Source organism: Gabonia massiliensis (assembly GCF_001403595.1).
In the GTDB taxonomy this organism is placed as follows: Bacteria; Bacteroidota; Bacteroidia; order Bacteroidales; family Coprobacteraceae; genus Coprobacter; species Coprobacter secundus.
This window is the reverse complement of the sequence record NZ_LN877939.1, coordinates 138,586-253,928: the sequence shown is the minus strand read 5'-3', so window position 1 is coordinate 253,928 and position 115,343 is coordinate 138,586. Positions and strand designations below refer to the sequence as shown.

The following is a 115,343-nucleotide window of genomic DNA, read 5'->3' as shown; positions in this document are numbered from 1 at the left end:
ATGTCCGTTCTATCCCGTCGAGACATAAAAGTGTTTCTATACCTTGATAAGAACGGTTTTCTTCTGCTAATTTTAAATCGAATTTTTGTTTTTCTATAGCGTCTTTTTCATTTAAAAATATTTTTTCGTCATGGCCAATCATTTCATTTGAAGTATATCCATATATATCAGATTTCTTACTCCAAAAAATGAATTTTCCGGTGTTCATATCTTTTATTGAAGTCGGAATAGGTAGGTTTTCGAGTGTCCTACTTAAATAAAGTTGTAATTTTTCAGATTTTAGTTTGTAAATGGTATTTTGAGTAATATCCCTGAGAAAAGTTACAACTTTATTGTCAGGAATGTATGCAGAACATACTTCAAAATATATTATATTTCGATTTGTCTGAAAATGAAATTCGAATCGAAGAGGAATATGTGTGTTTAATGTTGATAGTAGCTTATTTTTATAGTCTTCTGCTATTTCATTGTTTTTTATGACATCTTCAATATTTTGACCGATTAGCTTTTCAGGGGGCTGGGGTAGAATGTTATCATTGGGATTAATGATATCTATGATAGTAAGAGATGAATCATGGATAAAAATTGTATCGGGACAAATAGAAACAATGTCTTTATATATTTTTTGTTTTCTATTTTTTGTTGATTTACTTTTCTCATTCGTTTTTGAGGTATTAAATGAGAATATATCGAAAAGTGTTTTCATATTTGATTTAATGTAATATAAGAACATTTTATCAAAGATAAATCTTTTTTATTATTTATACAAATATAAGTACTTTTTAATGCAATTGTAAATCCATTAAATTATATAAAATCACTTCAAGTAAAAATAGAATGAGAATCAATTTTTTAGTTACTTGGCTCTCATTCTATATGTTTAATTATTGTAGTTATAGATTATCCTATTTTTATTCCAGAAAATCCCATAAAGGCCATGGCTAATAAACCGGCAGCAATAAGTGCAATGGGAATTCCTTGCATAGATTTAGGAACATTTGTTAGACTGAGTTGTTCGCGTATTCCTGCAAATAATGTTAATGCCAGGGCAAAGCCTAAAGCTGTAGAAACGGCGAAAACTACAGATTCTATAAGATTGAAGTTTTTTTGGATTACAAGAATAGCCACTCCTAATATGGTACAGTTTGTGGTAATTAAAGGCAAGAATACTCCTAGAGCTTGGTATAAAGAAGGAGAAACTTTTTTAAGTATAATTTCTACCATCTGTACAAGCGCTGCAATAACCAGAATAAACACTATGGTTTGCATAAATTGTAATCCGGTAATGTCTAATAGATATTTTTGTAATAAGTAAGTTACAATGGTGGCAATTGTCATTACAAAAGTAACAGCAGCTCCCATTCCTAAAGCTGTATTTACTTTTTTAGAAACACCCAAGAATGGACATATTCCTAGAAATTGAGACAATACAATATTATTGACAAATATGGCTGTGATAAATATTGATATATAGGTAATCATTGTTTATTGCTTTTTAGTTTGTTGACGATTACAATCAGATAGCCGAGAGCAATAAAAGCTCCTGGTGCGAGAATGAATATTAAAATTCCATAATTTTCAGGGAATAAAGTCATATTAAATATTTTTCCTGTACCGAGGAATTCTCGAAGGGCGCCTAATAAGGTAAGAGCCAAAGTAAAGCCAATACCGATACCTAATCCGTCCAGTAAGGAGTCGAACCATCCGTGTTTTGCTGCGAAAGATTCAGCCCGTCCGAGTACGATGCAATTTACGACAATCAAAGGTATAAAGAGTCCCAAACTGCTGTATAAGGCTGGGACATAAGCTTTCATACACATTTCGAGAACGGTTACGAATGTTGCGATGATGACAATGAATGCTGGAATACGTACCTTATCCGGAATGATATTTTTTATCAATGATATTACTATATTAGAGCATATTAATACGAACATTGTAGCAAGACCCATCCCCATACCGTTTTCGGCAGAAGTTGTAGTCCCTAATGTGGGGCACATTCCTAATAAAAGAACAAAAGTCGGATTCTCTTTGGTGATACCGTTGAGTATTATTTTTAATTTATTCATTTTTTCTCCTCCTTATTTTGATTTGCTTTAGGCGAAGCGGCACTATGCACATCAGGTTCGCCCATAAAAGCTCTGTATGCGTTTTGTATTGCGTCAATAAAAGCTCTGGAACTGATAGTGGCAGCGGTAATAGCGTCGATGTTGCCTCCGTCTTTACTTACTTTCATTTCTCCTTTGCCGGGATTGAGGCCTAAAATACTTTGATGATTTTTATCGGTTCTGAACCATTCCTGCATTTTTGAGCCTAATCCGGGAGTTTCTGCGTGTTTTAATACTTGGTAATTTCGTATAGAACCGTCAGCATTAAACCCGACCATAATCGATATTTCTCCTCCAAAACCTTTGCGTGTTAAACTTTCAACGGCTGCACCCACAAGTATACCGTTTTTCTTGGCTGGAAATATTGTTAAAATCATGTTTTCATTTGTTCCGGCATAAAGTTCATGCGTATATTGTTCTGCAATTGGGTCATTATCAAAGTCTGGAGCAACGTCTTTTATTGCTTTTTCCTGTTTGGCTTTTTCTGCTTTAGCTATAGGAGCTTCCGTGAGCTTATAAACGCCTCCCAATATAGTACCCACAATTATACATATAATTGTTAACACAAGTACCATGTTTAAAAATGTAGATTCTGTTTTAGCCATGTTTTACTACCTCCCCGAATCTTTTAGGTTTTATATACATATTAATTAATGGGGTGAATGCATTCATAATCAGTATGGCAAAAGACATACCTTCAGGATATGCACCCCATTGACGGATAATTATGGTCAGTAGGCCTATGGCAATTCCATAGACAATCATTCCTCTTTTATTCATGGGAGAGGTGACATAATCTGTTGCCATGAAAATTGCACCTAACAAAAGGCCTCCACTCAATATTTGGGTAATGGGATCTATACCGATTAGTAAAGAGAAGATTGCAACAGTCCCTAATATTGAGACTGGGATATGCCATGTTATTATTTGTTTCCACAACATATATGCAAGTCCTAAGATAAGGGCGATTGCTCCGACTTCTCCAAGACTTCCTCCCATATTTCCTAATAACATGTCTGTATAATCGGCATCGATTGGCATATGAGCTTTTAACAGAGTTAGAGTGGTAGCACCGGTTTGAACATCAATATAATGTGTACTTAGAACTTCAGGTTTAGGCCAGGTGGTCATTTGTACAGGAAAAGATATCAGTAAGAATACCCTACCTACCAAAGCCGGATTGAAAATATTACATCCCAATCCTCCGAATGACATTTTTCCAATGCCAATTGCAACAAGTGCACCTATAATGATAATCCAAATAGGTAAATTTGAAGGTAGATTAAATGCTAGTAATACTCCGGTTATAATTGCCGAACCATCATGAATACTGCTTTTTGCTTTGAGTAAATACTTTTGAATAAGATATTCGAATATTACGCAGGCAAGAACTGAAGTGATGGTTACGATAAGAGCTCCAAGTCCAAAATAGAACAATGAGACGATAAATGCCGGTATCAGTGCGATAAGTACTCCGTGCATAGCTTTTGAGGTCGTGTTTCCCCCATGGATGTGCGGAGACAATGATATGATTAGTTTGTTGTTCATAAATATAAAGGATTTACATTTTCTATTTTTTAACAGCACGACTTCGTATGATATTTCCTACTTTTCCTTTTCCCAATCTTATATAATCTAATAATGGACGATATGCAGGACAGGTATAACTGCAAGAGCCACATTCAATACAGTCCATAATATGATTGCTTTCTGCCTTATCCCATAAGGCGTGACTGGCAAGATTCATTAATAAATTAGGTTCTAATCCCATAGGACATACGAAGACACATTTTGCACAGCGTATACAATTGGACATTTCTTTACGTATAGCCTCATTTTTTCTAATCAGAAGAACTCCGGAACATCCCTTAGTAACAGGAATATCTGTATTTGTAACTGCTTTCCCCATCATCGGGCCTCCCGATATAATTTTTCCTGTGTCTTCAGGCATTCCCCCAGCAGCTTGAATTAATTGTCCGATAGGTGTTCCTATTCGAACTTTAAAATTAGAAGGGCTATTCAATGATTTTCCAGTAACGGTTACAATTCTTTCAAATAGGGGCTTATTTTTTTGTACAGCCTCGTAAACTGCAAAAGCTGTGCCTATATTTTGCACTACAGTCCCTGTAGCTATGGGCAGATTTCCGCTGGGGACTTGACGTCGAATGATGGCGTCGATAAGTTGTTTTTCACCGCCTTGTGGATATTTCATTTTTAAGGGGCAGACTTCAATACCTGGATACTTTATAGTTAGGCGAGTGAGTAATTCAATAGCGTCTTGCTTATTATTTTCTATTCCGATGACGGCCTTGTTCACCTGTATGGCTTTCATTAGGATTTTTGTTCCTATCAGAATCTCTTCTCCTTTTTCAAGTATGAGCTGGTGATCTGATGTCAGATATGGTTCGCATTCGGCTGCGTTAATAATAAGAATTGTTGCAGCCATTCCAGGGGGAGGAGATAGTTTTACATGAGTAGGGAAAGTAGCTCCACCCATACCGACAATTCCACATTCGCTGATTTTTTGTATTATTTCTTTGGGAGATAAATTACACTCAGTTTTAAGGCAGTCATTACGTTCTATATTTTCCTCCCATTCATCACCTTCTACTTGTATGAAAATAGCAGGTTTACTATATCCTGATGTATCTATGATACTATCTATTTTAGTGACAGTCCCTGATACCGGAGAATGTATGTTAGCAGAGACAAATCCTCCTGCTTTAGCTATCAAGGTTCCGACTTTGACATGATCTCCTTTGGCAACTATAGCCTGGGCTGGAGCTCCGATATGCTGAGATAGCATTATGGCTACTTGTTCTGGGATAGCGGCAGTTTCAATACATTTTCCGGCAGATAATTTATTCTCGTCCGGATGGATGCCTCCTATACGAAATGTTTTTAACATGACAATATCTTTTATGATCTATATACTGAATTAGGCGTTCGAATCCTCTGCTACCAATGATGCTGTATCACTTTTTTTAGGAGGAAAATTTAGAGAGAGAATAGCTCCGGTGGGGCATACTTCAACGCATTTCCGACATAGACGACATTTGTTATCATCTATGTATGCCAGATTATTTTCAACAGTAATAGCTCCGAAAGGACAGGTCTTTTCACATTTTCCACATCCTATACAAGCTGCGGTACAAGCTTTTCGGGCTATGCTACCTTTATCCTTATTGACACATGAAACGAAAATTCGGCGTGATTTGGGGCCTTTCTTTCTTAGCTCAATTATCATTTTAGGACAGGCTTTTACACAAGCCCCACATGCCGTACATTTTTCCTCATCGACTTCTGGCAATGATGCTTCTGGATTGATATGTATAGCATCGAACTGACATGCGTTAACACAATCTCCACATCCAAGACACCCGAAAGAACATCCGGTTTCTCCGGCATAAAGAGTGGAAACGATTGCACAACTTGCCGCTCCGTTATAGATATTGGTATGTACACGATTTGTACAGTTACCATTACATCTTACTGTAGCAATCATAGGAGCGGTGCTTGCGACTTCTTTACCTAATATGCTTGCTACTTTAGACATGACAACTGTTCCACCTACCGGGCACATCATACCTTCGAGACTTTCTGATTTGACACATGCATCGGCAAATCCTTGACATCCCGGATATCCGCAACCCCCGCAATTTGCTCCTGGTAGTACTTCAGTCACCAAAGCATTACGAGGGTCTTCGTAAATTTTAAATTTTTGGGCAACAAGATATAAAATAATAGCACTAATGGCTCCAATTGCACCCAAAGAGAGAATAGCAATTAAAATTAGATTCATCTATATTAATGTTTTGAGTTTATGTTTTTCAATGTTTGTTTTCTTCACGTTTTTTTGATAGAAAACTCAAATTTTTTCTTTAGTTTGCTTTTTAAAAAATATAATATTATATAATAGGGTATTAATGTGGCCAATGACAATATTCCTGACAAGACTTCGTCAGAAGTTACCGAATAGATAATAAATAAAGTGCAAAATAAGAGGATAAATGGATAAAGAAATGCTATAAGAATGGCTTGTGGCCCGATTGAGCTATTGCCAATAATCAAAACTTTATCTCCAATTTTGAAATCCATATCGTTGTTACAAGGTATTTCTACCATTTTTTCTTTTTTATCAGACATAGTACATGCTGATTGGGCATGACAGTTCGAACATGCTGAATACTGAACAATTTGGACATCGACGGCACCGTTCCTAATATTGGTTATTATCCCTTCATGTTCTATATTTTCTCTCATTTTGCTATGTCGACATTGCATTTTTGAGGCAAATATAAATAAATTTTGTGGTTTACAATAGAATTTTTATGCAATTATTGTGTAAAAAATGGTTTATCCTCTTTTTTTGAAGAATGTTCATTGTTATTTTTTTCAACATTTTTTATTTCCGGTTGTTATCAAAAGGAGAATGAGATTATTAATCAACTAATGATATTTAATTATGGAAATGATTCTTCATTTTTTTCGAACGTATCCGGAAATGGCAATATTTCTTACAATTGGTATCGGCTTTTGGATAGGACAGTTAAAATATAAAAGTTTTACTTTGGGAACTGTTACATCTGTATTATTAGTCGGTGTCCTTGTCGGGCAAATGGATATTGCTATACCTGGGCCGATTAAATCTGTCTTTTTCTTATTATTTCTTTTTGTTATTGGATATAGTGTGGGACCACAATTTTTCCAATCATTGCGAAGTGATGGCATTCATCAGGTAATTTTTGCTTGTGTATTATGTGTATTGTGCCTTGTTGTTACAGTCGTTATTGCAAAAATATTGGGGTATAATCCTGGAGAGGCTATCGGATTATTTGCTGGTGCTCAGACAATATCGGCGGTTATAGGAGTTGGTACAGATACAATCAATACATTAGGAGCTTCGGCTGCCGATAAACAAGCCTGGATAAACATTATGCCTGTATGTTATGCTGTAACTTATATTTTTGGAACAATAGGTTCTGCCTATATATTAGGAACACTTGGACCTAAGTTATTAGGAGGAGTAGATAAAGTTCGAAAGGAAACAAAAGAGCTGGAAGAACAGTTACAGAAAAGTAGTATAGGAGAGGATCCCGCATTTGTTGATGCTAATCGTCCGGTTGTATTTCGTGCTTATAAAGTGGATACAAATTGGTTTGATACCCCTCGTTCTGTATCAGAGATAGAGGAAAAAATGCAGTCGATGGGAAGGCGTATTTTTGTAGATCGGGTTCGTATCGATGGTAAAATCGTAGAAGAAACTCCAGATTTAAAGATAAAAAAAGGAGATGAAATCGTTTTAAGTGGTAGAAGAGAGACGGTAATCCAAGATGAGAGTTGGGTTGGAGAAGAAATCAATGATCCGGAATTATTGACATTTCCTGTGGAGTCGATTATGGTATTATTGACAAAAAAAACAGCATGTGGTATGACGGTAGAAGAACTTCGTAGACAGAAATTTATGCATGGAATTCTTATCAAATCGATAAAACGTTCGGGAGTTGAAATACCTGTATTACCAGGGCTTAAGTTGCAAGCAGGAGATTTGTTACAGATAATGGGTATGACCAGAGAAGTATCTACTGCGGCACCGTTGTTGGGATATATTGATCGGCCTACGAATAAGACTGACCTTATTTTTGTAGGATTGGGTATTCTTATTGGGGGCATTGTCGGAGCCTTAACTTTGAGGCTTGGAGGGATACCGATAAGCCTTAGTACGAGTGGTGGAGCATTAATTGCCGGTTTGTTTTTTGGATGGTTGCGTACAAAACACCCAACGTTTGGTCGTATACCAGAACCAGCAGTCTGGATATTGAATAATTTAGGATTGAATATGTTTATTGCTGTGATAGGAATAACTGCAGGTCCTACATTTCTTGAAGGTATCAAGGAAGCTGGATTTATGTTGTTCGTAGCAGGAGTATTGGCTACTTCGATACCTTTGTTATTAGGAATATGGGTAGGAAATAAGATTTTTAAATTTCATCCGGCTATCAATTTGGGATGTAATGCGGGGAGTCGTACGACTACTGCAGCTTTGGGTGCAATACAAGAATCTCTTGATAGTACGATACCGGCATTGGGATATACGGTAACGTATGCTATAGGGAATACATTGCTTATATTATGGGGAGTCGTTATTGTTTTACTTATGTCATGATATTTATAGAGATTTGATTTTTTAGTATTCACAGTAAATTATATGTTATATGGATTGTAAAGAAAAGTTGGCGCCGGCCATGGTAAATAAAAGGCAGCGTAAAGAAGAAGAAGGATTAGAAAATTTGAGTCCATTTGAAATAAAAAATAAATTAATAGAATATGCTGAGGACCATACCCGTAAGTCTTCTTGTATGTTTCTTAATGCAGGTAGGGGAAATCCAAACTGGATATCTACAGTTCCGAGAGAAGCATTTTTTTTATTGGGAAAATTTGGGATGGAAGAGTGCCGGCGTACTTTTGATATGCCTGAAGGTATAGCCGGAATTCCTATGCCGAAAGGTATATCCGGGCGCTTTGAGGAATTCCTTAAAAGAAATAAGGCAGAATTAGGTGCCGATCTGCTTGAAAAAACTTATCGTTATTTTCTTGATAAGAAAAAATATGCTCCGGATGAGCTGGTACATGAGTGGGCAGAGGCTGTTATTGGAGACCAATATCCGGTACCAGATCGAATGTTGAGGTTTGCAGAAGATATAGTAGGAGACTATTTGTTGCAAGAAATGTGTGATCGGAAAACTTTGCCGGGAAAGTTTGATTTGTTTGCAACAGAGGGAGGGACGGCTGCAATGTGTTATATTTTCGATTCGTTACAAGTAAATCATTTAGTAAATAAAGGCGACCATATTGCACTGATGACACCGATATTTACACCGTATATCGAGATTCCGGAGTTGGATCGTTTTAGTTTTAAAGTAACTAATATACAAGCTTCTCAAATGACAGAAAATGGGCTGCATACTTGGCAATATCCAGATGAGGAACTTGATAAATTAAAAGATAAATCGGTAAAAATACTCTATATTGTGAATCCGAGTAATCCTCCTTCATATACACTTGATGAGCGTAGTATTGATCGTATCGTGAAGATTGTGAAAGAGAATAATCCGAATTTGATGATTATTACAGATGATGTATATGGTACTTTTGTTCCTCATTTCAAGTCGTTGATGTATGAGTTGCCACTTAATACTTTATGTGTATATTCTTTTTCTAAATATTTCGGTGCGACGGGCTGGCGTTTGGCTGTAATAGCATTGAGTCATGATAATATTTATGATGAAATGATAGCAACTCTTCCTAAAGATAAAAGAGATGATTTGTGTCGCAGATATAGTTCTTTATCGTTAGAACCAGATAAAATTTTGTTTATGGACCGGTTAGTTGCTGATAGTCGCATGGTAGCACTGAATCATACAGCAGGTTTGTCTACACCACAACAAATGCAGATGGCCTTATTTGCAGCTTATGCTTTATTTGATAATAAAGATTTGTATAAAAATAAGATGCAGAAAATCATACATGAGAGGTTAGAAGCTATGTGGGAAAATACAGGTTTTAAACTTGTTCCCGATGCCTTGAGGGCTGGTTATTATTCGGAAATAGACATTATGGTCTGGGCAAAAAAAATATATGGAGATGAATTTGCTCAATACCTCTCTGAGAATTATGATGCTCTTGATTTTGTTATCCGTTTGGCCAAAGATACTTGTGTCGTTTTGTTGAACGGAAGTGGTTTTGATGGGCCGAATTGGTCGGTACGTGCATCTTTGGCTAATCTGAATAAAGAGGATTATCAGAAGATAGGGAAGGGCATTCGTTTGATATTGGATGAATATGCATTGGCATGGGAAAAGACCAAAAAGAAATAGTGAGGAATGAAAGTAATAGATGTCATGAATTGAAATGAATGATTTATCAGCATTGAGAATTTATCATGATATCTGTAGATTAATTAATACTATAAACTAAAATGAAAGAAGTATGAAACGGAAAATCTTATCGATGTTAATGATGATGTTATTCCTTGGGGCTTCATTGGCTTCAGCACAGGAAAATAGAGTGTATTGGGGTCCAAAAGTCGGTGTGAATATTTCGGCGATTACGAAATCAGGATTCTCATCGTGGAAGGGGGGAGCTAATGTCGGTGTATTTGCAATGTATCGTTATAATGATTATTTAGGATTGCAGACAGAACTGTTGTTCTCTATGATGGGCGCTAATTTTGACGGGGGAAATATGCATGTTAATTATTTAACGTTGCCGGTTATGGCAAAGGTGTATTTAATAGATAATCTTAGTCTTGAATTAGGCCCGCAGTTGGGAGTAAAAGTTTATGACAAAATTAATGTATATGAAGGGGTTCATATTAAAAATTCGAAAGCATTCAACGGTTTTGAATTAATGTTTGCAGTAGGATTAGGATATGAATTTAAGTTTGGAATGATTGCAGATGTTCGTTATGGGATAGGTCTTACTAACTCTATAAAGAATAGCTATATTATTGGAGATAATAGCAAAAATGAAATGTTTCAAATCTCTTTAGGTTGGAAATTTTGATAAATTAAATTCAAGTTCTTAGATTTTTGATTTTTCGAACTGAAACTTGTATTTTAAGTTACATTTTGTAATAGTTCTTGTTTGTTCTTACTACGTTGTTGGAATAATTTGGAGCTGAACATTAAATCTGGCAAATAATCTTTCAAAAATGAAAGGATATTTGCCAGATTTATTTTGTTAAAAATAGAATGTCATGCTTATTCATCTTCTCTATCATTAGTAGCAGATTGTTTCAAAATCATTATTTTTGTAGCATGAAACGGAAATTAGAGGAGAACATGGGAGTACCAGCGTCTTTGTTGTGGATGCTGGCTATTATTTCAGGGATTTCAGTAGCCAATTTATATTATAATCAGCCGTTGCTTAATAAGATAAGCTCTGATTTGCAAGTTTCAGAGTTTGTTGCTAATCTCATGCCGATGACTACACAAATAGGTTATGCCATAGGACTTTTATTCATTATTCCTTTGGGGGATTTGTATAAGCGTAGGAGTATCATTGTGATTAATTTTTTGCTATTAGTCATATCTATGTTTTCGATTGCGATATCTCTGAATATGTATTTTGTGTTGATTGCGTCACTTGTTACGGGGATATGTTCGGTAATGCCACAAATCTTTATCCCTATAGTTTCACAGTTTTCTAAACCGGAGAATAAGGCTCGTAATGTCGGATTGTTGGTAAGTGGATTATTGACAGGTATCCTTGGTTCTCGAGTGATAAGTGGTATTGTAGGGGAGTATTGTGGTTGGAGGTCGATGTATTATATAGCTGCTGGCATGATGTTGCTTTGTATTTTTATAGTAATGCGAATATTACCTGATATGCCTTCAAATTATAAAGGAACGTATGGCGGTTTGATGAGATCACTATTTACTCTTTTTAGAGATAATCCGACCATTCGTATGGTGTCTGCGCGGGCAGGTCTGGCTTTCGGTAGCTTCTTGGCACTATGGGCATGTTTAGCTTTCAAAATGAGCGGAGAGCCATTCTATGCAGGAAATAATGTTATTGGGATGTTGGGGCTTTGTGGTATGGCAGGAGCATTGACAGCATCGTTGGTTGGAAGTTATGTTCCTAAATGGGGTGTACGTAACTTGAATTATATAGGTGGAATTATTATAATCGTATCATGGTGTATTATGTATCTTTTTCAAGATACTTATCTCGGTTTTATTATCGGTATTATTATGATTGATATAGGAATGCAATGTATTCAGATTAGTAACCAGACATGTGCCCTTTCATTGGCTCCCAAAGCATCTAATCGAGTGAATACAATTTTTATGACGACATATTTTATTGGAGGTTCCTTAGGTACATTTTTAGCTGGTACATTTTGGCATTTGTTTGGTTGGGAAGGAGTAACAGGAGTCGGTATATGTATGGCATTAGGTTCTCTTTTTATAACATTCTGTACGAGGCGTTAAAATAAATAACAAATAAGAAAAATTTTCCTGAAAAGAGAAGGTTAGGGGTATATTATTTTTTGTACCTTTGCAAAATTAAAAAATATCTTATGGCAGATACCGTTGCACAATTTGAACATGTGATAGCCGTATGTCGTGATTTGTATGCAAAAAAATTGCAGGATTACGGTCCTTCGTGGCGTATTATGCGTCCACAATCCATTACCGATCAGATATTTATCAAGGCCAAACGTATTCGTAGTATTGAGATAAAAGGGGAGACAATGGTCGATGAGGGAATTCGTTCGGAATTTATAGGTATTGTGAATTATGGAATTATTGGACTAATTCAACTTGCATTAGGGTATTCAGATGAGAAAGATATATCGGTAGATAAGGCTCTTGAACTATATGATAAATACATGAACGATACAAAAAATTTGATGTTTGCTAAAAATCATGATTATGATGAGGCTTGGCGTAGCATGCGTATCAGTTCGTATACCGATCTTATTTTGATGAAAATAAATCGGACGAAAGAAATAGAAAATAATCAAGGTGAAACATTAGTTTCAGAAGGAGTAGATGCCAATTATATGGATATGGTGAACTATTCTTTATTCGGATTGATAAAATTGGAATATGGAGAATAAAAATACGGTAGAGTCTATTGAGAATAAATGGTGGATAAGGCTTCTTATCATTTTGTCGAGATGGGCGGTTGGGGCTACTTTTATATTTTCTGGTTTTGTGAAAGCCATAGACCCAATGGGATCCGTATATAAATTTAATGATTATTTTGTTGCTTTCGGTTTAGAATTTCTTATCCCCTTGTCTCTGATATTTGCAGTGCTTTTAGCTGCATTCGAATTTATGATTGGGGTAAACATGTTTTTGGGTTCATATCGTCGTTTGACTTCTTGGTTGGTTTTATTTACGATGATATTTATGACTCCACTCACATTATATTTGGCGATAGCAAATCCTGTGAGTGATTGTGGTTGTTTTGGTGATGCCCTTATCTTGACCAATTGGCAGACATTCTTCAAAAATGTGTTGTTATTGGCTATTACCATATTTTTATTCATTTTTAATAATCGTATCCGAGGGATATATAATCGTCCTGTACAGTGGATAACGGTACTTTATTCTTTGATTTTTGTATTTGCTATATCTTGGATTGGGTATAATTATCAACCCATCCTTGATTTTCGGCCATACAAAAGCGGATTGAATCTGGCAAAAGCGATGGGTACGGAATCTTCTGGTACAGGGAGTTCCGGAGAATATTTATTTATATATGAAAAAGACGGGAAACAGCAGGAGTTTACCCTTGATAATTATCCCGTAGATGATACTACCTGGACTTTTGTAGATAGAGTGGAGAAGAAAACTCCTGTAATACAAGAAGACGAGTTTATAAAAGATTTTATGATTATCTCTCCTGATTTGGGAGATGTGACGGACGAAATATTGACTAATAAAAATTACCAGTTTCTACTTTTATCTTCTGATATTGCAAAGGCAGATGATAGTGAAATAGACCGAATTAATGAAATCTATGATTATGCACTGGTTCATGGATATAATTTTTATTGCGTGACAGCTTCTTCGCAGGAGGATATTGCACGGTGGCAGGACGATACTGGTGCAGAATATCCATTTTATTATATGGATGAGACTGCCATAAAAACTATCATGCGGGCAAATCCCAGCATGGTATTATTAAAAGATGGTGTCATCTATTGGAAGCGGAGTGCATCGTCTTTACCTGACGAGTCGGTCCTTACGGCACCGTTAGAAAAGCTTTCTTTAGGTCAGATTCGTATGTATAATGCCGACAGGCGCATTATGTTTTTGGTTTTGATATATCTTGTGCCTATGCTTATTCTTTTATTGACGGAAAAGACTGTTGCGGCTATTATCGTTAATATTAAAAATTTGAGGATGAAGCGTCGGCAGGAAAAGGCATTGCGGTCAAAAGGGAAAAGAATAAACATAGAAAAGGAAACGACAAAAAATGATAATAAAGAAGTGTAACTTCATTGTATAACACAATAATATTAATTATGAGAAAGAACATTGTTGCAGGTAACTGGAAAATGAACAAGAACCTTCAGGAAGGTCTTGAATTGGCAAAAGGCCTAAATGAGGCTTTGGCGGGCAAAACTCCCAATTGTGATGTTATAATCGGTACTCCGTTTATTCATTTGGCAAGTGTAGTTGATGCCATCGATACAAATAAGATTGGTGTTGCTGCTGAGAATTGTGCAGACAAAGCTTCAGGTGCATATACAGGAGAAGTTTCTGCCGAGATGGTTGCCTCTACGGGTGCTAAATATGTAATTTTAGGTCACTCAGAACGTCGTGCTTATTATCATGAGACTCCTGAGATTTTGAAAGAGAAAGTATTATTGGCATTAGCAAATGGATTGACTCCAATTTTCTGTATTGGAGAGGTTTTGGAAGAAAGAGAAGCTGGCAAACATTTTGATGTAGTAAAATCTCAAATTGAGAGCTCTTTGTTTAATCTGGCTGCACAAGATTTTGGGAAGATAATTTTAGCGTATGAGCCGGTTTGGGCTATCGGTACAGGTAAAACAGCTACAGCGGAGCAAGCTCAAGAAATGCATGCATTTATTCGTAAAACTCTTGCTGATAAGTATGGAAAAGAGGTTGCTGATAATTGTTCTATCCTTTATGGTGGTAGCTGTAAACCTTCTAATGCAAAAGAATTATTTGCCAATCCCGATGTCGATGGCGGTTTAATTGGAGGAGCAGCATTGGAAGTAGATAGCTTTATGGGAATTATCAATGCATTTTGATATTTAAAATAAGATAAAAAGCTGCGAAAATAAGATAGAATGCTTATTTTTGCAGCTTTCTTATTAAACAAAAATATAATGCGAAAATTACTATTTGTTATTTCCCTTTTAGAAATAGCTGTTGTTATGATGCAGGCACAAGTGGCCGATACATCTATAGTGCAGTATCTTGAAAGGAGTGTAGGCACAGGAAAGGTGAAAATTATTCAAGATGCTCGACTTTCTTCCAGATTGGCTCGCGCAAATACTAATGGAACAGCTTCAGCATTACCTAATAATAATAAAATAGTATCGTCATATATAATTGTCAATGGATACCGTATCCAAGTATTTTCTGATAATAATCAGCGTAAGTCGAAAGATGAGGCTAATTATAAGGCTCAGCTGATACGGAATTTAGACCCGACAATAGAGACGTATGTTTCTTTTACTTCTCCTTTTTGGCGTTTGCGGGTCGGAGATTTCAGAACTTATGAAGAAGCTAATACAAAGCTTCGTGAATTAAAGCAGGCTTTTCCATCTTTTGCAAAAGAGATGAGAATAGTGAGGGAATCTGTACGAGTACCTCAATATTGATAAAAATAAAAATGGGAAACAAGGAATGATAAATTCAGAAGATAATAATTCGCAGCCATTGTCTTCTTCCGAGATACAGGAGCAATTGGCATATCATTATAAAAGTATTATTTCTTTATTGGGGGAGGATACTGACCGAGAAGGCCTTGTAAAGACTCCTGAACGGGTAGCTAAGGCTATGCAGTTTCTTACTCAGGGATATGCACAGTCTCCTGAGGAAATTATCTCCTCTGCCATGTTTCGTGAAGATTATCGTCAGATGGTTATTGTAAAGGATATAGATTTTTATTCTTTGTGCGAGCATCATATGTTACCTTTTTACGGGAAGGCCCATGTAGCCTATATTCCTAATAAATATATTACTGGGTTGAGTAAAATAGCACGTATTGTAGATGTATTTGCTCGTCGATTACAAATACAGGAACGAATGACTATGCAGATAAAAGATTGTTTACAGAAAACTTTGAATCCTCTTGGTGTAATGGTCGTTATTGAGGCACAACATATGTGTATGCAGATGAGGGGGGTCGAAAAACGTCACTCTTTGACTACTACCTCCGATTTTACCGGAGCATTTAAGGATTTGAAAACTCGGGAGGAGTTTATATCGTTGATTAAGAATAACCGATAAAAATTGTTATCCAGTTTTTTGCAGAGAATGATTTTGTCTTAAAATATTCACTATCTAAAAGCGTAGGGGATGTATTGAAAAAAGGTAAAAAAAATAGACATTTCGATTTGCACAACTCAAAATATCACCTTATATTTGCACTCGCAAATGCGAAAATAGCTCAGTTGGTAGAGCATAACCTTGCCAAGGTTAGGGTCGCGGGTTCGAGTCCCGTTTTTCGCTCTGAAAACCTTTTGGAAGGTTGTTGGTTCTTTAAAATTGTAATGCGAAAATAGCTCAGTTGGTAGAGCATAACCTTGCCAAGGTTAGGGTCGCGGGTTCGAGTCCCGTTTTTCGCTCGCATCCAGTTTTGGATGGCTTGCCCAAATGGCGGAATTGGTAGACGCGCTAGTTTCAGGGACTAGTGTTCGTTTAGAACGTGCAGGTTCGAGTCCTGTTTTGGGCACGCTTCAAAAACAAAGATGTCCGGGTGGTGAAATTGGTAGACACGCTACTTTGAGGGGGTAGTGATCGTAGGATCGTGTGAGTTCGAATCTCATCTCGGACACGGAGTGATTAGGCATGACCGATAATAATCGGTTGTGCCTTTTTTATTTTTATGCATTTTATTTGATTCGGGTCTTAGAGTTTTAAATAAGTTTATAGAAATATATGGATGTAAGATGCGGCTTTTTCGTTATTCATTGGTTATGGCCTTATTGTCATGGTATAAAATTTATTACCTTTGTACTTGTTTTATAGTAACGGGGATAAAAGAATGATTTCGATAGAAGGATTAACGGTAGAATTTGGAGGAAATCCTCTTTTCAACGATATAACATATGTAATCAATAAAAAGGACCGTATTGCTTTGGTTGGGAAGAACGGTGCAGGAAAGTCGACAATGCTTAAAATTATTGCGGGGTTGCAACAACCGACTTCTGGGGTAGTTAATTTCCCAAAAGATTTGACAATCGGTTATTTACCACAGCAGATGCAGTTGAGCGATAGTCGTACGGTCATGGCGGAGGCCGAACAAGCTTTTTCTCATATATTTGAAATGGAAGCCCGTATAGACCGGATGAATGCAGAATTGTTGGAGCGTACGGATTATGAGTCGGAGGAATATCAAGAGTTGATAGAACGAGTATCAAATGCTACTGAGCAGTTGCATTTGATGGGAGCCGCTAATTATCAGGCTGAGATAGAAAAGACATTGATAGGGCTTGGTTTTTTGCGTAGTGATTTTGACCGTTCGACATCAGAATTTAGTGGTGGATGGCGTATGCGTATAGAGTTGGCAAAGCTATTATTACAACGCCCGGATGTTTTATTGCTCGATGAGCCTACCAATCATTTGGACATAGAGTCGATACAATGGCTTGAGACTTTTTTGGCGACAAGAGCCAATGCTGTTGTTCTAGTGTCACATGACAGGGCGTTTATAGACGCAGTCACGACACGGACAATTGAGATATCTTTAGGTCGTATTTATGATTATAAAGTCAATTATTCTCGTTATGTACAATTGAGGGCCGAGCGTCTTGAGCAACAAAGAAGAGCTTTTGAGAATCAGCAAAAGCAGATTCAGGATACAGAAGCATTTATAGAACGATTTCGGTATAAAGCAACAAAATCGGTGCAAGTGCAATCTCGTATAAAACAGTTGGATAAGCTTGAGAGAGTTGAGGTGGACGAAGTGGATAATAGCCGGTTGAATTTGAAATTTCCTCCTGCACCTCGTTCAGGTGATTACCCACTTATATTTGATAATGTGGGAAAAAGTTATGGAGACCATGTGGTCTTTGCTCATGTTGATTTTACAATAAAACGTGGTGATAAAGTTGCATTTGTAGGAAAGAATGGAGAGGGGAAATCGACTTTAGTAAAGTGTATCATGAATGAGATAGACTATACCGGCAACCTTAAAATTGGGCATAATGTAAAAATCGGATACTTTGCCCAAAATCAGGCTCAATTGCTGAATGGAGAGATAACTGTTTTCGATACAATTGACAGGGTGGCTGTCGGAGATATCAGAACAAAAATACGGGATATTCTTGGAGCTTTTATGTTTGGAGGGGAAGCTTCGGATAAGAAAGTAAAGGTATTGTCTGGTGGGGAAAAGACACGTCTGGCAATGATTCGGTTATTGTTGGAGCCGGTGAATCTTTTGATTCTTGATGAGCCTACCAATCATTTAGATATGCGGACAAAAGATGTGTTGAAGCAAGCGATAAAAGATTTTGATGGTACAGTTATTGTAGTTTCTCATGACCGAGAATTTCTTGATGGTTTAGTTACTAAAGTTTATGAGTTTGGTAATAAGCAAGTACGTGAGCATTTGGGCGGTATTTATGATTTTTTGCAACGGAAAAAGATGGATAGTCTACAGGAGTTGGAAAAAGAGAAGGTTACAGAGAAGTCGAATGTGGAAGGAATACCATCAGAAAATAAGCTTTCCTATGAAGAGCAAAAAGAGCAACAACGACAGTTGAAACGATTGGAACGTACCATTTCCGATTGTGAGAAAAAAGTGGAGGAACTTGAATTGAAAATAAAACAAATAGAAGTGCGGCTTTCTTCGGTAGAAGGTGCATCAGATTCTTCTTTGTATGAAAAACACGGGCGGTTAAAGAAAGAGCTTGATGAAATAATAGAAAAATGGACGGAATTGACGATGGAATTAGAAGAAAAAAATAAACAAATTTAATAGAGAGAATGAAACGATTATTAATCTTACCTCTGGTTGCCGGTATGGTGGTGGCTGGATGTTCAAACAAAAATGTTACAGTGAAATCGAGCGGTCTGGATATTTCGAATCTGGATACTACGGTATCCTGTGGTACTGATTTTTATCAGTATGCTTGTGGTGGGTGGATGAAGAAAAATCCGTTGAAACCCGAGTATGCACGTTATGGATCATTTGACCAATTACGTGAAAATAATCAAAATCAGATAAAAGAGCTGATTGAGGAATTAGGAAAAACTACCCATGAGTATGGAAGTGTAGCTCAGAAAGTGGGTGATATGTATCTTATGGGGCTTGATAGTGTACGGCTGAATGAAGAATCGGTGGCACCCGTAGTAGATGATCTGAAGGTTATAACAGGTCTGAATGATAAGACAGGATATACCCGTATGATTGCCCGTATGCAGAAAATGGGGACATCTCCTTTCTTTGCCTTTTTTGTAGGAGCTGATGATAAAAATAGTTCTCAGAATATTGTAAACCTGTATCAGGCAGGTATGTCTATGGGAGATAGGGACTATTATTTATTGAATGATAGTACGAATATAAAGATACGCGATGCTTATAAGAAATATATCAATAAGTTATTTATATTAGCGGGATATACCTCGGAGCAGGCAGCAAAAGCCGAAGATGCTGTAATGAAGACCGAAACGGCATTGGCAAAGGTTGCTTTCTCGCGTGAGCAATTGAGAGATCCACAAAATAATTATAATAAAATGCCTTTCAGCCAGTTGGAAAAAATGACTGCTGCTATTGATTGGAATGCTTTCTTGCAAGAAATGGGAATCGATTCTTTAGTAGAAATAAATCCTATGCAATTGCCTTTTATTAAAGGTATGAACGATGTCATTGCTAAGATGACTTCGGAAGAAATGCAATATTATCTGGCTTTTAAATTATTAAATGCGGCATCCTCTTATTTGAGTGATGATTTTGTTGCTGCCGAATTTGACTTTTATGGGAAGACTTTATCTGGAAAGCAAGAGCAACAACCTCGTTGGAAACGTGCATTGGAAACAACCAGTTCTGCTTTGTCTGAAGCGGTAGGGGAAATGTATGTAAGTAAATATTTCCCTCCTGAGGCAAAGGAACGGATGGTCAATTTAGTAAAAAATTTGCAGGTATCTTTAGGACAACATATCGATAGTTTGGAGTGGATGAGCGATGTGACTAAAGCTAAAGCCAAAGAGAAATTGAGTACTATATATATTAAAATCGGCTATCCTGACAAATGGCGTGATTATTCTAATCTGAAAATTGATAAGAAAGATTCATATTGGACAAATGTATGTAGAGCTGGTGAATTTGAGTATAATTATATGCTTGATAAAATAGGAAAACCTGTGGATAAGACTGAATGGCTGATGAGTCCTCAAACAGTCAATGCTTACTATAATCCTTCTACAAATGAGATATGTTTCCCTGCTGGAATTTTGCAGCCTCCATTTTTCTATTTAGATGCTGACGATGCGGTCAATTATGGAGCTATAGGTGTTGTTATTGGACATGAAATGACCCATGGATTTGATGACCAAGGGCGTCAGTTTGATAAAGACGGTAACTTGAAAGATTGGTGGACACCGGAGGATGCTGAACAATTTAACTTGCGTGCAGACAAGCTGGCCGAGCAATATAGCAGTATAATCGTATTGGATACAGTACATGCTAACGGGCGCTTTACTTTAGGAGAAAATATTGCAGATCATGGAGGTTTGCGGGTAGCATATACAGCTTTTAAGAATGCTACGGTAGGGCAGGAATTACCTCTGATTGATGGATTTACTCCTGACCAGAGATTTTACTTGGCATATGCAGCATTGTGGGCGACCAATATCCGTAATGAGGAGATTCTTCGATTAACTAAAATTGACCCTCATTCATTAAGTAAATGGAGAGTGAATGCAGCGTTAAAAAATATCGATACATTCTTTAGTGCATTTGATATTACAGAGAATGACCCTATGTATTTAGCTCCTGAAGACAGAGTTATCATTTGGTAAAATATAATTTAATACTTTTTTGGAGCCCGGGAAGAATCAAGCTACTCTTCTCGGGCTTTTTATATATAACGGAAAATTTTTCGAGATTATTAGAAAGCTGTGGAAAAAAATAATTTGGTAAAAATTGGAATTGTATTTTTTTATTACTTGGCAAATAAGTGCTTTTTCTAATTTAGGATGGTCTTCGTATATAGTTGAGTGACATCTTGTACAAGAGTGCTGGCATTGTACTTTCTGAGACTTTTACTCAGTCGCTACTACCCATCAATATCCGCGAGAACAATGCGGATATGTCATATCTGGAGAATACTGTCTAAAAGTGGAGATACCGGAGGAAAACATTAATGTATTACTCCTTTATATTGTGATAAAAGTTTGTTTTTTGGTCTGTTAAATCAGACCGATTAAAATCTATCATATAATATCATTTTGTAATAGTTTTGTATTCGGATTGTCATTTATATTTTATACTTGAGCTTTTGTTTTGCAAATAAAAAAGGAAATATGAAAAAGTACACATTATTATTTTTGTTATTATTTGCATTTTCTGTTCCATTTCGAGCAGCGGGGCCGAAATATATTTTTTTCTTTATAGGTGATGGCATGGGATTGAACCAAGTGGAGGCAGCCCGGCAATATAATGAAAATATGCCAGACAGTCTCCGAAAGAAAATGACATTTCTTTCTTTTCCTGTACAATCAGTGGTAACTACATTTTCGGCATCAAATCGTATAACAGATTCTGCTGCAGCTGGTACGGCCTTAGCAACTGGAGAGAAAACAACTAATGGAACATTAGGTTTGAATTCGAAAAATAGAGAATCTATTGCGAAACAATTTAAAAAATCTGGACGTAAGGTAGGAATCATAACGAGTGTATCGATTGACCATGCTACTCCAGGAGCTTTTTATGCAACTCAACCTAAGCGAGATATGTATTATGAAATAGGTTTACAAGGGGCAGATTCTGGATTCGATTTTCTGGGTGGTTCAGGTTTATTACAGCCACAAAAAGCACCAGATAAGATAAATTTATATGATTATTTCCGTGATAATGATTATACAATATGTTGGGGTAAAAATGATTATAAATATGATAAAAATTTTTCAGGCAAAATACTTTTTCTTTCGAATGATTCTTTATATTGTGATGCTTTGAAATATAGTATAGACAGGAAACCTGAGGAATTGTCATTATTGGACTTGACAGAGTGTGCCCTTCATCATTTATCACAAAATAGTCCGAAAGGCTTTTTTGTAATGATTGAAGGAGGAAAAATTGATTGGGCTTCTCATTCCAACGATGCGGCAACGATGATAAAAGAAACTCTTGATTTTTCCGAGAGTATACAATGTGCTTATGATTTCTATCTTGATCATCCACGAGAAACATTGATAATAATTACAGCCGACCATGAGACTGGAGGATGTATATTGGGAAATGGGACAATGGATGTAAATACAGAGTTATTGCAATATCAAAAAATGTCAGGTAGTGAGATGTCTTTTTATTTGGAACAGGTTAAGAAAAAACATCCTGGTATGACTTGGACGGAGATGAGAGAGCTCTTGTCTGAACTTACAGGTTTGGGAAAGGAAGTTCCCTTGACCCTTGAAGAGGAGGCTCGGTTGATGGTTAGTTTTCAACATTGGTATCAAGAGGACGTCAGTAAATCTGTAAGATCTTTGTATAGCGAGACGAATGCTTTTGTGTCATTGGCTATTTCCATTTTAAATGAAAAAGCTCATATCAGTTGGGCATCGGATAATCATTCGGCATCGCAAGTTCCTCTTTTTGCAATAGGGGAAGGTGCTTCTCGTTTTTCGGGGAGATTGGATAATACAGATATTCCTCAGCGATTGATAGAAATAACTCGTTTGAAATAATTTTGCATATTGGAGATGGAGTAAAGATAAAATTGCCTCTGTACCAATAAATAAGGGTGACAGAAGCAATTTTGGATTTATGTTACATTATTGTACTATTTTTCTTTTTATGACTAAAATATTTTGCTGATTTTATTTTATTCGATTATTCTTTGTCGTGTTCGTTTTGGTCTATATTAGTATTATATAGCTAATAGATAATAGTATCCAACTCAATGTTAATAATTGTGATTCATATGTTTAGAAAAATTATTATGGTTATCATATTAATAAAAAAGCACGTTCAAAAGAACGTGCTTTTTTATTAAGGGATATTACAAATTACTTTTTATTTGATTTTATTTTTTCTATTTCTTCTTGAACTTGAGCATCCAATACTGCTACAGTAGTTAGATTTACGATATCCCGAGCTGTACTTTCAATATCTGTGAAATGAATAGGTTTGTTCAACCCCATCTGAATCGGTCCTATACATTCGGATAGACCAAATTCGAGAAGCATTTTATAGGCAGTATTGGCGGAACTTAAATTGGGGAAAATAAGAGTATTGACTTCTTTTCCAGCCAATTTATTGAATGGGAATGTTTTGTCTCTTAACTTCGTATTTAATGCAAAATGTACTTGCATTTCTCCGTCAATGATCAAATCAGGGTATCTTTCTTGCATTTCAGCTACAGCTTCGTGTACTGAAGCAGGGCTACCTACAGAATCGGCACCGAAATTGGAATAAGAAACCATAGCCATTACCGGTTCATGAGCAAAGAATTTGACCGCATGGCGTGCCAATCGGGCTATGTCGATAAGTGTTTCACTATTAGGATGTCTATTGATTAATGTATCGGCAAGAAAATAAGTCCCTTTTTTGGTATTCATAATATGCATGGCTCCAAAATGTTTATGCCCTTCTTTGATGCCTATTACATTTTTGGCAATTTCAATGGTCTCAGTATATTTTGTATATGTACCGGTCATAAATGCATCTGCATCTCCGACTTCTACCATCATCATTCCAAAATAGTTTCTATCGAACATTTTTTCACGAGCTTCTGCAATTGTAAATCCTTCGCGAGCTTTTTTCTGAGCTAGAATTTCCGCATATCTGTTTCTACGTTCCGTTTCCTCCTCACTTCTAAGATTTACGATTTCCATACCTTCCAGGCTGATACCTATTTCGTTGGCAAGCTTGGTAATGATATCTTGGTTTCCTAATAGGATAGGATAACATATACCTTCTTGATATGCCATAGCTGCAGCACTAAGCATATTAGCATGATTGGCTTCAGCGAATACGACTTTTTTAGGATTTTGTTTAGCCATTTCTGTAAAGCGACGTATCATCTTATTGTCGTATCCCATGACACTTCTGAGATGTCCTTCGTATTCGACCCAGTCAGTGATCTTTTTGCGTGCTACACCCGACTCTATGGCCGCTTTAGCTACAGCAGGAGCTACTGATGTCAGCAATCTGGGATCCAAAGCTTTAGGAATGATATAGTCTGGCCCAAAGCTGATTCTTTTCAAATTGTATGCAGCATTGACGACATCGGGTACAGGCTTTTTAGCCAAATCAGCAATAGCATATACAGCAGCTAATTTCATCTCTTCATTAATACAAGTAGCCCTTACATCTAAAGCTCCACGAAATATGTAAGGAAACCCTAATACATTATTTATTTGATTGGGATAGTCTGAGCGTCCAGTTGCAAAAATTAAGTCTGGACGTGAGGATTTTGCCTTATCGTATGCAATCTCAGGATTGGGGTTGGCCAATGCAAAAACAATAGGTTTATCGTTCATCGAACGTACCATTTCTGTAGTTAGAATATCTGCTCGTGAAAGTCCTAAAAATACATCAGCACCTTTCATTGCCTCTTCGAGAGTATTTATTTTTCTGCTGGTGACAAATTGCTTTTTAGATTCGGTCAGATTGGTGCGTGATTCGTTGAGCACACCCTTACTGTCAACCATTACAATGTTTTCTTTCTTGGCTCCTAACATCATATATAGTCTGGTACATGATACAGCAGATGCCCCGGCTCCATTGACTACAATCTGTACTTCATCTATTTTTTTACCTTGAATTTCAAGCGCATTTAATAGTCCAGCTCCCGAAATGATTGCTGTGCCATGTTGGTCATCATGCATTACGGGGATATCCAGTTCTGCCTTTAATCTGTTTTCTATTTCAAAACATTCGGGGGCTTTGATATCTTCCAGATTTATTCCTCCGAAAGTAGGAGAGATAGCTTTCACAGCTTGGACAAATTTGTCAGGATCTTTTTCGTTTACTTCAATGTCAAAAACATCGATTCCTGCGAATATTTTGAAGAGAAGACCTTTCCCCTCCATGACTGGTTTGCCAGCTAATGCTCCTATATCTCCTAGTCCTAACACAGCTGTACCATTCGATATTACTGCTACCAGATTACCTTTTGATGTATATTCATACGCTTTTTCCGGATCCTTTTCAATTTCCAGACATGGTTCCGCTACACCTGGAGAATAAGCAAGTGATAAGTCTAGTTGTGTACTATAAGGCTTGGTGGGAACTACTTCTATTTTCCCTGGTTTTCCCTGACTGTGATAAAGCAGGGCTGCTTCTTTAGTTACTTTTCCCATATAATAGAAATATTATTGATTCTGATGATTTTATATATTTTCATCGCATAATTACATGCAAAGCTAATAATTTATATTTATTGCATAAGTAAAAAATACAAATTATAACATTGTTAAATTGTATGAAATACACTATTCCTAATAATTATATATAATTAACTTTTGATATCTTTAATAATATAGGAAACTTTTATAGTATCTAAAGTTTTCGTTTTATATTTGTGCCTGCAAAACTATGTTGGTATTATGAATGTGTCTTTGAAAGAACGGGTAGTAGCGAAAGCTTCTATGTTATTTATGAGGAATGGAATAAAATCTGTTACAATGGATAATATTGCTGGGCAGATGGGTATTTCCAAAAGAACTTTATATGAAAATTTTAGGGATAAAGATGAGCTTCTGATGGAGTGCTTTATATATCAGAGTAAGGAAGCTCAAAAAGAATTTGAAAAAATAGCAGTAACGTGTGCTAATTCGATGGAACTTTTGTTAAGGATATTTTTTTATACATGGCGAAAATTGAGAAATACGAACCGAAATTTTTATAGTGATATGAAAAAGTACCATCCGGCAATATCATCTTTGTTTGAGAAAGATAAAGAGGAACGAGTCCGGAATGCAGAGCAATTGATGGAGCAGGGAAAGCGTGAGGGGTTGATACGACCGGATTTGAAAATTGAAATTGTTTTGATGCTTTTAGGGGCTCAGTTTGAAATGTTGAAAAATTCGGAGGAGTTTGATACGTCCCGATATTCATTCATAGAGATATTTGAAACAATTTTTATAAATTTCATTAGAGGTATTGCTACAACAAAGGGGGTTGCTTTTATTGAAGAATTTATTTCCCAAAATCCCAAAGAGTAGAATAGAGATTATTTATATTAGGAAGAAAAAAGCGTGTTTAATGATTATGAACAGAGGATTGAAACAGGTAGGAACAAGTATGTTCCTTGTCTTTTTGTCCGGTAGTTTATGGGCCCAGGAAAAGGCTCCCAAATTAACGGTCGATTTGGACAAAGCTATTGAAATTGCTTTGAGTGAGAATCCGACCATTAAAGTGGCCGATATGGAAATTACTCGAAAAGATTATGCAAAAAGAGAAACGGTAGGTAATTTGTTCCCTAAGATAGGGGCATCGGCCGATTATAGTTATGCCTTGAAAAAACAAGTGATGTATATGGATTTTGATATGTCATCGTTTATGCCGGGAGGTACGGAAGGGACTACTACAGAAATGCAAGGCATGGATGACGGTATGGAGGTAGGGCGAGATAATACGCTGACGATGGGATTTAATTTGCAACTCCCTATTATCGCTCCGTCGTTATGGAAAAGCGTAAAGCTTTCTAAGGCTGATATTGAGCAGTCTCTTGAATCTGCTCGTTCTTCTCGATTGTCGTTGGTGAATCAGGTGGAGAAAGCCTATTATAGTGTGTTGATGGCAAATGATTCATATAATGTAATTAAGCAAAGTTATGATAATGCCAAGCTGAATGCTGCGAATTATGAAAATAAATATAAGCAAGGATCAGCATCGGAATATGATGTACTGCGGTCTCAAGTGCAAGTGCGTAATTTGGAACCCAGCCTATTGCAATCAGAAAATGCTGTCTCTTTGTCTAAAATGCAATTAAAGGTTCTTTTAGGGCTTGAAATGTCTGTTGATTTGGATGTAGCTAATACGTTATCTGACTATGAAAAGACAATGTATACTGAAACGTTAAGTATCGATACGACTTTGACGAATAATACGAGTTTACGACAATTAGATTTGCAGACAGATTATTTGAAACGGGCTCTCGAAGTTCAGAAAATGTCTTGGTATCCTACTTTGTCGGCAACGGCAATGTATAATTGGCTTGATATGTTTAATAATGGTAAATATGGAGATAGCCATTGGAATCCATATTCTACGATTGGACTTTCTTTATCGATTCCTATTTTTCAAGGAGGTACTCGTTATTATAAGGTAAAACAAGCGAAAGTTTCAGTTGCTTCAATGGCGTATCAGCGTCAGAATTTGCATCGTAATTTGTCAATGCAAGTGCAATCTTCTATAGATAATATACAAAAGTCTATCAAGCAAATTGCGTCGAATAGTGAAGGTGTCAAACAGGCTGAAAAGGCATATATGATTATGCAGAAAAGCTTTGAAATAGGATCTGCTACATTTGTTGAATTAAATGATGCAGATTTAGCTTTGACCAATTCAAGATTGGCGTATTATCAGGCGATTTATGACTATTTGGCTGCCAGGTCTGAGCTTGATTTAATATTGGGAAATAGAATATTTCCTGATTCTTCGGTAAAATAAATAAGATTATTATAAAAGTAAAATATATAAAATAAAAATATTGAGATGAAAAGCAATAAGAAATTTGGCGTTTGCATGATAGCTTTAGTTGCTGTTCTGTTTTCTTGTAATTCTAAACAAAAAGAAGAGAAAAAAACTGATGAGAAACCTCTTGTGCGACTCGAGACTGTGCATGCACAACCCGTTGAACAATCTCAAGACTTTACAGCTACTGTAGAAGCTAATATTGTCAATAATATTTCTCCTTCGATGCCTTTACGTATTAATAAAATTTTGGTAGAAGTAGGTGACCGGGTGCATAAAGGCCAGGTTTTGGCTTTAATGGATAGAACAAATCTTGTACAGTCGAAAACTCAGCTTGAAAATATAGAAATAGAGTATAAACGTGCCGAAGAATTGTACAAGGTAGGTGGAGCGTCGAAGCAGGCTTTGGATGCACAGAAGATGCAACTTGATGTTGCGCGTAGTGCATATCAAAATTTGGTGGACAATACACAGTTGTTGAGCCCGATAGATGGTATTGTAACGGCACGTAATTATGATAATGGTGATATGTTTGGAGCAGAGCCTGTGGTAACAGTTGAACAAATTTCTCCGGTTAAAATTCTTATAAATGTTTCGGAAAGTTTTTATATGAAAGTATCTAAAGGAATGCCGGTTAAAGTGAAAGTAGATGCTTTTGATAATGAGGAATTTACAGGAAAAGTAAATCTTATTTATCCGACAATTGATCCGCAAACCCGTACATTTCCTGTTGAAGTTATTATGGCAAATACCAATCAAAAAGTTCGCCCAGGAATGTTTGTTCGTGTGACAATGAATTTCGGTGTGAAGGATTATGTTGTAGTTCCTGATCAGGCTGTTGTAAAACAATCGGGAGCTGGTGACCGTTTTATCTATGTATATAAAGATGGAAAAGTTTCATATAATAAGGTGGAGATAGGCCGACAATTAGGTACTACATATGAAGTAATTTCGGGGGTAGAGAGTGGTGACCAGGTCGTTGTTGCCGGTCAAAGCCGTTTGGCAAATGGAATGGAAGTTGAAGTGGAAAATGCAAAATAAGATAGAGAACGGTTAATATCTGATTCTCAAATAACACTAAAAAGATAATATTATGAGTTTATATTCGTCAGCTGTAAAAAAACCGATTACTACGGCTTTATGTTTTGTGGCAGTTGTTATTCTCGGTCTTTTTTCATTAAGTAAGCTCTCTATCGACCTTTTGCCTGAGATAGAAACCAATACCATAATGGTAATGACTGCTTATCCGGGAGCCAGTGCGGCCGATATCGAGACCAATGTGACCAAAGTAATGGAAAATACATTGAATACGGTAAGTGATTTGAAACATATTACTTCACAATCAAAAGAAAATTTATCCATTGTTACTCTTGAATTTGAGTATGGTACAGATATTGATGTGGCAACAAATGATGTACGAGACAAGATGGATCTTGTGGAGTCTGAGTTACCGGATAATGTAGAAAATCCGATCCTTTTCAAATTTGGAACTGAAGATATTCCTATACTTATTCTGTCGGTAACGGCAAAAGAAAGTATGCCGGCTCTTTATAAAATTTTGGACGATAAAGTTGCCAATCCATTGAAACGTATTAGCGGTGTAGGAGCCGTGTCTATTTCCGGTGCTCCAGAACGAGAGATACAGGTGTATTGTGACCCTCATAAATTAGAAGCTTATGGTTTGACGATAGAGGGTATATCTAACGCAATAGCTCAGGAAAATCGGAATACACCGGGCGGAACGTTTGATATAGGTTCTAATACATATACGTTGCGTGTACAGGGTGAATACACGGATGCCAGACAGATGGAGGATTTGGTAATTGGCAGTTACGATGGTAAAAATATATTTTTGCATGATGTTGCCAGAGTTGTAGATACTGTAGCTGAACGAGCTCAAGAGGCTTATAATAATGGTGGACAGGGGGGGATGATCGTGATACAGAAGCAGTCAGGAGCTAATTCTGTAAATATATCGAAAGAGGTTTTGGCTAAATTACCGGAAATTCAAAAATCATTGCCATCAGATGTAAAATTGGGTATTATTATGAATACTTCTACCAACATTGAAAATACTATTGCCAGTTTGGTGGAGACTGTAGCAGTGACTTTCATAATCGTAATGTTGGTTGTGCTGGTATTTTTAGGTCGTTGGCGTGCGACGTTTATTATTATACTTACTATACCTATTTCTTTGATAGCGTCGTTTTGTTATTTATTGGTATCTGGGAATACTTTGAATATTATCTCTTTGAGTTCATTGAGTATTGCGATAGGTATGGTTGTGGATGATGCTATTGTAGTATTGGAAAATGTAACTAACCATATTGAGCGAGGAAGTGCACCGAAACAGGCGGCTATACATGGAACAAATGAAGTAGCGATTTCGGTTATCGCATCAACATTGACGATGTTAGCGGTATTCTTGCCTTTGACAATGATTACGGGTATGGCGGGAATTATGTTCCGGCAGTTAGGGTGGATTGTAAGTATCATTATGATAATATCGACGATAGGTGCCCTGACGTTGACACCGATGTTATGTTCTCAATTACTACGTCTCGACCCTAAAAAAGGAAAACTTTTCATGTTGTTTTTCCGTCCTATTGAAAAAGGTCTGAATGCTTTGGATAATGGTTATTATAAATTCCTGACTTGGGCGGTAAGCCATAGGAAAACGGTTGTTGCCGGAGCAGTATTATTATTTGCAGGAAGTATGATGTTGGTACGTTTTATTCCTACAGAGTTTTTTCCTACGCAAGATAATGCCCGTATTGGTATAACTTTGGAACTGCCTGTAGGCACTCGTACCGAAATAACTCGAGATTTAGCTTTGAGGATTGACCGAGAATTCCGAGAAAAATATCCTGAAATTCAAGTTTCGAATTTCACAGTTGGACAAGCTGATACAGATAATGTATTTGGTTCGATGCAGGAAAATGGAACACATATTGTTTCGTTTACTATTTCTTTGTCAAGTGTCGGTGACCGTGAACGAGGGTTAACAATGATTTGTGATATGATGCGTGAGGACTTGTCTAAATATCCTGAAATAAAAACGTTTGAAGTAAATGCCGGAGGCAGTAAGCATGGTATGGCAGCTCAAGCAGCTGTTGATGTCGAAGTGTACGGGTATGATTTTGCTACGACTGATAAAGTTGCAGCAGAATTGGCCAAACGGATGATGGATGTTAAAGATGTAGCTGCTACGACAATCAGCCGTAAAGATTATGTACCTGAATATCAAGTTGATTTTGATCGTGAAAAATTGGCGTTAAATGGGTTGAATATTACGACAGCATCATCATATTTAAGAAATCGTATCAATGGGGCGACGGCTTCTTATTATCGTGAAGATGGAGACGAATATGATATAAAAGTACGTTATGCTCCTGAATATCGGCAAACTATTGCTGATATAGAAAATATAATGATATATAATTCTCAGGGAAAGGGCGTTCGTGTACGTGATGTCGGGAAGGTCGTAGAACGGATGTCTCCACCTACAATTGAGCGGAAAGACCGGGAAAGAGTTGTTACTGTATCGGCTGTATTGAGTGCTGATGGTGTATTAGGTGAGGCAGTTTCTGGGGTGAAAGCTGAAATAGAAAAAATGGATATTCCTGCGGGAATTGAAATGAGTATAGGAGGAACTTATGAAGACCAACAGGATATATTTAGTGATTTGTCTATGTTGATGGCTTTAATTGTTATTCTGGTGTTTATTATATTGGCGTCTCAATTTGAATCATTGACCGATCCATTTATCATTATGTTCTCTCTGCCGTTTGCTTTGACAGGTGTATTTATCGGTTTGGCTTTAACTGGTACTCCATTGAGTGTTATGGCATTTGTGGGGGTAATTATGTTGGTGGGTATTGTTGTGAAAAATGGAATTGTACTTATCGACTATACCATATTGAATCGGGAGCGAGGCTTATCGGTTACACATGCTGTTATACATGCTGGTAAATCCCGTCTTCGTCCGGTATTGATGACAACGTTGACTACTGTATTTGGTATGATACCTTTAGCTGTAGGAACTGGAGAGGGATCTGAAATGTGGCGGTCTATGGGTACTACAGTAGCTTGGGGGCTTTCGGTTTCTACGTTGATTACGTTGATTATTGTACCAGTTGTATATTGTATATTTGCGGGAAATGGTATCAAACGGAAACGACGGAAGTTGGCTGCCCGTTTAGCTGATTTAAAGAAAATGTAATCGTGTGTAAAGATAGAAGAAAAGATATACCGGGGTTACCCGGCATATCTTTTTGAAAATGAAAAGTAGAGCACAATATAATTTGAATAATAAGATGAAAGCTATATTTATAACATTTGATCAGGCTCATTTTGAGATGGTGATGGGTATTCTAGAACACAATAATTGCCGAGGTTTTTCGTATTGGGAAAATATACAAGGAAGAGGTTCGGTAAAAGGTGAGCCTCATTATGGCAGTCATGCTTGGCCCAGTATGAATTCGGCCATTATTACAATGGTTGAAGACCGGCAAGTAGATACATTGTTAGATTTATTACATAAACTTGATAATCAGACTCCAGCATTAGGATTAAGGGCTTTTGTATGGAATATTGAGAAGTCTATTTAAAGATTTTATTTATGGCAGAATCATCCATTGTTACATTTCGATTGAAGAAAAGTAAAATTTTCGGTATATATGGTTTATCAGTAGTGACATTAGTGGTAGTTATCGCTCTGGGTTATCTGTCATGTTATCTTTTCAGAGCACATCAATTATGGTTCCATTTTACAGGGTTACTAATGATTGTCGCTTTTTTACTGTTTATTTTTACTTTGTGGGCTATTTATCGAATACATAAAGAGGGGCGAATAGGCGTAATAATTTCAGATGAAGGGATAACAGATTTATCGACCGGATATTATATTGGTACAGTGACGTGGAGAGATGTTGAACAAATAAAAGTGATGGATGATTTAGAAAATATAGACTATCAGTATGTCGTGTTGGTTGTAAAAAATCCTAATCAGTATATAATGCAAGAATCATCAGAAATAAAAAAGCGTTCTCTGATGCTGAAATTACATCATTATGGTTCACCCGTATGTATTTCTGTTAGGGCTTTAGATTGTACTTTTGCACAATTGTATGAATCTATACAAAAATATTATCGGAAAGCAATTAGATAAAAAAATATTATTATATTATTTTGTCAATCAAGATAATATAATAATATTTTTAATGAATCAGGAATAAAAAAAGACGATTATAATCCGTGCTTTTTTGCTTCATTCCAAATTTCATCCATTTCTGCAAGGGACATGGATTTCAAGTCACGACCTTGCTTTATAGTATGTTCTTCGAGATAGTTGAATCGGCGGATAAATTTTTGGTTAGTTCTTTCCAAAGCATTCTCTGGATTTATTTTATATAAGCGTGCGGCATTGATAATGCTGAACATTAAATCTCCGAATTCTGCTTCCATTTTGTCGGTATCCATATGGGAGATTTCTTCTTTTAATTCTCCGAATTCTTCGTATACCTTATCCCATACCTGTTCTTTTTCTTCCCAATCAAAACCTACATTTCGTACTTTGTCTTGGATGCGGTGAGCTTTTACCATTGCAGGCAGTGCAGAAGGGACACCTTCGAGTACAGTTTTGTTGCCACCTTTTTCTTTTAACTTCAATTGTTCCCAATTTTGTTCTACTTGGGTTGCACCGTTTACGCAGTCTTCCCCAAATACGTGTGGATGGCGATATATAAGTTTATCACAGAGAGTATTACATACATCCGCAATGTCAAAGATATTTTTTTCTTCACCTATTTTAGCATAAAAGCCTATGTGCAATAATACATCACCCAATTCTTTTTTGATAAGTTCGTTATCGTTTTTTATGATGGCATCACATAATTCGAAAGTTTCTTCTATTGTATTTGTACGTAGACTATCATTTGTTTGTTTTCGGTCCCAGGGACATTTTACCCTCAACTCGTCCAGAATGTCTAAAAAGCGACCGAAGGCTTCCATTTTTTCCTCTTTGCTATGATTCATTTTTTATTTTCCTTATAATTTTTTAATCCTGTTTCTAAGAATGATACAAATTTATTTACATTTTCGTTGTATGAGTAGGATGGAGCTAAAGGATAACCTTTATTGTCTAATAGGACATAATAAGGTTGAGCATTAGCACCGAATTTGTAACGTTGTAAGTAACTCCATTTATCTCCATAAGTTTTTAATGTTACTTTTTTCCCGTTTTCGGTAATTTCTATAGGTTCTGGCAGAGAACTTTTATCATCGACCATTAGTGTAATTAGGACATAATCGTTTTCGATTAGTTGCCTTACTTGTGGAGCCGTCCACACAGAAGCTTCCATTTTGCGGCAGTTTACACACCCATAACCGGAAAAGTCGATGAGTACTGGTTTTTTCTCTTTAGCAGCAAAATCCATTCCTTCATCGTAATCGGTGAATTGGGCTTTAACTTCTCCATCAAATAAAGAGAAATCTTGTGTGTGAAGGGGTGGTGTAAAAGCACTGATAGCTTTTAGTGGAGCCCCCCACAATCCGGGAACCATATATAGTGAAAAGCTGAACGAGATTAATGCCAAAAACAGACGTAATACCGAGATATGTCTTATTTCTGAATCATGAGAAAAGGTAATTTTACCCAACAGATATAACCCTAAGAATGTAAAAATAACAATCCAAAGAACAAGAAATACTTCTCGGTCGAGAATGTGCCACCCATAGGCTAAGTCTGCAACAGATAGGAATTTTAAAGCAAGGGCCAATTCTAAGAATCCAAGGACTACTTTTACAGAATTGAGCCATCCTCCGGATTTAGGCATTTGTTTCATCCAAGAGGGGAATATCGCAAATAGGCTAAATGGGATTGATAAAGCTAAAGCAAAACCAAACATTCCCATGGCTGGCCCTGTCGTATCTCCTAAAGATGCAGCTTGTACCAATAAGGTCCCTATTATAGGTCCGGTACAAGAAAAGGATACTAACACTAAAGTAAAAGCCATAAAAAAGATACTGATGAGTCCTGTTGTTGTTTCTGCTTTATTATCGAGTTTAGTTGTCCAGGAAGAAGGTAATGTAATGTCGAAAGCTCCGAAAAAAGACACAGCAAATAAAACTAAGAGGGCAAAAAATAATATATTGAAAACTGCATTTGTTGATAAATCATTTAATGCACTCGCCCCGAAAATGGCGGTTACAGCAAGTCCTAATATCAAATAAATAATTATTATGGATAATCCATAAATAAGGGCATCTATGATAGAGCGCTTACGATTTTGGGATTTTTTTAGAAAAAAGCTTACGGTCATGGGTATCATGGGCCACACGCATGGTGTTAGTAAGGCTAACAGCCCTCCTATAAATCCACTGATAAAGATAAACCACAAAGAAGTTTGAGTCCCGACAGAGTTTTCTCCTATATTGTTCATCTCGTTGATAACCGGAACCCAGAAATCGGTGTGCTTATTTTTTATTTTAGGAGTGAAGACATTCATCTGCATCTCATTATTGGTATTTGTCGTATTGCTGGATTCTTCAATTTCTGTTATATTTCCTAATTGAAACTCATATTTTGTAGGAGGTAGACATGTCAAGTCATTACAAGCTTGATATTCTATATATCCTGAAATTGAAAATTGTTTAGAATCTGTTATCTCAATTTTTTGAGAAAAGTCGGCCGATTTGCTGTACCAGCTTAATTTTAGTTCAAATAGTGGACTATATTCAGTTGTTGCTTCATTTAAAGCATGTATATTGCCGGACAGAATGGCTCCCTGAATTTTTTCAAAAACAAATCGGGTGGAACGCGGACCACCTTCAGGTATATCCAGACCGTATAAATGCCAACCATTTTCTATTTTTGCGTGGAAAATAATTTCTTTTTTGTTATTATCTTCATTTTTTAATTGTGTATTCCATTTTATTGGTTCAAGAATTTGAGCCTGTAAAGAAAATACAGATAATAACAATACGATTAAAAAAAATAATTTTGATTTCATCTGTTTAAAATAAAGTGTAATTCTTTTTATCCAATGCAAAGATAACCGATAATATCATAATTAAGTTTTCATAGACTTTAATTTAACCGATATGAATTTAAAAAATGTTCATTCCATTATTGAATGCTGGCTGTGATGTATTTCTCAATTCCGTTTTTTTGTCTATTTTTGCTATTTCAAAAAAGTAAAAATCTATGATGGAAAAAATCATATCTGAGAGTAAAATTGATCAGGTAGCTAAGTTGATAAATAAGTATGACAATGTAGTGACGATATGTCATGTTTCACCCGATGGAGATGCTGTCGGTTCGTCTTTAGGATTATATCATTTTTTGAATGCATTAGACAAGTCTGTTACAGTGGTTGTTCCGGATGCGTTGCCTGACAATCTTTGTTTTCTTGGAGGGGCCAAGGATATATTAAATTTTAGTAAGTATCCTGAATTTGTAGCTGAATTGATAGACAAAGCTGAATTGATATTCTGCCTTGATTTTAATGCTTTATCTCGAGTAGGCGATGACTTGTCTCCGCTTATTGCAAAAGCGAAAGCTAAGAAAGTTATGATAGACCATCATCTTGACCCTGAAAACTTTTGTGATGTGATTATATCTCATCCTGAAATTTCATCAACAAGTGAATTGGTTTTCCGATTGATTTGCCGGATGGGAATGTTTGATGTACTTGATTGTTTGAGTGCGGCAGCTATATATACTGGAATGATGACAGATACGGGAAATTTTACTTATAATTCGAATAAGCCTGATATGTATTTCATCATCGAGGAACTTGTGCGAAAAGGGATAGATAAAGATAAAATATATACTAAAGTTTTTAATACTAATTCTGTTGACAAAATAAGACTTAATGGGTATGCGACCAGCGAGAAACTTGAAATTTTTCCTGGATATAAAACCGCAATGATTACCCTTACACGAGAAGAACTCAATCGTTACCATTATAGAAAAGGAGACAGTGAAGGTTTGGTAAACGTTCCGTTAAGTATTGAAGGAGTCGTATTTTCTGCATTTTTCAGGGAAGAAAAAGAATATATAAAAGTTTCTTTACGGTCAAAAGGTAATTTTCCGGCAAATAAAGTCGCTTCGGAATATTTTAATGGAGGTGGGCATATGAATGCTGCTGGAGGAGAATTTTATGGTACGATGGAGGAGATAATAGAGCGATTTAAGAATTTATTGCCAATGTATGTTCAATATTTACAATAGTGTAGGCTATTATTATTCGGATAATTTATTTTGATTTGTTATAATGTTGCCTATTTTAAAAATAAAACATAAAATATAAATACAACGTTTATTTTTGTTGCTTTAAAATTTGACTTTATAAATAGCAAATGATTACTTTTGACCTCAAATTATATATACTTTGATTTATGAAAATAAAATCTGTTTCTTATATAACCTTTTTTATTTTGTCAATAGGTTTATTTTTGTCTTGTGATGATAATAAAACATATGCTGAATTATTAGAGCAAGAAGAGAATGCTATCAATAAATTTCTCGATGGTTATCAGATTGCTGATATCCCTGACGATGGAAAATCCTTTATCACTACAGGAGGAAAGTGGGATGATACGAGTGCCCCTTTTTATAAATTAGATGAAGGTGTTTATATGCAGGTTGTAGCTACTGGAGATATGGATGATAAAGCAAAAGAAGGAGAAGAAATTCAGATTATTGCCGATCGTACAGATTTGCTTACGATGTCAGCATTATCATCAATAAATGGGAGTTTCCGTTATGGATATAGTTCTCCGTATCTGTATTTTGGATACGGGGTAGAAAAACCTCTAAAATATTTAGGTGTAAATTCCAAGGTTCGGTTGATTGTTCCTTCAAAGCAAGGGACCCAGTCTGAAGCTACAGCGGTACAACCTATATTATGGGATATCACCTATAGAGAAAGTATACAATAAGAATAAATAACACACACAATTTATAATCTTAAATTAAAACTACTATGTCTTTGATTAAATCTATTTCTGGAATTAGAGGAACTATCGGAGGCCGGGCAGGAGAGGGATTAAATCCTCTCGATATAGTAAAGTTTACAGCTGCTTACGCCACTTTTATTCGTAAAACAACAAGTGTGAAAACTAATAAGATTGTTGTTGGTCGTGATGCTCGTATTTCAGGTGAAATGGTAAAACATACTGTTACGGGTACTTTAATGGGCATGGGATTTGATGTTGTAGATATAGGTTTGGCTACAACTCCGACAACGGAGTTGGCTGTGACAATGGAAAATGCTTGTGGAGGCATTATTTTGACAGCCAGCCATAATCCCAAACAGTGGAATGCTTTGAAATTGTTGAATGAAAAGGGAGAATTTTTAAATGCTGTTGAGGGAAATGAAGTTTTGCAGATTGCAGCAAATGAAGATTTTTCTTTTGCTGAAGTAGATCAGCTGGGTAAGGTGATTGAAAATCATTCTTATACACAAAAGCATATTGAAAGTGTTTTAGCCCTTGATTTAGTGGATGTTGCTGCCATAAAAGCTGCCAATTTTAGTGTGGCTATTGATTGTGTAAATTCTGTTGGAGGAATAGCTATTCCTGCACTTTTAGAAGCTCTTGGAGTAAAGGAAATAAAAAAATTAAATTGTGAGCCAAATGGTCATTTTGCTCATAATCCGGAACCTTTGCCCGAAAATTTGACAGAGATAGCCTCCGTAATGAAAGAAGGGAAAGCTGATGTCGGTTTTGTTGTTGATCCAGATGTTGACCGTTTAGCCTTGATTTGCGAAAATGGGAATATGTTTGGAGAAGAATATACATTGGTTGCGGTAGCCGATTATATACTCCAGCATACTCCAGGAAATACGGTATCCAATTTAAGTTCTTCGAGAGCTCTTCGAGACATTACCCGTTCCTATGGTCAGCAGTACAATGCAGCAGCTGTTGGCGAAGTGAATGTAGTGGCAAAAATGAAGGAAACTAATGCTGTTATCGGAGGAGAAGGAAATGGGGGAGTTATCTATCCGGCGAGTCATTATGGACGTGATGCTCTTGTAGGGATTGCTTTATTCCTTACTTATTTGGCAAAATCAGGGAAAAAAGTCAGTGAACTTCGCGCTTCATATCCTCCGTATAGCATAGCGAAACAAAAAGTTCAATTGACTTCAGATATTGATGTCGATGCTTTATTGACAGCTGTAAAAGAAAAATATATACAATATGATGTGACGGACATAGATGGTGTTAAAATCGATTTTCCTGATAGATGGGTACATTTGCGAAAATCGAATACCGAACCTATTATCCGTGTTTATGCTGAAGCTTCTACTCCTGAATTGGCGGAAAAAACAGCAGCAGGAGTAATGGATGTCATAGCCCAAATGGTTGCAAAATAATCTTTAATAGAGAATGAAAAATATGAAGGTATCACCTTGTAATGAATGTCTGGTCGATACCTTCATATTTTTTTGTTTTATAGAAAAGCATATTTAGGCTATATTACTTCAATAAATATATATAGTCTTCGTATCCTTCAGCCTTCATTTCCTCTTTTGGTATAAAGCGTAGTGAGGCACTATTTATACAATATCGTAGTCCACCTTTATCTGTTGGACCGTCATTAAATACATGTCCCAGATGAGCGTCTCCTGTAGAGCTTCTTACTTCGATTCGTTTCATTCCGTAGGATGTATCTATTTTTTCTTTTATCAATTCTTTTTTAATAGGTTTTGTGAAACTGGGCCATCCACAACCCGAATCAAATTTGTCTGTAGATACAAATAGAGGTTCTCCGGTTGTGATATCTACATAAATACCTTCTCTTTTTTCATCCCAGTATTCGTTTTTAAAAGCAGGTTCGGTGCCATTTTTCTGGGTGACAATATATTGTTCTTTTGATAAAATTGAGCGTAATGTGCTATCATCTGATTTCTTAAATTTTGTTTTTTCATTAGCTCTACGGGCCAATTCAAATAATTCAGGCCTGATATGACAATATCCACCCTTATTTTTATCTAAATAGTTCTGGTGGAATTCTTCTGCTTTATAGAAATTTTGTAATGGCTTTATTTCTACGACTATTGGTTTATTGTATTTACCAGCAATGTTTCTTATTGTATTGTTTATAGTATGAACATCGCTGGAATCGGTGTAATATATTCCTGTCCGGTATTGGCTGCCTTGATCATTACCTTGTCGGTTAATACTGGTGGGATCTATTGTATTTAGATATAAATTTATCAATAGTTCTAAGTCCACAATTTGAGGGTTGTAAATGACTTTTACTGTTTCTGCAAATCCTGTATTTCCATTGCAGACTTGTTTGTATGAAGGATTGCTTGTGTTTCCGTTTGCATACCCTACTTCTGTCGTTTTTACTCCTTTTATTTGTTTCATGAAGTGCTCGGTACCCCAGAAACAACCACCGGCAAAATATATTTCGCGAAGATTATTTGTTTTCATATTCTCTGATTTATTATCATTATTTAGTGAATGACATGCAATTGTAATGCATAGAAGTAAAATGATGGATGTAAAAGTTATTTTTGATTTATCTAATAACATATAGTTTATATATTATTTTTCAGAAACAAATACTCTATATTATAAACTGCTGAAAGATAATATTTGTTTCTGGATTAAATATTTTTTTGAATAAATTTGACCAATAAGAAAGAATATAAACACAGATTCTATATTCGATTGGTAGATTTATTGGTTTATATTAGAATGGGAATAGTAAAGGGAGTACGATAATCATAATTATACCCATGATTATTTGCAATGGCAGTCCGACTTTTACATAATCGACAAAGCTATATTTTCCTGCAGACATGACTAATGCATTGGGAGGAGTAGAAAATGGAGAGGCGAAGCACATACTTGCAGCTACAGTGACGGCAAATAAAAAAGGATAAGGACTTACCCCAATCCCTATGGCAGATTGCATGGCAATGGGTGCTAAAAGTACAGCCGTAGCCGTATTACTGATAACCATAGTCAGTAATGATGTAGTGAAATATATACCGGCCAGTAATGCTAATGGTCCCCAGTGACCAAGGCTACCTACAAGGTTTTGGGAAATCAGTGCAGAAGCTCCGGTTTTTTCCAGTGCCATAGACATCGGCAACATAGCAGCAATTAAAACGATACTTTCCCAGTTGATGGTGCGGTAGGCATCTTCAACGTTTCTTAGACATCCGGTAAAAATCATTAATACGGACGCTACCATAACAGCGATAACGGCTGGGACCCAATCAAATACCATGGCTAAAATCATTAGTAACATAATGGTAGCGGCAATAGGGGCTTTGTGGTCAAGAGTAACTTTTGCTGCTTCAGCCTCAGGCTGGCCTACAACCACCCAGTCTGATTGGTCTTCGCTCATGCGGGCGATATTATTCCATGTGCCTTGAACAAGGATAGCATCACCGCTGTGCATTTTTTCATCTTTTAGATTTTGTAAGATATATTTTCCACCACGTTGTATTCCAAGTACATTGATGTTGAACTTTTCTCTAAATCCACTTTCCTTGATAGGAACATTGATTAACTTGGAACTAGGCATTAGTAAAATTTCAGCTATGCCTATTTCATGAAGGTCAATATTATCTGGGATATCAGTTCCTTCAGGTATATGAATATCTATCAGTTCTAAATGATTTTCTTTTATGAATTGTTCAACTTGTCCGTAATCACCCATAACATAAAACATATCGCCATTTTTTACCACAGTTTCAGGGCCTGCGGTCATTTGATCTATTGTTTGGAAAAAGGAACGCTGATTTGAAGGTTTGCGACGTATTTCCAGAACATTGATATGATATTTTCTCGCAATATCAAGATTCTGTAATGTTTTATTATTGAAATGGGAATCATTTGTTATCTGAACTCTGAAAAGGTTACTCATCAACTGGTATTCTTGTATCAATTCTTTCTGGGATTTTCCATTGTTGTGTTTCGATTGATTATCAGTTTCATTTTTTGATAAAAATATTTTGCTTAGAGGTATAAGTGCAATGATACCAACAGCAATACATATAAGCCCTACAGGAGTAAAAGAGAAGAATGATAGAGGTTCATATCCTGCTTCTGTAAGAGTATTTTGTATGACGAGGTTGGGAGGAGTACCGATTAGAGTCATCATGCCACCCATACTACTGGCAAAGGCTAAAGGCATTAAGAAACGTCCTGGGTGGGAATGTGCGCTGGCTGCAAGGCTTACGACAATAGGCAACATTAAGGCGACTGTTCCGGTGTTGCTGACGAAAGCACCTATACCTGCAGTAACGAGCATAATGAGGATAAAAAGTTTTAATTGATTATGTCCGGCGAGTTCCAGTATTTTACGGCTTATCATTTTCGCAAGTCCGGTTTGGAAAATAGCTCCTCCTACGACAAATAGGCCTATCATCATAATGACGATATTGTTGGAGAATCCTGATAGTGCTTCTTCAGGAGTTAAAATATTAAATATAACTAACAATATCAGAGAGCAAAGAGCAACTAAATCTGAACGTATTTTACCATTGATAAAAAATACAGCCGAAAGAGCCAGGATAATAAATGATGTAAGCATATTATACTTTTTGTTCAAAAAAATTAATAACTGATTTTATGGTATAAATATAACAAGAAAAAGAAAAATATGATTTCTCTTTTTACCCTAAAAAGTGTTCTAAAAGGGAATAAAAGTATAAATATGGCATTTGTATTATCGTTTACATATAGATGCAAAGTCACAATACTCACAAGTTTTTAAATCGTTTGTTTGTGTGAAGGGAATATTCTCATCGAAGATTTCATTGAGACATTGGTTAAAATGATTTGTAAAATCAGAACATATGTCGTGAAAGTCTTCAATTATTTTATTAGTCTTATCAATCTTTAATTTTATCTCCCAGTCGAAATTATGTTCGAATAATGAACGGAGATAATAAATTCCTGGTTTTAAGGTTTTTCCATTCGCTATTTTTGAATACATCATTGCATACATAAAAACCTGCATAATTGCTTTAGGTCGGTTTGGAAGGTTTTTGTCGAATAAGTCTTCTATTTTACGGAATACAATCTCTCTGCTACCAGAATTGGAACGGGGTTTAGCTCCACTTTTATAAACAATGATACGAATTTTGCCTTTAACTTCATCTACTCGGTCAATAAAAGCTTTTAATCGCACTGTTTTATTCGGGGAAATACTATGTTCCGTTTCTATTAATCGTTCGGATTCTATGTAAAGGAATGGGGTCAGTTTTCTGTCGGATGAAAGAGTCCTTTTTACATATTTACGAATGATTTCACCTACCAAATAGTTCTGTCCTGTTAAGCGCTGGGGCTCATTCTTTTGGTAATAACATTCGTTGAATGCTGATTCTATTAGGCCTGTTAGAAATATATCATCTTTTTGTATTTTCTCAAGGGCATCACCCATGACTAAATTTCCCTTAAATCGATTATATATACATTCCATGACCCTGTGATAAATGCTTCCAAATGTACTGGCTTCAATGTTTTCCGATACATCGTCATCTGGAGTTACTCTTTCTACCGATTGCAAATAAAATTGTAGAGGACAATTGATATATGTGTTTATTGCACTGGCAGATAAGGCCCGATCACCACCTGATAAGAAACGGTCAAGTCGTTTTTTTACACTCTCTGTTTTTATTACGTAAATAGGCTGGATATCGTTTACTGAAATATCATAAGTTACTAGTTTTTCTTTTAAAGGGAGGCGATAGTGATATTTCATTTGATATATATATCTGCTCATTTCTCCTATATCAGTTCCTTCAGTGCGTGTGTCATAGATAAGGAATATTTTTTTTGCTCTGTAAATCATTCGATAGAAATAATAGGCATATATACTATCTTGATGTTCTGAAGTTGAAAGACCGAATCCTTTTCTCAAATTATATGGGATGAAGGTGTTTGCTACTTTTTTCACGGGGAATATACCTTCATTCATCGATAATACGATCAGATTTTCGAAGTCCAAAGCTCTAGTTTCAAGTACACCCATTATTTGTAATCCCGATAAAGGTTCTCCTCGGAAAGGAATAGCGATGTTGTTGACCATTTTGTTCAGTAATCTGAAAAAAGTGCTTACATTCATTCCCGTTTTATATTCAGTCATAACCTCCTTCAGTCGGTTTACAGTAATGTAATAATGATATAAAAATTCCTTTTCAAGGGGAGTCAGTTTATTATTTTCTTTTTCGTCATTAGCTTTGGAAGCAAAGAAATGCTCTTGTTGTAAATATTCGAGAATTGAAATAAGATAGTCAGCAGCTTCTTGTGCATTGGTCAATGGTATGAATATTCGTTTTAATAATTCGTTTTTTGCCAAATCATTTACAGGTATAAATACCCGGTTATATTTTCGTATATAGTTACTGAGTTCGAGTATTATTTTTTCTCCTGAAATCATTATATATCGATGAGAAAGAAGAGATAATACTTTACGATGGTAAAAGTATGGTTGACCGGAGATGAGACGCAGGTGTTTCTGTAAGTCGAAGATTTCTTCCATTAGTCCGGCTACAGGGGTATTAGATAAAGTATATCCCATTGTTACGTTTATAGGGTCTATCTCTTTGGGAACAGAGTATAACATAGGCAACAAAAGATGTTCATCAGGTAAAATAATTGCTGTATTTATTGCCTTTTCAGGATTGGAAATATCTTTATTTTTCAGTAATTCTGACAGTATTTTGCAGGCCTGTTTTGCTTGACCTACAGCAGAAGGAATACCGATAATTTCTATTTGGGAGAGATTGTTAGTGTTTTCATCCGTTTCAAATATATCATATTGTGATGGATATTTTAATCTATTTTCTGATAAGAAAAAAGAAGCTTTATTATATTTATCACGGACAAGAGGAGAATAATAATCCCAATAAAAATCTGCTATCCCCATGTCTCGTAGTCGGGACATAACGATTTCCTCCGATTTGCTTAATACATTCAACCCTATAAAAACGATACGTCGATATGGTATGTTATCCAATTTTTTTGATAAAGCCTTTTCTGCTACATCTCTGAATATCATTCCTTCGTAAGCTATATTCTTTTTCTGTAATTCTTCTCGGAGAGCACAATATAATGGATATAAAAGTTCCCATATTGCCAAGAACTCCATTTTTTTTCGACTTTCGTTTATCGGAATGAAGTTACCCCAAAATTGTCGTATAGCATCTATTTGGTTTGGAGTAAGATAATCGAATAATTCATCTATTTCTTTTAATTCTTTTATGTTTCTGAATAATTGTTCTGGATTGGCTACATATTTATCTACATCATCGAAATCGTTGAGTAACATATCCCCCCAAAATACGAAATCATCGAAAGACTCGTTAGAAAGACTGAGTGCCTGAAATTTTTGATACAGGATAAAAAGCATACTTGTCCTGTCTGCTTGTAAATACGGACTAAACTGGCAGAACAAATCGCTGATGGTTAGTATTGGAGGTGAAAATATAGGTTTTTGTGCAACTTGAGCAATATATTTCTGAAAAAATACACCAGCTCGTCGGTTGGGAAAAACAAAAGCAATATCTGATAAGTTTCCAGAATTTTCTTTATAATAGGTCTCGGCAATACGATATAAAAAGGGTGTCATCCTATTTTTATTTTTAGTATTACAAAAATAACTAAAATCGGCAATTAATATATCATTATTATTTAAGTATATGGATTTATAAGTAAAATAGAAAAATTTAAATAGCATCTGAATTCGAGATATAAAAATTAATTTTTATATTTGATTGCATAATGTTTCAGTTTTCGAATAGGAATATGGTTAGATGTATGAAAAGATATTGAATATGTTCTAACAAATTTCAGATTTATTTGTTATATAAAATAGTTTTAATTTATTATTGAATTATGAAGAAGTATATTTGTACTGTTTGTGACTGGGTATATGACCCGGAAATTGGAGATCCGGAAGGAGGAATCGAACCCGGAACTGCATTTGAAGATATTCCCGAAGATTGGGTTTGTCCGGTTTGTGGTGTTGGAAAGGATGATTTTGAGTTACTGGAAGAGTGATAATTAAGAAAAATGGAATGTATTGTCTGCTCTTATATATTTTTATATGTAAGAGCAGTTTTTTTATAAATAGAGGTTAAAGACGGCATTTCAAAATATTTACTGAAATCATGTACGGTATTTTAGAACCAGCTTAGTTTTTGTTTAGGTAAGCTTTGAGAATTTTTTCTGAGAATATTTTTCTGATTTTATGGGAATGGTAGTAGGCTATTTGACGAATGCAAGAGGGAAAACAGTCCGAAAAAAAAGGAAAAGAGACTCGACTGAATTACTCTCATTGGAAAATCTAAACAGTTTCTTGATATTTATACTAAGAGATATATGTGTAATTATGGTAACAGAAAGATATATGATGATGATATGTAATAGATTAAGACAATACAAAATGGAAGTTGCATTTTTATTATAAATGGAACTTCATTATTTTTTCTTGTCGTCCTGATAAAAATGTTATATAAAATTTGGAAATACCATTTTTTGAACTTAAATTTAATGCGAATAAAAAAATAAACCATAGCTATAAACCATTTAAAACATTTACAATTATGACAAAGACTATAACATTTAATGAACTTCGTCGTATCAAAGATTGTTTACCTGACGGTTCGATGCATAGAATTGCAGACGAATTGAATGTAACCGTTCAAACTGTTCGCAATTATTTTGGAGGTAATAATTACGAATTTGGTAAAAACTGTGGTTTACACATTGAGCCGGGTCCGGATGGAGGTATTGTCGTTCTTGATAATACAACTATTTATGATATGGCAATGAATATTCTTCAGGAGGAGAATTGTTCAGCCGAAAAATAAATTAAAAAACAACTTAAAAATTGATACCGTTATGGATGAGGACAGATTAATAACCATTGCCATTTATACATATGAGAAAGCTCAGATTATAAAAGGCATTCTTGAGAATGAGGATATACCGGTAGCTATTCAAAATGTAAACTTGATTCAGCCTGTCATTTCATCGGGAGTACGTGTAAGAATTAGAGAGAGAGATTTGCCTCATGCTTTGCAGATTTTGGAACAATATTCTATTTTCGAAGAAAAAGATACCGAATCCGAATTACAGACAGTACATCATCCTAAACGTATTCTTATTCCTATTGATTTTTCTGATTATTCTCTTAAAGCTTGCCAGATAGGTTTTGATTTTGCAAAAAGTATCGATGCAAAGATAATGTTGCTCCATGCATATTTTAGCCCTTATTTTCCAGGAGCTATTCCTGTTACAGATGCGTTTACGTATGAGGTAAGTGAGGATGAAGCTCTTAAACAAGTACAAGATAGAGTGGCTAAGGAGATGAAAACTTTTACAGAGACATTACGTAATCAGATAAAAGAAGGGCTGTTACCAGATATTGATTTTGATTATACTTTGCGTGAAGGTATACCTGAAGATGAAATTAATCATTTTAGTAAGGAGTATCATCCTACGTTGATTGTAATGGGAACGAGAGGAAAAAATCAAAAGGAGATAGATTTGATAGGAAGTGTAACGGCAGAAGTTCTTGATTCTACGAAATTTCCGGTTTTTGCAATTCCAGAAAATGTACCGTTTACAATGATTGACGAGGTAAATAATATGGCATTTTTTACCAGTTTTGATCAGCAGGATTTGATAGCTCTCGATACATTTATGAGATTGTTCGGAAGTTTTGACTTTAAGATAACATTTGTGCACATGACTACAAAACAGGATACTTGGAATGAAATAAAACTGGCAGGTATAAAGGATTATTTTAGAAAACAATATCCGGGTAGAGAGGCAAGTTATACATTGATTGATGGTGCTGGTTTTCTCGATGGAGTAGAAACATTGGTACGTAAAGAGAAAATTGATGTTTTAGCTATTGCTAATCGGAAACGTAATATTTTTGCTCGGTTATTCAATCCGAGTATTGCGCATAAAATGTTGTTCCATGCCGATACACCGTTATTAGTGTTACCATCTTAAATGTCATCTAATTAAAGATAGAAAGAAGGAGTTACTTTAGTCGGGTAGCTCCTTCTTTATTTTTTACTTTGTTCGATATTATAGAAGTTTCAAAAAATCATTTGCAGTTTGGGGGGATGTGCTGTAAAATGTGTGCGTATAATAAATAAAGTGGTAGACTTTATTCTATTTTTCCGAAAAGAGTATTATATTTGTTCCGAATGGTTCGTATATCACTGTTCAGTGAAATATGATTAAAAGGGAATCGGGTGCAAGTCCCGGACAGTCCCGCTGCTGTGATCTCCTTATAAAAGGTTGCGATAAATACTTGTGCCACTGTTTTTATTTAAAATGGGAAGGCTATCGAAACCGGAGTCAGTCAGAAGACCTGCCATACGTTTTTTAGAAGTTTACGAGGAATAAGCTTCGATATCTTTAAGATATAAATTTCATATATAATGAACAGTTGTACAGAAGTTATTCTGTATGGAATCTATGTTTCAGGTAGTAAGTAATATGTCCTATTCATATTGCTTTGTTTTTACAATCTGCAGTAGAAAGCCCGGTTATAATTAAAGTATTATGACCGGCTTTTTGTTTTTTTTCTTTTAGATGTAATTAGGGGGATGCTTTTAACGGAATGGTAACAGATAGATAAAATATTTCATATATTTTTTACCTGTCTGGGGAATCATTATTTTTGTTGCAAAAAGTAAGTCAAGTTTATCTTTTATGGTAGTACAAGAACTCTATATTTTTAATCCGGAAAACGATTTGGCAATTGCAAATGGGGGAATGCATTATATGGCTCCACCTAAAGCAAGGTCTATAGCTTATGATTTGTCCATGCTTCCGATGTGGTATGCGGGGGCAAATGATTATGTTTTATGTCCGGATGCAGATTATAAAAACAATGCTCAATGTTTAATAAGACAATTCGGGTTATTTCCGGGCTTGCTTTTGCCGGAGGAGATAAAGCTGTATGAAAATATATCAAGTATTGTACCTTGGGGATGGAGCCCCGAAATAGTTTGCAGATTGAATCGTTGGGGAATAGATTCTTGTCATTTGCCGACTCATGATAGCCTATCTCAGTTAAAAAGATTATCTCATCGGGCAATTACAATAACCATACTTTCTTCGTTAATAAATTATGGTTATTCAGATATTCCGTATCAGTTACCTTTAGAACTACGTACAGCAAACGAAGTTCGGGTTTTCATAGAAAATGCGCCAAAAACAGTATTAAAAGCTCCTTGGTCTGGTAGTGGGAAAGGGTTGAGTTGGGGACGTGGTGTATATGATACAACTCTTGAAAGGTGGAGTAATGGCATTCTTAAACGTCAGGGTATGGTTATAGGAGAGCCTTTTTATGAAAAAGTCAGAGATTTTGCTATGGAATTTTTTAGTGATGGGGCTGGTACTGTTTCTTTTGCTGGTTATTCATTATTTACGACAGACGCGAAAGGTGTGTATAAAAGTAATCTTTTGGCATCGGATGAGACGATTCTTGCAGAAATATTGCAATTCGGAATAAAGAAGTACCAGATAGAACGATTGCAAAAGGCTTATATTGATTTACTATCCTCACTTATCGGTATGTTTTATAGAGGGTATTTAGGGATTGATATGATGATATATAATCGAAATGGAATATATCATTTGCATCCATGTGTTGAGATGAATTTGAGGATGAATATGGGGATGGTAGCCCGTATTTTTTATGATAGATATGTAAATAATTGGACGATAGGGAATTATTATGTTGATTATTATCCTGATTCTGCACAATTATGGGAAGACCATCGAATGCGACAATCTAAGTCACCTTTGATTGTTTCCGAGGGGAAAATTGAAAAAGGTTATTTTTCATTGGCTCCTATAACATCTCATACTCATTATCGAGCTCGAATTGAGATAGGAGAAGAATAAATGGATTTTCTAAAATGCTTATTCAACATATAAGCATTTTAGAAAATCTGAATTATTATATTTTACCATTATAAATCTTGTGACTCGTTGAAAGGATATTCAAAATCGACCGAGCCAGTCCAATAATAAAGTTTTCATCAATTCGTGATAACGGAATTGATGGTTGAATCCCCAACCATGTTTCCCTTCAGGAAAAATATACATGGTAGCATTTACATTATTCTTTTTGAGTGCNTGGCACAACAGTTGTATCATCATCACTTAACATCAATAATGTTTCTGGTGTTTTGGAAGTAATGCGTTTATCATTTGAATAAGCTTTACGGTCAGATTCTGAAAAATTTGTACCTAATAGATTTGTGAAAGATCCTTTGTGCGCATATTCTTTTTGTGTACTGATAACCGGATAGAACAAAATCATAAAATCAGGCCTTACTGAAGTATCAGACCAGTGAGTCCCTACTGTTGATGCTAAGTGCCCACCTGCTGAAAAACCGGCTATACCGATTTTCTGAGGATGTATATTTAGTTCATCTGCTTTATTCCTTATTATTTTCAGAGCTTCTTGAGCATCAGCTAAAGGTATATTTTTGTTACCGTTAGGCAACCGGTATTTTAAAACTATACTTGTATATCCATTATTAACTAACCACTGGGCAAATTTGTGACCTTCGTGATCAATGGCCAATCCTCCATATCCTCCTCCGGGACAAAAAATCACAGCTTTACCGTTATTTTTATTCTTTTCTGGAGAGTAAATATACAATAAGGCTTCTTGGGGGGTATCAGTGGTTTTTCCGTTTATTGTTTCTGTCAGGCCATTTAATTCTTTTGGACCATTCGGCCATATTTTTTCTATTTGCATTTGTTGGCTTTTTGCAGTTATGATACAAAAAGAATAAAAGATAAAAATCAATATTTTTGTTTTCATGTTAATTGTATGATTATCTGTTGATAGATTTGGATATGAGTTATTGAAAATTTTTCTGTGTATAAATGTTTTACTACTTACTTATAAAATTGGAAAAATACCAGCTTCAATTTTATTGTTGAGGCTGGTATTTTTTATGATAATTTACTTTTAGGTACGTTACAAATTGAAAACTCTTTTCAATTCATCCATTTGTTCATCACTCATGCCTTTGGGTTTGAACCCCATGGAACAGGCTGATTCGTATATCTTAGCCGATTTTGTTAGTGTGTCTATCATATCAAACGCCTCGATAATATCTTCACCTATAGCCAAGGCCCCATGTTTTTCCCATAACACGACATCATAATCGTCGAGTTGTTCTACTGTTTTTTGTGCCAGTTCCATTGAGCCGGGGAGGGCATATGGTACAATGCCTACGCCCTTAGGACAAAAAGCTCGTGTCTCAGGAATCATACTCCAGAGCAATTTACTTAATACATCTTTTCCTAAGAAATCGGAATTATGAGTCATAGCCACTAGTTCAATGGGGTGAGTATGGATTACCGTTTTGATTTTGCGTCCTTTTCCCAGTATGACATTATGTATTAGTAAATGAGACGGCAACTCAGAGGTAGGCTTAATATTCTTTTCAGCTATGATTTCATAATATGTTCCATCGGCAGAAATACGTATAATTGCAGCGTTATTCATCGGGTCAGAATGTACATAACGCATGCGGCATCCTGTACCGGTAACGATAAAGAAGTTATTTTTCAAGTTCTCCATAGTCTGGGGCAACTCGTATTTTTCACTTATTGCATTCAGCGTACATATTTGGTCATCAATATCATCAGTAATATTGTACGAGATATTGCCACCGTTTCTTTCGGCCCAACCTCTATCCCATAGATAACCGGCAATTTCAGAAACTAAGCCTATTGCTTTATTTATGTTTTGATTATAGTTCATATAATATTATGAAATTAAAATATATAAAATTGTAATTATAAAATTTGATGTTTTAAAAAAATACTTTTTTCTCTGTTATTTTAAAATAGCGTTATTCTTTGTTTTACAAACTTTTTGCCTGAGAAAGAATGTTGCTGTTATTGTGAGCTGAAATTACTAAAAATATTTTTATAAATTCAGTAATGAGCTTTAAAATAAAGACGGAAAGAATATAGAAAATATCAATATAAATAGTCCCAAAATCAATACGGTGACAGTTTTGGGATTGCATCCTTTCCATTCTTTCAGGATTATGCCCCACATATTGGAAAATACAACATTCAGAGACATCAATATGCTCCAGGAGAACGCCAGTAATACAGGCGATGAAGTAAGAAATGTTTTTCCTATTTCTAAACCAAAGAATTGCGAATACCATAATAACCCTGCCAAAGCACAGAATAATATGTTGTTGAGCAAAACAGAAATATTTACACTGAGATAATCTTTTCCTGTTTTGTTCTTTATATTTTGGTATATGCAATATGTCGCATTTGTGATGAATCCGCCTAATGTGACAATAAGAATCACTGGTAGCCCTGCATAAAGTGGGGGAACTCCATTGGCTATAGCTGTTTCTTTGATAGGTGTTCCTGCATCGAGTCCTAAGGCAAAGCAAGCGCTCATTATTCCGGCCAACAATGCAACAGCCAGTCCTTTGGTCAATGCAAAGTCTTTAATAGCAGCCCGTTTTTCTTCTTCACTCATATTTTGGGAGCGCAGGGTTCCGGCGTAGCCGATAACTGCGATACCGGTTAATGTTATCATAACACCCAGTAGTAGGATTAATCCATCTCCTTGTAAAAGGTCAGTACCAGCAAATAGTGCGGGGAAAAGAGTTCCGAAAGCCGAACAAGTTCCTAAGGAAACTGATTGTCCTAAAGCCACGCCTAAATATCGCATGCTCAATCCGAAAGTAAGGCCACCTATACCCCATAGCATTCCGTAAATAATCGCAGCTCCAGCTCCTCCGCTTTCTAATAGTAGTAAAGGATTTACGTCGTGAGGTATTGCCATTAGCATACCTATCAGAGGAAATACCAGCCAAGCAAAAATTCCTTGGACAAGCCAGAAACTTTCCCAACTCCATTTCCTGACTTTCTTGATCGGAACGTATGAGCTGGATTGACCCAAGCTGCCGATAGCTATGATTAATAATCCTTTTATAATTTCCATATTTAAATCAACGCTTAGAAGTTACTTCCTTTTCGTATTTTTCTACTTCTGAGATATAATCTTCAGCAACAGGAACATTATTGAGCATGCAGAAATAGTTATATACGTCATTCCATGGTAAAGTTTTCGATTCTTCCAATAAAGCTAATCGTTCAAATCCTTGCTCTGACGCTTCATATTCACGTAGTTTTTTGATTGGAGTAAGTAAGGCTTGTAAAAATGCTTTTTGGGTAGCACGTATACCGATAACGTAAGCTCCGATACGATTGATAGATGCATCGAAATAGTCGAGACCGACATTGACACGTTCGAGAGCATTTGCCCATATAATTTCTTGTGCCAACATTTGTACGCTATCGTTTAGAATTACAACATGGTCGCTATCCCAACGAACAGGGCGGCTCACGTGAAGCATAATTTCTGGAGAGAAAAGCAAGAGTGATGAAATTTTATCATAAGTTTCTTCTGTTGGATGGAAATGTCCCATATCAAGAGTTGCCATCAGTCCATTTTTCATAGCGTAGCCCATATAGAATTCATGGGAACCTACAGTAAAACTTTCCAGTCCTGTTCCGAACAATTTGCACTCTACAGCGTCTTTTACATTTGTAAATTTGTTCTCAAAAATTTTATCCAAGGAATCTTTTAATAATGAACGATAAAGATAACGGTCTACCGTAATATCTTTTGAGCCGTCATGTATCCATAAATTATGACAAGCTTTGCTCTTTAGCTGACGGCCCATTTCATCAGCAATGCGTCGGCTTCGTATAGTATGTTCTATCCAGAAGTCTCTGATACCTTTATCGCGATTGGATAAAGATAAATTACCGCTTTTTGAATGCGAAAAACTTGTGCTGTTGAAATCGAGTTTCATGTTGTTGAGTTTGGCCCAATCTATCCAACTTTGAAAATGTTCTGGTTCTATTTCATTGCGGTCTACTTTTTTCCCTTTAAAGTCTCCGTATATGGCATGTAGACTCAATCGATGGTTGCCAGGAATCAGAGTATTTACTTTCTCGATATCTGCTCTTACTTCATCTATATTACGTGCTTTACCGGGGTAGTTTCCTGTAGCTTGGATTCCTCCTGAGAGACTTCCATCAGGATTTTCAAAGCCAGAAACATCATCTGTTTGCCAGCAGTGTAAAGACAAAGATAATTTTTGTAAGGAAGATATGGCAGCTTCAGTGTCTATTCCCAATTCGGCAAATCGTTCACGAGCTATTTCGTAGTTTCTGTTGATTTTTTCTTGTTTCATAATGATTGTTTTTTTGTGATAATATTAATATACTTATAATATGCGTTATTCCATGATTCGCAATCTTCCGGCAGGAACGTTTCAGGGGTTACGGTTTGGGTGATAATATTACGCATTTCTTGTAATGAAGATACTAAACCGGCAGCCTTGGCTTGTAGCATGATATTACCGATGGCTGTAGCTTCTGAAGGCCCTGTAATTACAGGTATACCGATAGCGTTGGCCGTCATTTGTGATAATAGACGGTTACGAGAACCTCCTCCGATAACATGCAGTTTTTCTATTGGAAAGTCAGCTAAAGATTGTAAATGACCTAATACTTCTCGATATTTTAGAGCTAAACTGTCAAATATCGTTCTGAAATATTCGGCATCAGTTGAGGGTGGAGTTTGACCAGTTTGGATACAATATTCAGTTATAGCTTCAGTCATGCTTTCCGGGTTGGCAAATATGGCATCATCTGGATTTATAAAACACCTGAATGGTTCGGATTTTTCTGCTAAAGAGACCATTTCTGAGTAGTTATATGTTCTTCCTGCTTTTTCCCATTCTTTCATACATTGCTCGACCAGCCACATGCCTGTAATGTTTTTTAGCAAACGGATAGTCCCTTCTACGCCTCCTTCATTCGTGACATTCATTTGATAAGTATCTTTATTGATGACAGGGGAGGAAACCTCAATTCCCATGAGTGACCATGTGCCGGAGCTTAGATATGCGAAATTACGATTCGAAGCCGGAATGGCGGCAATGGCTGAAGCTGTGTCATGCCCTGCTACTGCAACGATTGGGATATGTGCTAGTCCGGTCTCTTCTGCGAGTTCTGGACGTAAGATTCCAATTTGAGTACCAGGCATTACTATCTTGTTAAACATTGATGTAGAAATTCCCGCTGATTTGAGTAAATCTGTGTCGAACGTCCGGGTATGGGCATTTAATAATTGGGAGGTTGAGGCTATTGTATATTCTGTAACCATCTCTCCACATAACAAGTAAGATAAGGCATCAGGCATAAATAATAAATGCTTTGCTGATGCCAGTTGAGATGCCTCTTCTCGATGTAGAGCATAGAGCTGAAACAGACTGTTGAAATTCATAATCTGTATACCGGTGCGATTATAAACTTCCTCTCGGGGAATGATTTTCTCAAAATATTCTGTACAAGCTTCAAAAGTATGAGGATCACGATAGGCATAGGGTAGTCCCATTAGAGAACCGTCTTTCCCAATAAAAGCAAAATCAACTCCCCAAGTATCTATTCCTATTGAAGTTATACAAACATTCTCTTTTGCAGCAGTAGCTAATCCTTCTTTTAAGGATTCGTACAAAGAAAAGATGTTCCAATAATAATGATTCCCAAGACGTAGCAGACGATTTGGGAAACGAGTGAGTTCTTTTATTTCCAGTTTTCCGTCACACAATGTTCCCAAAATAGTGCGTCCACTGGTAGCTCCTAAGTCAAATGCTAAAAAATGATTTATCTTCATATGTGTTTTTCTATTGTATTTGACAAATATACAGCTATTTCCGTTGGCTATATTTCAGAATATGACGCTAATATGTTGTTTTTTGATTTTATTTGAATACATTTGTATGACGATATTTGGACGCCCGTATTTCCTGTTTTGAAATAACAAAAAGTCATGAATTCTATATTAAGAGTGATGAAAATATTGTTTTGTGACGATAAAAAATGGAATGCTAAAAAATATAATGAAGTAAAATCTAAAATAGGCTGTCTGCCATTATTGGAGTGCGAGATATGAAAGAGATGGAAAACACACATAAATATCTGATAAGTAGTGATAGAGATTTAAATTGGGGGATTGTTGTGAATACTGTTGGAAAGGCAGTAATTCAATCTGGTTATACAATGTATCCTCCAGACAATGGTCATCCTGAAGAATTTTATTTTAATCTTCGACAGGGGAGAGTTCTCGAAACTTATCAGTTATTATATATAGCGTACGGTCAGGGATCTTATTATACAACTAAAGAACAAAAAATAGATATAAAAGCGGGAGATATACTTATACTTAAGCCGGGTGTGTGGCATAGTTATAGCCCTGATAAAAAAACAGGATGGCATGAGTATTGGATAGGTTTTCACGGTCGCAATATTGATAGCCGGTTTACCAATAATTTTTTTGATTCCGAGCAGGTACTTTATCACATCGGCTTAAGAGATGATGTGGTAGAGTTGTATGAGCAAGCTATACGTGTTGCCCGTTCTGAACGTGTTGCTCATCAGCAATATTTGGCTGGTATAGCCAATTTGCTTTTAGGTATGACTATGTATTATGACCGCAATCAATATTTTGCAGAAAGTAATCTTATAGAGCAAATTAATCAGGCTAAAATTATAATGCATGAGAAGATTTTGAATCCTGTTACTCCGGAGGAAATAGCTCAAGAAGTGAATATGAGTTATTCGTGGTTTCGTAAAAAGTTTAAAGAGTATACAGGTTTCTCTCCAGCACAATATATAATAGAACTTCGAATTCAGAGAGCAAAAAAGCTACTTGCGAATACTGATATGAGTATCAAAGAAATAGCTTATTATTTGAATTTTGATAATCTTTCCTATTTCTCGCAGATTTTTAAAAAGCAAGCTGGTTATACACCGGTCAGTTATCGACGTACGTTTAGGGTAGATAAAAAAGGAAATATAGAAAATTGAAAAGGTTAATTTATATATCTTAACGTGGTGGAAGAATGTGTCTTGATAAAGTGTTTAAGTAGTGTTTGATAATATATTTTTGTAACGAGTAAAATAATATTGTTAGACTATTGATTGACTAAATAGCTTATAATAAAAGTAAAGAAGGGTTGTCTATAAGAAAATATCAAGGCAATATTAAATATTTATTGGGTTTTATATTTTATTTTCTGGAAAATTATATTGTATGGTATTATTATAAATCTATTTTCTGAAAAAAGTACCATATTTGAAAATAAGATGTGTATTTATAATTATATAAATATAAATACTAAAATATGAAAATGCATTTTTATGATATTTTTTTCTTATTGATGAATAAAATTTTGATAAATAAATATTTACATATATAAATGTTTATTTATTGGTTTATGTATATATATGATATAAATTATTAAAAACGGCCTTAAATCTAATCTTTTTATTATAAATATTTTATATTTATTTGTATAAAAATTATTCTTATTTTACCATTTTAGAAATAGAAATAATCAGTTCTTTTCTTATAAATTGAAACTTAAATTGGTGAATAATTGATATTTTGTGGCAAAATGTATTGCTATTAAAAAAAATACAACTACATTTGTATCGATTAACATGTGTATAAAAAATGAAAATAAAGAAATTTAGGGTGTAAAAATTTCTTTTTTCTTTATTATATATGTATATAATAGCGTATTTCAGTAATAGAGACTGGCCTATTATAAAAATAATTGCATATTTATGCATCGAGTTTTCAAAGGCAGATTAACCACAACAGGTATGAAAAAAATAGTGTCTCGAAAAAAGTTTTTTCTAAAGTGTAATGTAAGCATTGCTGTATTATTATTGGGAATATATTCCAACATTGCAGCGGCAGAAGCATCTCAATTTTCCGATTCCGGTAGAAATTCATCCATTAGCCAGCAAAAAGTAACAAATGTTGCATTTGTTGTTACGGGGCAGGTATTTGATAACACTAAATCTCCGCTACCGGGTGTCACAGTGGCTGTAAAAGGAGTGAAAAATAAAGCTACTGCTACCGATATAAATGGAAATTATCGTATAACTGTAGTTGGAGGCCCTTCTTCGAAGTTGGTATTTTCTTTTTTGGGAATGGAATCGAAAGAGGTTACGATAGGTAAACAGACTCATATCAATGTCATTCTTGAACCGGGTTCTATTGCATTGGAAGATGTTGAAATTGTGGGGGCCTATGGAACAGTACAGAAAAGAGCTGATTTAGTGTGTAGTGCATTTCAGGTAAATGACAAGCAACTTAAAAATCTTCCGATGAACCGTATTGATAATTTGCTTGATGGTATTGTCCCGGGATTAAAAGTTGATGTAAATACCGATTTGGCATCCAGTACTCGTTCACGTTATGATGTTCGTATTCGCGGTGAATCTTCATTATCGGCATCAAATGAACCTTTGTGGGTTGTAGATGGTACTCCTATCTATACCGGTGATCGCACCAATCAAATTCCGGGTATGAATTATTCTATAAGTCCTTTATCTTTTATTAACCCAGATGATATTGCTTCTATTACTATTCTTAAAGATGCTTCGGCCACTGCTATTTATGGAGCTAATGGTTCCAATGGTGTGATTCTTGTTACGACAAAGGGTGGATATAAGGGTAAACCTCAATTTGATGTATCAGTACGTTATGGGATATCTCATGTAAATAAGAGTACTTATTTCAAAACATTGAACGCATCACAATATATGACATTAGCTAAAGAATCTTTTCGGAATGCCGGTATTGATATGAAATATTTCCCTTTTCAAGACAATGAATTAAATCAATATAGTACTACTGATACTAATTGGCTAAAGGAATATTACGGATTAGGACATTACTTACAGGCTGGGCTCTCAGCCAGAGGTGGGTCAGATAGAGCAAAATATTATATTTCAGGTTCCTATTATCGGGACCAACTTACAGTAAAAGGGAATTTAGGACATCGGGCATCGTTGCGGGCCAACAATGACATACAATTACACAGGAAACTTTCTCTTAGTTTCAATTTGTCGACATCATATAATATTAACGAATTGTTTGTTCCCAGTGATGACTATTATCAGATGTTGCCTATTTACTCTCCTTATGATTTAGATGGTCATACGTTGCGTCTGTATAATAAATATGTTGATAGTTCGGTAACCGGAGGAGAACCTGTTTGGAAAACGGTAAAATATTTGAATTCTATTGCAGAACGTGAGCAAAATGACAACCGCCAGCGTACATTTTTGGCGAATGCTAATATATTGTTGAAATATGATATTTTGAGAGGATTGAGGTATACCGGACAATTTGGTACAGACTTTAATAGTAGTTACCAAGATACTTATGATGCTCGGTCAAATTGGTCGGGCGCCTCTTTGGATGGTGTCATAGAGGGATATTCTTCTCGAGGGCATACCAATACTTTGGTATGGACTACTATACACAGACTTAATTATGATGCAAAATTTGGAAAACATACTGTTGGTGGATTGTTCGGATATGAAATGTCGTCAAAAGGTTACAATACGGTATCTGCTACGGGAGAGGGTTTTGTTAATGACCATATAAAAGAAATATCTTATGCAGCCACCCGAAAAGGTTCCAGTGGAGGACAGATAAAACATTCTATGTCATTTTTTTTACAGGGTAGTTATTCATATGATGGACGTTATTTTTTGGTTGTGAACGGTCGTCGTGATGGGGATTCTGATTTTGGTTCAGATGTGCAATGGGCCAATTTTGGCTCTGTTGGAGTTTCCTGGAATATTCATAACGAGAAATTTTTTGATTCATCTATTGTGAATATTTTGAAAATAAAAGCCAGCTATGGTGCTGACGGTAATTCACGTTTGGGAAGTCAGACAGCATTAGGTCTGTACACTTATAGTGAAAGTAATAACTATAATGGGCAGTCAGGGGCAGTTGTCTCATCTGGGGCAAATCCTCAATTGAGTTGGGAGACTACCTATAAAACCAATTTAGGTCTGAGAATAAAATTACTGAACCGTTTGGATATAGAGACTGAAGTGTACAATGATAAGACAGTAGATTTGATAAGTCAGTTGGATGTATCACGTACTACTGGGGATACGCGAGTATATCGTAATATGGGATCGGTTAGGAATCGAGGTATTGAAGTAACCATTACTTCTGAGAATATAAGAGGACCGTTTGAGTGGGTAACAGATTTGAATATGTCACATAATCAAAATCGAATATTAAAATTGTATAATGGCATAGAGCAGAGCTTTCCACCTAAAGTATGGAAAGAAGGGTATGATATAAATACTTATAATCTTGTTCGCTGGGTAGGTGTTGATCCCAGAGATGGGCATGCTTTGTGGTTAGATAAGAATGGAAATGTGACCCGCACTTATAGTGAAACTAATCGGGTACCGGGCAAGTCATCTACCCCAAAACTTTTTGGAGGTATGACCAATACATTTGCTTATCGGGGCATTAGTCTGAGAGTAATGCTTAATTATACTATTGGAGGATACGCCTTTGGTAATTTTGGAAGTCGGGCTACATCTGACGGTCTGAATATCTTGTCGAAAAATCAATCGGTCAATCAACTTGATCGCTGGCAAAAACCGGGTGATTTGGCATTGAATCCTAAACCATCTGTAAATAATGATACAAAGTCGACAATGACGAGTACTCGTTTTTTATATAATACCACACATTTACGTTTACAGAATATAACACTTTCATATAATTTGCCGAATAAGGTGTTGAAGAAACTCAATATGAAAGGTTGTCAGTTCTCTTTCATTATGGACAATATTGCTATATGGACTCCCTATGATAAAAAAGACCGTAATTCATATCGCCAGATGATGCGTGGATATCCTTGGGAGTCTGTCTATTCATTAGGTGCCAATGTGACTTTCTAATTGAGTTTTTTTAAGATAAGAATATTTGCAGTATGAAACAATTAAGTAAAACATATAGAAAGAATATAGTCTTATTACTGATGGCAGTATTACTGTCAAGCTGTCATTTTTTGGAAGTAGATCCCATTGGGAAAACGACTACTCCTGTTTTTTTCTCTGATATGGATGGTATTAGGGCTGCTCTTCCAGGTGCTTATTATATGATGTTTAAGTATTATAATGGCGAATTTTATGTATATCCAGATGTAGCTGGTGATATGCTGGTTATGCCACAAGTTGATGCTAGTGGAGATATGGTTGACCAGTATAATTATACCTCTTCAGGAGACCAAGAGTCTGGTGCCGTGGGGTATATCTGGAGTAAAATATATGAAGCTTTGCGTAATGTGAATAATATATTGCAGTATGAGCCTGAACTGAGATCCAAGTTCCCCAGTTCTACTGAAGAGCTTAAACAAATTAGGGCACAAGCACTTTTTTTGCGGGCAATGTGCCATTTTGACCTTTGCAGAGTGTATGCTCAGCCTTATACTTATACCTCTGATGCTTCACATTTAGGAGTGCCTGTATTGTTAAAGACCCCTGGAGCTGACGAAAATGTTTCACGTAAATCCGTTGCTGAAGTATATAGCCAGATTATAACAGACTTGAATAATGCAAAATCTGATTTCGGAAATATGGCACGGACAGATGCTTATCATGTATCGCCTATTGCTGTTCCGGCGATGCTTTCCAGAGTGTATTTGTATATGGAACGTTGGGATGATGTGATAACAAATGCTACAGAGGTAATAGAAAATATGTCTCTCTCCAAAGGAGATAATTACCTTGCTATGTACAATGATGTTAATGTTGCAGGAACTGAAGCTGTTTTTAGACTGAGTGGTCTGGAAAAGTCTCAGTGGATTACAAAATTTTATCAATCATATACATCTGGAGCGATACCTGACGATACTTTGCTTACTTTTTTTACAGACCCCAACGATATAAGACGTAAACTTTTAGTAGATGAATATACTTTATTACCTGATTGTCAGAAGTATGTTTCTAAAAATCAAGGATTGACGGATAGTGATAAGCATAATGATCCTTTTGTTCTAAGGGTGTCCGAAATGTATCTGAATAGGGCAGAGGCTTATCTTAATAAAAATTTGCCTGATAAAGCTGCAGAAGATATAAAAGTTATTCAAGCTCGGGCTTTAGGAAAAGAGCCTGCTGAAATTACATTGGAGTATGCTGATAATGAAGAATTGGCACATATTATAGAGATAGAGCGGATTAAGGAGTTATGTTTCGAAGGTCATCGTCTTTTTGATATTACCCGACGTAAAAAGAACCTTGTACGTTCTTCCAGTACGACATCATCGCTCAAGTCTCTTACTTACCCCAATGATAACTTTATTTTACCGATACCTCGTAGAGAGTTAGATGCTAATAAGAATATGCAGCCTAATCCTAATAATTAAATAATTGGTATATATAAATGAGATTAAGTATAAATTTATGAAAACAATAGTAAAACAGATAACGACTTGGCTTATGATTATATTCATCTTTCCTTCTTGCGGGAAAGATGAATTCAAACCCTATGACACACCTTTTATACGAATAATGAAAAAAGAGCTTAATTCGGTGACAGTTTCAGAAGCTGGAAATTTGATTGATGAATATCTTATTTGTCTTAGTTCTGCTCCATTGAGTACGCCTCTTGAAGTAACATATAGTATAGAAGTAGGTGATGGACTTACTGCTGGTGTCGATTACGAACTTTTGACTTCTGGAAATAAAGTCGTGTTTCCGACAGGAGTATATGATATGCCTATTCGAGTGCGGTGGATAGCCAATCCTATTGACGTTACTAAAAACAATACTATGACTATCACATTGGTAAGTACCAGCAATCCCGATGTTGTTATTGGAATGCCGGGGCCTGACCATTTTCAGCGTCAGATGGTTATTACAAAGGTTAAGGCGAACGATTGATAAGTGTAAGACAGAGTATAGTTAATCCATTGTTTTATAGTAAGAAATGATGATAAAATACAAATTTGCAACAATATTGTCTTGTATCTTCATACAATTACAATTGGTAACTGCTTATGGAGAGTTGAAACCGAACCCGAGACTTATAAAAGGAAGACTCGACAATGGACTTACATATTATATCTATCCTAATGATTATCCTAAAGGAGAGGCTGTTTATCGCTTGTTTATAAAATCCGGTTCTGTTTTTGAGGAAGAAAACCAGCGTGGACTGGCTCATTTCCTGGAACATATGGCATTTAATGGAACTCGTCATTTTCCGGGGGACTCAATGGTGAAATTCTTGGAGTCGAAAGGTGCAAAGTTTGGAAAAGACCTGAATGCTCATACTTCCTTTAATGAAACAGTGTATAAGTTACAATTACCTTCGTCTGATATTCATATGGTAGATTCTACTTTGATGATATTGGCTGATTGGGCTGATGGATTGTTGCTTGATTCATTGGAAATAGAGAAAGAAAGAGGCGTCATACTTTCAGAATGGTTATCGAAGACCGGACCGGAGTATGATGTACAAAATGCTTTTTTATTGGAACTTCTCAATGGTTCGCGATATGCCAGCAGATTGACGATAGGCGATACTGCTATTATCCGTCACTTTCCTCATGAAAGGTTGCATAATTATTATGAAACATGGTATCATCCTACTTTAATGGCTGTTGCCGTATCTGGAGATATAGATGCAAATAAGGTGGAGAAGATTGTCCATGAACGTTTTGGAAAAATGAATGCTCCGATAAAACCTAAAGTGAAAGATTATCGGATACCTGATTATACCGAAGAAAAGATAATTAAGGTAATACATCCTTCTTTGAAGAAGATAGAATTTAATTTCATACAGTTGTGTTCCAAACCGTCAGCGGTAAAAAAAGAGAAAGATTTTCTTGTTTTTTTGCAGAGAGCATTGCTTAATAGGCTGATGAAAGTGCGTTTAAATGCATTAGCATTTGAGAATCCATCCTATAAAGATGCGTCAGCAACACTGACGTCGTTTATTAACACGAAAGGGGTACTAATGGCTTCGGTTGAGCTCGTTTCTGGGAAAATAGAAGTGGGGATACAAGAATTTGCTACACAATTGGAACAAATGTATCGATATGGTTTTACTACATCTGAAATTGAGAAAGTAAAAAAACGTTTTTTGCGAGATGCATTGAGACGGGCTGAATCTAAATCACCTGTAGCATCTCTATCATATATCGACGAAATATATTCGGATTTTTACCAAGGAAATATCATATTAACTCCTGCTGAAGAATATAGAATGATACAGAAATATATTGGGCGTGTCGATTCTGTATCATTGGTTAAGTTGATGAAGGGCGTGCGTAAACCTCATAGAACACACTATTTTTTGTCGGCTTTTGACAAAGTGTCGGCGGAGCTTCCTACAGAGGAAGAACTTTTGTCAATGCTTGCTCGCATTAGAAGTAATGATATTGCCAGATATGAAAAGAATATAGATGTACCTGATGCTTTGATATCTGAATTACCTGTATCCGGAATTATAGAAGTTGATGATACCATTCCGGAGATAGGTGCCCGTTCTATGGTTTTATCTAATGGTGCTCGCGTAATATTTAAGCGGACTACTGTGGATAAAGATAGAATTATGCTTACTGGGTTTCGTAAAGGGGGACTTTATGCTCTTGATTCAGTAGACTATGTTACTGGCTTATTTGCTGGAAGTATTGTTCCGGTCAGTGGAGCCGGAGATTTTAGTCGTGATGCATTGAGTCAGTATTTGGCGGGAAATTCTGCATCATTACGATTTCTTATTGATAAGACACGTACAGGGGTGGCTGGGTCAGCCGAAAAACGAGATATGCAAACTCTTTTTGAACTTTTGTATCTGAAATGGACACAACCACGATTGGATGAATCCGTATATGCACAGGTTAAAGAAAAATCAATAGAAAATTATCTTACCGGAAATAAAACTGATACCGATAAGTATTATAGAGATTTGTCTGATTTGATGCAAGGGCATAGTTACGTTAGACGTACAATTACAGACACATTGATAAATTCAGAGTTGAAGAAAGAGCGTGTCCTTCCTGTTTTCAATCGATGTTTTGGTTCTGCAAAAGGTTATACTTTTATTATTACGGGCAATTGTACATTCTCTGAAATAGAATCGTTTGTTTTACGATATATTGGCGGTTTACCAGGAGGTGTATCTACGATGGATTATGTATACAAAGGTGATAATATACCTCGAAAAAATACTGAATTTATAAGAAAAGTCGGAGATTCACCCAAAGCACTTGTCTCACTCATATTTCAGCAAGATACTTTATCTGAGCAGTTGCGAAGTTTCAATCTCAAAAGCGATATAGTAAAAGCTATAGTTCGGACTAAGTTACTTAGAGAATTACGAGAAAAAATGGGGATGGTATATAGTGTGAGTGTATCTATCGGAGCGACACAATATCCTGCACAACTTTCTCGGGAAACAATAGGATTCAGTTGTGAACCAGAAAATGTATCTGCTCTTATTGCAGCGACGATGTCCCAGTTGCGAAAGCTTGCTTTTGATTCTCTTGCATTCGAGACAGAATGGGCAGATGTTAAACAAAATTTGATTAAAGAAAATAGTATCCAGATGCAAAAAGATGCTTTTTGGAGTGGGTGTATTCGCAATACTATATATAACGGAGATCCGGACTGGGACTATATTACTCGGTATGAAGACATTATACATAGTGTTACAGCAAAGGAAATCATGGGATACATACGCCGATGTTTTCTGGATTCTCCTGTAATTAAGGCGGTTTTGTATCCTAAAGAGGAGATAATGGGAACAGAGAGATAAATACTATATTTTTTAACTGGAGAAGGATAAATACATGTCCTTATCCGCAAAACGAACGCTTATGAAAAAATGTTTTAAGACTTTACTTTATTCATTGGCTTTGATATCGTTATTTGCTTCATGTAGTGATGATGATAACGACAACAAAGGAGTTGAATCAGGTGATGTACAAATGTTAACTTTTGGTTTTTATGCCGCTGATAATGACGGTGTAATACAAGGAGACTACGAAGTTTCGGCTATTGTAGGGACAGATATCAAAATTCCTATGCCGGATGAAATAAATCGTGCTTCTTTGGTTGCCCGTTTTACGACTTCAGATGGTGCTACAGTAACTGTAAATGGAATTACTCAAGTAAGTGGCGTTACAGCAAATAATTATTCAGTACCTGTAGATTATTTGGTAACTTCAGGTAATAATAATGCCCGTTACACTGTACGTATTACTAAAATGCCTACATGGTCCGCCTATTCTACTTTTACCGAAGATTCTATTTCGGATATCGTATTACGGGTAAATCCTAAGACATACGAACCTTATGTAGCTATAATTAAAGCTCGAAAAGAAGCTGATGAGAAGAAAGTTGCTGTATTGAAAACTACAGGTTCGGCATGGTCTTATGTTGGTGACAAAGATGGAATTTCGGATGGGCGAGCTACAGCTTTAGCATTCAACTTTGACGCTGATGCCAATATGTATGTTGCTTATTCCGATTATAGTGCAGATGTTGCACAGGATATGACTGCTCAAATGTATAATGGTTCTTCTTGGTCTGTATTGGGAGCTAAAGGGTTAACGGGAGACAAAACTAATTATATAACTATCGGAGCATTGTCTCCTGCGGATGTTGTAACTACATTTGGTGTAAACAATAAGAAAAGTGATGACTATAAAAAATTGATGGTATCGGGATATAATGGTAATTGGAGTTCTCCATCGTTGATGGCTGGACGTCCTGCCGATGCTCCGGCATGGTTCAATATCATAAAACGTTATGGTGATGCTCTTTATCTTGGGACTTTTGATATGGTGACATCAGGAGGTTATTCTATCTATAAATATCAGAATAAACAATGGTCTACTATTGGTCAGATTATTGTACCTTCAGGTGCGGCAATATGTTATAGGGGTGGAGAGATTCACTTTGATTTAGATAAAAGTGGAAATATTTATGCATTAGTATCAGATGATGGACCCGATGGACAGGGTAATTATAAAGTGAGTGTACAAAAATATAATGTAAATACGAAAAAATGGAGTATGGTGGATAACTATCTTGATACAGGAGGTAAAGTTCCCGGTTCTATGGATATAGGTATTTCACCTGAAGGCCTTCCGGTTGTTGTATTTGTAAATTCATCAAAACAAGCATCAGTCATTACATTTGATAATGAAAGTAAACAATGGAGTGATCCGTTCGTTCTGGGTAGTGCTACTGTTAGTTATGTTGCCATCGAGTTCGACCAGAATGGTACAGGATATATCGTTTGTTTAGACAGTCAGAAAGACCTTATTATGTACAAATACATTATTCCTGAATAATTATTTGTATGGAAATATATTGACAATTTATTCTTTTACTTTAAAAAGACCTAAAAGAAGAAATTTAATGTCTGTGAGGTAAAAGAAAGATGTATAAAAGTGACGGGTAAAAATATTAGTTGAGATTACTCGTCACTTTTATTTTTTGATATTATGTTTTCTTTTTTGAAGGTAGTTTTTTGTGGATGTCATATATTGATTTAAAAAAAATAATTATCGAGCACTGATTATTTCTCGGCCAAATGGAGTCAATGCTACAGACATTAATTTAAAATGCTGAATACCGAAAGGAATACCTACGATAGTAATACAAAAAAGGAGACCAAGTCCTAAGTGGGTAAGAGCAATCCATATTCCTCCGATAAGCAACCATATTACATTCATAATGAAATAGAGACAGCCATGATTATTTTCTACTATGATGCTTGTCTGCCCAAAGGGTAACAATGCCAAAACTCCGATTTTGAAAACTTGAATACCGAAAGGAATCCCGATTATTGTACAGCAAAGAAGAAAACCTGAGAGCAGATATTCTAAAGCCAAAGCCAATCCTCCAAAAACAACCCAAATAATATTTCCTATTATATTCATAAGTATTTAGTTTAATAGTTGATAATCAGTGATTTATTGTGTTTGATGTTATTATCTGTGCAGTAATACTTGATAGAAATAAGTTTTGTTAAGAAGTTTCGTATGTACTATTTATATTTGACTTCATTTATCAATTCTTTATTGTTTATGAAGTCTTGAATATTTTGTAGAGTAGTTTCGGCAATATTCTGCATTGCCTCATGAGTGAAAAATGCTTGATGGGAAGTAACAACTACATTATTAAAAGATAGTAAGCGAGCCAGTGCATCATCATCTATAATTTTATCTGATTTATCTTCATAAAAATATTCACTCTCTTCTTCGTATACATCGAGGCCTGCCGAACCTATTTTTTTATTTTTAAGTCCTTCTATAAGATCATTGGTATGAATGAGCATACCTCGACCAGTGTTAATAAGCATGACACCATCTTTCATCTTAGAAATGGAGTCTGCATTGATGATATATTTTGTTTCGTCCGTTAATGGGCAATGAAGCGAAATAATATCTGCATTATGATAAAGCTCGTCGAGCGAAGTATAAGTAATGCCCATTTCTTGTGCAAATTTGTAATCAGGATATAAATCGTTAGCTAAAATATTCATTCCGAAACCTTTCAGTATGCGAATCAATATTTTAGCAATCTTACCTGTTCCTATTATACCAACAGTTTTGCCATGCATATCAAATCCCATAAGACCATGAAGAGAGAAGTTTCCATCTCGGGTTCGCCAGTATGCACGGTGAATTTTTCTGTTCAATGTAAGCATGAGGGCTACTGCATATTCTGCCACAGCGTAGGGAGAGTAGGCAGGGACACGGACTACTTTAAGTTTTCCTTCAGCTGCTTTTAGGTCTACATTGTTAAATCCGGCATTGCGTAAAGCCAATAGTTTTACACCATTTTCTACCATAGCATCTATGATATCTTTATCAGCTGTGTCATTGACGAAAATACATACGACATCGGCCCCTTGGGTCAAAATAAGATTATTTTTATTTAAATGTCCTTTGTAGTAGCGTATGTCAAATCCGTACAATTCATTAGCTATATTGAAAGATTTTTCATCATAAGGTTTAGTTCCAAAAAAAGCGATTACAGGTTTCATATGATTCTGAATTTTTGTATAAAGATAATAAAAGGAGCTGAATATGTATGATTATAACAGAATAATGGTCTTTCTGGTTCTAAATGATAATTATAAATAATAAGATACATTAGTATTTAGAGTAAAGAATATGCTGTCTTTGTATTTTGAAAGTACAAATTTATCTCTTAAAATGTATTATGATATTTTTGAAAAGATGAGAGTTAGGACAAGGTAAGAAATAGAGAGAATGCATCAGATAATGCAAGAATGGATAAGATTGCCAAAAAGTTTTGCTTAACTTAAATTTTTAATTTCATCTAATTCGACAAGTTTATTCACAATGGCATAAATTGTAAGTCCGGCAGCACTGTGAATTTGTAATTTCTTAGCTATGTTGCGTCGGTGAGTAATAACGGTATGAGTAGATAAAAACAAGCTATCAGCAATTTCTTTATTTGTGAGACCTTTGACGACGCCAATAACGATATCTTTTTCTCTATCACTTAGAGTTTGAGCTTGTTCTTCTCCGGTTTCGGGGCGGGATAAAAGAGCAGAGATTTTATTGATTACTGACTCTGAATCATCATATATCGAAATGCTTCCGTCATAATGATTGAGTATTGTATTCTCGACCATGGAATATAATAAAGCGATACATTTTATATGGGGTGCACCACATTCTGATTTGAATTTTCGTATATCAGTATATCCCATGAATGCTGGATTTATGATTAATATGTCAGGCTTGTGCAGACGAATGCAATCATTCAGTGTTTCCAATCCAGTGATTTCTATAGGTTGTATATTAAATCCTGACATACGCTTGATAACTGTAGTTACACCACTCCGAATAATAACCGAAGGTTCAGCAATAGCAATTTTCAAAGATTTCCGACTCATAGCATCCTCTCTTTTTCTATCTTGGCAATCAATGGGACAAAAAGATAGTCTTCCACTCGACAATGATCTTCTAAGTCTTTTTCACAAGAAAAAATGTCAAAAAGAACTTCATTGAGTAAATTGCTGCTTTCTCCCGCTGGATAGTATTTAATGATTATATTTTTCAGTTCCAACAATTTCAATCCAATAGGAGAATGGCGTTTTCTGAATACACCAATATTGTATCCGGAAGGCATGTTTTCTGATAGTAATTCTTCGACGTATGTAAATACGGTGTTATCTTCATAATCCATATGTTTTTTTACCTCGTTTACATAGTCGTCAAAAAATCGCATAATGAGAAATGAGACATCCTCTTTTGAGGATTTAATAGCTAATATAAGTTTTTCGCGTATTAAAGGCAACTTGAATTCTAGAAAGTATTTATGAGCATTTTTCAAATAGGAGATGAGCGAAGGGAGATCTATTTTCTCATAACTGTGTTCCAACGAGTAATCATCTTCACTAAGGAAATTTACGATAGTAAGAAATGTATTGGTATCTACCTGATTTTGGCGACAAACTTCAGCTACATTCTTATCTCCGAAACCTAATGAGATATTAAAACGACTTAGGACTGTAAGCAATGAGTATTCTTCTTCTATTAAATCACTCATTTTGTCCGTTGCTTTATATTTATGTATCATATTTATTTATCTTTCCTACAAAGATAATATTTTATTATGCTTTTTCTTCATATCCCCGGCATCGGGACTTTACCCGATGCGGAAATATAAAACATAATTAGGATGAATATAACCTTAAAACTTGCTACAAAGTAAATCTAAAAAAGTTGCAATTGCAATCCCTATTTTTAGGTATTTCTATTTAGAACCTGTCGTCTGAATTTCCGGTAAAGGTAATCTTTTTGTTTTTGTGTGCACACTCTCTATTATGCACTTTTGTCCCTTCTTTGTGATAAAGATATTTTGGATAATGATTTTTCCTTTTAAGAAGGGAAGAATGTGGATGGGGTATAATTAGAAACATAAATTTAATGAAAAATTCTTTTCCAAAAAGAAAGTTGTAAAAAATCTGTTTTGAGAACATAGAAAAATATAAAGTATTTTGTGTATGTTTGCTTTCGGAAATAGTATGACAATATGCAAATGGCTTCACTTTTTTTGATTCCTGTAACTTTGGGGGACACACCGATAGATAAAGTGTTACCTCAATATAATAAAGAGATTATTTCTACTCTTAACTATTTTATTGTTGAGAATGTACGTACAGCCCGTCGCTTTTTGAAGAAATCTAATCCGGATATTGATATTGATTCCCTTACTTTTTTTGTACTGAATCAGCATACACACTTTGAGGAAATAAGTAATTTTCTTTTGCCTTTGCCTCAAGGAAAATCGGTTGGTATTATTTCAGAGGCAGGGTGTCCTGCTATCGCCGATCCGGGAGCCGATGTCGTTGCTATTGCCCAACGAAAGGGATATAAGGTAATTCCTTTGGTGGGGCCTTCTTCTATCTTATTATCACTTATGGCTTCAGGATTTAATGGGCAAAGTTTTGCTTTTCATGGCTATTTGCCCATTGAAGCTGTGGAGCGGTCTAAGACTTTAAAAATTTTAGAACACCGTATTTATAACGAACATCAGACGCAGATATTTATAGAAACGCCTTATCGTAATCAAAAGATGTTGGAAGATTTGATACGGATCTGTCGTCCGCAAATACGTTTGTGTGTAGCTGCTAATATAACCTGTGAAGATGAATATATTCGCACTCTTACATTGAAAGAATGGAAAGACCAGCATCCTGATTTGCATAGAAAACCTTGTATATTTTTATTGTATAAGTGAAAATAGTTTTATCCTGATTTGCTTTTTTTGAAAGGTGAAGAGAAAGCTGATTTATGATTTTTCAATTTTATAGAATAGAGAAAATTAATTTTATATTAATGTTTTAAATTAATAAATATTTCTATCTATTTATGGGTGTGTCTTCTTTCTTTTTCAGAAATTTTTGTATGTTTGCGTTATTAAGGATTTAGTACCATAAAAAATTTCAGGTATTGTCATCACAGAATATAAATAAAAATGAGTCTGATTTATGGCTCTCTTTTATAGAGGGGGAGAATGAAGCGTTTTCTTCTTTATATAGGTTGTGTTATCCTAAACTATATGCATATGGTTGTCGTTTAGGAATGAGTGATGCTGAAGTTCGGGATGTTATTCAGGATATATTTCTTAAGATTTATACTCGTCCGGAATTAGTCAAAGACCGGTTTACGATAAGGGCATTTTTATTTGCTTCGATAAAGAATGCATATATCAATTTAGGAAATTATGGATATAGATTAGTTGCGATTCAGAATATTTCTGATTTTGAATTTACATTTTCTGTTGAAAATAATGCATTAGAAGAAAAAGAAGAGAGAGAGAATATGTCGGCTTTGATAAAAAGAATTCTTGATGGTTTGACTCCTCGTCAGCGAGAGATTATTTATTTACGTTTTTTGCATCAGATGGATTATAAAGAAATTGCTGTTATTATGAATCTATCAGAACAGGCTGCGCGTAATCTCACGCATCGGGCAATGGATAAATTACGAAAAGAAAATGATACTGGATTTTTAATTTTAATTTTATTTTGGTTAAAGTCAATTATTTAGTATTAGGTGTAAAAAATATTATAAAGAAAAATATTTTTAGTGATTACATAATAGACTTTTATTTGTATTACTAATATACAGCATAGAATAGATAATGAAAAAGACTGGAAAATATACGATAGAAGATTTTATTTTTAATCAAGAATTGGTTGATTTGGTTAAGAAAGGGGATCAAGCGGGGATTGATTTATTCCTTAGTAAATTTCCAGATGCAAAAGATTTGATTTCAGATGCTGTTGTTCTGTTGAGAAATTTGAAGATTGAAGAATATGCTGTTCCTGAAGAACAGGTTGAAGAAGATTTGCTTCGTTTACAGGCTCTTCTTCATAAAGATAAGCAACATCGTATAGTTTGGTATAAATGGAGTGCGGCAGCTGTAATTTTTATTCTAATAGGTCTGTCATTCTTTTATTATTTTTCTCAATCCTTTTGGAGTGAGCGTGATTCTATGTTTGCAATGTTAGATTCTCTGGATACACATGTAGAGACAGTGCATATTATAGCGGGAGATGTTAAGGCAGAGATAGGAGATAATGCTACGATACGACAAACGGCAGTAGGAGATATTGTTGTTGGTCATAATGAGAAACTGAAGTCTGACGATATTAAAAGTGAAGTAATGCAGTTGGTTGTACCTTATGGCAAACACTCGAAGATAAAATTCAGTGATGGGACTGTGGTTTGGGCTAATTCAGGGACAAAATTGATATATCCAAAACAGTTTGATACGGATAAAAGAGAAATTTACCTGGATGGGGAAATTTATCTTGAAGTAGCGAAAGATAAAGAGAGGCCATTTCGTGTAATTAGTAAAAAGGTATCGATAGAAGTATTGGGAACAAAGTTTAATGTCAATGCCTATAATACAAAATCTGACGGTTCGGTCGTTTTGGTTGAAGGTTCTGTAAAAGTTGTTTCGAGAAAGGATGAATCTTTATTGAAGCCTAACCAAGGATTCTTTTATGAGTCTACTGGTAGTGTGGTTCGTGACGTAGATGTATATCCATATATCTGTTGGAAAGATGGTATTATGGAATTAGGAGAGGAGGAGTCCTTACAAAATATTCTTGATGTACTTTCTGAGTATTATCATGTAAGTATTAAATGTGATTGTGATGTTAGTAACGAAATTTATAAAGGCAAAATCAATATAGACGGTTCTTTGGAAGAAGTTCTGTATAATTTGTCGCAATCAACAGCCTTTACTTATACTAAGAAAGGAGATTCTGTATACATATCATGTAAATAATAATAAATACAGACTTTAAATCAGTTTAAAAAATATATAAATAAAATAGAAAAATATACCAAAAAAGAAATAATTATTTAATCTTAAATCTTTAAAGTTATGAGACATCCACCATCTTAAAAATAGTTGGGCAGTCCTTTCTATGCCTTAAAAGTCAGTATAAATTTTGCATAGATGTTTTTTGAGAGCTGTTTCCGAGGCTGTTTTTGCAGTTCCGGTAAGGAGAGCTGTTGAGCTTATGACGTACATAGGAACGGAAAACATACCGGAAAAAGATACAAAAAAGTAAGAATAAGAGATTCTTTAGTCGGAAAATTGGAACTGACTCTAAAATTTAGCAAAGAGAATAAAAAGAACCGCATAATAATGGGCGTATTATACGGTTCGCTGAATTTAATAAACTAAAATATTCAGTGTTAATTAAAATCATTCAAATGTATGAAAAAAAAATCTAAAGCCAAGATTGGAAGCACACAAAATTTATTGTTGCAGCGATACATTAAGGTATGTGCAATGTTTTTGTTCTTGTGTTTGTGTGGGAATATTTCTGCTGGTGTAGTGGAGTTTAAAAACTCTATTGTCACATTATCTTTAAAAAATGCCAGTTTTGAGGTGTTTTGTACTCAGATAGAGAAGCAGACAGGTTTTGTTATTTTATATAAAAAGGAAATTGCAGTCAAGAGAGTTTCGGTAACAGCAGAGAAAGAGAGTCTTGAGGTTGTATTGAATAAAGCTTTGTCTCCTTTGAATTTAAAATTTCATATTAATGGTAAACAAATAATAGTTTCGGAAAGAAACGAAGTTAAGGCTCCAATAAAACAAAATCGTTTCAATGGGGTCGACATACAAACAATTAAGGGTAAAGTAATAGACCAAAAAGGTGAGCCGTTAATGGGTGCTGCTGTGTCTGTAAAAGGATATGATACGGGAACGATGACTGATTTGGATGGTTTATTTTCAGTAAAAGCTCCCGTCGATGGAACATTATCGATAACCTATATCGGTTATAATAAGCAGGAGGTTTCGATAGCAGGGAAAGAGAATATTACGGTAACGATGATAGAGAGTGAGGAAACTATTGACGAAGTTGTTGTTGTCGGTTTTGGTGTACAGAAGAAAGTTAATGTAACGGGTTCGGTAGGAATGATTGATTCCAAAGCATTTGAAGAACGACCTATTTCTAATGCCGTACAAGCATTACAGGGGGTAATTCCGGGATTGAATATTACAACTTCTGGTAATGGGGGAGAATTGAATGCAACTAAAACAATAGATATCCGTGGAACAGGAACAATAGGAGGTGATTCCAAAGGGGCTCCATTAGTACTAATAGATGGTATGGAGGGTGATTTGAATTCGATAAATCCTCAGGATATCGAGTCTGTTTCTGTATTAAAGGATGCTTCGGCTTCTGCTATTTATGGAGCACGTGCACCGTTTGGGGTTATTTTGGTAACAACGAAGTCTGGGCATAAAGGTAAAATGACGATAAATTATAATAATAGTTTTCGTTATAATACTCCCGTGATGATGCCTGAAATGGTAAATTCATGGGAATATGTGAATATGTTTAATGACGCGAGTTATAATAATTCAGGTTCTTATTTGTTTGATGCCTCAATGGTGCAAAATATAAGGGATTATTTGGATGGAAAGATAGACCCGGCTGTTGCCATGAATATGAATGCTGATGGAAAATGGGATGATAAAACGGCTTTCGGAAATACGAATTGGCTGGATGAGTATTATCAGAAATGGTCTCATTCTCAGGAGCATAATATTAGTATCAGTGGAGGTAATGATAAGGTAACATATTATTTATCAGGAAATTATCTTGGACAAAATGGTTTTTTACGTTATGGGACTGATACTCATGATCGTTATACAATTACTGGTAAATTTGCAGCAAAAGTTACTGATTTTTTGAGTATTAGGTATAGTAATCGATTTGTTCGTACAGATTATGATAGGCCTACAATTATGAGTTCTTCGTTTTATGATGATGTTTTGCGCCGGGCTAAACCTTTTGTTCCGGCTAAAGACCCGAATGGCTATTATAATAGTTATATTCCTATGTTTGAGGAGGGGGGACGTCGTAAAGAACAAGGGGATCGTATGGCACAACAGGTACAGATTACCTTAACTCCTTTAAAAAATTGGAATATTGTTGCAGAAATGAATGCTAATATTTATAATAGTTGGCAACATGAAGTAGGAAATCAAGTAAATGGACATTATGCTAATGATCCTGATAAAGTGTATCCGTCTTATTTATATACGACAAATTACGGCGGTCATGAATATGTTTATGAGTACGCTTATCGAAATACGTATTTGAATCCTACTTTTTATACTAACTATACTCATTCATTTAAAGACCGTCATAATATTGGAGTAATATTAGGATTTCAATATGAAAGTAACAAAAATCGGGATTTGGATGGAAAAAGAAAAGATTTAGTTTCTTCGGATCTTCCTGTGTTGGATCTTACAACGAATACAGAAGATATTACAGTAGGCAGTGCATATAATGAATGGGCTACTGCAGGTTTCTTTGGTCGTATAAACTATGATTATGAGGGAAAATATTTATTGGAGGTAAGTGGTCGTTATGATGGAACTTCAAGATTTCGGAGAGATAATAGATGGGTGTTTTCTCCTTCTTTTTCATTAGGATGGAATATCGCTCAAGAACATTTTTTTGAAAGTGCAGATGCTTTTATTGATGTTTTGAAACCTCGATTTTCGTATGGTTCTCTGGCCAACCAAAATGTAACAAGTTTATATCCTACTTACCAGACTATGGCTACTTCTACGGCAGGAGGACATTGGTTACTTCCTGGGACAGAAGGTCCTGTGCAGCCAAATATAGCTAATGCTCCATCTAAGATGATTTCTACAACATTGACTTGGGAAAAGATAGAAACTATAAATGTTGGTTTAGACTGGAGTGCGTTTAAAAATCGTTTTACAGGATCATTTGATTATTTTATTCGTAAAACATTGGGTATGGTAGGACCTGGAGTAGAATTACCGGCTACTTTAGGTGTTGCTGTTCCCCGAACCAATAATTCTGAATTGAAAGCTTCAGGTTGGGAATTGGAAGTCTCTTGGAGAGATCGTATACGTGATTTCTCATATGGTATAAGACTTAATATTTCAGATGCGAGAACTAAGGTTATGAAATATCCTAATCCGACCGGATTATTGTCTTCTTATGTAGAAGGTACTTATTTGAATAATTATTATGGTTATACGACTATAGGTATTGCAAAAACAGATGAGGAAATGCAGGCTCATTTAGCATCTTTGCCAAATGGTGGACAGAGTGCCTTATTTGCAACTTGGACTGCTGGAGATATTATGTATAAAGACATAAACGGGGATGGAAAGATTTCTTCAGGGAATAATACAATTTACGATATGGGAGATAAGAAGCTTATTGGAAATTCTACTCCGCGTTTTCGTACAGGTATCAATATAGATATGGCTTGGAAAGGTATTGACCTTTCAATGTTTTGGCAGGGTGTTCTGAAGCGAGATTATTTTCCGGAAGATAAGAGTAGTGACGGAAAAGGTACTGACCTCGTTTTTTGGGGTATAACAAAAGGTGGGAAAGATTGGTCGACAGGATTTAAGCAACATCTTGATTATTTTAGAGATGATCCGGATTCTCCTTTAGGCTTGAATTTGGATGCTTACTATCCGAAACCTATGTTTAATAATCAGAATAAGGCTATTCAGACTCGTTATATGCAAAATGCTGCTTATTTACGGTTGAAAAATTTGCAGGTTGGCTATACTTTTCCGGAACGTTTAACTAAGAAAATTTTTGTTCAGAAATTCAGGATTTATTTCTCGGGAGAGAATTTGCTGACTTTTACAAAATTGTCAAAGACAATGGATCCAGAAACTGCAGGTATAGGAGGACGTGGAGGTACGGTATATCCTTTATCTAAAACTTATTCATTTGGTTTGAGTGTGAATTTTTAAAACATGTCTTTATATGAAAATAAGTAAATATATTATTCTGTCGGGGTGTTTTTTAGCTGTTATTGCTGGCTGCAATGACAATTTGGATATTGAGCCATTATCAAGTGTTACACCTGAAAAGTATTTGTGGACGGAGGAACAACTGGCTGCATATACGATTAATTACTATACTTCGAGTTCGTATGAGGCAGGTTCTTCTTCTACAGGAGGGATGTTGGATTCATATGGAGAGGGAGATCCTACCAAAAGTTCATATTTTTTAGATACTTACACTGATAATTCGGTGGGTAAAAGTTTAGACAATAGGTATCTGCCTGGTTTTCTACGGGTTGGTGACTCAGGAGGTTACTGGACATTTAGTAATATCTATAAGTTGAATTATTTTCTTGAGACTGTTCTTCCTCGGTTTAAATCTGGAGAAATAACTGGGAATCAAGATAATGTGAAACACTATATAGGGGAAGGCTTCTTTTTGAGAGCTCATGAATATTTTTTCCGTTTGAGAAAATTAGGAGATTTTCCTATTATAAAAAAAGTTCTGCCTGATGATCAGTCAGTATTGACCGAGGCTTCGAAACGTAGTCCTCGGAATGAAGTAGCTCGGTTTATCCTTTCAGATCTTGATGAGGCCATTGGATTATTATCGAATAGTCCTGTTGGTGGAAAGGCTCGAATAACAAAAAATGCTGCTTTGCTGTTGAAAGCACGGGTCGCACTTTTCGAGGCTACTTGGTTAAAATATCACGCTGGAACATCACAAGTACCTAATGGACCAGGTTGGCCTGGGGCAGAAAAGGATTATAATAGAGGGTACCAGTATCCATCTGGAAGCCTTGAGAATGAAGTGGATTTTTTCTTAACGGAAGCAATAGATGCATCTAAACAAGTGGCTGATGCTTTTACATTGACTCCAAATAATAAAATTATACGTGAGAAATCAGGTGACGCAGTAAATCCATACTACGATATGTTTGCGGGAAAAGATCCTTCTTCATATTCCGAAGTAATAATGTATCGGTTATATAATTCTGGTTTGAAGATTAAACATGGTTATAACCAGGGGGTATTCTATGGTTATTCAAGGGGGTATACCAATCAATTTGAGAAAGCTTTTTTAATGGAAAATGGTCTTCCTTATTATGATAGCGCTTCTGAGTATGCCGGTGATGATTATGTGGGTGATACGAAGAAAAAACGGGATTGGAGATGGCGTCTGTTTATGAAAGCTCCGGGTGAAGTGAAAGTTATAGAGAATGCTACAGCCATTATAAAATATCCTGATCCGCCGGAAGTAGACAAGTCTGATTACACTAAATCGACATCGACAGGTTATTTATTAGGGAAAGGTGCATCTTATGATTATAATATGTCGGTGAGCGATGAAACTGCGTTTGTAACTTTTCGTGCAGCAGAAGCTTATCTTATTTACATGGAGGCTTATTATCTGAAATATAATTCATTGGATGATAAGGCTAAGAAGTATTGGAGAGATTTGCGTAATCGTGCTGGTGTAGACCCTGATTTCCAGAAAACTATTGATGCTACTATTATGACAAAAGAAGCAGAGTTAGATTGGGGGGCTTATTCTCATGGGCAGATTGTAGATGCAACTTTGTATAATATTCGTCGTGAGCGTCGGTGTGAATTAATTGGTGAGGGCTTTCGATATGATGATCTTATCCGTTGGAGAGCTTTGGACCAGTTGAATGGATTTCAGTTAGAAGGTTGTAAAATTTGGGGTCCGATGAAATCTCTTTATGGAGACCGTTTGGTTACAGACCAAACTGATCCGAGTAAGAATAATGTTTCTTCACCATCTTTAAGTGAATATATTCGTCCATTTCAGAGAACAACAGATAATAATAATTATTATAATGGGTTGTTTTTCTGTAATGCTCATTATCTATCACCGATAGCAGTTAAGCATTTTTTATTGACTACGTCTGACGGAAAGACTATATCTACGTCTCCGATTTACCAAAATCCGGGTTGGTCGACTACAGTCGGAGAGGGTGCGAGTCTCGATAAGTAAATATGTAAAAAATATTTGTGTTATAATATTGCCGGGCCGGAGAATTCTGGCCCGGTTAAGATAATCATTATGTTTAGAAAACTCTTTTTTTTGATTATTGTATCAGGATTCTTTTGTATATCGAGTGCCCAAGTAAGAGAGGTAGAGCCTGGAAGGATTAGAGATTTGGTTTGTTTTTGGAATTTTGAAAAACTAAAAGGCCCTTGGAAAGCAGTTTCCGGTAAATCTTATTGGTTACGGGAAGGAGCATCTTCTGTAAAAAGTGTAGAAGATGGTTTATGGAATAATAGGTCTGTATTATTGACGGAAGGACAATGGTTATATATCCCGGCGGAGGAGTGTTCTGCATTGAATATATATGGAAAAAATGCACAAATATCAGTTGTTGCTTGGATAAAGAGAAAGAAGAAAAAGGTAAAACAATGTGAGGCTGTTGCAGGTATGTGGAATGAAACAGATAAAAAAAGGCAATATGGTCTGTTTTTGAATCTTGGGATTTGGAATAGCAGACAACAAGTCGGTGGTCATATCTCCGGAGTGGGAGGGCCTACAAATGGTTATAAATATTGTATGGATGCAGCTATTGGACAATCTCAAGTTCCTTTGGAAGTATGGCAGTGTATTGGTATGACGTATGATGGGTGTGAAATTAGAGTATATCTGAATGGTGTGTTGGATAGACGGGAAAAACAAAATCCTTATTATTATGATAAAGGTATTTTTTGTGTTTCAGGCTCAAAAGTTGATTTTACGGTAGGAGCGGTTAACCGTTCTGGTGAAATGGGGAATTTTTTTGTCGGACAGATAAGTGGAATTGCAGTATATAATCGAGCTTTGGATGGAGAGGAGATGCGCTATTTATCTTCGAATATTTTGTCAGATAGATAGATTTTTGTCTTTTGACAAAACGGAAAAATATGTCTTTGGACCTACCCCGAACGATATATTTATATGAGATATCTGTCAGTGTTTTTATTTATAATTTAAAATATTGATATATGAATAGACGAGAATCATTGAAAAGAATGATGTATGCCACACTTGCTTTGGGGTTGGCTCCTTTATTAAAAGCTTATAGGGATGCACCCGGAAAGATTTTAATTGTTTCGGGATGGCAGGATGTAAATATAGGTGATATCGCACATACACCCGGATTATTGACCGTTTTACAGACTTTCTTGCCCAATACTAAGTTAGTTTTGTGGGAGAAGAATGTGGGACAGGAGGTGAGAACATGGTTACAGAAAAATTTCCCAAAAGTGGAAATTATTCAGGGAACAGTCGAAAAAGATGGTTCGGTTTATCAAATGGAAATTTTGGAATCTTTTAAAGATTGCGATTTGATGATTCATGGTTCAGGGCCGTCTATTGTAGGACAGAGTAATTTAGAAGCTTGGGTAAAATACACAGGAAAACCATTTGGCATTTTCGGTACGACGATAGGAGATGTAGATGATAGGTTGAAGTCTCTTTTGTTGAAAGCATCATTTATCTTTACTCGGGAAACAGCGTCAATTGAAGTTCTGAAAGAGGCCGGTATAATGGGTAAGCACATTTCTTTTGTACCGGATGCAACATTCTTTTTTCATTTGCATAATGATGAACTTGCCGCCTCTTTCCTTAAAGAAAAAGGATTGGAAAAAGGTAAGTTTATTTGTGCTGTTCCTCGGTTAAGAAAGACACCTTATTATTTAATCAAGAATCGTCATAAATGGACAGATGAAGCTATACAGAGGGTTGAGGATTTGAATAATAGATATAAAGAAGCCGATCATGCCAAGTTGAGAGAAGCATTGATAGCTTGGGTACGGGGAACGGGAAATAAAGTATTGCTATGTCCTGAGATGACATATGAGGTGGATATTATGGATGAGTTGCTTTATGACCCGTTACCTGATGATGTGAAGCCTTTTGTAGTGAAAAGGGGATATTGGCTTCCTGACGAAGCAGCATCTGTATATGCGCGGGCATTTGCTGTTTTGAGTTTTGAGTGTCATTCGCCTATTATTGCTGCAGCCAATGGTGTTCCTTTTTTTTATTTACGACAGCCGCATGATACGATTAAGGGACAAATGTATTATGATTTGAATTTTAGTGATTGGATTTTTGAAATAGAGGAGACAACGGGAAAGGAAATTGCTGATTGCCTACAAGGAATGTGGCGGAATTATTCGGAGGCATGCAATCGAGTTGCCTCAGAAGTCAAAAAAATAGGAGATATGTACAAAGTAGCGAGCCGTGTAGTTGCAGATGTTCTGAGTTGTTAATATGTGGAGGTAACAAAATGAAGAAATCGATTTTATTTTATTTAGTGTTGTTGTTTTCTTTTTCTGTATACGCTCGAAAAGAAAAAAAAGATGTGTTTGCTTCCGAATATATCCGAGATATTATGTTGAAAACTGTAAGATGGCAATTTTCTAATCCATATCATGGTGCTCGAGATTGGACAAATGCGGCCTTTTATGCAGGAGCCTTTGCTGCTTGGGAGGTAACGGGCGAAAATGAAATTTATGACAAATTAATGTCTATTGGGCAGAATTTGCGGTGGAGGCCGGCCCGGCGTTGGTATCATGCTGATGATATAGCGGTGTGTCAAAATTATATCGATTTGTATCGAACGGTTGGTAAAAGAGAAATGATACAACCGACTATAGATACTTTAGCATTGTTTATCTCACGCCCTTATCCGTCGAAAAAGAAAGCAGTGGAGATTATTAAGTTATGGTGGTGTGATGCTTTATTTATGGCTCCTCCTGTATTTGTCAAATTGGGTATTACATTAAATAACCCTATCTATCTTGAATTTAGTGATATTTATTTCAAAGAAGCATATGATTTACTCTATGATAATAATGAAAAGTTATTTTTTAGGGATTTGAATTATGTGATTCGTAATGATAGGAGGAATCTATTGGAAGCTAATGGCAAACCGATATACTGGTCCCGTGGTAATGGATGGGTAATGGGTGGTTTAGTACGTATTTTGCAGGAGCTTCCTGCCGATTATAAGATGCGTTCTTTCTATGAATCTCTTTTTAAAGAGATGGCATCTCGAGTTATAGAATTACAGCAAAAAGATGGATTATGGCGGGCGAGTCTTTTGGATCCAGACTCGTATCCGGGAGGGGAAGTCAGTGGTTCAGGATTTTTCTGTTATGCTTTGGCATGGGGAATCAATAACGGTTTGTTAGATGAGGAATTGTATAGACCTTTTGTGGAGAAAACTTGGAAAGCGTTGAATCAGTGTGTCAGTCCTGAAGGACGTGTAGGTTGGGTGCAGCCTATAGGAGCCGATCCTCGTAAAAATTTTAGTGAAGATAGTTGGGAAGTGTATGGCACTGGAGCATTTTTGTTGGCAGGGAGTGAAATTATAAAAATGAAATGACAATATCAAGATAATCTGATTATGGAGAGGCGGGAATTTTTGAATATAGGTTTATTAAGTGTAGGAGGTGCATTGATAGGTCCGGAATTTACGTATGCAGAGACATTGAAAGAAATTTCAGATTCATTGCACAATACTTCAGGTTTCTATGATCTTGTTATCAATGGAGCCGGGATGGCTGGTTTTTATGCTGCTATAGAGGCTTCGAAACGTGGGTTGAAAGTCTTGATTTTGGATAAACGAACTTCTCCGGGATTTGACATTGCAGGAAAACGGCGTTTATGGTTGAATACGAATGGGATTCGGGAGTGGGATGATGCCATGATTGATTTATTTTGTCCTGAAGGAGAGAGAAATGAAATAGGAGAGCCTGCATTGTCAGGGGTTGCCCGGAGTTGTTATAAAAACGAACTTCTTCTGTTTGCAGGAAGTTTAAAAAAAGGCATGCTGCGTTCGTTGTTGGTAAATGGAATAGATGTATTGTTGATGACGGATATATGGGGCGTTGTTGTAGATAATCAAAATCAAGTTTGTGGTGTCACCATAGCCAGTAAACATGGACTATATTTTGTCTCTTGCGGTAGTTTTTTAGATGTTTCGGATGGCAGCCTTTTTACAAGAGGAGTACTTGGTCTTGCATATGAAATAAAGGAAGCCGGTTTTGTTGTTGAGTTGGAGGGTGTATCTCCAGAATGTCCGAATATTTTATCTGTAGATACATCATGGGACATTTCTGATAATTGTGTGAAATTGCATAAAGGAAAAAAGTTCCCGGATCAATACTTGTTGGAATTTAGGTTTCGTGTATCTACAAATGATTTAAGCTGTATTGAACGTCAGGCTCGATTGTTGTCCGCAGAAATAGGAAAGAGATTGCCGGAACTTAGTCCTTTTTTATCTGAATCGAAAATTCGTTATTGGGCATTAGAAAGCTCATTATCTGTAGTAGGAGATATTGATGAAACAATGTTTCCGAAAGGATATCATATGTTTACAGCTCCAGAGATATATACCGATTGCGAAGACCTGAGTAGCCTTTATGTGAATATGCGGAAAGTGACAGGAATGATGCCTCGTTATCATAATGATCGTAAAGGAAAGTTTGTAATGTATGCAGGAGGTAAAACTATTTTTGCTTGTGGAGATATTGTCAGGGAAGATGGATTTGAATTACCATTGTATGACTATGTCCCCAATCGGCTGAGTGTAACAGAGGAAAATGTCCCTTTATTGATTGCCGGAGGTGGGACAGCAGGAACTGCTGCAGCTTTAGGTGCAATGCGTAAAGGAATGACGCCATTAGTCGTAGAGTATTTCAATGATTTGGGAGGGACAAAGACCGTTGGAGGGGTCTCAAGTTATTATTTTGGTTTTAAAGACCATAAGTTAATAAAAGAGTTGGAAGTACAAATAAAGTCTGTTGCTGATACCTATCATTTAAAAACAACTATTCCTCGAAGTTTTTATTTTCTGAAGAAATTGTCAGAAGCGGGAAGTTCTGTCATACATGGAGCAATTGTCTGTAATGTATCAATGAAAGGACGAAGTGTAGATAGTGTGCTTCTTTGTGAAAATGGTCGATTGCGACGAATATTTGCTCGTCTTGTTGTTGATGCAACAGGAGATGGAGATATTGCTTACTTTGCCGGTGCTAAATATAAGATAGGAGATTCCCGTATGGGGATAACGCAGAATTATAGCCATTGGGATATTCCGTTTAGACCTAAAGTAAAAGATTATAATCGTGATTATGATATTATTGATAATACATTGATATCCGAAGTGCAAAGAGGATTATATCTGTCACATTATGAATCTCATTTTTATGATTTTTATCCGATGCTTGCTGTGAGGGAGTCTCGACGACCTGAAGCGTTGCATTGTTTGAGTATAGTGGATATTGTGAATAAATCCGTTTTTCCAGATACGATAGTTCAGTCTCGGAGCGATTATGATCCTCATTATTTTTCCAGTTCTGAGTTGTCTCGATGTGCTTTTTTGTTACCCCATTTTGATAATGGTGCGAGAGTAAATATTCCTTTTCGTTGTATTGTTCCTAAAAAAATAGATGGGCTATTATTATCTGGAAAAGCTATTGGACAGACATATAAAGGTTTACAATTTACTCGAATGTCGGCTGATGTTACAGTTTTAGGGTATGTTTCCGGTATGATTGCTGCTGATATTGTAAAAATGGGTGTCCGACCTCGTGATTTTGTAGTAAATGATATTTGCAAAGAGTTAAAAGCAATAGGGTATTTACCCGATGATGTGGGTGCATCCCGGACATCGGATACAAATGATATCATTAACCAGCTTTCAGCAGGAAATAATTATAGTTGGTTGTCTTGTTGCCTACAAAATAGGGCAGAGATATTGCCTTTGTTAAGGAAAGAGTACCAATCGTCAAAAGCATTGGTTTTAGCCAAAGCATTAGCATGGTTTGGCGACTGTTCGGGGACGAAACAGATTCGGGATGAACTGGAATATTTATATGAGCAAGAATTAATCAAGGGACATTCATCGACTTATTATGAAGAATATGACGGTACGAATTTGTATTGGCATATCAATCAGGATATCGCTTTACTTGGAATGTCCGGTGATAGAGATAACCATATAATTGTAGGTCGTATATTATCTGGGACTACGAGTGGAGGCCGGAGAGTTCCTGCAAAAGATGCTTATAACGAAGGGCGCATAGATTTGCAACTTGTTCCATATTATAACCGTATAATCAACCTTTGTTTTTATGCAGAGCGTAATCCGTCACATTTGTTTATCCATGGGTTTGAGAAGTTATTGGACGATGTTAATATTGGGGGATTCAAAACAACTTGCTATAAAGAAACTCGTTGGCGATTGTATAGTGCTAATTTGGAACTTTTTATTGCTGCTGCGTTGGCCCGATGTGGTTCTGTTAGAGGCATACAAGTGTTACTGGACTATTTAGACGATATTCATTCCGATTTTAGACGATTTGCTCGGAAAGAACTTTTTGCAATACTGAAGAAAGATTGTGAATATGATATAGTTGCATGGAAAAGACAGATAGATAAACATACGTTTCCTTTGCGTATTACTCCATTAGTAAAAGATATAGAAATTTAGATTGAGTTTAAAGTAAGAAAAATGTTTATGGGACGATTGATTTTAGTTTTGTTGTTTTTTTGTAATGTGACAGTTGTTTTTTCTCAAAAGGTGTTTTCCTTGTACTCTCCCGATAATTGTTTGGAAGTAAGAATCAATATCGGTGAAAAGATGGAATATTCTGTTTGGAAAGGAGATGAGAAGTTGCTTTGTAATTCATCCTTGTCCATGTTATTGGGAGACGGGCAAATGTGGGGGTACCGAGCTTTGGTTCGTCAGATACAGAGAAGGAAAGTCGATAGGAATATTTCATCTCCCTTTTATAAAAGAGCCCATGTGAAAGATTGTTATAATGAACTTGAATTGCATTTTCGGGGTGATTATGGAGTTATATTTCGTGCTTATAATGATGGTATAGCGTATCGTTTTATATCTACGGGTAAGAAGTCATTTGTAGTGAAGGAGGAGACTGTAGAATATTGTTTCCCGGATAACTGGCAATCTCATGTCGCTTTTGTCCGGACACAGGGTTACCATAAAAATAATTTGAGTCAGGAAGGTAGTTTTGAAGACCAATTTTTTAAATCTTTTGTAAATACATATTCTCATGTTTCATTATCAGAATGGGATAGAGGACGTTTGGCTCTTGTTCCGATAGTTGTAAGCCCTGGAGACGAATCTGCTATTTGTATTGCAGAGTCTGATGTATTGAATTATCCTGGAATGTATTTTAACCGTTCAGATAATAAAAATGTCATCCGAGGTGTGTTTGCTCCTTATCCTAAGGAGATTCGTCAGGGTGGATTTAATGATTTACAAGGAGTTGTATATTCCCGAGAACCATATATAGCACGTTGTGAAGGAGCAAGGTCTTTTCCTTGGCGGGTATTTATAGTTGCGAATCAGGAGTGTCAGTTAGCTGATAATGATATGATATATCGTTTAGCTTCTCCTTCTCGTATTGAAGATATATCATGGATAAAGCCGGGTAAGTGTGCATGGGAATGGTGGAATGATTGTAACCTCACAGGCGTGGATTTTCGTACAGGATTAAACAATGAGACATATCGGTATTTTATTGATTTTGCTTCATCCCACGGACTTGAATATCTGGTGATTGATGAGGGGTGGTCAGCTCGTGGTCAGGCAGATTTATTTAGTGTGGTACCGGAAATCGATTTAGAAGACCTGATTTATTACGCACGTCAGAAAAATGTAGGTATAATTCTTTGGGCAGGTTATTATGCGTTTTACCGCAATATGGAAGCAGTGTGCCGTTATTATTCAGAATTGGGTGTAAAAGGATTTAAGATAGACTTTATGGACCGCAACGATCAATTGATGGTTGCATTTCATGAAGAAGCTGCCCGTGTTGCAGCTAAATATAAACTTTTGATTGATTTTCATGGAACGTATCCTCCTACAGGACTTCAACGAACATATCCAAATGTGGTTAATTTCGAGGCTGTACAAGGTCTTGAACATATGAAGTGGGCTGCTCCAAGTGTAGATCAAGTTACACATGATGTAACGATTCCGTTTATACGTATGGTTGCAGGGCCCTTTGATTATACTCCAGGGGCAATGAGGAATGCTATCAAATCTTTTTATAGACCCAATCGTTCATATCCGATGAGCCAAGGTACTCGTTGTAGGCAGATGGCCGAATATGTTGTGTTTGAATCTCCTTTATCAATGTTGTGTGATAGCCCTACTGAATATGAGAATGATAGTGTGTGTACGGACTTTATAGTTGATATCCCTACAGTCTGGGATAGCACGATAGTATTGAATGGCAAAATAGGAAAGTATGTGACTATTGCCAGGAAAAAAGGAAATGTATGGTATGTAGGTGCTATGACAGATTGGTCGTCAAGAAAATTGTCTTTAGACCTTTCGTTTTTGGATAAAGGAGATTATGTGATGGAAATGTTCCAAGATGGGAAGAATGCTGACCGTGTTGCGACCGATTATAAAAGAGTAATGGGGATAGTACCTGATAATCGTAGAATAAATATAGATATGGCTCCTGGTGGAGGGTGTGTGTTTAGGGTTTCAAAAAAGTAAATTGATATTATAATTATGAATAAATTCTTTTTTTTATTAATGATGCACTGTTGTGCTTGTATAATGGTCGCTCAGACAAGTTTACCTGTTTATCTTGATGAAACTGAAAGTATAGAAGAGAGAATTGGAGATATCCTTTCGAGAATGACTTTAGAAGAAAAAGTCGATATGATACATGCTCAATCGAAATTCAGTACAAAAGGATGTCCCCGTTTGGGCATTCCTGAGTTGTGGATGAGTGATGGTCCTCATGGTGTTAGAATGGAAATTGCTTGGGATAGCTGGAAACATGCAGGATGGACAAATGACTCGTGTACCGCTTTCCCTGCTCTGACTTGCCTTGCTGCGACATTTAACCCGGAACTTGCTTGGAAATATGGAAAAGCGGTAGGAGAAGAGGCCCGTTTTCGGAAAAAAGATGTGCTTTTGGGGCCAGGTGTGAATATTTACCGAGTGCCTTTAAATGGGCGTAATTTTGAATATATGGGAGAAGATCCTTATCTCGCATCTCGTATGGTTGTTCCTTATATTCAGGGGGTACAATCTAATGGTGTGGCAGCATGTTTAAAGCATTTTGCTTTGAATAATCAAGAGTCAAATCGTAAACAGGTTAATGTAGAGGTGAGCGATCGGGCTTTGCGGGAGATATATTTGCCGGCATTTAAAGCCGGTGTGGAAGAAGGAAAAGTCTGGATGGTGATGGGTGCATATAATAAGTTTAGAGGCAAATTTTGTAGTCATCATGAGTTTTTGTTGCAGAAAATACTGAAAGGAGAATGGCAATTTGATGGGGTTGTGGTAACTGATTGGGGGAGTGCTCATGATACGCGGGAGGCAGCCTTGTATGGTTTAGATATGGAGATGGGGACTGGTACGGATGGACTGACTAAAAATACTCCTTTGGCGTATCAGGATTATTATCTTGCAAAACCTTATCTTAAAATGCTTCGTAGTGGAGAGCTACCTTTAAGTTCTTTAGATGATAAAGTGAAGCGGGTATTACGATTATGTTTAAGGACGAATATGGATCGTAGACGTCCTTATGGTTCATTAGCTACTCAAGAGCATGCAGATATTGCTCGTCAGATTGCAGAGGAGGGGATTGTCCTATTGAAAAATGATAATCACTTTTTCCCGATAAAACGAGGCAAATATAAAAAAATTGCAGTTATTGGCCAGAATGCTGTCCGTTCTTTGACAGTAGGGGGCGGTTCTTCAGAATTGAAAGCAAAAAAGGAGATTTCTCCATTAGAAGGTTTGATGTCCATATATGGAAAGAAAAATATTTATTTTTCAATGGGGTATACATCTGGTCCGAGTAAGTTTCATCCACAATTGCCCGCGGTTGATAAAGCTGATTCTTTACGTTATGCTGCAATTGCATTAGCAAAAGATGCTGATATCGTTTTGTTTTTTGGAGGGCTGAATAAAAATTATAAGCAAGATTGTGAAGGCGTAGACCGTACATCTTATGGATTACCTTACGGGCAAGACCAGCTTATTCGGGAGATATTGAAAGTAAATAAGAATGTCGCTGTTGTACTTATAAGTGGTAATGCTGTGTCGATGCCTTGGATAGATGATATACCGGCAGTCGTACAATCATGGTATCTTGGTTCTGAATCAGGGAATGCAATGGGGAGAGTAATTGCAGGAGATGTAAATCCTTCAGGGAAACTTCCTTTCAGTATACCGGTGAGGTTGGAAGATAATGGAGCTTGCTCGTTCGGAGCCAGTTCATATCCTGGTGATGGAACGAATGTATATTATAAAGAGGATATTTTGGTTGGGTATCGTTGGCATGATACACAGAAGATTCCGGCCCTTTTTCCCTTTGGTCATGGATTGTCATATACAGAATTTGCGTATGGTGAACTTAAGACCGATAAGAAGATATATGATAAAGATGAAAATATTGTATTATCTCTTAAGCTGACAAACAGAGGTAAATGTGGCGGAGCAGAATCAGTCCAAATTTATGCAGGCCAGTCTCACCCGTCTGTATTAAGGCCGATAAAGGAGTTAAAAGCGTTTAAGAAAGTATTTTTATTACCGGGAGAGTCAAAAAATGTAACATTTTCTATTCCTGCGAAAGAGTTGGCTTTTTATGATGAAATATCGAAAATGTGGATAGTGGAATCTGATTGTTTTACATTTTTCTGTGGTGCGTCTTCGACTGATATTCATGATACTGTTTCAGTAAATATTCGATAAATATTATAATATGAAATACCGGTATGTTCTGTATATGGCAGTGATAAATATATCGTTGTCTCTTGCAAAATCACCAGTGATTGATGTCGGTGATATTGCTGAAGTACGTGATTTTATAAAGAAGTCTTGGGAAAAGACAGTACGATTTTCTCCAGAAGATTCGGGGCAGCATATTGGATTGCCTTATAGGTATACTGTTCCGAGTATAAGTGATTCTTTTCAAGCATTGTACTATTGGGATACCTATTTTACAGGAGAGGGTTTGATTTTAGATGGGCACATTGATTTGGCTATTTCCAATGTAGAAAATATGCTTTATTTGGTCGAGCGGTATGGAAAGATGTTGAATGGGAATAGAACTTTTTTTGAAAATCGCTCACAGCCTCCATTTTTGAGCATGATGATAGAGAGTATTTATCGTAAGACTTTTGATAAAGAATGGCTTGCTCGAGTGTTGCCGAATTTGGAAAAAGAATATTTGTTCTGGATGACTCACCGAATGACACCGGTGGGACTGAATCGATATTCGAATGAAGCTACTTTGGCTCAAAAAAGACGAATTGTAGATGTATTGAAGAAAAGATTAGGTCCTAATTTTAGAAAGAAAGTAGAATATTTATCGGAGGGAAAACAACTGGAAATAGCTTCTCATTATATTGCAGAGGCCGAATCAGGATGGGATTTTACACCTCGTTTTGATATGCGTTGTGAAGATTTTTGTCCTGTTGATTTGAATTCGAATCTATATTATTATGAAAAGAATTTTGAATATTTTGCTTATGAGCTTGGAAATATATCTGAGGCTAAAATATGGGCAAAGAGAGCCGAAAGACGTCGATGGTTGATGTATAATTATATGAGAGATAAAGATACCGGAATGTATTATGATTATGATTTTATTAATGATAAGCGTTCGGATATTATTTCTGCTGCAGTTTTCCATTTGTTGTATGCCGGAGTTGTTTCGAAACGAGAGGCTCGAAGGCTGAAAGAGCTTGCTTTAAAATCATTAGAGTATCCGTATGGTATTGTTGCTTGTGAAAAAAGAGATTATGGTTTTAATTATCAGTGGTCTTATCCGAATGGCTGGGCTCCTTTTCAGTTTATTGCGATGAAGGGTTTGGAGCGTTATGATTTTTGTGATGACGCTTTGCGTATTGCTTTGGGATATGTATCTATGGTTGTGTCTACCTATAAAGCGACTCATAATTTATGGGAGAAATATAATGTAGTAGAAGGAAATGTAAATGTAACTAATGAATATAAAATGCCTTCTATGGTAGGTTGGACAGCTGGAGTTTTTTCATGGGCAGTTGATTTTATAAATAGAATTATAGAATAGTACTATGTTATTTTTTAAATACAATATTTTAAGAGTATCTCTATCGGTTATTATTTTTTGGGGAATATTATTTTCTCTTATGGGTAGTCAACCGATTGATTTTCCTCATTTGAAAGGGAAATTTGCTCCAGAGAGAGTCGGAACTAAATTAAGCGAACGTTATTTGGCATCGGAGCATATGTTGTATGCGAAAACAATTCATTATGCCGAGGTTTGCACGTGGTATGGAGCTGTAAGATTTGCAGAAGCTTCTGGCAAAGAAGAGTTGTTGCAGAAGTTGATAGCTCGTTTTGAACCGTTATTGGATAATCGTAGAGATTTGTTGCCTCTAATAGGATATAAAGAGAACTTTAATAATTATGTTGATTTCAATATGTTTGGCTGTTTACCTCTGGAGTTGTACCGGATAACAGGTCGGAAAGTATTTTTTGATATAGGTATACCGTATGCTGATTCACAATGGTCCTTGCCGGATTTTGCTACGGAAAAGCATCAGGAATATTTTCGTAATGGTTTTACGTGGCAGACTCGTCTTTGGATTGATGATATGTATATGATAACGGTTGTACAAGCAAAAGCTTATCAAGTGACTGGAGATGTGAAATATATCGATAGAGCTGCAAAGGAAATGGTGTATTATTTGGAAAAGTTGCAGCGACCTAATGGTCTGTTTTATCATGCTCCGGATGTCCCTTTTTATTGGGCCAGAGGTAATGGTTGGATGGCTGCAGGAATGGCAGAGCTTCTTTGTTATTTGCCCGATAATCATGAGTGTCGTGCTTATATTATGGAGGCATATCGGAAGATGATGGAGACATTAAAGTTATATCAGCATGAAGACGGGATGTGGGGACAGTTGGTAGACCGTGAAAATATATGGCCTGAAACATCGGGCTCTGCTATGTTTGTATATGCAATCATTACAGGAATAAAACAGGGTTGGTTGGATGGTGAAGTATATATGGATGTAGCGGTGAAAGGTTGGAAATCATTAGTCTCTTATATCAATGATAAAGGTGATTTAACCGAAATATGTGTGGGAACGGGAAAGAAAAATAGTGAATCTTATTATTATGAGCGGCCCAGGAAAGCCGGAGATTTTCATGGACAAGGGCCCATGCTTTGGTGTGCAGCAGCTTTGATCGAAAAATAGCAAATTAAAAGATGATATAATGAAAATTCAGAGTTTTGTGTTATCCCTGATATGCTTGATGTGTATGGTTGAGACAAAAGCACAATCATCACATCTTGCCCGTAGATTGATAGAAGTAAAAGTTGTTCCCAATCATGCTGATTGGAACTATAAAGTAGGAGAGTCGGTAAAAGTAAATGTTTGGATACTTCGTAATGATGTTCCATTGGAAGACTTGGCATTTGAATATGAAATATCGGAAGATATGATGCCTGTTCGGGAGAAGGGATTAGGCAGAAGTGCAAAAGATGGAAAAATGATTGAGATGGGAACGTTATGGAAACCGGGTTTCTTACGTTGTATTGTGAAAGTCAAATATGATGGACGAATATATACAGGTATGGTGACAGCAGCTTTTGATAAAGAGAATATCGTACCTGAGACGAAATTCCCCGATGATTTTCAAGTATATTGGAATGATATAGTTGGCGAAGCTTCAAAATTGCCAATGGATACAAAAATGGAGCTTTGGCCCGAGAGATGTACAGATAAAGTTAATGTTTATCGAGTTAATATACAGAACTATCCTGAAAAAGCCCGTTTATACGGCATATTATGTGTACCGGTGGCAAAAGGAAAATATCCGGCGGTTTTACGGGTTCCCGGAGCAGGAGTTCGTTCATATAAAGGTGATGTAGACAATGCTGCTCGTGGTATGATTACTTTTGAGATAGGGATACATGGCATTCCTGTCAATTTGCCGGATGAAGTTTATAAAAGTTTATATAGTGGTCCCTTGAGGGAATATATGGTATTTAATTCCGATGACAGGGATTTATATTATTATAAACGAGTGTATCTGGGGTGTGTAAGAGCTGTTGATTTTTTATGTTCCTTATCTCAGTATGATGGACAAAATATGTTTGTTATAGGAGGAAGTCAAGGGGGAGCTTTATCTATAGTAACAGCAGCTTTAAACCGGAAAGTATCAGCCATAGTTACTTTTTTTCCGGGGCTTTGTGAAATGACGAGAAACAGCAATGTTGAAGGAGGTGGATGGCCACATATATCTAAATCTGGCATTGATATTACCTCTCGGAAAATCAAAAATTTGGCATACTTTGACGTTGTCAATTTTGCAAGGATGATTAAGGTGCCGGGATTTTATTCTTTTGGTTATAATGATATGACCTGTCCTCCTACATCCGTGTGCGCTGCAATTTATGAAATTGAAGCACCTAAAGAGGTGATGATTGTTGAGGAAAATGGGCATTTTGCTTATCCGGAACAGTGGCAGAATGCATGGAGATGGTTATTTAAACAAATAAAAAGGTAAAAAATGAAGAGAGTTTGTATATTATTATTGGGAGCATTTTTATTTTCATTATGTGAGGCCAAGGAGATACCTTTACTTTCGAATATCTATGGCCGTTCATATATAAGTTTGAACGGAAAATGGAATTATATTGTAGACCCTTTGGAAAATGGTTATTATGGATATCGTCTTACTCCTAAGAAAAATGGTTTTTTCTTGAATGAAAAAGTTAAGACTTCTTCATCAAATCTAATAGAATATAATTTTGATACAGCGCAATCAATGGATATTCCTTCTGACTGGAATTCGAAAGATGAAAGTTTGTTTTTTTATGAAGGTACAGTATGGTTCAAACGAGACTTTGATACCCGTAAAAAAGCAGGTATGAAGTATGTATTATATTTTGGAGCTGTAAATTATGATGCTAAAGTGTATGTAAATGGTAGGAAAGTCGGTGAGCATGAGGGGGGATACACTCCTTTTAATTTTGATGTGACAAAGTATTTGATTGATGGTCATAACTTTGTAGTGGTGAAAGTTGATAACAAGCGTCATCCAGAAGGGGTACCTACGGTAAATATGGATTGGTGGAACTATGGAGGTATCACCCGAGATGTGCTATTGGCGGAAGTTCCGGAAATATATATTGAAGATTATCAGATACACTTGGCCAAAGATATGTCAGGATATATCTCTGGTTGGGTGAAATTGGATACTACTCTTTCATTACAGAATATAGAATTTGAGATTCCGGAACTTCGGCTGAAAGAATTTTTACGTACCGATAGTTCTGGGAAAGCGACATTTCTTTTAGGGGCTCAACCTGAATTATGGACACCGGAGAAACCCAAATTATATGACATAGTAATACGTTATAATAAAGAGGTTTTGAAAGATGAAATAGGTTTCCGTACGATAACTACTAAAGGAAGAAAAATCTACTTGAATGGTAATCCGATCTTTTTAAGAGGGGTTAGTATCCATGAAGAAGCCCCCTTTAGGCAAGGACGTGCATGGTCAAGAGAAGATGCTGTGACTCTTTTGTCTTGGGCCAAAGAAATGGGTTGTAATTATGTACGTTTGGCACATTATCCGCATAATGAACATATGATACGCGTTGCGGAAAAGATGGGCTTGATGGTATGGTCGGAGATACCTGTTTACTGGACTATTCAGTGGGGAAATAAGCACACGTATGAGAACGCAAAGCGACAGTTGCATGATATGATATATAGGGATAAAAATCGCTGTTGTGTTATAATCTGGTCTATTGCTAATGAAACCCCTCATGGTAAAGATAGAGATTATTTTTTGAGTAATTTATCGAAGTATGCAAGAGAGTTAGATAATTCACGTCTTATCAGTATGGCTATGGAAGTAACTAAGGCTGTCGATAATGTGAATGAATTGAAAGATAACATGCACCAATATGTAGATATTCTTAGCTTTAATCAATATATAGGCTGGTATCGGGGTACAAATGAGTCGTGTCGCGATATGAAGTGGAAGATTCCTTTTGAAAAACCTGTAATAGTGAGCGAATTTGGCGGTGGTGCATTACAAGGAAAGTATGGAGATAAGACAGAGCGTTGGACGGAAGATTACCAAGAAGAATTGTATATACAGAATTTGAGAATGCTGGATCGTATAGAGGGCTTGTCGGGACTTTCGCCTTGGATATTGGTCGATTTTCGTTCTCCACGTCGTCAGCTTCCGGGAATACAAGATTTTTTTAACCGTAAAGGATTGATATCCAGTTGGGGCATAAAAAAGAAAGCATATTTTGTGATGCAAAGGTATTACAAAAATAAAGCTGGATTGTATTAAATATAAAGAGATATATAAATTATGTAGAGACCATGAAACGACGATTTAGTAAATTGATATATAGTCTTATTTTTTATGTATTTATTCCGGCTATAGATTTGTTTTCAGCAGATAAATATGAACTTATCCCGATAAAGGAATCTCGAGTAGAAGAGATTGCCTGCATATTACCTGATACATTAAAGGGGTTGGGCAATACCTATAAAGACAGAAATGTATGGGATGTTTTATATGAAAGTGGAGCTTATAAAACCACGATTAAGAATGCTGAAGATATGTTGAACAAGGGATTTCCTGTGTGGGATGAGTCGTTATATAATCGTGTATTTACGGAAGACGATACTCAATCAGGAAAAGATATGATTAATAGGCGTTTGAAAGCTCTGTCTGAATTGGTATGGGCCGAATGTTTGGAAAATAGAAACCGATTTACTTCTTCGATTATAGATTTTCTTTACGATATAATAGAACAAAAAACATGGGTTAATCCACGTAATTATAATCGAAAGAACTACGGGGGATTAGTAGAACTGGCTACAGCTTTGAATGCACGGAGTATGGCGCAAGCTGTGTATTTATTAGATGATAAATTGCCATTAAAAGTGAGAGCTGATGTCCGGAATGAATTATATATAAGGGCTTTTAATCCTTTGTTAAGAACAATAAGAGGTGAAAATATGGACCATGATTGGTTGTTTTCAACGGGCAATTGGAATCCGGTTTGTTTAGAGGGAATCACTTGTGCAGCTTTGTCTATGATTCCGGATAAAAAGGAAAGAGCTCTGTTTATAGCTATTTCAGAGTTGTATGTACAAAATTATGCTAAAGGATTTTTACCGGACGGATATTGTTCGGAAGGCATAAATTACTACAATTTTGGGATGAGCCATTATATTGTGCTACGAGAAAAAATATGGCAGGATACGGGAGGAAAAATAGATATATTTAGAAGCAATCCTAATATGCTCAATGTGGCAACCTTTTTACCGAGAATGGAGATTATCAATAATGTATATCCGGCTATTGCTGATTGTGAAATGGGAATGAAGCCTTCTCGTTTTGTGTTACATTATTTAAGTAAATTGTATGGGTTACAATTACCTGCTGATGAGGATCGATTGTTGGGTGTAACTGATGATTTGAGCGAACATGTGTTGGTACATTTTCCTAATTCAACAGATTGTTGTCCCGTAAATAATGTTCCGTATTCATCATCTCTGTTGAGGTCTTCTTTCCCGGATGCAGGAGTTTTTATATTTCGTACGTTGCCAAATACGATAGTTCCAATGGGGGTAGCTATTAAAGGAGGAAATAATGGAGAACATCATAATCATAATGATGTAGGGAGTTATACATTAGTTATAGGCAAGGAAATGATGGTAGAGGATCCGGGGTTGATTCCTTATACGAAAAAAACTTTTAGTGCTGAGCGATATACAGCGTTTAAATCATTAGCTTCTTACGGACATCCGGTGCCGTTTGTTGCAGAGGGGGGACAACGTGTCGGAAAAATGGCAAAAGCCCGTATTTTACATGTACTGGAGAGTGATAGTTGTGATCAAGTGATGATGGATATTACTTCAGCTTATGGTTTGTCAGTTTTGAAAAGTCTATTACGAAAATTTACATTTTACCGTGACGCGATGAGGTTTGAGGTGAAAGACTGTTTTGAATTTTCTTTACCTCATTTATTTGAGACCGCATTAATAACTCGCGCAGATTGGAAGAGAGATGGAGATAATCGAATAATACTGGAACGCAATAAAGAGAAAATTATAGTAGAGATAAATGTTTCATCCGGTAAATTTTCTTTGTACGACGAACGTATATGTGAAGGGGGTGAACCGTATACACGGCTGGCTATACGGATAGATGAACCAATGAAAAAGGGTAGTGTAGATATTTCTTTTAGAGTGCAGTAATAAATGGTTAGTATAAGATATATATTGATTGTAGGTCTATCGATACTTACTTGGGCAAATTCGATATGTTCTCAGACATTTACTTTGTTTACAAAAGGTGAGTCTACTTCTGTATTTGTCTCGGAGAAAGAAAATTCGGTAGTAAAGATGGCTGTTTCCCTTTTTTCAGAGGATATGAAAAATGTTTTTGATATAGTCCCGTCAGTATGCGAGGATATATTGTCAGGGAAAGTAGTCATTGGAACAGTCGGTTGTGATAAAGAATTAGATAAATGGTTACAAGAGCTTGGAATAAATATGTCTGAGTTGCGGGACCATTGGGAAGCATTTTCTTTACAGACTGTCAAAGTTGAAGGAAAATATCACTTAATCATTTTGGGAAGTGATCCTCGGGGAACAGCTTATGGATTGCTTGAATTGTCGAGACTTATGGGGATATCTCCATGGTGTTGGTGGGCCGATGTGACCCCGGAGAAGAGAGAGAGACTTGATTTACCCGTAAACTATAAAAATAAGCAACAGCCTTCAGTTAAGTATCGGGGTATATTTTTGAATGATGAGGATTGGGGATTGTCTCCTTGGAGTGCTCGTAATTTTGAACAGTCTTCTGTAAAAAATGAAATAGGTACTAAAACGTATACCCGCATTTTTGAATTGTTGTTGCGACTACGTGCAAATACTCTATGGCCGGCTATGCATAAATGTTCGACACCTTTTTACTGGCTGAAAGGAGCAAAAGAATTGGCTGCACAATATGGAATTGTTATAGGGACATCACATTGTGAGCCATTGATGCGAAACAATGTTGGAGAATGGAATAGGTCAGAAGATGAAGAATATAATTACGTGACGAATAAAGAATTGGTAAATCAGTATTGGAGTAAGCGATTAGAAGAGGTGTGCGGATATGAGAATATATATACTTTGGGGATGCGAGGGGTACATGATGGAAAAATGAATGGAGTAGAATCGTTGGATGAACAAACTGAATTGTTGTCGTGTGTGATTGCAAATCAACGGAGTTTATTGCAAAAATATATAGATAAGGACGTAGAGCAAATACCGCAAGTAATTATGCCCTATAAAGAAGTTTTAGATATTTATGATAATGGTTTGAAAATTCCAGATGATGTTACTCTTGTATGGTGTGACGATAATTATGGCTATATTCCTCGTTTAAGTAATATAAAAGAGCAGAAAAGAATAGGGGGTGCAGGTGTGTATTATCATATATCTTATTTTGGTCGTCCTCATGATTATTTATGGTTATATACGACACCTCCTGCTTTGATTTATACAGAGATGAAACGTGCGTGGGAATATGGAGCTCGGAAATTGTGGATGTTGAATGTGGGTGATATAAAGCCGGGAGAATATGGAATAGAGTTTTTTCTTGATTTAGCATGGAATATAGACGTGATAACTGCAGAAGGAGTATCGGGGCATTTGGCTCGGTGGTTAAGGCGGGAATTTGGAAAAGATGCTTCCTCTGCATTACTTCCTGTGATGGAAGAGTATTTTCGTTTAGCTTCAATTCGTCGTCCGGAGTTTATGGGATGGAACCGAGTAGAAGAATATGCTTTATCGAAACGTAGGGGAGGTATTACACCTGTAGAAAATACAGATTTTAATCCTTTTGTTTTTGGAGATGAGATACAGCAGCGTATAGATGACTATACGGCTATTGCAGATAAAGTGATGGAGTATGCAAGTAGAATTGTTGTCGGGCGTAAAGATGCTTATTTTGAGATGATTCAATATCCTGTATGTGCAGCTGCAGCAATGAATCGTAAAATGTTGTATGCACAGAAGGCTCGTTTTTTCGCAACTCGAGGTATGTCTGTTGCTGACGAATATGCTTCAAAAAGCCGGGATGCCTATAATGAGATTGCAGCTTTGACGATGTATTACAATAAAATAGTAGGAGATGGAAAATGGGATGGCATAATGGATATGATGCCTCGTCGTTTGCCGGTATTTGACCCTCCTGTACTGCCGAATAAAGTAGGAAGGGGGGCTGGTGTCCCGACCTCTCAGGTGTGGCCTGAAGGTTGTTCTCATGGAATATCTCCGGGGACAAATTATGTATTTCCCGATATGTTACGTTCTGTCGGCAATGCTTGTTTTATATCCTTATATGGAGAAGAAAACAGGGAGATTAAGTGGACTGTAACTGGTGCTCCGAATTGGTTGAATGTACATGAAAAAGATATTGGAGTATTAAAAGAGAGGCGAATTGTATTTGATATTAATTGGAATTTTATACAAGGTAGTGATAAAGCAAAAATAACCTTGTGTGTAGATAATGAAAAATATATATTGAGTGTCTCAGCCAAAGATGATTTGTATATGGCTGATAATGGAGTGAAAAGTGAAGTTGCTGGTATGATTGCTTGGAATGCTATTGATGGGGATATAGTGCCGGCAAGTTGGGTTATAGAAGGGTTGGGGCACAGCACTAAAGCAGTGGCTTTACCTAAAGGAAAAGAGTTAAAGTATGAAGTAAATACTGTTTCATCGGGAGATGTACTTATTCGTGTAGGATTAGTTCCTAATCATGCAGTTGGTGGTGGCGATAAGAGATATGAAATATCGGTTGATGGAGCATCTCCTGTTGTTGTATCATCCAAGGTGGTTATAAGAAGTGAAGAGTGGAAAAATAATGTTTTAAGAAATCAAGCTTTATGTCAGTCAGTACATAATATAAATACACCGGGTAGACATAGCATTATTATAAAAGCTTTAGATGAAAATATGATTTTTGACCAGTTGATGCTTGATTTTAACCCAAAAAGGCATTTTTATCAGATACCTGTTTCTAAGAAATAATTATAAAATTAAGAATAAATAAAATTATCATGAAAACAAAAAACAAAAAATTTTGCTTAAATGTAAAATTCTTTTTTAAACGTCTTTGTTGTGTTGCAATCTTATGTTTATTATTGTTTGCTCCGGCATGTTCTGAAAATAAAGAAGATAATCCCATTGAAGGGATACCTCAAATTGACTGGGAAAATGTCCCTTTTGAAATTTCTTCTGGTGTGAATATCAGTTGTTGGATTTCACAGACAAATGTTTTGGGAAAAGATCGTCCGACAATAGAGAAAAAGCAAGCCGCTTATTTTCTGAGAAAGGATGTACGCAAATTAGCCGATATGGGGTTTGATCATATTCGTTTACCGGTAGATGAATCTGAGCTTTTCAGTGAAGATGGATCGTGGAACAAAGAGGTACGTCAATATATACATGATGCTATTGCATGGTGTAGCGAATGTAATTTAAGAGTAATTCTTGATTTCCATATTTTGCGATCACATTATTTTAATGATACCGAGAATATGACATTGTGGAAGGATGTGAAGGAGCAGGATAAGTTTGTAGCTATGTGGAGAAAGATAGTAGGAGAATATGGACAATACCCTGTAGGGCTATTGGCTTTTGAGCTGTTGAATGAACCTGTTTCTGGGGATAATCCTGACAATTGGAATAAATTATATATGAGGGTACTTACCGAGTTACGTAAGAGTCAACCAAATCGTTTGATTATAATAGACTCGGGTGATCATGCATCAATAAAGGGTCTTACAAGTTTGGAGGTTCCAGCCAATGATAAAAATTTGATGCTTACATTCCATTCTTATACTCCGTATCTACTGACACATTATAAAGCGAGTTGGCTTAAACTCAAAGATATTGAAGTGGATGTAAATTATCCGGGACAGCTCATAGAACAATCTGCTTTGGATAAATATGTTGATAATAAAGAACTGTATAATGTATTGCGTTATTATGGTATGGATAAAGATATCAACGGTCAATATACAACTTTTAAAGTTTATAATCAAGAAGTTTTAGAGGAAGGGCTGTCTGTTGCTTTACAAAAATCTCGTGAAACTGGGTTGAAATTACATTGTGGTGAGTTTGGTTGTATTGATGGGACAGAAAAAGATATACAAGTAGCTTGGTTTAATGATATGGTTACGATATTTAAGAAGTATAATATTGCTTTCTCTGTATGGGGATATAAATCGAATTTTGGGATATTTAATGAGAATGGAACAGTAAAAGATCAGCGTATTATTGATGCGTTGACGAAATAAAAAGTATAATAGTAAATAAACTTCTAAGTATGAAAACACAATCAATTTTTTTTATGTTGTTTTTAGGATTTAGCTTAATGACAATTTTTTCGTCAGAGGCAGTAATCAATCCTATTTCCGAGACTATTTATGTAGATGCAAGCGCAACTGGTACAAACGATGGTTCGAGTTGGTCAAATGCTGCTACCTCATTGGCTGAAGCTATAAAGTATGCAAACACAAATGATGCTGTGACAAAAATATTAGTTGCGGAAGGTGTATATATGCCGGCATACAAAGTCGTGGAAGGTGAAGGTACTGACCAAAAAGGCAAAGCAACTACAGATAGAGATAAAGCTTTTCTTATAACTCGTAGTAATTTATTGATAGAAGGAGGTTATCCTACAGGAGGATCGGATAAAGCAAATTTTAAGGATAATCCTGTTATATTGAGTGGTGATTTGGATGGAGATGGAGTCCTTTCGAATGGAGATGTTTATCATGTTGTCGTGGTATGTAATTCTTTTGGCAAAGACCTTACAATTAAAGGTTTTATCATCCAAGGGGGAAATGCCAATGCCTCAGGAGATGGAAGCATATATGTTGTAACGCAGAAAAATCTGTCACGTAAACATGGTGGTGGAATGTTCGTTCAGCGGGGTGGGGCCAATTTGGAAGATATTGTCTTTAAAAATAACAATGCAGCATCTTTTGGAGGAGGAGCTGTTTGTACAGAGGCTTCATCGAATATGGTATTGAATAATGTCGCATTTGAAGATAATAAGGCAAGTCAGGGCGGTGCGTTGAGTGCTGCATCTTCAAGTACTATTAGTGGGACGAATATGCTTTTTGTAAATAATTCGGCCCAAAAAGGAGGTGCTGTTGCTGCAATTTATTCTGGTACGATGACAGTGACAAATGCGACTATGTTTGGAAATTCAGCGTCATCAAAAGCTGGAGCTGCATATTATAATGGAAAAAAGCTGACCTTGCAAAATAGTATTGTTTGGAATTGTGGAGAAGGTGCTGTTGACGTAGAAAAAGAAAGCCAATCGATAACTAGAACCAACTGTTTGATTGAAGGGGAAGTTGGGGCTCAAGATCCGATGTTTGTAGATGTCGAAAATGGGGATTTCAGGTTGCAGGCAGGGAGTCCGGCAATTAACATGGGAGATAATGCATTGATTCCTGACGTTTCAGTTGATTTAGATGGACTGCCACGGAGTAGTGGCCCGGTAGATATGGGTGTTTATGAGTATCTGTTTGGCGGAGCTGAGCTAACGCCTGTTACTGTTGATTATGATGGTAAGGAATATAGTTTACAATTAAATGGTATGCCTGAAAATGCTGCAGATTTGTATACTTGTGAATATATAGGTAATGAGCCAAAAACTGATGCAGGTGAATATACTATTGAAGCAAAATTGACGGACAATACTGGAACCTATCCTCAGATTAAGATAACAGGAAAATTGATTATAAATAAAGCATCCCAAAGTATAATATTTGATGCTATTACTGATAAATATGTAGGAATGGATCCTGTTCAGCTGACTGCTTCTGCAAGTTCAGGTTTGGCTGTGACATTTACGAGTGATAATCCTTCAGTCGTTTCGGTCACTTCAGATGGCTTGTTATCGTTCTTGTCAGTAGGATCAGCCAATATCATTGCATCACAGACAGGAAATAATAATTATAAAGCTGCAGAAGATCAGATACAGGTAGTTAATGTATTACCGAATAATGTAATTTCAGTAGAAATATATGTAAATGATAAACTGTTTGGCATATTTGGCGAAACGAATAACATATATGATATATATTATTCAGTAGGAAAAGATAATATGACAGATGCTGTAGATGTAAAGCTTATACCGGCAGGAACGGGAACAATAACAGGTGATGAGATTTCTGAGGGGAAAATTTCTTTAGATGTGTCGAAACCATTAGTAAAGAATTATACATTTACTTTGACTACTGGTGATGGATCAAAGACGAAACAATATAATTTGAAAATAGAACGTTATTTTGAGTTTGATGCAATTGTAAAACAGCGTTGGAATAATACATTAGCAGCGGTAAATAATCCGGATAATAATGGTGGATATAATTTCACTTCTTATAAGTGGTACCGAAAAGCTGCAGGAGAGAGTGAATATAAGTTGGTAGGAACAGACCAGATTTTCTCTGCAGGAAGTGTTTTAGGAAGTTGGTTGAATGAAAAAGATGAATACTATCTGGAAGTGGAAGCCGAAGATAATTGGGGACTTTCTTTAGGTACATTAAGAACGGATAATGCTTTTCCTACATTGAAGGAGTTACATTTGAGAGCTTATCCTAATCCGGTAGCGAAAGGTACTCCTTTGATAGTGGAGCTTGATACTGAAATGGTAAAAACAGGAGCATTGGTAGAAATTTTGACTTTACAAGGTGTGAGGATGTATACAACTAAAGTTGTTTCAGAGAAAAATATAGTGGATTTACCTCAAAGTGAAGGTACTTATATTGTTCGTATATTTTCGACAGATAAAGTATTAAAGGAAATGAAAGTTATAGTTAAATAAGATTGGAAAATAAAACTTTTGTCCTTTTGGTGAAATTAAGTAAAGCAAAATAAAAAAGAGTTACAATGAAAAAGAAAATAATTATATTAGCTTGTTCTGGTCTTATAAGTGTTTTATCGGCAAATGCACAAAATGTAAAAGACCATGAGTTGTCTGTTTTCGGAGATTATGGTTTATCAACTTTAAATTATAATTCTTCTCTTGGTGATGTAAGAAATGGATTAGGAGGTTCTTTTGGTTTAGATTATACATATTATTTCTCTAAAAGTTTTGGGTTAGGAACGGGATTTGGAGTATCATTTTATAATGCTAAAAGCCAGATCGACTGTATGGATATAAGTTACAGAAGTCGTGATTTTGAAGGGAGTGATTTTATATTTCGTTCTGTGATAACTGATTATGAAGAGAAACAAAAAACAATGATGTTTAAAATTCCGGTTATGTTTCGATATCGGACTTCAAATGATATGTTTTATGCAGGAGTCGGTGTTAAGCTGGGAATTCCTGTAAAATCTACTTTTAAGGCGAAGAACGTAAATTTGAAAAATACGGGATTTTATGAATATGAAAATGTTGAATATGATTCCCCTGAATTTTTGGGTTTTGGAAACTTTAAACGTGATTCGGATGGAGATATTGATTTTAAATTAGCTTGTATTGTATCAGCAGAGTTTGGAATGAAATGGAAGTTATCGGAAAATATTGCTGTTAAAACAGGGGTGTATGTAGATTATGGAGTTAATAATATATATAAAGAGAAGCCTGGAAATATGTTTGTATCTTATAATAGTTTATCTCCGGAAAAGTTTGTTTGTAAGAGTGTTATGGATTCGAGATATACCGGTACTGATGGTGTTGCTATTGATTTTGTTGATAAAGTGATTCCTATTGCAGCGGGAGTAAAATTATCTTTTGTATTTGATTTGAGTAAATAAAATTTGTTTTTTGAAGAAAAAGTCTTTTGAGATATATCTCAAAAGACTTTTTCTTCAAAAGGAAATTTAGAATTAAAATTGTCCACTGAAAAACAGGATACACTACCTTATCCGGTAAGTATCTTAAATATTTCCGTCGGAGTTACATTTCACTTTCCTTAACAGCATCTTGAGAATTTCTCAATTCAGGCTGCGTTTCTCATCGTTATATGCCCCTTTTATCCTTGTTTCGAAAGGAAATTGTACACTTTTCCCTCATCCCAAAGTGAAAGGCGGGGACATATGACGGAGAAATACAAGACGAAACAAGAAATTACTTTTATCAGAAAATAGAGATAAGCTTTTAAACTTTGTAGTTGTAAATTTCTGTATTTAGACGACAAAAAGTATCTTTGCAAAATTTAAGCTGAAAATATATCCACGAATGAGCCTACGTTTTATGAGTCTGGCCAGCGGAAGTAGCGGAAATTGTTATTATTTAGGTAATAATGAATATGGACTGTTGATTGATGCTGGTATAGGGATACGCACAATAAAGAAGACACTGAAAGAAAATAGTATAGCATTTGAAAAAATTATAGGTTTGCTTATTACCCATGATCATGCTGACCATATAAAGTCAGCAGGATGTTTGGGTGAGAAATATGGAATACCGGTGTATACGACATCAGATATTTTGGCAGGGATGAACCGTAGTTATTGTATGTCTGAGAAAATATATAGTGCTGGGCGGATAATACACAAGGAAGTCGAGTTTACATTGCGTGATTTTGTAATTACTGCTTTTGAGGTCCCTCATGATGGGAGTGATAATGTGGGGTATTTTGTCCGATATGGAAATCATAATTTTGCTTTTGCGACAGATTTGGGGCATATAACAGAGCGAGTAGCGGGATATTTGTGCCAGGCTAATTATTTGGTGATAGAGGCCAATTATGATGAAGAAATGTTACAGCAAGGCTCTTATCCTTATTATTTGAAAAAAAGGATATTTAATGATCACGGTCATATGAGCAATGCTGCGACAGCCGAATTTTTAGCAAATAATATAAACGAACATCTGCGTTATATATTTCTGTGCCATTTGAGCCGAGAGAATAATCATCCTGAGTTAGCTTATAAAACTGTAGAATATAGTTTGTATCAGCAGGGCATTAGGGTAGGAAAAGATGTACAACTGATAGCTTTAAAAAGAAACCATGCGTCCGAATATTATGAATTTGAATAATTTTTCTTTGATTTTTTATAAAAATCTTTTGTTGGTTTCATAAAAAGCATTACTTTTGCAACCGCAACTGAGAGGTAATGACTCCGTAGCTCAGCTGGTAGAGCAAATGACTCTTAATCATTGGGTCGAGGGTTCGATCCCCTCCGGGGTCACAAAAGATAAAGAGAGTATAACTGAATTAATTAGGTTATACTCTCTTTATCTTTTAAAATATTGAGTTAAATAATATCTATATATAAGCAACGAGGGCTCAATGTAACCTCCAGAGTGCTTCATTGCTTAAGCATAAATTGGGGCCGGTCTGAACAGAAAGAAAGCCTTGTCCTTTACTCCCTTGAATTGTGAACGGAAACTCTTTATTTTAGCACTGTAAGATTCAGAAGCAGCATTGGCAGAACGTTTTTCAAAGAAGTGTATGGTTCCCAAATAATGTGTCCGTACGGATTTAGTCCCCCTTCCAAAAGCAAGGAAGCCGGATTTGTTCGCTTCATCATACCATCTTGCCAGTTTTTTTAAGCCGTATTCTTATGTTTGTGCTGGTGGTAAACCTCCCTAAGCCTTATTGAAAGATAATATGCCTTTTTTATATCAGGATATTCCCTGAACAGAATACCGACCACACACGTGTAACTCAGTCCATAACGATTCTTTCATGATAGAGGAGTATATGCTTCTTGCCAGCAACTGTTTTCTTGAATCCCCGTTCTCGAGTACCGGGACATAATATATCTTGCCCAGGCATATGCAATCTATATGCTTCAGAATGCTATCGCAACAAATGGTGAACGGGTAGAAAAACATGCGGTGGATGCCTGGATTGACGGAAGATGGACTGAGATTGTTGCTTCTACAAATATTGGTTATAGACGTATTCTCCGCTTTCCGGAAGTGACGACAGATAAACTTCGTCTCCGTTTGTTGGAATCTCGGTTAATTCCGGCGATTAGCCATATTTCTGCTCATTATTATGCAGCTCGTCCACCTCAACTGTGTATTAAACAGGATGTGAACGGGAAAGTAACTATCGAACCTGATAATTCCGGTTGGAATTATCGTAGACAGAATATGAATGGGGAATATAAAATTTATTATACGACTGATGGTCAATAACCTAACGAAAAAGCGATCGAATACCGCTCTCCGTTTATAATGGATCGTGGCGAAGTGAAAGCTGTGGCTATACTGAAAGGAGAGAAAGGAGCAGTTGCTACTGAACGCTTGGGATTAATTAAGAAAAATTAGAAATTGTTGGGGGCCAGCAGTGAAACTCAGTCTAATCCGGCAATAGCCGCTTTCGATGCTAAACCGAATACTTTCTGGTTATCGGGAAAAGGAGGAATGTTCCCCCTTTATTGGGCAATTGATTTAGGTTCATCGCAGACACTAAACGGTTTTGCTTACACTCCTCAAACCCGTAATTCGAAAGGTCTGATAGCAAACGGTATTATTAAGGTTAGTGATGATGGAAAAAGCTGGACTGAGGTGGAATGTTTTGAATTTGGTAACATAATCAATGATCCGAGTAAACGCTATCATTATTTCAAAAAAACGATATCTGCCCGTTATGTACGTGTAGAAGTAACAGAAATAGCGGCAGGCGATAAAGTGGCGTCCGTTGCTGAATTTGACCTGTTTTGACTAAAGAACCTAAGCTTGAGGGGGGGACAGGTCAGGATTATCCGGATTGGAGGTAGTGATAATTGAATATTTGTATCGGAGTATATAAGATCAATATCTCATTTCGATTCTCGGAGGGTAAAAATCGAAATAGGGTAGCTCAAAAGTTTGAAAATCAGTCTTTTAAGGCCGATTTTTTCATGTTTCTGTGCAATTTTATTAGTTTTGAGTTTTATATTCGGTAGGAGTAATTCCTGTAATGCGTTTAAATAATCTGCTGAAATGTTGGGATGAAGGGAAGCCTAAATCTTTAGCTATCTGGTTATAAGATTTGTTTGTTTCTAACAGTGATTTTTTTGCTATATTTATACATTTTATTTGTATATATTCATTCATTCTCATTCCGGTTTCATGTTTTAATAAATCTTCGAGATACGTATCAGACAGAGACAGTTGTGAAGCACAATATTTTGTCATAGACACTCCGAATGAATTTATTTGTCTGTTGAGAAGAACATTTTCAATGATTTTTTCGACTTTATTTATAATTTTTTTGTTGATTTCACTCCGTGTGGTGAATTGTCGTGTGTAAAATCGTGTACAATAATCCAAAAATATTTCAATATATTTAGATATAAGCGCTTTGCTATAAATGTCTATAGACCAGAGAAGCTCCTTTTCTATATCTTCCATACACCTACAGATATTTTTTTGTTCACGGAAAGAGAGGTGTAATGCTTCACTTTTTTGGTAGTTGAAAAATGTGTAATTGCCGATATTCATTCCCAATGAAGTTCCTGTAATAAATTCGGGATGGAAAGTCAATAACCAACCCTTTGAATGAAAGATTTCGGCTCTTTCTTTTATTTCTATTGTTTCTCCAGGAGAAAAGAAAAGAATAGTACCGTCAGAAAAATCACATTTTTCCCGTCCGTAAATAAAACTTTTGCAAAAACTTTCATTTAATAGTGCTGCATAAAATCCCACCTTTAGGCAATCTAATTGTCCCCAATTTTTAGAAGAGAGGTTAATGATACTTACTAAAGGGTGAAGAGTCTTTTTCCCTAAAATGCAATTACACTCATGTACCGTATTTAGATTTAATGTATCTGTTTTCATTTTACGTTATGTGTAGTCTTTACACAAAAAAGTCTTGTTACATCTGCAATTTTCTATATTCATTGGGCGTGTAGCCTACATTCTTTTTAAATATGCGATTGAAGTGTTGTGAATATTGAAAGCCTAAATCAAAAGCTATCTGGCTGATGTTTTTTTCTGTTCCAATTATCATTTCTTTTGCCAAATCAATAATCTTGTTTTGTATATATTCTTGTGCGGTTTTTCCCGTTTCTTTTTTTATTAGGTCTCCAAAATAATTGGGAGATAGAAATACTCTGTCTGCAAAATATTTTACAGAAGGAAGGCCGTCTGTTTGAGGTGCATTACTTTGAAAATAGTCGTCAAGTAAAGCTTCGAATTTTACTAATACATCTTTGTTTTTTTCTGAACGTGTAATAAATTGCCGTTCATAGAAACGCATGCAATAGTCTAGTAGAAGTTCTATATTTCTAGAAATAAGCCGTTTACTATGTTTGTCAATTGGATGATAAAGTTCCATTTTTATTTTTTTTAGGCAATCTAAGAATATTTCTTTTTCTTCTTCTGATAAATGTAATGCTTCGGTTGAGGCATATGAGAAAAATGAGTAATGTTTTATTTCTTGTCCTAAAGATGTACCTTTAATCAAATCGGGATGAAATAGTAAGCCGTGGGCACTGGGTTGCGTTCCTTCGGCCATTTCTGTCTTTACGACCTGTCCGGGAGCGAAACTGGTAACTGTGCCTTCTTGGTAGTCATATATTTGCCTTCCGTAACGAATGTCTCCACACTTTGTATTTTTTAGAAAAATGGCATAAACACCATAGTTTAAAGTAAAATGTGTCGGAAATTGTGACGCTTCTGACAAATCGACGACACTGACTAATGGATGTAATGTTTCGAGGTGAAACAGTTTGTTGTATTGGTCTACAGTATCCAATTTGATTACTTCGCTCATATAGTTCAAATTTTTGGTGTGGTACAAATGTAGAGAATAAAATTATATTATATATATTGTCTTATTGATAATCAGTAAATAAGTTACAAATGTCTGTAATATATACACAGCCAATGTTATTGCTGTATTACTCTATTGAGCGAAAAAACTTTACGAAATAGGATGCAGGTAAATGTGGATATGTAGACAGAGATGTGGAATTCTGTATTTAAAATGAGGGTTGGCTGATTTGGTAGAAAAATAGAATAAAAATATGTTCTATTTAGAATGAAAATGGAATTATTTCTTAAAGATAGAACATAAAAACGTAAAGATTGACCTTGTAGGTGGTAGATTATTAGTCTTCCTTTGTAATTATTTTTATATTATATAATAAACTTACTTATGAATAAAAAATTTACTTTTATTATTGCAGTGTTGTTGGGAGTAATGAGTGTCACTTATGCTCAGACTATAAAAGGTGACTTTGATGCTCCTTGGGTGAAAGATACAAAAGGTAATGGTGCATTGCCAGGCATGTATTTGCGTCCTGGCATTCAGCCACAAGGATGGGAAGCATCGAATGTACATCAGAAAGTTCTTATATCTGTTCAGGAGACGCTTGTTACTCCGGATGATGATTGTTTTGGAAAAAGTGATGGTTTTTCTGTAAAGATGGAAAATAAATCGGTAGGTGCAGTGGGTATTACTTCTCCTGCACCTGGATATATAACTTTAGGTATTCCTTGGGTTTTTGCTGTAGCATCTCTTGACCAATGTGATGGAGGAACAGTTGGGGGTATTGAATTTACAGAACGTCCAGATTCTTTGGTGGGATTTTATAAAAGGACGTTGGCAGAAAGTTCGAAACCGGAAGATGCTCTTATTTTGGCTTATTTATGGAAGGGAACATGTGTATCGACGGTTCCGGTAAATCCGACAGGAGGGTTTTCTTCGAAAGAAACAACAGAGGTGAAAGATCAGGATATATGTATTCTCGGTAAAAAATCTCCTGATAGTGGGAATGCTCAACTTATTGGTAAAGCTGAGTATGTCGTTACTGGAGAATTGAAGGATTAGAGTCGTATTTCAGTTCCGGTCGAATATGAGAATGGAAATATGCAAACTCCGGAAAAGGCGAATATTATCATTTCTGCCTGCAATTATTGGACTCGTAGTAATATTGGTTCGGGAAATGCTCTTTGGGCAGATGATGTAAAGTTTATTTATAATACGAAATTAAAATCAGTAACTTTAGGTGGAGAAATGTTGGAAAATTTTGATGAGGATGTTTTTGAATATTATCTTCCTTATGCTGATAAGGATAAGGATTTAAATGCTTGTCCTTATGGAGCGACAGCTACAGTCAAGGTAGAGGAGACAGGAGATTCTGAAGCTATTGTTAAGACTGTAATTGTGACATGTAACGAGACAGCAGGGAAAAAGCAGTTGACTTATACGTTCACATTTAGAGGAAAAGAGGCAACAATAACTAATCCGACGGAGGAACCAAGTTTTACTTATGGTGATAATATCGATAATCTTGGATTTATATCTAATAGTCCGGCTCCGTTTGTATATTCCTCAGATAACGAATCTGTAATCAAATATGATGAGCAGAGTGGTTCTTTGGTAGCAGTCGGGGTAGGGACAGCTAAAATAACCGCTTCCCAAAGTGGTACGTCGTCATATTCATCAGCCAAATCCGAGCCCTTGGTTGTGACGGTAAATAAGGCAAAATTGTTAGTTTCGGTAAAAGATGCGTGGTGTGAACGAGGAATATCGGTAAGCGATACATACCTTAAAAGTGGAAATTGTGGATATACTATAGTTTACGAAGGATTTAAAAATGGGGAGGATGAAGCTGTATTGTCTGCACCGGTGAAAGTTACCAGTAAGGCTTCGAAAGAGCCGGAAGTTGTCGGAGCTATCCGTTCAGTGTCTCTTTCAGGAGCAGAAGCAACTAATTATGATATTAGTTATGCACCAAATCAGACTCTTATAATAACAAAAACAACATTGTCTGTTTATGTAGAATATGCAGGTAAAAGTCTTAATACAAGATATGATTATAAAGAGATAGTAGCTCCGGTAGGGCTTGATAAATGTCCGTTACGTGTTTCATTTACGGGATTCCAGTATGACGATAATGTAACTTCGGTGTTTGGTGAAAACTTGCCTGTTGCAAATTGGAGTATTACTAAAGATGACCCCATAGGAACAGAGGGTACGGTTTCTCTTTCTATCCCGGAGATGGAGTATGAGAATTATGTGGTGAAAAATTGTATTCCGGATGATGGTAAAGTGATTGTAAAAGCAGCTCCGAAATTGGAAATTGCTGAGACGGAATTGGATGTAGTTTATGGTGAAGAACCTGTGACATTGACCATTGCTACTGATGAAGGAACAAAAGTATCTTATAAGAATAATGATTATGACATTGCTTCTGCACTTTCTGGGAAAGTGACGTTTAAACAAGCTGGAGAGACTTCTATTTTTGCTTATATTTCTCCCAAAGGAGATTTTTCAGGAATAGAGAAAGAAATAAAAGTAAAAATTGCGAAGGCTCCTTTAACGGTTAAAGCAAAAGATGTAAATCTTATAATTGGTAGTGATGTTCCTGAAATATTCGAGCTGGAGTATGATGGATTGGTCAATAATGATGACAAAGAGAAAGCATTTACAGTATTACCAACAGCGATATTGGAAAATGGACTTCCTTCTTCAGTAAAAGTGGGAGATATATTCAATATTATAATAGTTCCTGGAGAGTCTTCCAATTATAATGTCGATTATGTAGATGGTATTTTGACAATTGTCGAAAATACAAGTATTGAAAAATTAAATACGAATCAGGAGATATGCATATATACTACCGAAAGGAATCTTTATATTAAAGGCAATACGGAAAAATTACCTGTAAGTATTTATAATATGCAAGGTTTATTAGTGGCGAAATATGATGGGGATAGAGATGTAATTCCTTTAGAACTTGTTGAAGATGCGGTGTATGTAGTTAAGGTGGGAGCCTATGTAACTCGCATATTAATTAAATAGATGATTTTTTGATGTAATGAAAAGACCCTTCTAATTTGATAGAGGGGTCTTTTTATTATATGACTTTTAGACCAATAATCGAAATAATCAATGTTGTGATAAAAAATAGGCGTCCGAATGTTATAGGTTCATGAAAAAGAAAAATCCCCACCAATACGGTACCTACTGCACCTATTCCGGTCCATACAGGATAGGCGGTGCCTAATGGTAGCGTTTGTATTGCTTTGGCTAAGAGACACATGCTTAATATAACTGATGCAATAAATCCGATTCCCCACAGATAAAATTCTGTCCCTGCAGATTCTTTTGTTTTACCCAGACAAAAAGTAAAACAAACTTCTAATAATCCAGCTATAATCAATATAATCCAATTCATTTATTATTTCTTTTTATATGTTTGATGTTACAAAGTTAGTTGAGGAGTTTGTATATTTACTTTACATTTGATAAGAAATGATTATATAAAAAACAGCGTGGCAATTACTTTGGTATCTTTGTCGCGGATAAATTGGAGATATGGATATATATGAGATTATAAATAAGATATATTTGATGCCTGAAGCTTCTATAAATAAATTAATGACGAGCCTGTCGACTGTAGTTTATCCCAAAGGGTTTCGAATATTAGAAGCGGGTAAAATAGAAAGAAACGTATTTTTTATAAAAGAAGGGATTGTAAGAGCTTATGTTCTTGTGGATGGAAAAGAGTTGACTTTTTGGATTGGGCGGGAGGGTGATACCATAGTATCATTAAAAAGTTATGTAAATAATCAATGTGGATATGAGACCGTAGAGTTAATGGAAAACTCTGTTTTGTATGTATTGGAACGTAATGATTTATATGAATTGTTTAAGGAAGATATACATATAGCTAATTGGGGGCGAAAATTTGCCGAGTTAGAATTTTTGCAGACAGAAGAAAGACTTATTTCATTATTGTTCTCAACTGCGACAGAGCGATATGTAGCTCTATTAAAAAATAATTCAGATTTGCTACAAAGAATACCGTTGGAATGTCTTGCTTCTTATTTGGGAATTACACCTGTGAGTTTAAGCAGAATAAGAGCAAAGATGAAGCAAATCCGATGAAAAATTATGATATAATATGATATTTGTATATATGATAAAAATACAGAGATTAATTTTTTTTGTTAATACTCCTTCTATCTTACTCTGAACATGTATGAGAGAGCGATAAGTATATTCTTATTCGAGGAAGTAGCAAAATAATCTTTTTTGCGGTTTTTAAAAAAGTCTCCCAAACCAAAGTAGTATCTACTTTCTAAAAGGAAACTACTTCTCAATATTCTAAATTCTAAGCCTGCACCGGCAGTAATGCCATAATCGACCTTATTGGCTACTGGCATGGTATATTGTTGGGTTTCACGATTGGATGAAGTAAATGTTGGAGGATTATTTATATCGAAATTGCTTTTGTAGGAGTCAGATATAAAGAATCCTACTTGTGGCCCTAAATTTACAAATCCTCTGAAAAATTTATTTCCAAAAAAGATATGGCTCATAAAAGGAATTTGGATGTAATTCATCTTTCTTGAAAATCGATATGGTTCGTTTTCAAAATCTTCTTTCCAACCTTGTTGTGAAAAATTAGCTTCGACAATAAATCCGAAATGTTTTTCTTCGATATATCTGAAGGATAATCCACCCATATAACCGAGTAAAAGCCTTTCTTGTACTTTGGGTTGAAATGTAGTATTTGACAAGTTGGTACCAAATTTTACTCCAACCGAAATTTCAGGTCTGTAGTGTCTTTGTGCAGAAACTGATTGTATATTTAATGTGCATAACAATAAAAATAATCCAATTATATTATTTTTCATCTCAATTTTTGTTTATTTAATTGCGATACGTTCGATTGTATAATAGGGTGTAAAATGTACAAAATACAAGCTTTTATTTATGAACCCGCTCCAGCTATTAATACGTCTGAACTTGAAATCTGTTTGCAAACTGTTTGATGTCATATTCTCGATTTCCCTGTCGATATTTTTTCCATATCGGTGCAATGCTGTCAGAAAATATATT

85 protein-coding genes, 5 tRNA genes, 2 pseudogenes and 1 riboswitch (1 of these 93 running past the window's edge) are annotated in these 115,343 nt (G+C 35.9%); of the genes and pseudogenes, 63 read left to right on the top strand and 29 right to left on the bottom strand.

What is annotated here, in order from left to right; all coding sequences use genetic code 11:
* The 8 genes from BN2628_RS05935 to BN2628_RS05900 form a co-directional block, all read right to left on the bottom strand.
* A protein-coding gene (locus BN2628_RS05935; RefSeq protein WP_257606411.1) for a response regulator crosses the window boundary here: on the bottom strand, positions 1-706 show its beginning. It extends 2,042 nt beyond the left edge of the window; 706 of the gene's 2,748 nt are visible here — the first part of the coding sequence; the start codon lies at positions 704-706; the stop codon falls past the left edge of the window.
* A 194-nt stretch (positions 707-900) separates the two neighbouring features.
* Positions 901-1,479: an electron transport complex subunit RsxA gene (gene rsxA / locus BN2628_RS05930; protein WP_044230304.1), complete on the bottom strand. Its 579-nt coding sequence runs from the start codon at positions 1,477-1,479 to the stop codon at positions 901-903.
* Positions 1,479-2,069 carry an RnfABCDGE type electron transport complex subunit E gene (locus BN2628_RS05925; RefSeq protein WP_021931292.1) on the bottom strand — a complete coding sequence of 197 codons (591 nt, stop codon included), beginning with the start codon at positions 2,067-2,069 and terminating at the stop codon, positions 1,479-1,481. Before BN2628_RS05925 ends, rsxA begins: the two co-directional genes overlap by 1 nt.
* Positions 2,066-2,713 (bottom strand): RnfABCDGE type electron transport complex subunit G, encoded by a 648-nt coding sequence (locus BN2628_RS05920; RefSeq protein ID WP_044230267.1) that lies wholly within the window; start codon positions 2,711-2,713, stop codon positions 2,066-2,068. Before BN2628_RS05920 ends, BN2628_RS05925 begins: the two co-directional genes overlap by 4 nt.
* Positions 2,706-3,656 (bottom strand): RnfABCDGE type electron transport complex subunit D, encoded by a 951-nt coding sequence (locus tag BN2628_RS05915; protein ID WP_044230268.1) that lies wholly within the window; start codon positions 3,654-3,656, stop codon positions 2,706-2,708. The genes BN2628_RS05920 and BN2628_RS05915 overlap by 8 nt, the downstream gene beginning before the upstream one ends.
* A 22-nt stretch (positions 3,657-3,678) precedes the next feature.
* Complete coding sequence (gene rsxC / locus BN2628_RS05910; protein WP_044230269.1) at positions 3,679-5,016, bottom strand: electron transport complex subunit RsxC; 1,338 nt, start codon at positions 5,014-5,016, stop codon at positions 3,679-3,681.
* Between the two features lie 30 nt (positions 5,017-5,046).
* Positions 5,047-5,910, bottom strand: coding sequence for a Fe-S cluster domain-containing protein (locus BN2628_RS05905; protein ID WP_044230271.1), 864 nt, complete (start codon positions 5,908-5,910; stop codon positions 5,047-5,049).
* A gap of 44 nt (positions 5,911-5,954) precedes the next feature.
* Complete coding sequence (locus BN2628_RS05900) at positions 5,955-6,371, bottom strand: SoxR reducing system RseC family protein (protein ID WP_055096513.1); 417 nt, start codon at positions 6,369-6,371, stop codon at positions 5,955-5,957.
* Between the two features lie 202 nt (positions 6,372-6,573).
* Between BN2628_RS05900 and aspT the strand changes: the two genes are divergently transcribed.
* The 16 genes from aspT (at position 6,574) to BN2628_RS05820 (ending at position 22,735) form a co-directional block, all read left to right on the top strand.
* Positions 6,574-8,274: an aspartate-alanine antiporter gene (gene aspT, locus BN2628_RS05895; RefSeq protein ID WP_055096511.1), complete on the top strand. Its 1,701-nt coding sequence runs from the start codon at positions 6,574-6,576 to the stop codon at positions 8,272-8,274.
* A gap of 79 nt (positions 8,275-8,353) precedes the next feature.
* Positions 8,354-9,985 (top strand): bifunctional aspartate transaminase/aspartate 4-decarboxylase, encoded by a 1,632-nt coding sequence (locus tag BN2628_RS05890; RefSeq protein ID WP_044230306.1) that lies wholly within the window; start codon positions 8,354-8,356, stop codon positions 9,983-9,985.
* 112 nt (positions 9,986-10,097) lie between these two features.
* Complete coding sequence (locus BN2628_RS05885; RefSeq protein ID WP_044230275.1) at positions 10,098-10,673, top strand: porin family protein; 576 nt, start codon at positions 10,098-10,100, stop codon at positions 10,671-10,673.
* 254 nt (positions 10,674-10,927) lie between these two features.
* Positions 10,928-12,103, top strand: a complete 1,176-nt coding sequence (locus BN2628_RS05880; protein WP_044230277.1) for an MFS transporter — start codon at positions 10,928-10,930, stop codon at positions 12,101-12,103.
* A gap of 89 nt (positions 12,104-12,192) precedes the next feature.
* Positions 12,193-12,735 carry a DUF1599 domain-containing protein gene (locus tag BN2628_RS05875; protein ID WP_044230279.1) on the top strand — a complete coding sequence of 181 codons (543 nt, stop codon included), beginning with the start codon at positions 12,193-12,195 and terminating at the stop codon, positions 12,733-12,735.
* Complete coding sequence (locus BN2628_RS05870) at positions 12,725-14,122, top strand: BT_3928 family protein (RefSeq protein WP_044230280.1); 1,398 nt, start codon at positions 12,725-12,727, stop codon at positions 14,120-14,122. The genes BN2628_RS05875 and BN2628_RS05870 overlap by 11 nt, the downstream gene beginning before the upstream one ends.
* A 29-nt stretch (positions 14,123-14,151) precedes the next feature.
* Positions 14,152-14,907: a triose-phosphate isomerase gene (tpiA, locus tag BN2628_RS05865; RefSeq protein ID WP_044230282.1), complete on the top strand. Its 756-nt coding sequence runs from the start codon at positions 14,152-14,154 to the stop codon at positions 14,905-14,907.
* A gap of 78 nt (positions 14,908-14,985) precedes the next feature.
* Positions 14,986-15,483 carry an SPOR domain-containing protein gene (locus BN2628_RS05860; protein WP_074024092.1) on the top strand — a complete coding sequence of 166 codons (498 nt, stop codon included), beginning with the start codon at positions 14,986-14,988 and terminating at the stop codon, positions 15,481-15,483.
* Between the two features lie 25 nt (positions 15,484-15,508).
* Positions 15,509-16,114, top strand: a complete 606-nt coding sequence (gene folE, locus BN2628_RS05855) for a GTP cyclohydrolase I FolE (protein ID WP_044230283.1) — start codon at positions 15,509-15,511, stop codon at positions 16,112-16,114.
* 149 nt (positions 16,115-16,263) lie between these two features.
* Positions 16,264-16,336, top strand: a tRNA-Gly gene (locus tag BN2628_RS05850).
* Positions 16,337-16,379: 43 nt separating this feature from the next.
* A tRNA-Gly gene (locus BN2628_RS05845) sits at positions 16,380-16,452 on the top strand.
* A 22-nt stretch (positions 16,453-16,474) separates the two neighbouring features.
* Positions 16,475-16,559 (top strand) — tRNA-Leu (locus BN2628_RS05840).
* Positions 16,560-16,577: 18 nt separating this feature from the next.
* Positions 16,578-16,661, top strand: a tRNA-Leu gene (locus tag BN2628_RS05835).
* A 210-nt stretch (positions 16,662-16,871) separates the two neighbouring features.
* On the top strand, positions 16,872-18,806 hold the full coding sequence (locus tag BN2628_RS05830) for an ABC-F family ATP-binding cassette domain-containing protein (protein WP_044230285.1): 1,935 nt from the start codon (positions 16,872-16,874) through the stop codon (positions 18,804-18,806).
* A gap of 8 nt (positions 18,807-18,814) precedes the next feature.
* A complete protein-coding gene (locus BN2628_RS05825; RefSeq protein ID WP_044230287.1) occupies positions 18,815-20,848 on the top strand; it encodes a M13 family metallopeptidase in 2,034 nt (677 codons plus the stop codon).
* A 504-nt stretch (positions 20,849-21,352) separates the two neighbouring features.
* A complete protein-coding gene (locus tag BN2628_RS05820) occupies positions 21,353-22,735 on the top strand; it encodes an alkaline phosphatase (RefSeq protein WP_055096507.1) in 1,383 nt (460 codons plus the stop codon).
* Positions 22,736-23,056: 321 nt separating this feature from the next.
* On the opposite strand, the gene BN2628_RS05815 is transcribed toward BN2628_RS05820, so the two are convergent.
* Complete coding sequence (locus BN2628_RS05815) at positions 23,057-25,354, bottom strand: NADP-dependent malic enzyme (RefSeq protein WP_055096506.1); 2,298 nt, start codon at positions 25,352-25,354, stop codon at positions 23,057-23,059.
* Positions 25,355-25,600: 246 nt separating this feature from the next.
* Between BN2628_RS05815 and BN2628_RS05810 the strand changes: the two genes are divergently transcribed.
* The 6 genes from BN2628_RS05810 to BN2628_RS05785 all read left to right on the top strand — a co-directional run bounded on the left by BN2628_RS05810 (position 25,601) and on the right by BN2628_RS05785 (position 32,862).
* Positions 25,601-26,218: a TetR/AcrR family transcriptional regulator gene (locus BN2628_RS05810; RefSeq protein WP_055096503.1), complete on the top strand. Its 618-nt coding sequence runs from the start codon at positions 25,601-25,603 to the stop codon at positions 26,216-26,218.
* A 40-nt stretch (positions 26,219-26,258) separates the two neighbouring features.
* On the top strand, positions 26,259-27,668 hold the full coding sequence (locus BN2628_RS05805) for a TolC family protein (protein WP_021929428.1): 1,410 nt from the start codon (positions 26,259-26,261) through the stop codon (positions 27,666-27,668).
* A 45-nt stretch (positions 27,669-27,713) separates the two neighbouring features.
* On the top strand, positions 27,714-28,733 hold the full coding sequence (locus BN2628_RS05800) for an efflux RND transporter periplasmic adaptor subunit (RefSeq protein WP_044230136.1): 1,020 nt from the start codon (positions 27,714-27,716) through the stop codon (positions 28,731-28,733).
* 52 nt (positions 28,734-28,785) lie between these two features.
* Positions 28,786-31,914, top strand: coding sequence for an efflux RND transporter permease subunit (locus BN2628_RS05795; protein ID WP_055096502.1), 3,129 nt, complete (start codon positions 28,786-28,788; stop codon positions 31,912-31,914).
* 94 nt (positions 31,915-32,008) lie between these two features.
* Positions 32,009-32,302, top strand: a complete 294-nt coding sequence (locus tag BN2628_RS05790; protein WP_021929425.1) for a PG0541 family transporter-associated protein — start codon at positions 32,009-32,011, stop codon at positions 32,300-32,302.
* A gap of 11 nt (positions 32,303-32,313) precedes the next feature.
* Positions 32,314-32,862 carry an STM3941 family protein gene (locus BN2628_RS05785; RefSeq protein ID WP_021929424.1) on the top strand — a complete coding sequence of 183 codons (549 nt, stop codon included), beginning with the start codon at positions 32,314-32,316 and terminating at the stop codon, positions 32,860-32,862.
* 77 nt (positions 32,863-32,939) lie between these two features.
* Here the strand turns inward: BN2628_RS05785 and mazG are convergent, their stop codons facing one another.
* Positions 32,940-33,728, bottom strand: a complete 789-nt coding sequence (mazG, locus tag BN2628_RS05780; RefSeq protein WP_021929423.1) for a nucleoside triphosphate pyrophosphohydrolase — start codon at positions 33,726-33,728, stop codon at positions 32,940-32,942.
* The gene (locus tag BN2628_RS05775; RefSeq protein ID WP_055096500.1) at positions 33,725-35,704 is read right to left on the bottom strand and encodes a protein-disulfide reductase DsbD family protein; all 1,980 of its coding nucleotides are present in this window, start codon (positions 35,702-35,704) and stop codon (positions 33,725-33,727) included. The genes mazG and BN2628_RS05775 overlap by 4 nt, the downstream gene beginning before the upstream one ends.
* Positions 35,705-35,898: 194 nt before the next feature.
* On the opposite strand from BN2628_RS05775, the gene BN2628_RS05770 reads away from it, so the two are divergent.
* From BN2628_RS05770 to glmM, 3 genes are all read left to right on the top strand, one after another.
* Complete coding sequence (locus BN2628_RS05770; protein WP_044230131.1) at positions 35,899-36,927, top strand: DHH family phosphoesterase; 1,029 nt, start codon at positions 35,899-35,901, stop codon at positions 36,925-36,927.
* A 167-nt stretch (positions 36,928-37,094) separates the two neighbouring features.
* The gene (locus BN2628_RS05765; RefSeq protein WP_055096498.1) at positions 37,095-37,637 is read left to right on the top strand and encodes a DUF4827 family protein; all 543 of its coding nucleotides are present in this window, start codon (positions 37,095-37,097) and stop codon (positions 37,635-37,637) included.
* A 44-nt stretch (positions 37,638-37,681) separates the two neighbouring features.
* Complete coding sequence (gene glmM / locus BN2628_RS05760; RefSeq protein ID WP_055096495.1) at positions 37,682-39,073, top strand: phosphoglucosamine mutase; 1,392 nt, start codon at positions 37,682-37,684, stop codon at positions 39,071-39,073.
* Between the two features lie 103 nt (positions 39,074-39,176).
* Here glmM and msrB read toward each other — a convergent pair whose 3' ends face one another.
* From msrB to BN2628_RS05745, 3 genes are all read right to left on the bottom strand, one after another.
* Positions 39,177-40,241, bottom strand: a complete 1,065-nt coding sequence (gene msrB, locus BN2628_RS05755) for a peptide-methionine (R)-S-oxide reductase MsrB (RefSeq protein ID WP_074024023.1) — start codon at positions 40,239-40,241, stop codon at positions 39,177-39,179.
* Positions 40,242-40,401: 160 nt separating this feature from the next.
* On the bottom strand, positions 40,402-42,255 hold the full coding sequence (locus BN2628_RS05750; protein WP_055096493.1) for an SLC13 family permease: 1,854 nt from the start codon (positions 42,253-42,255) through the stop codon (positions 40,402-40,404).
* Positions 42,256-42,390: 135 nt separating this feature from the next.
* The gene (locus BN2628_RS05745; RefSeq protein ID WP_055096491.1) at positions 42,391-45,297 is read right to left on the bottom strand and encodes a PD-(D/E)XK nuclease family protein; all 2,907 of its coding nucleotides are present in this window, start codon (positions 45,295-45,297) and stop codon (positions 42,391-42,393) included.
* A gap of 266 nt (positions 45,298-45,563) precedes the next feature.
* Between BN2628_RS05745 and rd the strand changes: the two genes are divergently transcribed.
* From rd to BN2628_RS05725, 4 genes are all read left to right on the top strand, one after another.
* Positions 45,564-45,728, top strand: a complete 165-nt coding sequence (rd, locus tag BN2628_RS16770; protein ID WP_021929415.1) for a rubredoxin — start codon at positions 45,564-45,566, stop codon at positions 45,726-45,728.
* Between the two features lie 545 nt (positions 45,729-46,273).
* Positions 46,274-46,540: a hypothetical protein gene (locus tag BN2628_RS05735; RefSeq protein ID WP_021929414.1), complete on the top strand. Its 267-nt coding sequence runs from the start codon at positions 46,274-46,276 to the stop codon at positions 46,538-46,540.
* 31 nt (positions 46,541-46,571) lie between these two features.
* Positions 46,572-47,693: a universal stress protein gene (locus tag BN2628_RS05730; protein ID WP_055096486.1), complete on the top strand. Its 1,122-nt coding sequence runs from the start codon at positions 46,572-46,574 to the stop codon at positions 47,691-47,693.
* A 184-nt stretch (positions 47,694-47,877) separates the two neighbouring features.
* Positions 47,878-48,083: riboswitch (cobalamin riboswitch) on the top strand.
* 321 nt (positions 48,084-48,404) lie between these two features.
* Positions 48,405-49,604 carry a hypothetical protein gene (locus BN2628_RS05725; protein ID WP_055096485.1) on the top strand — a complete coding sequence of 400 codons (1,200 nt, stop codon included), beginning with the start codon at positions 48,405-48,407 and terminating at the stop codon, positions 49,602-49,604.
* Positions 49,605-49,821: 217 nt separating this feature from the next.
* Here the strand turns inward: BN2628_RS05725 and BN2628_RS05720 are convergent, their stop codons facing one another.
* From BN2628_RS05720 to BN2628_RS05700, 5 genes are all read right to left on the bottom strand, one after another.
* Positions 49,822-50,469: an alpha/beta hydrolase gene (locus BN2628_RS05720; protein ID WP_257606410.1), complete on the bottom strand. Its 648-nt coding sequence runs from the start codon at positions 50,467-50,469 to the stop codon at positions 49,822-49,824.
* A gap of 225 nt (positions 50,470-50,694) precedes the next feature.
* Positions 50,695-51,486: a rhamnulose-1-phosphate aldolase gene (gene rhaD / locus BN2628_RS05715; protein ID WP_055096481.1), complete on the bottom strand. Its 792-nt coding sequence runs from the start codon at positions 51,484-51,486 to the stop codon at positions 50,695-50,697.
* A 189-nt stretch (positions 51,487-51,675) separates the two neighbouring features.
* A complete protein-coding gene (rhaT, locus tag BN2628_RS05710; RefSeq protein ID WP_055096479.1) occupies positions 51,676-52,701 on the bottom strand; it encodes an L-rhamnose/proton symporter RhaT in 1,026 nt (341 codons plus the stop codon).
* 7 nt (positions 52,702-52,708) lie between these two features.
* Positions 52,709-53,962 carry an L-rhamnose isomerase gene (locus BN2628_RS05705; protein ID WP_055096478.1) on the bottom strand — a complete coding sequence of 418 codons (1,254 nt, stop codon included), beginning with the start codon at positions 53,960-53,962 and terminating at the stop codon, positions 52,709-52,711.
* Complete coding sequence (locus BN2628_RS05700; RefSeq protein WP_055096475.1) at positions 53,959-55,449, bottom strand: rhamnulokinase; 1,491 nt, start codon at positions 55,447-55,449, stop codon at positions 53,959-53,961. The genes BN2628_RS05705 and BN2628_RS05700 overlap by 4 nt, the downstream gene beginning before the upstream one ends.
* A gap of 156 nt (positions 55,450-55,605) precedes the next feature.
* Here BN2628_RS05700 and BN2628_RS17530 point away from each other — a divergent pair, with 156 nt between their 5' ends.
* The 7 genes from BN2628_RS17530 to BN2628_RS05670 all read left to right on the top strand — a co-directional run bounded on the left by BN2628_RS17530 (position 55,606) and on the right by BN2628_RS05670 (position 66,970).
* A complete protein-coding gene (locus tag BN2628_RS17530) occupies positions 55,606-55,728 on the top strand; it encodes a hypothetical protein (protein WP_257606409.1) in 123 nt (40 codons plus the stop codon).
* Positions 55,725-56,642, top strand: coding sequence for an AraC family transcriptional regulator (locus BN2628_RS05695; RefSeq protein WP_257606408.1), 918 nt, complete (start codon positions 55,725-55,727; stop codon positions 56,640-56,642). Before BN2628_RS17530 ends, BN2628_RS05695 begins: the two co-directional genes overlap by 4 nt.
* An 801-nt stretch (positions 56,643-57,443) precedes the next feature.
* Positions 57,444-60,569, top strand: coding sequence for a SusC/RagA family TonB-linked outer membrane protein (locus tag BN2628_RS05690; protein ID WP_257606407.1), 3,126 nt, complete (start codon positions 57,444-57,446; stop codon positions 60,567-60,569).
* A 32-nt stretch (positions 60,570-60,601) separates the two neighbouring features.
* Positions 60,602-62,035, top strand: coding sequence for a RagB/SusD family nutrient uptake outer membrane protein (locus BN2628_RS05685; protein ID WP_055096471.1), 1,434 nt, complete (start codon positions 60,602-60,604; stop codon positions 62,033-62,035).
* 37 nt (positions 62,036-62,072) lie between these two features.
* Entirely contained in the window at positions 62,073-62,552 is a 480-nt protein-coding gene (locus tag BN2628_RS05680; RefSeq protein WP_074024021.1) for a hypothetical protein, read from the top strand.
* Positions 62,553-62,598: 46 nt separating this feature from the next.
* Positions 62,599-65,427, top strand: a complete 2,829-nt coding sequence (locus tag BN2628_RS05675; protein WP_154668412.1) for a M16 family metallopeptidase — start codon at positions 62,599-62,601, stop codon at positions 65,425-65,427.
* A gap of 61 nt (positions 65,428-65,488) precedes the next feature.
* A complete protein-coding gene (locus tag BN2628_RS05670; RefSeq protein WP_154668411.1) occupies positions 65,489-66,970 on the top strand; it encodes a hypothetical protein in 1,482 nt (493 codons plus the stop codon).
* A gap of 213 nt (positions 66,971-67,183) precedes the next feature.
* On the opposite strand, the gene BN2628_RS05665 is transcribed toward BN2628_RS05670, so the two are convergent.
* From BN2628_RS05665 to BN2628_RS05650, 4 genes are all read right to left on the bottom strand, one after another.
* A complete protein-coding gene (locus BN2628_RS05665) occupies positions 67,184-67,561 on the bottom strand; it encodes a YccF domain-containing protein (protein ID WP_055096467.1) in 378 nt (125 codons plus the stop codon).
* Positions 67,562-67,668: 107 nt separating this feature from the next.
* Complete coding sequence (locus BN2628_RS05660; protein WP_055096465.1) at positions 67,669-68,670, bottom strand: 2-hydroxyacid dehydrogenase; 1,002 nt, start codon at positions 68,668-68,670, stop codon at positions 67,669-67,671.
* Between the two features lie 276 nt (positions 68,671-68,946).
* Positions 68,947-69,552: a response regulator transcription factor gene (locus BN2628_RS05655; protein WP_055096464.1), complete on the bottom strand. Its 606-nt coding sequence runs from the start codon at positions 69,550-69,552 to the stop codon at positions 68,947-68,949.
* Positions 69,549-70,244 (bottom strand): hemerythrin domain-containing protein, encoded by a 696-nt coding sequence (locus BN2628_RS05650; RefSeq protein ID WP_044230118.1) that lies wholly within the window; start codon positions 70,242-70,244, stop codon positions 69,549-69,551. Before BN2628_RS05650 ends, BN2628_RS05655 begins: the two co-directional genes overlap by 4 nt.
* 450 nt (positions 70,245-70,694) lie before the next feature.
* Between BN2628_RS05650 and BN2628_RS05640 the strand changes: the two genes are divergently transcribed.
* The 22 genes from BN2628_RS05640 (at position 70,695) to BN2628_RS05535 (ending at position 106,740) form a co-directional block, all read left to right on the top strand.
* On the top strand, positions 70,695-71,402 hold the full coding sequence (locus tag BN2628_RS05640; protein WP_055096460.1) for an SAM-dependent methyltransferase: 708 nt from the start codon (positions 70,695-70,697) through the stop codon (positions 71,400-71,402).
* A 212-nt stretch (positions 71,403-71,614) separates the two neighbouring features.
* A complete protein-coding gene (locus tag BN2628_RS05635) occupies positions 71,615-72,214 on the top strand; it encodes an RNA polymerase sigma factor (RefSeq protein WP_257606406.1) in 600 nt (199 codons plus the stop codon).
* A gap of 94 nt (positions 72,215-72,308) precedes the next feature.
* Complete coding sequence (locus BN2628_RS05630) at positions 72,309-73,463, top strand: FecR family protein (protein ID WP_055096459.1); 1,155 nt, start codon at positions 72,309-72,311, stop codon at positions 73,461-73,463.
* Positions 73,464-73,901: 438 nt separating this feature from the next.
* Complete coding sequence (locus BN2628_RS05625; protein ID WP_055096457.1) at positions 73,902-77,456, top strand: SusC/RagA family TonB-linked outer membrane protein; 3,555 nt, start codon at positions 73,902-73,904, stop codon at positions 77,454-77,456.
* Positions 77,457-77,469: 13 nt separating this feature from the next.
* Positions 77,470-79,488, top strand: a complete 2,019-nt coding sequence (locus tag BN2628_RS05620; RefSeq protein WP_055096456.1) for a RagB/SusD family nutrient uptake outer membrane protein — start codon at positions 77,470-77,472, stop codon at positions 79,486-79,488.
* Between the two features lie 69 nt (positions 79,489-79,557).
* On the top strand, positions 79,558-80,376 hold the full coding sequence (locus BN2628_RS05615; RefSeq protein WP_055097095.1) for a LamG-like jellyroll fold domain-containing protein: 819 nt from the start codon (positions 79,558-79,560) through the stop codon (positions 80,374-80,376).
* A 110-nt stretch (positions 80,377-80,486) separates the two neighbouring features.
* Positions 80,487-81,755, top strand: coding sequence for a polysaccharide pyruvyl transferase family protein (locus BN2628_RS05610; RefSeq protein ID WP_055096454.1), 1,269 nt, complete (start codon positions 80,487-80,489; stop codon positions 81,753-81,755).
* Between the two features lie 17 nt (positions 81,756-81,772).
* Positions 81,773-82,873, top strand: a complete 1,101-nt coding sequence (locus tag BN2628_RS05605; RefSeq protein WP_055096452.1) for a glycoside hydrolase family 88/105 protein — start codon at positions 81,773-81,775, stop codon at positions 82,871-82,873.
* Between the two features lie 21 nt (positions 82,874-82,894).
* A complete protein-coding gene (locus BN2628_RS05600) occupies positions 82,895-85,984 on the top strand; it encodes an FAD-dependent oxidoreductase (RefSeq protein WP_055096450.1) in 3,090 nt (1,029 codons plus the stop codon).
* A gap of 27 nt (positions 85,985-86,011) precedes the next feature.
* On the top strand, positions 86,012-88,030 hold the full coding sequence (locus BN2628_RS05595) for a glycoside hydrolase family 97 protein (RefSeq protein ID WP_055097093.1): 2,019 nt from the start codon (positions 86,012-86,014) through the stop codon (positions 88,028-88,030).
* A gap of 15 nt (positions 88,031-88,045) precedes the next feature.
* Positions 88,046-90,244 carry a beta-glucosidase gene (locus tag BN2628_RS05590; RefSeq protein WP_044230112.1) on the top strand — a complete coding sequence of 733 codons (2,199 nt, stop codon included), beginning with the start codon at positions 88,046-88,048 and terminating at the stop codon, positions 90,242-90,244.
* A 10-nt stretch (positions 90,245-90,254) separates the two neighbouring features.
* Positions 90,255-91,586, top strand: coding sequence for a trehalase family glycosidase (locus tag BN2628_RS05585; RefSeq protein ID WP_055096448.1), 1,332 nt, complete (start codon positions 90,255-90,257; stop codon positions 91,584-91,586).
* Between the two features lie 79 nt (positions 91,587-91,665).
* Complete coding sequence (locus tag BN2628_RS05580) at positions 91,666-92,739, top strand: glycoside hydrolase family 88/105 protein (protein ID WP_257606405.1); 1,074 nt, start codon at positions 91,666-91,668, stop codon at positions 92,737-92,739.
* Positions 92,740-92,758: 19 nt separating this feature from the next.
* Complete coding sequence (locus BN2628_RS05575) at positions 92,759-94,054, top strand: acetylxylan esterase (RefSeq protein WP_055096444.1); 1,296 nt, start codon at positions 92,759-92,761, stop codon at positions 94,052-94,054.
* 3 nt (positions 94,055-94,057) lie between these two features.
* Positions 94,058-95,860, top strand: a complete 1,803-nt coding sequence (locus BN2628_RS05570; RefSeq protein WP_055096442.1) for a glycoside hydrolase family 2 protein — start codon at positions 94,058-94,060, stop codon at positions 95,858-95,860.
* A gap of 32 nt (positions 95,861-95,892) precedes the next feature.
* Positions 95,893-97,782, top strand: a complete 1,890-nt coding sequence (locus tag BN2628_RS05565; RefSeq protein ID WP_055096441.1) for a heparinase II/III domain-containing protein — start codon at positions 95,893-95,895, stop codon at positions 97,780-97,782.
* A 3-nt stretch (positions 97,783-97,785) separates the two neighbouring features.
* Entirely contained in the window at positions 97,786-100,611 is a 2,826-nt protein-coding gene (locus tag BN2628_RS05560) for a glycosyl hydrolase 115 family protein (protein WP_055096439.1), read from the top strand.
* Positions 100,612-100,640: 29 nt separating this feature from the next.
* Positions 100,641-101,882 carry a glycoside hydrolase family 5 protein gene (locus tag BN2628_RS05555; protein WP_055096437.1) on the top strand — a complete coding sequence of 414 codons (1,242 nt, stop codon included), beginning with the start codon at positions 100,641-100,643 and terminating at the stop codon, positions 101,880-101,882.
* Between the two features lie 29 nt (positions 101,883-101,911).
* On the top strand, positions 101,912-104,425 hold the full coding sequence (locus tag BN2628_RS05550; protein WP_082430139.1) for a choice-of-anchor Q domain-containing protein: 2,514 nt from the start codon (positions 101,912-101,914) through the stop codon (positions 104,423-104,425).
* Between the two features lie 65 nt (positions 104,426-104,490).
* Complete coding sequence (locus BN2628_RS05545) at positions 104,491-105,360, top strand: outer membrane beta-barrel protein (protein WP_055096433.1); 870 nt, start codon at positions 104,491-104,493, stop codon at positions 105,358-105,360.
* 424 nt (positions 105,361-105,784) lie between these two features.
* A complete protein-coding gene (locus BN2628_RS05540; RefSeq protein ID WP_055096431.1) occupies positions 105,785-106,588 on the top strand; it encodes an MBL fold metallo-hydrolase in 804 nt (267 codons plus the stop codon).
* A gap of 79 nt (positions 106,589-106,667) precedes the next feature.
* Positions 106,668-106,740, top strand: a tRNA-Lys gene (locus BN2628_RS05535).
* A gap of 127 nt (positions 106,741-106,867) precedes the next feature.
* On the opposite strand, the pseudogene BN2628_RS17525 reads toward BN2628_RS05535, so the two are convergent.
* Positions 106,868-107,323 (bottom strand): annotated as a pseudogene (locus tag BN2628_RS17525) (transposase); the annotation flags it as partial.
* A gap of 18 nt (positions 107,324-107,341) precedes the next feature.
* Here BN2628_RS17525 and BN2628_RS17520 point away from each other — a divergent pair.
* Both BN2628_RS17520 and BN2628_RS17515 read left to right on the top strand, forming a co-directional pair.
* Entirely contained in the window at positions 107,342-107,698 is a 357-nt protein-coding gene (locus tag BN2628_RS17520; RefSeq protein ID WP_052431584.1) for a hypothetical protein, read from the top strand.
* Between the two features lie 138 nt (positions 107,699-107,836).
* Entirely contained in the window at positions 107,837-108,226 is a 390-nt protein-coding gene (locus BN2628_RS17515) for a discoidin domain-containing protein (RefSeq protein ID WP_257606404.1), read from the top strand.
* A gap of 198 nt (positions 108,227-108,424) precedes the next feature.
* On the opposite strand, the gene BN2628_RS05520 is transcribed toward BN2628_RS17515, so the two are convergent.
* Positions 108,425-109,324: a helix-turn-helix domain-containing protein gene (locus BN2628_RS05520; protein WP_044230103.1), complete on the bottom strand. Its 900-nt coding sequence runs from the start codon at positions 109,322-109,324 to the stop codon at positions 108,425-108,427.
* 37 nt (positions 109,325-109,361) lie between these two features.
* The gene (locus BN2628_RS05515; RefSeq protein ID WP_044230101.1) at positions 109,362-110,261 is read right to left on the bottom strand and encodes a helix-turn-helix domain-containing protein; all 900 of its coding nucleotides are present in this window, start codon (positions 110,259-110,261) and stop codon (positions 109,362-109,364) included.
* Positions 110,262-110,645: 384 nt separating this feature from the next.
* On the opposite strand from BN2628_RS05515, the gene BN2628_RS05510 reads away from it, so the two are divergent.
* Positions 110,646-111,320 (top strand): hypothetical protein, encoded by a 675-nt coding sequence (locus BN2628_RS05510; RefSeq protein ID WP_052431582.1) that lies wholly within the window; start codon positions 110,646-110,648, stop codon positions 111,318-111,320.
* Positions 111,321-111,359: 39 nt separating this feature from the next.
* A complete protein-coding gene (locus BN2628_RS05505; RefSeq protein ID WP_055096429.1) occupies positions 111,360-113,297 on the top strand; it encodes an MBG domain-containing protein in 1,938 nt (645 codons plus the stop codon).
* A 55-nt stretch (positions 113,298-113,352) separates the two neighbouring features.
* Here the strand turns inward: BN2628_RS05505 and BN2628_RS05500 are convergent, their stop codons facing one another.
* Positions 113,353-113,673 (bottom strand): DMT family transporter, encoded by a 321-nt coding sequence (locus BN2628_RS05500; protein WP_021930444.1) that lies wholly within the window; start codon positions 113,671-113,673, stop codon positions 113,353-113,355.
* Between the two features lie 140 nt (positions 113,674-113,813).
* On the opposite strand from BN2628_RS05500, the gene BN2628_RS05495 reads away from it, so the two are divergent.
* Positions 113,814-114,386, top strand: coding sequence for a Crp/Fnr family transcriptional regulator (locus BN2628_RS05495; protein ID WP_055096427.1), 573 nt, complete (start codon positions 113,814-113,816; stop codon positions 114,384-114,386).
* Positions 114,387-114,460: 74 nt separating this feature from the next.
* Here the strand turns inward: BN2628_RS05495 and BN2628_RS05490 are convergent, their stop codons facing one another.
* Positions 114,461-115,138, bottom strand: coding sequence for a porin family protein (locus tag BN2628_RS05490; protein WP_055096425.1), 678 nt, complete (start codon positions 115,136-115,138; stop codon positions 114,461-114,463).
* A gap of 12 nt (positions 115,139-115,150) precedes the next feature.
* A pseudogene (locus BN2628_RS17510) lies at positions 115,151-115,343 on the bottom strand (peptidase M23); the annotation flags it as partial.

What these genes read in the sequence shown, in the direction of transcription:
- BN2628_RS05925 (WP_021931292.1), bottom strand. Translation starts at nt 2,069, where the DNA reads ATGAATAAATTAAAAATAATACTCAACGGTATCACCAAAGAGAATCCG.
- BN2628_RS05920 (WP_044230267.1), bottom strand. Translation starts at nt 2,713, where the DNA reads ATGGCTAAAACAGAATCTACATTTTTAAACATGGTACTTGTGTTAACA.
- BN2628_RS05915 (WP_044230268.1), bottom strand. Translation starts at nt 3,656, where the DNA reads ATGAACAACAAACTAATCATATCATTGTCTCCGCACATCCATGGGGGA.
- rsxC (WP_044230269.1), bottom strand. Translation starts at nt 5,016, where the DNA reads ATGTTAAAAACATTTCGTATAGGAGGCATCCATCCGGACGAGAATAAA.
- BN2628_RS05905 (WP_044230271.1), bottom strand. Translation starts at nt 5,910, where the DNA reads ATGAATCTAATTTTAATTGCTATTCTCTCTTTGGGTGCAATTGGAGCC.
- BN2628_RS05900 (WP_055096513.1), bottom strand. Translation starts at nt 6,371, where the DNA reads ATGAGAGAAAATATAGAACATGAAGGGATAATAACCAATATTAGGAAC.
- aspT (WP_055096511.1), top strand. Translation starts at nt 6,574, where the DNA reads ATGGAAATGATTCTTCATTTTTTTCGAACGTATCCGGAAATGGCAATA.
- BN2628_RS05890 (WP_044230306.1), top strand. Translation starts at nt 8,354, where the DNA reads ATGGTAAATAAAAGGCAGCGTAAAGAAGAAGAAGGATTAGAAAATTTG.
- BN2628_RS05885 (WP_044230275.1), top strand. Translation starts at nt 10,098, where the DNA reads ATGAAACGGAAAATCTTATCGATGTTAATGATGATGTTATTCCTTGGG.
- BN2628_RS05880 (WP_044230277.1), top strand. Translation starts at nt 10,928, where the DNA reads ATGAAACGGAAATTAGAGGAGAACATGGGAGTACCAGCGTCTTTGTTG.
- BN2628_RS05875 (WP_044230279.1), top strand. Translation starts at nt 12,193, where the DNA reads ATGGCAGATACCGTTGCACAATTTGAACATGTGATAGCCGTATGTCGT.
- BN2628_RS05870 (WP_044230280.1), top strand. Translation starts at nt 12,725, where the DNA reads ATGGAGAATAAAAATACGGTAGAGTCTATTGAGAATAAATGGTGGATA.
- tpiA (WP_044230282.1), top strand. Translation starts at nt 14,152, where the DNA reads ATGAGAAAGAACATTGTTGCAGGTAACTGGAAAATGAACAAGAACCTT.
- BN2628_RS05860 (WP_074024092.1), top strand. Translation starts at nt 14,986, where the DNA reads ATGCGAAAATTACTATTTGTTATTTCCCTTTTAGAAATAGCTGTTGTT.
- folE (WP_044230283.1), top strand. Translation starts at nt 15,509, where the DNA reads ATGATAAATTCAGAAGATAATAATTCGCAGCCATTGTCTTCTTCCGAG.
- BN2628_RS05830 (WP_044230285.1), top strand. Translation starts at nt 16,872, where the DNA reads ATGATTTCGATAGAAGGATTAACGGTAGAATTTGGAGGAAATCCTCTT.
- BN2628_RS05825 (WP_044230287.1), top strand. Translation starts at nt 18,815, where the DNA reads ATGAAACGATTATTAATCTTACCTCTGGTTGCCGGTATGGTGGTGGCT.
- BN2628_RS05820 (WP_055096507.1), top strand. Translation starts at nt 21,353, where the DNA reads ATGAAAAAGTACACATTATTATTTTTGTTATTATTTGCATTTTCTGTT.
- BN2628_RS05815 (WP_055096506.1), bottom strand. Translation starts at nt 25,354, where the DNA reads ATGGGAAAAGTAACTAAAGAAGCAGCCCTGCTTTATCACAGTCAGGGA.
- BN2628_RS05810 (WP_055096503.1), top strand. Translation starts at nt 25,601, where the DNA reads ATGAATGTGTCTTTGAAAGAACGGGTAGTAGCGAAAGCTTCTATGTTA.
- BN2628_RS05805 (WP_021929428.1), top strand. Translation starts at nt 26,259, where the DNA reads ATGATTATGAACAGAGGATTGAAACAGGTAGGAACAAGTATGTTCCTT.
- BN2628_RS05800 (WP_044230136.1), top strand. Translation starts at nt 27,714, where the DNA reads ATGAAAAGCAATAAGAAATTTGGCGTTTGCATGATAGCTTTAGTTGCT.
- BN2628_RS05795 (WP_055096502.1), top strand. Translation starts at nt 28,786, where the DNA reads ATGAGTTTATATTCGTCAGCTGTAAAAAAACCGATTACTACGGCTTTA.
- BN2628_RS05790 (WP_021929425.1), top strand. Translation starts at nt 32,009, where the DNA reads ATGAAAGCTATATTTATAACATTTGATCAGGCTCATTTTGAGATGGTG.
- BN2628_RS05785 (WP_021929424.1), top strand. Translation starts at nt 32,314, where the DNA reads ATGGCAGAATCATCCATTGTTACATTTCGATTGAAGAAAAGTAAAATT.
- mazG (WP_021929423.1), bottom strand. Translation starts at nt 33,728, where the DNA reads ATGAATCATAGCAAAGAGGAAAAAATGGAAGCCTTCGGTCGCTTTTTA.
- BN2628_RS05775 (WP_055096500.1), bottom strand. Translation starts at nt 35,704, where the DNA reads ATGAAATCAAAATTATTTTTTTTAATCGTATTGTTATTATCTGTATTT.
- BN2628_RS05770 (WP_044230131.1), top strand. Translation starts at nt 35,899, where the DNA reads ATGATGGAAAAAATCATATCTGAGAGTAAAATTGATCAGGTAGCTAAG.
- BN2628_RS05765 (WP_055096498.1), top strand. Translation starts at nt 37,095, where the DNA reads ATGAAAATAAAATCTGTTTCTTATATAACCTTTTTTATTTTGTCAATA.
- glmM (WP_055096495.1), top strand. Translation starts at nt 37,682, where the DNA reads ATGTCTTTGATTAAATCTATTTCTGGAATTAGAGGAACTATCGGAGGC.
- msrB (WP_074024023.1), bottom strand. Translation starts at nt 40,241, where the DNA reads ATGTTATTAGATAAATCAAAAATAACTTTTACATCCATCATTTTACTT.
- BN2628_RS05750 (WP_055096493.1), bottom strand. Translation starts at nt 42,255, where the DNA reads ATGCTTACATCATTTATTATCCTGGCTCTTTCGGCTGTATTTTTTATC.
- BN2628_RS05745 (WP_055096491.1), bottom strand. Translation starts at nt 45,297, where the DNA reads ATGACACCCTTTTTATATCGTATTGCCGAGACCTATTATAAAGAAAAT.
- rd (WP_021929415.1), top strand. Translation starts at nt 45,564, where the DNA reads ATGAAGAAGTATATTTGTACTGTTTGTGACTGGGTATATGACCCGGAA.
- BN2628_RS05735 (WP_021929414.1), top strand. Translation starts at nt 46,274, where the DNA reads ATGACAAAGACTATAACATTTAATGAACTTCGTCGTATCAAAGATTGT.
- BN2628_RS05730 (WP_055096486.1), top strand. Translation starts at nt 46,572, where the DNA reads ATGGATGAGGACAGATTAATAACCATTGCCATTTATACATATGAGAAA.
- BN2628_RS05725 (WP_055096485.1), top strand. Translation starts at nt 48,405, where the DNA reads ATGGTAGTACAAGAACTCTATATTTTTAATCCGGAAAACGATTTGGCA.
- rhaD (WP_055096481.1), bottom strand. Translation starts at nt 51,486, where the DNA reads ATGAACTATAATCAAAACATAAATAAAGCAATAGGCTTAGTTTCTGAA.
- rhaT (WP_055096479.1), bottom strand. Translation starts at nt 52,701, where the DNA reads ATGGAAATTATAAAAGGATTATTAATCATAGCTATCGGCAGCTTGGGT.
- BN2628_RS05705 (WP_055096478.1), bottom strand. Translation starts at nt 53,962, where the DNA reads ATGAAACAAGAAAAAATCAACAGAAACTACGAAATAGCTCGTGAACGA.
- BN2628_RS05700 (WP_055096475.1), bottom strand. Translation starts at nt 55,449, where the DNA reads ATGAAGATAAATCATTTTTTAGCATTTGACTTAGGAGCTACCAGTGGA.
- BN2628_RS17530 (WP_257606409.1), top strand. Translation starts at nt 55,606, where the DNA reads ATGAATTCTATATTAAGAGTGATGAAAATATTGTTTTGTGACGATAAA.
- BN2628_RS05695 (WP_257606408.1), top strand. Translation starts at nt 55,725, where the DNA reads ATGAAAGAGATGGAAAACACACATAAATATCTGATAAGTAGTGATAGA.
- BN2628_RS05690 (WP_257606407.1), top strand. Translation starts at nt 57,444, where the DNA reads ATGAAAAAAATAGTGTCTCGAAAAAAGTTTTTTCTAAAGTGTAATGTA.
- BN2628_RS05685 (WP_055096471.1), top strand. Translation starts at nt 60,602, where the DNA reads ATGAAACAATTAAGTAAAACATATAGAAAGAATATAGTCTTATTACTG.
- BN2628_RS05680 (WP_074024021.1), top strand. Translation starts at nt 62,073, where the DNA reads ATGAAAACAATAGTAAAACAGATAACGACTTGGCTTATGATTATATTC.
- BN2628_RS05675 (WP_154668412.1), top strand. Translation starts at nt 62,599, where the DNA reads ATGATGATAAAATACAAATTTGCAACAATATTGTCTTGTATCTTCATA.
- BN2628_RS05670 (WP_154668411.1), top strand. Translation starts at nt 65,489, where the DNA reads ATGAAAAAATGTTTTAAGACTTTACTTTATTCATTGGCTTTGATATCG.
- BN2628_RS05665 (WP_055096467.1), bottom strand. Translation starts at nt 67,561, where the DNA reads ATGAATATAATAGGAAATATTATTTGGGTTGTTTTTGGAGGATTGGCT.
- BN2628_RS05660 (WP_055096465.1), bottom strand. Translation starts at nt 68,670, where the DNA reads ATGAAACCTGTAATCGCTTTTTTTGGAACTAAACCTTATGATGAAAAA.
- BN2628_RS05655 (WP_055096464.1), bottom strand. Translation starts at nt 69,552, where the DNA reads ATGAGTCGGAAATCTTTGAAAATTGCTATTGCTGAACCTTCGGTTATT.
- BN2628_RS05640 (WP_055096460.1), top strand. Translation starts at nt 70,695, where the DNA reads ATGCAAATGGCTTCACTTTTTTTGATTCCTGTAACTTTGGGGGACACA.
- BN2628_RS05630 (WP_055096459.1), top strand. Translation starts at nt 72,309, where the DNA reads ATGAAAAAGACTGGAAAATATACGATAGAAGATTTTATTTTTAATCAA.
- BN2628_RS05625 (WP_055096457.1), top strand. Translation starts at nt 73,902, where the DNA reads ATGAAAAAAAAATCTAAAGCCAAGATTGGAAGCACACAAAATTTATTG.
- BN2628_RS05620 (WP_055096456.1), top strand. Translation starts at nt 77,470, where the DNA reads ATGAAAATAAGTAAATATATTATTCTGTCGGGGTGTTTTTTAGCTGTT.
- BN2628_RS05615 (WP_055097095.1), top strand. Translation starts at nt 79,558, where the DNA reads ATGTTTAGAAAACTCTTTTTTTTGATTATTGTATCAGGATTCTTTTGT.
- BN2628_RS05610 (WP_055096454.1), top strand. Translation starts at nt 80,487, where the DNA reads ATGAATAGACGAGAATCATTGAAAAGAATGATGTATGCCACACTTGCT.
- BN2628_RS05605 (WP_055096452.1), top strand. Translation starts at nt 81,773, where the DNA reads ATGAAGAAATCGATTTTATTTTATTTAGTGTTGTTGTTTTCTTTTTCT.
- BN2628_RS05600 (WP_055096450.1), top strand. Translation starts at nt 82,895, where the DNA reads ATGGAGAGGCGGGAATTTTTGAATATAGGTTTATTAAGTGTAGGAGGT.
- BN2628_RS05595 (WP_055097093.1), top strand. Translation starts at nt 86,012, where the DNA reads ATGGGACGATTGATTTTAGTTTTGTTGTTTTTTTGTAATGTGACAGTT.
- BN2628_RS05590 (WP_044230112.1), top strand. Translation starts at nt 88,046, where the DNA reads ATGAATAAATTCTTTTTTTTATTAATGATGCACTGTTGTGCTTGTATA.
- BN2628_RS05585 (WP_055096448.1), top strand. Translation starts at nt 90,255, where the DNA reads ATGAAATACCGGTATGTTCTGTATATGGCAGTGATAAATATATCGTTG.
- BN2628_RS05580 (WP_257606405.1), top strand. Translation starts at nt 91,666, where the DNA reads ATGGGTAGTCAACCGATTGATTTTCCTCATTTGAAAGGGAAATTTGCT.
- BN2628_RS05575 (WP_055096444.1), top strand. Translation starts at nt 92,759, where the DNA reads ATGAAAATTCAGAGTTTTGTGTTATCCCTGATATGCTTGATGTGTATG.
- BN2628_RS05570 (WP_055096442.1), top strand. Translation starts at nt 94,058, where the DNA reads ATGAAGAGAGTTTGTATATTATTATTGGGAGCATTTTTATTTTCATTA.
- BN2628_RS05565 (WP_055096441.1), top strand. Translation starts at nt 95,893, where the DNA reads ATGAAACGACGATTTAGTAAATTGATATATAGTCTTATTTTTTATGTA.
- BN2628_RS05560 (WP_055096439.1), top strand. Translation starts at nt 97,786, where the DNA reads ATGGTTAGTATAAGATATATATTGATTGTAGGTCTATCGATACTTACT.
- BN2628_RS05555 (WP_055096437.1), top strand. Translation starts at nt 100,641, where the DNA reads ATGAAAACAAAAAACAAAAAATTTTGCTTAAATGTAAAATTCTTTTTT.
- BN2628_RS05550 (WP_082430139.1), top strand. Translation starts at nt 101,912, where the DNA reads ATGAAAACACAATCAATTTTTTTTATGTTGTTTTTAGGATTTAGCTTA.
- BN2628_RS05545 (WP_055096433.1), top strand. Translation starts at nt 104,491, where the DNA reads ATGAAAAAGAAAATAATTATATTAGCTTGTTCTGGTCTTATAAGTGTT.
- BN2628_RS05540 (WP_055096431.1), top strand. Translation starts at nt 105,785, where the DNA reads ATGAGCCTACGTTTTATGAGTCTGGCCAGCGGAAGTAGCGGAAATTGT.
- BN2628_RS17520 (WP_052431584.1), top strand. Translation starts at nt 107,342, where the DNA reads ATGCTTCAGAATGCTATCGCAACAAATGGTGAACGGGTAGAAAAACAT.
- BN2628_RS05520 (WP_044230103.1), bottom strand. Translation starts at nt 109,324, where the DNA reads ATGAAAACAGATACATTAAATCTAAATACGGTACATGAGTGTAATTGC.
- BN2628_RS05515 (WP_044230101.1), bottom strand. Translation starts at nt 110,261, where the DNA reads ATGAGCGAAGTAATCAAATTGGATACTGTAGACCAATACAACAAACTG.
- BN2628_RS05510 (WP_052431582.1), top strand. Translation starts at nt 110,646, where the DNA reads ATGAATAAAAAATTTACTTTTATTATTGCAGTGTTGTTGGGAGTAATG.
- BN2628_RS05505 (WP_055096429.1), top strand. Translation starts at nt 111,360, where the DNA reads ATGCAAACTCCGGAAAAGGCGAATATTATCATTTCTGCCTGCAATTAT.
- BN2628_RS05500 (WP_021930444.1), bottom strand. Translation starts at nt 113,673, where the DNA reads ATGAATTGGATTATATTGATTATAGCTGGATTATTAGAAGTTTGTTTT.
- BN2628_RS05495 (WP_055096427.1), top strand. Translation starts at nt 113,814, where the DNA reads ATGGATATATATGAGATTATAAATAAGATATATTTGATGCCTGAAGCT.
- BN2628_RS05490 (WP_055096425.1), bottom strand. Translation starts at nt 115,138, where the DNA reads ATGAAAAATAATATAATTGGATTATTTTTATTGTTATGCACATTAAAT.